83 protein-coding genes and 1 pseudogene are annotated in these 85,967 nt (G+C 65.0%); 49 read left to right on the plus strand and 35 right to left on the minus strand.

All coding sequences use genetic code 11. The annotated features are described in order from the left end of the window. Nucleotides 1-225: pseudogene (locus FJ471_RS35050) on the minus strand (hypothetical protein); the annotation flags it as partial. A 300-nt stretch (nucleotides 226-525) separates the two neighbouring features. Here FJ471_RS35050 and FJ471_RS34730 point away from each other — a divergent pair. After that, nucleotides 526-708, plus strand: a complete 183-nt coding sequence (locus FJ471_RS34730) for a hypothetical protein (RefSeq protein ID WP_181179283.1) — start codon at nucleotides 526-528, stop codon at nucleotides 706-708. Nucleotides 709-752: 44 nt separating this feature from the next. Here FJ471_RS34730 and FJ471_RS09385 read toward each other — a convergent pair whose 3' ends face one another. Genes FJ471_RS09385 through FJ471_RS09415 form a run of 7 tightly spaced genes read right to left on the minus strand, consistent with a single transcriptional unit; the run spans nucleotide 753 to nucleotide 7,069 of the window. Continuing rightward, complete coding sequence (locus tag FJ471_RS09385) at nucleotides 753-1,544, minus strand: SIS domain-containing protein (protein WP_140802900.1); 792 nt, start codon at nucleotides 1,542-1,544, stop codon at nucleotides 753-755. Between the two features lie 22 nt (nucleotides 1,545-1,566). Next, on the minus strand, nucleotides 1,567-2,334 hold the full coding sequence (locus FJ471_RS09390) for a GntR family transcriptional regulator (protein ID WP_140802901.1): 768 nt from the start codon (nucleotides 2,332-2,334) through the stop codon (nucleotides 1,567-1,569). Next, nucleotides 2,331-3,203, minus strand: a complete 873-nt coding sequence (locus FJ471_RS09395; protein WP_140802902.1) for an ROK family protein — start codon at nucleotides 3,201-3,203, stop codon at nucleotides 2,331-2,333. The genes FJ471_RS09390 and FJ471_RS09395 overlap by 4 nt, the downstream gene beginning before the upstream one ends. Continuing rightward, nucleotides 3,200-3,940 carry a PIG-L family deacetylase gene (locus FJ471_RS09400; RefSeq protein WP_140802903.1) on the minus strand — a complete coding sequence of 247 codons (741 nt, stop codon included), beginning with the start codon at nucleotides 3,938-3,940 and terminating at the stop codon, nucleotides 3,200-3,202. The genes FJ471_RS09395 and FJ471_RS09400 overlap by 4 nt, the downstream gene beginning before the upstream one ends. Further along, entirely contained in the window at nucleotides 3,937-4,812 is an 876-nt protein-coding gene (locus tag FJ471_RS09405) for a carbohydrate ABC transporter permease (RefSeq protein WP_140802904.1), read from the minus strand. The genes FJ471_RS09400 and FJ471_RS09405 overlap by 4 nt, the downstream gene beginning before the upstream one ends. Next, the gene (locus FJ471_RS09410) at nucleotides 4,809-5,741 is read right to left on the minus strand and encodes a sugar ABC transporter permease (protein WP_140802905.1); all 933 of its coding nucleotides are present in this window, start codon (nucleotides 5,739-5,741) and stop codon (nucleotides 4,809-4,811) included. The genes FJ471_RS09405 and FJ471_RS09410 overlap by 4 nt, the downstream gene beginning before the upstream one ends. Nucleotides 5,742-5,797: 56 nt before the next feature. Continuing rightward, nucleotides 5,798-7,069, minus strand: coding sequence for an extracellular solute-binding protein (locus FJ471_RS09415; RefSeq protein ID WP_140802906.1), 1,272 nt, complete (start codon nucleotides 7,067-7,069; stop codon nucleotides 5,798-5,800). A 331-nt stretch (nucleotides 7,070-7,400) separates the two neighbouring features. On the opposite strand from FJ471_RS09415, the gene FJ471_RS09420 reads away from it, so the two are divergent. The 3 genes from FJ471_RS09420 to FJ471_RS09430 are packed head-to-tail and all read left to right on the plus strand — an operon-like array spanning nucleotide 7,401 to nucleotide 10,469. Then, nucleotides 7,401-8,693: a sugar ABC transporter substrate-binding protein gene (locus tag FJ471_RS09420; RefSeq protein WP_140802907.1), complete on the plus strand. Its 1,293-nt coding sequence runs from the start codon at nucleotides 7,401-7,403 to the stop codon at nucleotides 8,691-8,693. Nucleotides 8,694-8,721: 28 nt separating this feature from the next. Further along, a complete protein-coding gene (locus tag FJ471_RS09425; RefSeq protein ID WP_140802908.1) occupies nucleotides 8,722-9,612 on the plus strand; it encodes a sugar ABC transporter permease in 891 nt (296 codons plus the stop codon). Continuing rightward, a complete protein-coding gene (locus tag FJ471_RS09430; RefSeq protein ID WP_140802909.1) occupies nucleotides 9,609-10,469 on the plus strand; it encodes a carbohydrate ABC transporter permease in 861 nt (286 codons plus the stop codon). The genes FJ471_RS09425 and FJ471_RS09430 overlap by 4 nt, the downstream gene beginning before the upstream one ends. On the opposite strand, the gene FJ471_RS09435 is transcribed toward FJ471_RS09430, so the two are convergent. Next, a complete protein-coding gene (locus FJ471_RS09435) occupies nucleotides 10,459-11,646 on the minus strand; it encodes a Gfo/Idh/MocA family oxidoreductase (protein WP_140802910.1) in 1,188 nt (395 codons plus the stop codon). The two genes, FJ471_RS09430 and FJ471_RS09435, sit on opposite strands and share 11 nt — an antisense overlap. A gap of 213 nt (nucleotides 11,647-11,859) precedes the next feature. On the opposite strand from FJ471_RS09435, the gene FJ471_RS09440 reads away from it, so the two are divergent. From FJ471_RS09440 to FJ471_RS09475, 8 genes are all read left to right on the plus strand, one after another. After that, on the plus strand, nucleotides 11,860-12,759 hold the full coding sequence (locus tag FJ471_RS09440) for a MurR/RpiR family transcriptional regulator (protein ID WP_140802911.1): 900 nt from the start codon (nucleotides 11,860-11,862) through the stop codon (nucleotides 12,757-12,759). Between the two features lie 71 nt (nucleotides 12,760-12,830). Then, the gene (locus FJ471_RS09445) at nucleotides 12,831-13,613 is read left to right on the plus strand and encodes an SDR family oxidoreductase (RefSeq protein ID WP_140802912.1); all 783 of its coding nucleotides are present in this window, start codon (nucleotides 12,831-12,833) and stop codon (nucleotides 13,611-13,613) included. Further along, the gene (locus tag FJ471_RS09450) at nucleotides 13,610-15,139 is read left to right on the plus strand and encodes a mannitol dehydrogenase family protein (protein ID WP_246684666.1); all 1,530 of its coding nucleotides are present in this window, start codon (nucleotides 13,610-13,612) and stop codon (nucleotides 15,137-15,139) included. Before FJ471_RS09445 ends, FJ471_RS09450 begins: the two co-directional genes overlap by 4 nt. A 19-nt stretch (nucleotides 15,140-15,158) precedes the next feature. Then, nucleotides 15,159-16,070, plus strand: a complete 912-nt coding sequence (locus FJ471_RS09455) for a sugar phosphate isomerase/epimerase (protein WP_140802914.1) — start codon at nucleotides 15,159-15,161, stop codon at nucleotides 16,068-16,070. Nucleotides 16,071-16,158: 88 nt separating this feature from the next. Next, nucleotides 16,159-17,193, plus strand: coding sequence for an ABC transporter substrate-binding protein (locus FJ471_RS09460; protein ID WP_140802915.1), 1,035 nt, complete (start codon nucleotides 16,159-16,161; stop codon nucleotides 17,191-17,193). 219 nt (nucleotides 17,194-17,412) lie between these two features. Next, nucleotides 17,413-18,972, plus strand: coding sequence for a sugar ABC transporter ATP-binding protein (locus tag FJ471_RS09465; protein WP_140802916.1), 1,560 nt, complete (start codon nucleotides 17,413-17,415; stop codon nucleotides 18,970-18,972). Next, nucleotides 18,969-19,955, plus strand: coding sequence for an ABC transporter permease (locus FJ471_RS09470; RefSeq protein ID WP_140802917.1), 987 nt, complete (start codon nucleotides 18,969-18,971; stop codon nucleotides 19,953-19,955). The genes FJ471_RS09465 and FJ471_RS09470 overlap by 4 nt, the downstream gene beginning before the upstream one ends. Beyond that, nucleotides 19,952-20,938, plus strand: a complete 987-nt coding sequence (locus FJ471_RS09475) for an ABC transporter permease (RefSeq protein ID WP_140802918.1) — start codon at nucleotides 19,952-19,954, stop codon at nucleotides 20,936-20,938. Before FJ471_RS09470 ends, FJ471_RS09475 begins: the two co-directional genes overlap by 4 nt. A 14-nt stretch (nucleotides 20,939-20,952) precedes the next feature. On the opposite strand, the gene FJ471_RS09480 is transcribed toward FJ471_RS09475, so the two are convergent. The 7 genes from FJ471_RS09480 to FJ471_RS09505 form a co-directional block, all read right to left on the minus strand. Then, nucleotides 20,953-23,622, minus strand: coding sequence for a nitrate reductase (locus FJ471_RS09480; RefSeq protein ID WP_140802919.1), 2,670 nt, complete (start codon nucleotides 23,620-23,622; stop codon nucleotides 20,953-20,955). A 3-nt stretch (nucleotides 23,623-23,625) separates the two neighbouring features. After that, a complete protein-coding gene (nirD, locus tag FJ471_RS09485) occupies nucleotides 23,626-23,955 on the minus strand; it encodes a nitrite reductase small subunit NirD (RefSeq protein ID WP_140802963.1) in 330 nt (109 codons plus the stop codon). Between the two features lie 5 nt (nucleotides 23,956-23,960). Next, on the minus strand, nucleotides 23,961-26,411 hold the full coding sequence (gene nirB / locus FJ471_RS09490) for a nitrite reductase large subunit NirB (protein WP_140802920.1): 2,451 nt from the start codon (nucleotides 26,409-26,411) through the stop codon (nucleotides 23,961-23,963). A gap of 13 nt (nucleotides 26,412-26,424) precedes the next feature. Next, entirely contained in the window at nucleotides 26,425-27,726 is a 1,302-nt protein-coding gene (locus FJ471_RS09495) for a nitrate/nitrite transporter (protein ID WP_140802921.1), read from the minus strand. A 65-nt stretch (nucleotides 27,727-27,791) separates the two neighbouring features. Next, nucleotides 27,792-27,950, minus strand: coding sequence for a hypothetical protein (locus tag FJ471_RS34735; protein WP_181179285.1), 159 nt, complete (start codon nucleotides 27,948-27,950; stop codon nucleotides 27,792-27,794). A gap of 319 nt (nucleotides 27,951-28,269) precedes the next feature. Continuing rightward, nucleotides 28,270-29,496, minus strand: coding sequence for a CmpA/NrtA family ABC transporter substrate-binding protein (locus FJ471_RS09500; RefSeq protein WP_140802922.1), 1,227 nt, complete (start codon nucleotides 29,494-29,496; stop codon nucleotides 28,270-28,272). Continuing rightward, on the minus strand, nucleotides 29,493-30,095 hold the full coding sequence (locus tag FJ471_RS09505) for an ANTAR domain-containing response regulator (RefSeq protein WP_140651304.1): 603 nt from the start codon (nucleotides 30,093-30,095) through the stop codon (nucleotides 29,493-29,495). Before FJ471_RS09505 ends, FJ471_RS09500 begins: the two co-directional genes overlap by 4 nt. A gap of 133 nt (nucleotides 30,096-30,228) precedes the next feature. Between FJ471_RS09505 and FJ471_RS09510 the strand changes: the two genes are divergently transcribed. Next, entirely contained in the window at nucleotides 30,229-30,951 is a 723-nt protein-coding gene (locus FJ471_RS09510; RefSeq protein ID WP_318014095.1) for a Crp/Fnr family transcriptional regulator, read from the plus strand. Nucleotides 30,952-31,066: 115 nt separating this feature from the next. Here FJ471_RS09510 and FJ471_RS09515 read toward each other — a convergent pair whose 3' ends face one another. Genes FJ471_RS09515 through FJ471_RS09530 form a run of 4 tightly spaced genes read right to left on the minus strand, consistent with a single transcriptional unit; the run spans nucleotide 31,067 to nucleotide 34,425 of the window. Beyond that, nucleotides 31,067-31,510, minus strand: a complete 444-nt coding sequence (locus FJ471_RS09515) for a hemerythrin domain-containing protein (RefSeq protein ID WP_246684667.1) — start codon at nucleotides 31,508-31,510, stop codon at nucleotides 31,067-31,069. Between the two features lie 24 nt (nucleotides 31,511-31,534). Continuing rightward, entirely contained in the window at nucleotides 31,535-31,666 is a 132-nt protein-coding gene (cydX, locus tag FJ471_RS09520; RefSeq protein WP_127864050.1) for a cytochrome bd-I oxidase subunit CydX, read from the minus strand. A 20-nt stretch (nucleotides 31,667-31,686) separates the two neighbouring features. Next, nucleotides 31,687-32,841: a cytochrome d ubiquinol oxidase subunit II gene (gene cydB / locus FJ471_RS09525; protein ID WP_140802923.1), complete on the minus strand. Its 1,155-nt coding sequence runs from the start codon at nucleotides 32,839-32,841 to the stop codon at nucleotides 31,687-31,689. A 12-nt stretch (nucleotides 32,842-32,853) separates the two neighbouring features. Further along, nucleotides 32,854-34,425 (minus strand): cytochrome ubiquinol oxidase subunit I, encoded by a 1,572-nt coding sequence (locus FJ471_RS09530; protein ID WP_140802924.1) that lies wholly within the window; start codon nucleotides 34,423-34,425, stop codon nucleotides 32,854-32,856. Nucleotides 34,426-34,525: 100 nt separating this feature from the next. Between FJ471_RS09530 and FJ471_RS09535 the strand changes: the two genes are divergently transcribed. Then, on the plus strand, nucleotides 34,526-36,142 hold the full coding sequence (locus FJ471_RS09535; protein WP_140802925.1) for an ATP-binding cassette domain-containing protein: 1,617 nt from the start codon (nucleotides 34,526-34,528) through the stop codon (nucleotides 36,140-36,142). Continuing rightward, nucleotides 36,139-37,740: an ATP-binding cassette domain-containing protein gene (locus FJ471_RS09540; protein WP_140802926.1), complete on the plus strand. Its 1,602-nt coding sequence runs from the start codon at nucleotides 36,139-36,141 to the stop codon at nucleotides 37,738-37,740. The genes FJ471_RS09535 and FJ471_RS09540 overlap by 4 nt, the downstream gene beginning before the upstream one ends. A 31-nt stretch (nucleotides 37,741-37,771) precedes the next feature. Here the strand turns inward: FJ471_RS09540 and FJ471_RS09545 are convergent, their stop codons facing one another. From FJ471_RS09545 to FJ471_RS09560, 4 genes are all read right to left on the minus strand, one after another. After that, nucleotides 37,772-39,103 carry an HlyD family type I secretion periplasmic adaptor subunit gene (locus FJ471_RS09545; protein ID WP_140802927.1) on the minus strand — a complete coding sequence of 444 codons (1,332 nt, stop codon included), beginning with the start codon at nucleotides 39,101-39,103 and terminating at the stop codon, nucleotides 37,772-37,774. Then, nucleotides 39,100-40,833, minus strand: coding sequence for a type I secretion system permease/ATPase (locus FJ471_RS09550; protein WP_140802928.1), 1,734 nt, complete (start codon nucleotides 40,831-40,833; stop codon nucleotides 39,100-39,102). The genes FJ471_RS09545 and FJ471_RS09550 overlap by 4 nt, the downstream gene beginning before the upstream one ends. Nucleotides 40,834-40,864: 31 nt before the next feature. Beyond that, nucleotides 40,865-43,150: a VCBS domain-containing protein gene (locus FJ471_RS09555; protein WP_181179287.1), complete on the minus strand. Its 2,286-nt coding sequence runs from the start codon at nucleotides 43,148-43,150 to the stop codon at nucleotides 40,865-40,867. Between the two features lie 552 nt (nucleotides 43,151-43,702). After that, entirely contained in the window at nucleotides 43,703-45,196 is a 1,494-nt protein-coding gene (locus FJ471_RS09560; protein ID WP_140802930.1) for an ATP-binding protein, read from the minus strand. A gap of 216 nt (nucleotides 45,197-45,412) precedes the next feature. Between FJ471_RS09560 and FJ471_RS09565 the strand changes: the two genes are divergently transcribed. Beyond that, complete coding sequence (locus tag FJ471_RS09565; protein WP_140802931.1) at nucleotides 45,413-45,667, plus strand: hypothetical protein; 255 nt, start codon at nucleotides 45,413-45,415, stop codon at nucleotides 45,665-45,667. A 91-nt stretch (nucleotides 45,668-45,758) separates the two neighbouring features. On the opposite strand, the gene FJ471_RS09570 is transcribed toward FJ471_RS09565, so the two are convergent. Next, entirely contained in the window at nucleotides 45,759-46,241 is a 483-nt protein-coding gene (locus tag FJ471_RS09570; protein ID WP_140802932.1) for a hypothetical protein, read from the minus strand. A 189-nt stretch (nucleotides 46,242-46,430) separates the two neighbouring features. On the opposite strand from FJ471_RS09570, the gene FJ471_RS09575 reads away from it, so the two are divergent. Next, nucleotides 46,431-46,796: a RidA family protein gene (locus FJ471_RS09575; protein WP_140802933.1), complete on the plus strand. Its 366-nt coding sequence runs from the start codon at nucleotides 46,431-46,433 to the stop codon at nucleotides 46,794-46,796. A 31-nt stretch (nucleotides 46,797-46,827) separates the two neighbouring features. After that, nucleotides 46,828-48,105, plus strand: a complete 1,278-nt coding sequence (locus tag FJ471_RS09580) for an amidohydrolase/deacetylase family metallohydrolase (protein WP_140802934.1) — start codon at nucleotides 46,828-46,830, stop codon at nucleotides 48,103-48,105. Nucleotides 48,106-48,111: 6 nt separating this feature from the next. Here FJ471_RS09580 and FJ471_RS09585 read toward each other — a convergent pair whose 3' ends face one another. Then, nucleotides 48,112-49,902, minus strand: a complete 1,791-nt coding sequence (locus FJ471_RS09585) for an NAD(P)/FAD-dependent oxidoreductase (protein ID WP_140802935.1) — start codon at nucleotides 49,900-49,902, stop codon at nucleotides 48,112-48,114. A 211-nt stretch (nucleotides 49,903-50,113) separates the two neighbouring features. Then, nucleotides 50,114-51,061, minus strand: a complete 948-nt coding sequence (locus FJ471_RS09590; protein WP_140802936.1) for a MurR/RpiR family transcriptional regulator — start codon at nucleotides 51,059-51,061, stop codon at nucleotides 50,114-50,116. A 275-nt stretch (nucleotides 51,062-51,336) separates the two neighbouring features. Here FJ471_RS09590 and FJ471_RS09595 point away from each other — a divergent pair, with 275 nt between their 5' ends. From FJ471_RS09595 to FJ471_RS09650, 12 genes are all read left to right on the plus strand, one after another. Then, nucleotides 51,337-52,164, plus strand: a complete 828-nt coding sequence (locus tag FJ471_RS09595) for an ABC transporter ATP-binding protein (RefSeq protein ID WP_140802937.1) — start codon at nucleotides 51,337-51,339, stop codon at nucleotides 52,162-52,164. Beyond that, nucleotides 52,161-53,009 carry an ABC transporter permease gene (locus FJ471_RS09600; protein ID WP_140802938.1) on the plus strand — a complete coding sequence of 283 codons (849 nt, stop codon included), beginning with the start codon at nucleotides 52,161-52,163 and terminating at the stop codon, nucleotides 53,007-53,009. The genes FJ471_RS09595 and FJ471_RS09600 overlap by 4 nt, the downstream gene beginning before the upstream one ends. Before the next feature lie 68 nt (nucleotides 53,010-53,077). Further along, nucleotides 53,078-54,250, plus strand: coding sequence for an ABC transporter substrate-binding protein (locus tag FJ471_RS09605; protein ID WP_140802939.1), 1,173 nt, complete (start codon nucleotides 53,078-53,080; stop codon nucleotides 54,248-54,250). Between the two features lie 71 nt (nucleotides 54,251-54,321). Then, the gene (locus FJ471_RS09610; RefSeq protein WP_140802940.1) at nucleotides 54,322-55,413 is read left to right on the plus strand and encodes a Gfo/Idh/MocA family oxidoreductase; all 1,092 of its coding nucleotides are present in this window, start codon (nucleotides 54,322-54,324) and stop codon (nucleotides 55,411-55,413) included. 205 nt (nucleotides 55,414-55,618) lie between these two features. Further along, a complete protein-coding gene (locus tag FJ471_RS09615; protein WP_140802941.1) occupies nucleotides 55,619-57,055 on the plus strand; it encodes an amidase in 1,437 nt (478 codons plus the stop codon). 635 nt (nucleotides 57,056-57,690) lie between these two features. Beyond that, nucleotides 57,691-57,780: a K(+)-transporting ATPase subunit F gene (locus FJ471_RS09620; RefSeq protein WP_036257910.1), complete on the plus strand. Its 90-nt coding sequence runs from the start codon at nucleotides 57,691-57,693 to the stop codon at nucleotides 57,778-57,780. A gap of 20 nt (nucleotides 57,781-57,800) precedes the next feature. Next, complete coding sequence (gene kdpA, locus FJ471_RS09625) at nucleotides 57,801-59,504, plus strand: potassium-transporting ATPase subunit KdpA (RefSeq protein ID WP_140802942.1); 1,704 nt, start codon at nucleotides 57,801-57,803, stop codon at nucleotides 59,502-59,504. Further along, nucleotides 59,488-59,742, plus strand: coding sequence for a hypothetical protein (locus FJ471_RS09630; RefSeq protein ID WP_246684668.1), 255 nt, complete (start codon nucleotides 59,488-59,490; stop codon nucleotides 59,740-59,742). The genes kdpA and FJ471_RS09630 overlap by 17 nt, the downstream gene beginning before the upstream one ends. Next, nucleotides 59,739-61,832: a potassium-transporting ATPase subunit KdpB gene (gene kdpB / locus FJ471_RS09635; protein WP_140802943.1), complete on the plus strand. Its 2,094-nt coding sequence runs from the start codon at nucleotides 59,739-59,741 to the stop codon at nucleotides 61,830-61,832. Before FJ471_RS09630 ends, kdpB begins: the two co-directional genes overlap by 4 nt. Nucleotides 61,833-61,844: 12 nt before the next feature. Then, complete coding sequence (kdpC, locus tag FJ471_RS09640) at nucleotides 61,845-62,408, plus strand: potassium-transporting ATPase subunit KdpC (protein WP_140802944.1); 564 nt, start codon at nucleotides 61,845-61,847, stop codon at nucleotides 62,406-62,408. Nucleotides 62,409-62,463: 55 nt separating this feature from the next. After that, a complete protein-coding gene (locus FJ471_RS09645) occupies nucleotides 62,464-65,187 on the plus strand; it encodes a sensor histidine kinase KdpD (protein WP_140802945.1) in 2,724 nt (907 codons plus the stop codon). Next, on the plus strand, nucleotides 65,184-65,876 hold the full coding sequence (locus FJ471_RS09650; protein ID WP_140802946.1) for a response regulator transcription factor: 693 nt from the start codon (nucleotides 65,184-65,186) through the stop codon (nucleotides 65,874-65,876). Before FJ471_RS09645 ends, FJ471_RS09650 begins: the two co-directional genes overlap by 4 nt. Nucleotides 65,877-66,171: 295 nt before the next feature. On the opposite strand, the gene FJ471_RS09655 is transcribed toward FJ471_RS09650, so the two are convergent. Together FJ471_RS09655 and FJ471_RS09660 are read right to left on the minus strand one after the other, a co-directional pair. Then, complete coding sequence (locus tag FJ471_RS09655; protein ID WP_140802947.1) at nucleotides 66,172-66,771, minus strand: invasion associated locus B family protein; 600 nt, start codon at nucleotides 66,769-66,771, stop codon at nucleotides 66,172-66,174. 32 nt (nucleotides 66,772-66,803) lie between these two features. Further along, complete coding sequence (locus FJ471_RS09660) at nucleotides 66,804-67,604, minus strand: autotransporter outer membrane beta-barrel domain-containing protein (RefSeq protein WP_246684669.1); 801 nt, start codon at nucleotides 67,602-67,604, stop codon at nucleotides 66,804-66,806. Between the two features lie 28 nt (nucleotides 67,605-67,632). On the opposite strand from FJ471_RS09660, the gene FJ471_RS09665 reads away from it, so the two are divergent. Both FJ471_RS09665 and FJ471_RS09670 read left to right on the plus strand, forming a co-directional pair. Continuing rightward, a complete protein-coding gene (locus FJ471_RS09665; RefSeq protein WP_246684670.1) occupies nucleotides 67,633-67,965 on the plus strand; it encodes a hypothetical protein in 333 nt (110 codons plus the stop codon). A 247-nt stretch (nucleotides 67,966-68,212) separates the two neighbouring features. Beyond that, nucleotides 68,213-68,680, plus strand: coding sequence for an NUDIX hydrolase (locus FJ471_RS09670; RefSeq protein ID WP_140802968.1), 468 nt, complete (start codon nucleotides 68,213-68,215; stop codon nucleotides 68,678-68,680). A gap of 82 nt (nucleotides 68,681-68,762) precedes the next feature. Here FJ471_RS09670 and FJ471_RS09675 read toward each other — a convergent pair whose 3' ends face one another. Beyond that, nucleotides 68,763-69,644, minus strand: coding sequence for an NmrA family NAD(P)-binding protein (locus tag FJ471_RS09675; RefSeq protein ID WP_140802948.1), 882 nt, complete (start codon nucleotides 69,642-69,644; stop codon nucleotides 68,763-68,765). An 81-nt stretch (nucleotides 69,645-69,725) separates the two neighbouring features. On the opposite strand from FJ471_RS09675, the gene FJ471_RS09680 reads away from it, so the two are divergent. The 7 genes from FJ471_RS09680 to FJ471_RS09710 all read left to right on the plus strand — a co-directional run bounded on the left by FJ471_RS09680 (nucleotide 69,726) and on the right by FJ471_RS09710 (nucleotide 74,893). Beyond that, nucleotides 69,726-70,049, plus strand: coding sequence for a metalloregulator ArsR/SmtB family transcription factor (locus tag FJ471_RS09680; RefSeq protein ID WP_040990288.1), 324 nt, complete (start codon nucleotides 69,726-69,728; stop codon nucleotides 70,047-70,049). Beyond that, nucleotides 70,046-70,450, plus strand: coding sequence for an SRPBCC domain-containing protein (locus FJ471_RS09685; protein WP_140802949.1), 405 nt, complete (start codon nucleotides 70,046-70,048; stop codon nucleotides 70,448-70,450). Before FJ471_RS09680 ends, FJ471_RS09685 begins: the two co-directional genes overlap by 4 nt. Before the next feature lie 78 nt (nucleotides 70,451-70,528). Continuing rightward, nucleotides 70,529-70,927, plus strand: a complete 399-nt coding sequence (locus FJ471_RS09690) for a VOC family protein (RefSeq protein WP_140802950.1) — start codon at nucleotides 70,529-70,531, stop codon at nucleotides 70,925-70,927. Nucleotides 70,928-70,957: 30 nt separating this feature from the next. Further along, nucleotides 70,958-71,191, plus strand: coding sequence for a hypothetical protein (locus FJ471_RS09695; protein WP_140802951.1), 234 nt, complete (start codon nucleotides 70,958-70,960; stop codon nucleotides 71,189-71,191). Further along, complete coding sequence (locus tag FJ471_RS09700) at nucleotides 71,191-71,640, plus strand: DUF1801 domain-containing protein (protein WP_140802952.1); 450 nt, start codon at nucleotides 71,191-71,193, stop codon at nucleotides 71,638-71,640. Before FJ471_RS09695 ends, FJ471_RS09700 begins: the two co-directional genes overlap by 1 nt. Nucleotides 71,641-71,718: 78 nt before the next feature. Beyond that, the gene (locus FJ471_RS09705; RefSeq protein WP_140802969.1) at nucleotides 71,719-72,117 is read left to right on the plus strand and encodes a DUF1801 domain-containing protein; all 399 of its coding nucleotides are present in this window, start codon (nucleotides 71,719-71,721) and stop codon (nucleotides 72,115-72,117) included. Between the two features lie 298 nt (nucleotides 72,118-72,415). Further along, nucleotides 72,416-74,893 (plus strand): EAL domain-containing protein, encoded by a 2,478-nt coding sequence (locus tag FJ471_RS09710; RefSeq protein ID WP_140802953.1) that lies wholly within the window; start codon nucleotides 72,416-72,418, stop codon nucleotides 74,891-74,893. Here the strand turns inward: FJ471_RS09710 and FJ471_RS09715 are convergent. After that, nucleotides 74,890-75,450, minus strand: coding sequence for a GNAT family N-acetyltransferase (locus tag FJ471_RS09715; RefSeq protein WP_140802954.1), 561 nt, complete (start codon nucleotides 75,448-75,450; stop codon nucleotides 74,890-74,892). The two genes, FJ471_RS09710 and FJ471_RS09715, sit on opposite strands and share 4 nt — an antisense overlap. 287 nt (nucleotides 75,451-75,737) lie before the next feature. Here FJ471_RS09715 and FJ471_RS09720 point away from each other — a divergent pair, with 287 nt between their 5' ends. Then, on the plus strand, nucleotides 75,738-76,193 hold the full coding sequence (locus FJ471_RS09720) for a DUF2214 family protein (RefSeq protein WP_140802955.1): 456 nt from the start codon (nucleotides 75,738-75,740) through the stop codon (nucleotides 76,191-76,193). Here the strand turns inward: FJ471_RS09720 and nth are convergent. Next, on the minus strand, nucleotides 76,190-77,008 hold the full coding sequence (gene nth / locus FJ471_RS09725) for an endonuclease III (RefSeq protein WP_140802956.1): 819 nt from the start codon (nucleotides 77,006-77,008) through the stop codon (nucleotides 76,190-76,192). The two genes, FJ471_RS09720 and nth, sit on opposite strands and share 4 nt — an antisense overlap. Before the next feature lie 23 nt (nucleotides 77,009-77,031). On the opposite strand from nth, the gene FJ471_RS09730 reads away from it, so the two are divergent. Continuing rightward, nucleotides 77,032-77,526, plus strand: a complete 495-nt coding sequence (locus tag FJ471_RS09730) for a DUF2244 domain-containing protein (RefSeq protein WP_140546266.1) — start codon at nucleotides 77,032-77,034, stop codon at nucleotides 77,524-77,526. A gap of 85 nt (nucleotides 77,527-77,611) precedes the next feature. On the opposite strand, the gene FJ471_RS09735 is transcribed toward FJ471_RS09730, so the two are convergent. Further along, on the minus strand, nucleotides 77,612-78,427 hold the full coding sequence (locus FJ471_RS09735; RefSeq protein WP_140802957.1) for a class I SAM-dependent methyltransferase: 816 nt from the start codon (nucleotides 78,425-78,427) through the stop codon (nucleotides 77,612-77,614). Between the two features lie 115 nt (nucleotides 78,428-78,542). Here FJ471_RS09735 and FJ471_RS09740 point away from each other — a divergent pair, with 115 nt between their 5' ends. Continuing rightward, a complete protein-coding gene (locus FJ471_RS09740; RefSeq protein ID WP_181179289.1) occupies nucleotides 78,543-79,445 on the plus strand; it encodes a methylated-DNA--[protein]-cysteine S-methyltransferase in 903 nt (300 codons plus the stop codon). 114 nt (nucleotides 79,446-79,559) lie between these two features. Here the strand turns inward: FJ471_RS09740 and FJ471_RS35255 are convergent, their stop codons facing one another. After that, the gene (locus FJ471_RS35255; protein ID WP_246684671.1) at nucleotides 79,560-79,754 is read right to left on the minus strand and encodes a hypothetical protein; all 195 of its coding nucleotides are present in this window, start codon (nucleotides 79,752-79,754) and stop codon (nucleotides 79,560-79,562) included. Here FJ471_RS35255 and FJ471_RS09745 point away from each other — a divergent pair. The 7 genes from FJ471_RS09745 (at nucleotide 79,738) to FJ471_RS09770 (ending at nucleotide 84,750) form a co-directional block, all read left to right on the plus strand. Further along, entirely contained in the window at nucleotides 79,738-80,067 is a 330-nt protein-coding gene (locus FJ471_RS09745) for a hypothetical protein (protein ID WP_246684672.1), read from the plus strand. The two genes, FJ471_RS35255 and FJ471_RS09745, sit on opposite strands and share 17 nt — an antisense overlap. 23 nt (nucleotides 80,068-80,090) lie before the next feature. Continuing rightward, entirely contained in the window at nucleotides 80,091-80,483 is a 393-nt protein-coding gene (locus FJ471_RS09750; protein WP_140802958.1) for a hypothetical protein, read from the plus strand. A 2-nt stretch (nucleotides 80,484-80,485) separates the two neighbouring features. Continuing rightward, a complete protein-coding gene (locus FJ471_RS35645; protein ID WP_348643326.1) occupies nucleotides 80,486-80,755 on the plus strand; it encodes a hypothetical protein in 270 nt (89 codons plus the stop codon). A 92-nt stretch (nucleotides 80,756-80,847) separates the two neighbouring features. After that, complete coding sequence (locus FJ471_RS34740; RefSeq protein WP_348643327.1) at nucleotides 80,848-81,480, plus strand: hypothetical protein; 633 nt, start codon at nucleotides 80,848-80,850, stop codon at nucleotides 81,478-81,480. Nucleotides 81,481-81,668: 188 nt separating this feature from the next. Further along, complete coding sequence (locus tag FJ471_RS09760; RefSeq protein WP_140802959.1) at nucleotides 81,669-82,574, plus strand: ribokinase; 906 nt, start codon at nucleotides 81,669-81,671, stop codon at nucleotides 82,572-82,574. 5 nt (nucleotides 82,575-82,579) lie between these two features. Then, the gene (locus FJ471_RS09765) at nucleotides 82,580-84,031 is read left to right on the plus strand and encodes an amidase (protein WP_140802960.1); all 1,452 of its coding nucleotides are present in this window, start codon (nucleotides 82,580-82,582) and stop codon (nucleotides 84,029-84,031) included. Between the two features lie 104 nt (nucleotides 84,032-84,135). After that, a complete protein-coding gene (locus FJ471_RS09770; protein ID WP_140802961.1) occupies nucleotides 84,136-84,750 on the plus strand; it encodes a LysE family translocator in 615 nt (204 codons plus the stop codon). Nucleotides 84,751-84,913: 163 nt separating this feature from the next. Here the strand turns inward: FJ471_RS09770 and FJ471_RS09775 are convergent, their stop codons facing one another. Further along, nucleotides 84,914-85,855: a nucleoside hydrolase gene (locus FJ471_RS09775; RefSeq protein WP_140802962.1), complete on the minus strand. Its 942-nt coding sequence runs from the start codon at nucleotides 85,853-85,855 to the stop codon at nucleotides 84,914-84,916. Between the last annotated feature and the right edge of the window lie 112 nt (nucleotides 85,856-85,967).

Here is an 85,967-nt window from a genome sequence, read left to right on the forward strand (position 1 = left end):
CGAGTTCGGCAGGCAGCACGCGCATGAAATTGGCGAAGATGAAGACGGCGAACGGGATGCGGATCGCCGAATAGACGCCGCCAGCGCCGTGAGGCGGCGGCCCGGGCTTTCCTCCAGAAGTTGCGCCCAGCGTTCGAGGCGCTGGCCGCGATTGGCGATGAGAGCCGGTGCTTCCGCATGAACGTCGGCAACGGCGTTGATTTGGTCAAGGGTTTGGTGTTTCACGGCCGTCTCCTGTGTCGGCAGATGGCCCCCATCCATTACGGGAATTAAGGCGGCCACCGACGCCGGCAAGAGCCGAAACAGGTGCGCGGAATGATTTGATCGTTACGTGTCGCCATCGCGCGGCCCGCCCGATCAGGTTGGAACCATCCGCGCGCGCGACCGTTCTGCCAGCTTGCGCCGCTAATCGCTCCCGGCGAAGCGCCCGAATGCGCGATCACCTCCATCATGTCAGGTCGGGCCGGACATCTCGCTTGTTGGGTCGAGCAGGCCTTGCCAAGGCATCGAGCAGAAGGAAACCCGATGGCCATTCTCCCCAGCCCGGATCCGGTTCCCACGCCGGTGCCGACCCCGCCGCCCATCCCGGAACCGAAGCCGGTGCGCGAGCCGGATCCGGATCGGCTGCCCGACGAGGCGCCGATCCCCAATCCCGACGAGAATGACGCGCCGCCCAGGCATTCGGCCGTCATAGGGCGCCGGCTTTGACCTGGCTCCCGGGAGGCGCCGGACGCGCCTCCCGGCCAATCCCATCACTCGCCGCGCATCGTCGCCTGGAAGGTCGGCAGGTGCTTTTTCTGCGCCTCGATCATGCGTTCGCGGTAGACGCCGTAGATGACGTCGGTATCGTGCAGCGTAACGCCCGCGATGGTCGGCGAGGCGAAGACCGGCAGCTCGATGCCGCGCTTCGACAGTTGCTCGGCCGTGCGCGCAAGCAGCTCATGCGCCATGATCATCGCCAGCACCGTCGAGGAACCCGCCACCGGCCGGCTCCAGCCTTCGATCGGCACCACCGCGTCCTCGATCGGCGAGCAGGTGTCGATGACGAGGTCGGCTGCGTCCGCCAGCCGCTTGCCGGAGGAATGCGTGGCCGGCTTGTCGAGATTGTTCTTGCTGGTCACCGCGACGACGAAGATGCCGCGCTTCTTGGCGTAGAGGGCAGTGTCGATGCCCGACGAATTGCGGCCGCTATGGCCGAAGATGATGATGGAATCGCCCTTGTTCAGCGGCTGGTGGTCGAGGAACTTCTCGGCGTATTTCTCGGTTCGCTCCAGCCACAAAAGCTCGCGCACGCCGCCGGCGCCGAGCACGTTGTGCCACATCACCCTCGGGTCCGTCAGGGGGTTGAAGCCGACGAAGCTGCCATAGCGCGGGAACATCTCCTGCGCCGGCAGCACCGAATGGCCGGAGCCGTAGAGATGCACCAGCCCGCCATTCTCGAGCGTGTCGGCAAAGCGGCTCGCCGCCTGGCCGAAGGCTTCGGCATTCGCCTTTGAAGCCTGTTCGAGAAGAGCGGTGAGGCGTGGGATATAGAGATCGGACACTTTGGTACTCCTGTTGATCGTGTCAGCTTCTGGTGTTTGGGAGGCGGCCGGCGCGCAGCGTCGAGCGGATCTCGTAGCGGTCGCCGCGCATGACGGAGACGGTGAATTCGAACGGGCCGCGCTCGTCGATGGTGATGCGCTCGACCACGAAGGCGGGACTGCCTGCGGGCAGGTCGAGCAACTCGGCGTCCGCCGCGCCGACGGCGCCGACACGGTAATTCTCGCGCGCCTCGACCGGCACGATGCCGTACTGGCGCTCCAGCGCCTCATAGAGCGAGCCCTTGAGCAGACCGGCATCGAGAAAGCCCGGCACACGCGCCGCTGCCAGTTGCGCCGTCTGGATGCCGATCGGCTCGTTGTTGCCGAGCCGCAGCCGCCGGATGCGCACGACGGGATCCCCCTCCTCGATCTCCAGCGCGCCGGCCGCAGCCGCGCTCGCCGTGGTCAGGCTGCAGTCGAGCAGGCGCGAGCCGGCGACCACGCCGATATTGCCCATCTCCTGGGTGAAGGAAGTGAGCTCGCGTGTGCCGGCGACCAGGGTGGTGGAGCGCACGAAAGTGCCTCGGCCATGCTCGCGCCGGAGCAGCCCGCTTTCCTCCAGGTTGCGCAGCGCGTGGCGCAGCGTGATGCGGCTGACGCCGAACAGCGCGCAGAGCCGGTCCTCGGCCGGTATCTGGTCTCCTGTCGCCCATTCGCCGCTCTTGACGATGGCGCGGATCGCCTCCTCGACCTGATACCAGAGCGGCTGGGGCCGCCTGCGGTCCGGCTGCTGAAAGCTCGCTTCGCTCATCGGATCTGCCTCCACCCACTGCCCGCCTGCCCGGCAAGTGCGGCGCCGATCAGCCCGGCGCGGGAGCCGAATTTTCCAGGCTTGAGTTCGATGCCGCGCAGATGCGGCGGCAATTGACGCCGCAGTGCCGCAAGCAGCGGCGGCGCGATCACGTCCAGCGCATCGGCGAGGCCACCCGAGACCAGGATGACGCCCGGATCGAGCAGCCCGACGGCGCCGGCAAGCGCGGTGCCGAGCTGACGCGCCGGCACCTCGAGCGAGGTCTGCGCTGCAAGGTCGCCTGCCTTGGCGGCTTCGATCAGCTGTCGGCTGTCGGCCAGTCCAATCTGTGCGGCAAGGGCGTCCAGCGCACGACCGGAGGCGACACGTTCCAGCCAGCCGCTGCGATCCTCGCCGTGGTCCTTGATGTCGGCGCTGGCCCAGCCGAAGGAGCAGGCGCCGCCATGCGCGCCGGCGACGATGCGGCCATTGGCCAGAACCGCCGAGCCGATGCCGGTGCCGATCGCAAGCAGGATCGCGTCGGAGACGCCCTTGGCCGCGCCTTGCGCTGCTTCCGCCAGCAGCGCGATCTGCGCGTCATTGCCGACCGCCACGCGAAGGTTGGGAAACAGCGCCGCCATGTCGACGCCGTCGAGCCAGGGCAGGTTCGGAATCCAACGGCAGACCGACCCTTGGACCAGGCCCGGCACGGCAAGCCCGAGCGCCTCGGCTTCGCCCCCGGTCGCAAGCGCGCGGACGCGCGCCACGAACGCATCGAGGTTCTGCGGCGCCGGCTCGCGGACTTGCGGTGTAAGCGCGCCGACATCGCCGGTATGGGCGGCGGCGCGCAGATTGGTGCCGCCGAGATCGATGGCGAGGACCCGCGTCATGTCTCGCGACTCCGATCGGCGGGCGGCGCGAACAGGCCGCTGCCGGCATTCCAGGAATGCGAGGCCGCCGCGAAAGCCTGCGCATGGCGTGTGCCGCGCAGGCAGCCGCGCAGCCGGTAGAGCGCGCTGTAATAGTCGACATAGGGAAAGCTGCTTAAGCCCCGCGCCAGCTCATATTCCATCACCGCCTCGTGCCAGGCGTCGAAGCCGGCGCTGACATCGACGAGGTGCTCGGGCCGGAAACCCTCGTCGTCCTCCCAGTTCTCGCCGAACAGCAAAAGCTGCGGCGTGTGCGCCGGATGGGCGCGCTTCAGCGTCGGCAGCGCGGCAAAGACGATGCCGTTCTGGGTAAGATGCGCCGCAGCGCGATGGTCCTTGTGCCAGCTGCCGTGCCAGTGCGTGATGACGACCTCCGGTCGCACCTCGCGGATGACGTCGCAGACCTGGAGCGCAGTCGCGTTGTCGTTGGGCAGGAAGGCGTCGCGCAGCTTCATGTTGCGCATGGCGACGCCGAGCCGCGCGGCGGCCTTCGCCGCCTCGTCCTCCTTCTGCGCCGAATAGTGCTCCGGGATCAGGCAGGGATGACCCTGCTCGCCCATCGACAGATGCAGGAAGGAGACCCGGGCGCCGCCCTTGGCGGCCGCCGCCGCCAACGGTCCCGCGATGACCTCGGCGTCGAAGGCATGCGCCCCGACGACCAGGATCGAACGCGCGGCATAGACCTTGTCCTCGATCATTTCATGCCTCCCCCAGCGCCGACGCCCTCGCGAATCTGGCGCGCCAGCAAACAATACATGATCAGGATCGGCGCCATGGAGATCGCCAGCGAGGCGAACACCAGGCCCCAATCGGTGCGGAACTGCCCGACGAACACGCTGATCGCCAGCGGCACTGTCTTGTAGCGGTCGTCGAAGATGAAGATCAGCGGGAAGAAGAAATCGTTCCACACCGCGATCGCCGTGAAGATGGCGACGATCGACACCGCCGGCTTCACCATCGGCAACACGATCTGGAACAGGATGCGGGCCTCGCCGGCCCCGTCCATGCGCGCCGCCTCGTCGAGTTCGGCAGGCAGCACGCGCATGAAATTGGCGAAGATGAAGACGGCGAACGGGATGCGGATCGCCGAATAGACGAGGATCAGCCCGGTGAGCGAATCGAGCAAGCCGAGAGTGCGCATCAGCGTGAACAGCTCGACCGAGGCCAGCCGGATCGGCAGCATGATGCCGGACAGGAAGAGGCCGAGCATGATGCCGTTCCAGCCGAGCTTGTAGCGGCTGAGCGGATAGGCTGCCATCGCCGATACGACGATGGTGAGGACCACCGCGCCGCCGGTGACGACCAGGCTGTTGATGAAATTGTGGCCGAGATCGGCGCGCGTCCAGGCGCGGACGAAATTGTCGAGCGCCCAGCTCTGCGGCAGGCCGAGCCGGTTGTCGTAGATTTCCGCCGTCGTCTTGAAGCACGAGACGACGAGGATGTAGAGCGGCAACAGCACCGCCGCCGTCCAGATCAAAAGGATGATCCAGCCCGGCAGCCGCGCCAGTTTTTGCGGGATGGCCAATTCCTGCTGAAAGGCCAATCTTCGCTGAAGGGACCGGGCGCTCATAGCTCGACCGTCCGCTTGTCGAAGAAGCGCAGCATCAACAGCGTGCCGATGCTGAGGATCAGGAACAGCATCGTCCCGAGCGCCAGCGCCAGCCCGATATCGGTGATGCCGACCGCGCCTTCCGCGCCGAAGGCCAGCCGGTAGAAATAGGTGACAAGAGTATCGGTCGAATAGCTCGGATTGCCCTGCACGCCCTGCATCACATAGACGATGTCGAACTGGTTGAAGGTGTTGATGAAGGAGAGCGTCGTCAGCGTCCCGAGCGCCGGCATCAAAAGTGGCAGCGCTATCGCATAGAGCATGCGCGCGTTGCCGGCGCCGTCGAGCTTCGCCGCCTCGAACACCTGCGGCGAAATCTGACGGAGGCCCGCCGTATAGATCAGCACCGGCAGGCCCATCCAGTTCCAGGCGTCGACGGCGATCAGCATGCCGAGCGCGGTGTGGCTGTTGCCGAGCACGGTCAGCCTGCCCTGATGCAGGCCCAGACCATTGAGCGCCCATTCGATGATGCCAGCCGGCGCCAAGAGCAGGCGCCACAGCGCGCCGACGATGACGGGGCTGAGCACCGCAGGGAAGAAGAACACCGACTGGAAGAGGGCAGCGCCCCTGCCGCGCAGGAAAAGCAGCCAGGCGAACAGGAGGCCGAGCCCGTTCTGCAGCACCATGATGCCGAAGAACCACGCGATGTTGTGCCAGAGCGCCCCGTAGAGCCGCGCGCCGCTCGGAAACGCGAACAGCCGCGTGAAGTTCGCCAGCCCCGCGAACTCCTGCATGCGCAGCCCCTTCCAGGTGAAGAAGCTGCCCCACAGCGACATGAGCAGCGGATAAAGCACGAACAGCCCGTAGACGGCCAAGGCCGGCAGGATGAACAGCACCGCCATGCGCTGCTGCGTGCGCTGGAGGCTGGTCGTGCGGCGAGGCTTGATCATGCGCTGCGTTCTATCGAGGAAAAAGCGCCGGCCGCGTCTCGGCCGACGCCGCTCCTTCACTGCTTCGGCTTGAACCAGGTGGCGACGGCCGCCTGCATGTCGGCCGCCAGCTTCTCCGGCGCGACATTGCCTTCGACCATGTCGATGATCCCGGACTGCAGCACCGACGACGCCGTCGGCGTTTGCCAGCGGAAGCCGACCAGCGTCAGGTAGGGCGTTGAGTTCTTCGCCATCTCCATCATCTTGGAAAGCACCGGGTCCTTCACGGTGACGTCGGTGCGGGCGGGCGGCCAGCCGAGCTCGTCGGCGAAGGCCTGTGCGAATTCGGCCGAGGCCATGTAGTTCAGCACCTTGGTCGCCGCTTCCTTGTTCTGGCTTTCGGAGACCAGACCATAGGAGCCATCCGAGAAGGCCGAGGTGTAGAGCTTGGTCGAGGCATCGTCGGCCGGGAACGGGAAGATCGAGAATTTCAGCTTCGGGTTCTGCGACTTGAAGCTGCCGTTCTCGAACGACCCGCCGAAGAACATCGCCGCCTTGCCGCCGATGAACTGCTGCGTCGCGGTCGTGTAGTCGATGCCGGCAAAACCGTCGGAATAATAGGGCTTCAGCTCGGCGAAGCGCTTCAGCGCCGCGACATAGCGGGGATCCTCGAAGGTCGCTTTCCCACTCATCATCTCGTCATAGAAACCCGGGCCGTAAAGCGTCGGCCCGATGACGCCGACGCCGATCTCCAGCTCCCAGGCCGAGCCGTTGGCGCCGCCATTGGCGATCGGCGTGATGCCCGCCGCCTTGAGCTTCTCGCAGGCGGCGACGAAGTCCCTGTAGGTCTTGGGGACCTCGATACCTTGCGCGGCGAAAATGTCTTCATTGTAGAACACGCCCATCATCGGCACCGAATAGGGCACGCCGTAGATCTTGCCGTCGGCACGGCCGCGCGCGCCGCCAAGCGCGGCATCCGGCATGTTCTTCAGTTCCGCCACGCTGTCGTCGAGCGCGTCGAGATAGCCGCCTTCGATGAAGGGCTGCAATTCGCCATAGGCCTTGAGCTGCGCGATATCGGGCCCGCGACCGCCGCGCAGCGCCGTGCTCAGGCGGTTCTGGTAATCGGCGTCGGGCGTGAACTGGATGTCGACCTTGATATCGGGGTTCTTCTTCTCGAAGGCCTCGAAGATGCGGTGCATCGCTGCCTCGTCCTCGGTGCGCCAGCTCCACAGCGTCACCGTCGAATCGGCGCGGGCCGGCAGCGTCGTAAAGATGGCCGCGCTGGCGGCGGCAAGGCCGCCGATCAGGCCGAGCACGGCGCGCCGGTATATGGAAAGCATGCTCATTACCAGTTCTCCCATTGTTTCGGTTTTGAGGTCCGCGCGGCAAGCGGCAGAAGGCACTCGTCGCAACTCGTCTGCTTTTCCACAAAGTCATTATAACGACATGATGCCATTCGCAAGAGCGATCAGGGCGTTTGCGGCCGCTGGCCGATCGAGATGTGCGAAGGGAGTATCGATATATCTATCTGATTAATATATGTAATTAAGATAAGCCGACATTACCCGGATTTTTGATCCACAAATCTGATCCAAACCTTCGCATGCAAGGGGCTTGCGCCCTTGCTCAAACTTGTCATAACGTCATTTGCTCTCACGGCTTATGTGGAGGATGCCGATGTCGCTTGCCTGGATTTCGAAGCTGACTCTCGCCGCGGGGCTCGTTGCGCTGCCCGCGACCGGCTGGGCGCAATCGGTCAACATCTCCTATCTCACCCACTGGTCGCCGGAGACGGTGGCGCTGCTCGAAGCAGCGGCCAAGGATTTTTCCAAGCAGAATCCCGATGTCGCCGTCACCGTGCGCGCGGTTCCGTTCGGCGATCTCTTGACCACGCTGCGCTCGCAGGGCGGCTCCTCCGACGGCCCGACCATCGGCGGCATCTACGATCTGTGGCTGCCGGAACTGGCGAGGGACAAGCTCGTCGCCCCTGCCCCCGACGCTGTTGCCGGCGAGGTGAAGAGTGCCTGGCCCGCCGGCGTCGTCAGCGCCGCCTCGGTCGGCGGCACGCTCTACGGCATCCCGAACGAGATCGACGTCTATGCGCTGAACTACAACAAGGAATTGTTCAAGGAAGCAGGCATCGGCGCGCCTCCGAAAACATGGGCCGAATTCAAGGATGCCGCCGCGAAGCTGACCGACAAGGACAAGGGCCAGCAGGGCTTCGGTATGATCAATTCATGGGCGGCGGGGGTGGTCCATCCTTTCGCCTCGCTGCTCGTCTCCAATAGTGGCAACCTGGTCAAGGACGGCAAGCCGGTGCTGGACAGTTCCCAGGCCGGCGAGACCTTCGCGCTCTATGAAGACTTGATAAAGTCCGGCGCGAGCAATCCGGCGATGGCGACGGCCGACGCCAACACAACGGGTCCGTTCCTCGACAATTTCGTCTCCGGCAAGACCGGCATGATCATCATGGCCAACTGGTGGGAAAGCGCGCTCAAGGCCGGCATGGGCGACAAGTTCGCAAATATCGCCACGGCGCCGATCCCGGTCGGCCCGAGCGGCGACAAGCCGCATTCGATCTCCTATTCCTGGATGACCGTCGTCAACGCCAAGGCTGGCGAGGCCGAGCAGAAGGCGGCCTGGGAGTTCCTCGCCTGGCTGAACAGCCCGAAGTCGGGCAAGAACGGCGCCTCGGCTATGTCGGATATCCTGATGTCGATGGGCATCCTGCCGTCACGCAACTCCGACATCGAGGCACACAAGGACAAGCTCGGCTCCGAGTTCCTCTCCGGCTATGTCTCGGTGCTTGCCGATGCGCGCCCCTTCCCGGTCGTGCTCGGCGGCCAGGAGTTCTCGGAATCCCTGCAGCAGACGCTCGAGGCGTTGCAGTATGGCCAGGTCTCGGCCAAGGATGCGCAGGCGAACGCGCAGGCCGACGCCACGTCGATCCTGGAGCGCGCCGCCAAGTAAGTTCGGGTCGCTGACCGGAAGCAGGTGAATGGCCAAAGCTTTTCGTGCCTCGGCGGGCATCATGCTTGCGCCCGCCGTGACATTGATCGGCGTGTTCGTGCTGCTGCCGATGCTGCTTACCGTCTGGCTGTCCTTCCAGGACTGGTCGACGCAGACGCCCTTTTCCGAGGCGAGCTTCGTCGGCCTCGGTAATTTCCGCGAGATCTTCGGTCCCACCTCGGTCGGCCGCGATTTCAAGACCGCCCTGCTCAACACCACGATCTACACCGCGCTGTCCGTGGCCCTCATCCTGCCGCTGTCGGTCGTCTTCGGCCTGCTGGTCCATCAGCGCGAGGTCGCCGGCGGCACGGCGCTGCGCACGGTGCTGTTTTCCACCTACATGGTGCCGATGATCGCGGTGGCGCTGGTGTGGTCGAAGCTCTATTCGCCGAGCGAGGGCCCGTTCAACCAGTTGCTCGGCCTGGTCGGCATCGGTCCGCAGCCCTGGCTCTCCTCGCCGCGTTCGGCCTTGATCTCGATCGTGCTTCTCAATGTCTGGCAGCAGGTCGGCTATTTCACCGTGCTCGCCATCGCCGGGCTGACGCAGATCCCGGGCAGCCTCTATGAGGCAGCGACGCTGGATGGCGCCAATGGCCGCGAGCAGTTCCGCTTCATCACTCTGCCTTTGCTTCGCCGCACGCTTCTCTTCAGCGCCGTCATCGCCATCATCAACGCGGTGCAGGTGTTCGAGCCGGTGGCGCTGATCACGCAGGGCGGACCGGTCGGCTCGACCAATGTGCTCACCTACCATATCCGCCGCGTCGGCATCGAACGCGCGCAGGGCGGGCTGCGCTCGGCCATGGCGGTGATGCTGATGGTCTCGCTGATCGTCTGTGTTTCGGCGTTGTTTGCCTTCGTCAACCGCAAGGACAGCGAATGAGCGCGGCAACCCGATCGCTCGCCCGCAAGCGCCCTTCCGGCCGCAAGGCGCTGCTTGCGACCGCAATGCTTCTGGTCGCCGTCGCCTCCGCCTTCCCGCTGGCCTGGATGATGCTGTCCAGCCTGAAGACACCGGCCGAGACCATGCAGGTGCCGCCGGTCTGGATCCCGCATACGCCAACTCTGGAGGCCTATGGGAAGGTCGCCGGCGTTATCAATCTTGGACGCTCGATGTGGAATTCCTTGGTCATCGCCTCGGTGACCACGGCGGGCATCCTGGTCACCAGCATGATGGCCGGCTACGCCTTCGCCAAATATTCCTTCCCTGGCCGCTCGCTGCTGTTCTCGCTGCTGATCGCCACCATGTTCCTGCCGCCGATCGTGACGCTGATCCCGCTCTACCGCATGGTCGGCTCGATCGGGCTGAACGCCAGTCTCGCCGGCATCATCGTGCCCAACCTCGCCAACGCCTTCGGCATCTTCCTGATGCGCCAGTTCATCGCCGGCGTGCCGGACGAGCTGATCGACGCCGCGCGCATGGACGGCGCCTCCGAACTGCTCATCCTCTACAAGATCGTGGCGCCGAGCGTCGCGCCCGCGATCGCGGCCCTGGCGCTGTTCGCCTTCGTCTATCATTGGAACAGCTATCTGTGGCCGCTCACCGTGCTGCAGGGCAATGCCGACGCCTACCCGATCGTCATCAGCCTCAGCCGGCTGCTCAGCTACAATCGCGGCGCGGTCAACACCAGCCTTGTGATGGCCGGCGCGACGCTCGCCGTGCTGCCGCCGCTGGTTCTGTTCGTCTTCCTGCAGCGCTTCTTCGTCGATTCGATCGTCGGCTCGGCGATCAAGGGTTGAACCGCGCCGGCGTCCACGCCCCTCCAGCCGCGTTCGACTCCACCGCCGCGGCGACAAACTTCACGCCGCGCGCGCCGTCGACCACGTCGGGCACCTGCGCCACGCGCGCCGGATCGACCGCACCGCCCGAACGATGCGCGCGAATGATGTCGGCGGCGTCACGGTAGAAATTGGCGAAAGCCTCGATATAGCCTTCCGGATGCGCCGCCGGCATGCGCGAGACGCGCCGCGCTTCCGCCGTCGAGCCATGGCCGCCGCGCACCAGCGTGCGCGTTTCCTCGCCATAGGGCGAGAAGCGCGTCTCCTCCGGCCGCGACCCAGACCATTCGAGCCCGGCTTTCTCCCCATAGATGCGCACCGACAGATCGTTGTAGTGGCCGGGTGAGGTCTGGCTGGCGAGGATCGTGCCGCGCGCCCCGCCTGCCCAGCGCAAGAGCACATGGGCGTTGTCGTCGAGCCGCCGCCCCGGTACGGCCGTGAAGAGGTCGGCGGAAACCGCCTCGGCCTCGAAACCGGAAATGAAGCTTGCGAGGTTGAAGGCATGGACGCCGATGTCGGCGAGCACCGCCGACTGGCCCGCGCGCGCCGGATCGGTACGCCATTCCGCCTGCTTCTGGCCCTCGGCGTCGATCGGCTTGGTCAGCCAGTCCTGGATATAGGCGCCGTGCACCGATACGATGCGGCCGAGCTCGCCCGCCGCCACCATTTCGCGCGCCTGACGCACCATGGCGTAGCCGGTGTTGTTGAGCGTGACGACGAAGCGGCGCTGTTTCGCTTTCGTGAGCGCCACCAGCGCTTGCGCCTCATCGAGCGTCGTCGACAGCGGCTTGTCGCAGATCACGTCGATGCCGGCTTCGAGGAAGGCGGTGGCGACCGGCGCATGCAGATGGTTGGGCGTGACGATGACCACCGCCTCAATGCCGTCCGGCTTTGCCGCTTCGGCCTTCGCCATGGCGCGGTAGTCGGCATAGCTGCGCTCCGGCGCGATGCCGATTTCCGCGGCGGAGGCCGCGGCGTTCTCCGGATCCGAGGACAAAGCACCCGCCACCAGCGCGATCTGGTCGTCGAGCCGCATGGCCAGCCGATGCACGGCGCCGATGAAGGCATTGCGGCCGCCTCCGACCATGCCGACCCGCAGGCGTTGACGTGATGTACCATCAGCGGTTGCATAGACCATGATTGCGATTATTCTCCCTAAGGTTCGCTATAGCGGTCGACGCGGATGTTTGCCGTAACCGTCGTCGTTGTTTTCGAATGATATTTCTATTTTTTGTTTTGTAAAACGATTGTGCCGCGTTAGCTTTTACCCAGGCTCAGGTGATGGGCCGCATCCGGAGGGCAGGTATCGGATGACGCATCCGATGTTTGGGGTCACAATGAGGCATATCCTATGAGCGGCCGCGGCAAGGCGGCCGACGAGCCGTCCACACACAGCCTGGAGACGGCGGCGAGAAAGCGGAGCCGATCACTGGCAGCACTTGGCTACACCAAGCCGCAAACCTACGAAGAGCTGCGGGCGGTGCTTTCGTCAGGCACCGTGCATTTCCCGAAACGGCTTCGCCAGGTCGCGATCTTTCTCTGGCAGCATCCGAGCGAAGTGGCGCTGGGTACGATCGCGCAGGTGGCGGACCAGGCCGGCGTGCAGCCTTCGACCCTGGTGCGCTTCGCGCAGATCTTCGGCTATTCCGGCTTCTCCGATTTCCAGGTCCTGTTCAAGGACCGCATGAAAGGCTCCTGGCCGGACCCGCAGGGCAGCCAGGAAAAGGCAGCGGAGCCGAATGCGAACCTGCATTTTCTCAACGGCATGGTCGGTGCCTGCCAAGCCTCACTTGGCCGCATCGGCACCGGTTTCGACATCGACAGTTTCGAAACGATGATCGATCATCTGGCGGCGGCCGAGCTGATCTATGTGATCGGCAGCAAGCGCGCCTTCCCCGTCACCACCTATCTGTCGCTGACGCTCTCCCAGCAGGGCGTGCGCAACGTGCTGGTCGACAATGTCGGCTCGACCGCGCTCGACCAGGTCGGCTGCATCACGCCGCGCGACGCGGTGCTGGCCGTCTCCTTCAGCCCCTATAATTCGATCACGCCCGACCTCGTCGCCGTCGCGCATGAGCGCAAGGCGCGCATCGTCGCCATCACCGACAGCACCTTTTCGCCGCTGGTGAAGCTCTCCGACACCTGGCTCGAAGTGGTCGAGCAGGATTTCGCCGGCTTCCGCTCGCTCGCGGCCTCGCTGGCGGTAGGCATGGCTTTGGTCCACGGCGTGGTCGAGCGGCGGACAAACTGACCGACATGGTTGACTAAAGAGAACCGTCATTCCATATTCAGAAAAATAGAAACTTTGTTCCGGGAGGAGGAATGGAGGTTCGTCTCGACGGCAAGGTGGTGCTGGTCACCGGCGCGACGCAAGGCATCGGCCGGGCGATCGCCGAGATCGCCGCGCGCTCCGGTGCCGCCGGCCTGCTGATCACTGGCCGTGACCGGAAACGCGGCGACGCTGCCGCGGCAGACCTCTCCGCCATGGGCACCGCGGCGGCCTTCGCGTCCGCCAACCTCGGCGATCCCGAAGCCCCGGCGCAACTGGCGCAGGCCTGCATCGAACGCTTCGGCCGCATCGATGGCCTGGTCAACGCCGCCGGCCTGACCGACCGCGCTTCCTTCATCAATGCCAGCCTCGACGATTGGGCATCGCTGTTTGCCGTCAATGCCCGCGCGCCCTTCTTCCTGATGCAGGCCGCGATCGCCGACATGAAGAAGCGCGGACAAGGCGGCGCCATCGTCAACATCCTGTCGATCAACGCGCATTGCGGATCGCCGGAGCTTGCCGTCTATTCCGCCACCAAGGGCGCGCTGGCAACGCTGACCAAGAACGCCGCCAATGCCCACCGCTTCGACCGCATCCGCGTCAACGGCATCAATGTCGGCTGGACCGACACGCCGGCGGAGCGCGTCATGCAGGCTGAGACGCTGGGCCAGGGTCCGGGCTGGCTTGACGCGGCCAATGCGACGCAGCCCTTCGGCCGGCTGTTCTCCGTGACCGACATCGCCAGCCTGGCCGTCTTCCTGCTTTCCGATGCGGCCGGCCCGATGACCGGCACGCTGGTCGACCAGGAGCAATGGGTGATCGGGGCCAACCGGTGAGTGCGCCCGAAAACCTCGGCCCTGCCCTGCTCGGCCGCTTGCCGTCGGACGTCCGCAAGCCGGCTTACGATCGCGCCGAGCTCAAGCCGGGTATCGCCCATATCGGCGTCGGCGCTTTCCATCGTTGCCATCAGGCCGAATACACCGACGACCTCCTTGCACAGGATTTCGACCGCTGGGGATTGGTCGGCATCAACATAAGGCCGCCTCTGCTTGCCGAGACGCTCGGCAAACAGGACGGACTGTACACGCGCCTCATCCGCCAGAACGACGAGGTCGAAGCGCGCATCGTCGGCAGCATCGTGCGCGTCGTCGACAGCCAGGACAATGCGGCGCCGGCACTCGAGGTGCTCGCCTCGCCCGACATCGAGATGGTCACCATGACGGTGACAGAGAAAGGCTATTGCCACATCCCGTCGAGCGGCGCGCTCGACCTCGACCACCCCGACATCGCGCATGATCTCGCCAATCCCGAGACGCCGCGCAGCGTGCCAGGCATCCTGGCAAGGGCGCTGGAATTGCGCATGGCCACGCATCGCCGGCCGGTGACGCTGCTGTCCTGCGACAACATTCCGGCCAACGGCACCATCCTCGGCAACGTCGTGCGCACCTTCGCCGAGCAGCGCGGCGGCAAGCTGGCGGACTGGATCGAAGCCAATGTCGCCTTCCCCTCTGCCATGGTCGACCGCATCGCGCCGGCGACGACCGAGGCCGATATCGACACCATCGAGCAGCGCTTCGGCTACCACGACGCCGCCGTGGTGGTGGGCGAACGCTTCCGCCAATGGGTGATCGAGAACCGCTTCGCCGGCCGCGTGCCGCGTTGGGACCGGGTCGGCGCGACCTTCGTCGACGACGTCACCTCGTTCGAGCATCTCAAGATGCGGGTGCTGAACGGCGCCCAGACGACGCTCAGCTATCTCGGCGTTCTGGGCGGCTTCGAGCATACGTTCGAAGCCATCGCCGATCCGCTTCTTGCAACCTTCGTCCGCCGCATGCTGGCGGAGGAAACGCTGCCCACGCTGATGCCCGTGCCCGGCATCCAGCCGGCGGCTTATGTCGAGCAGAGCCTGTCGCGCCTCACCAACACGGCGATCCGCCACCGCAACCACCAGATCGCCACTGACGGCTCGCAGAAGATCGTGCAGCGCCTGCTGAACCCGATCCGCGACCGCCTGGCAAAGGGCGACAGCATTGCGCTCCTCTCGGTGCCTGTCGCCGGCTGGATGGCCTATCTGATCAGGGCTTCCGCGCGCTTCGGTCGCGCCTGGCAGGTATCCGACCCCTTTGCCGGGAAAATCGCGGCGATCGCCGACCGCATCGGTTCGGACAGCGGTGCGCTTGTCGATTCGATCCTCGCCATCGACGCTATCTTCGACCCGTCCCTGGCCGCCAACGCGATATTCCGGGCCCACGTCGTCGCCGGGCTCGACGGCCTGCTCTCGAACGATCCAATGGGCTTTGTCGGACAAGTCTGCATTGGGCCAACCGATGCGCGGTTGAAGCAGCCGGCGCGATCTGCATAGTTAGGAACTGGGAGGCAACATGAAGCTTGGACTGCTGACAGCACCATTTCCGGATACGCCGCTCGGCGAGGTCGCCGACTGGGCACGCTCGGTCGGCTTCGAGGCGCTGGAAATCGCCTGCTGGCCGAAAGCATCCGGCGGTGCCCGCCGCTATGCCGGCACCAGCCATATCGACGTCGACGTCTCGGCCGCGCACGCCAAGGACATCGCCGCAGAGCTTGCCGGCAAGGGCCTCACCATCTCGGGCCTCGGCTTCTACCCCAATCCGCTCCATCCCGACCGGGCGCATCGCGAGGCGGTGATCGATCATCTGAAGAAGGTGATCGTGCTGGCGAGCCGCATGGGGGTCTCGCTCGTCAACACCTTCTGCGGCGGCGACGCCTCGAAGACTGTCGACGCCAACTGGGAAGACGCGCAGAAGGTCTGGCCGGCGATCATTGCCCATGCCCGCGAGCATGGCGTGAAGCTCGCCTTCGAGAACTGCCCGATGATCTTCAGCTATGACGAATGGCCGGGCGGGCACAACATCGCCTACTCGCCCTATATCTGGCGCCGCATCCTGGAAGCCTGGGGCGGCGACGTCGGCATGAATTTCGATCCCTCGCATCTCGTCTGGCAGATGATCGACAAGGAGCGTTTCATCCGCGAGTTCGGCAAGAGCATGCTGCATGTGCATGCCAAGGACCTGATGATTGATCATGATGGTTTGTACGAGCGCGGAATCCTTTCGGCCGGCATAGGTTGGCAGGTGCCGCGCATGCCGGGGCTTGGGGACATCGACTGGAGCAGGATTTTTTCGGGCCTCTACCGGGCCGGCTATGACGGGCCGGTCATCATCGAGCATGAGGACCGGCGCTTCGAGGGGACGGATGAGAAGGTGAAGCGCGGCTTCCTGCTTGCGCGCGACGTCCTGCGTCCTTTCATCAAATGACGAGAGCTTGGCGCCGATCGCATCGGCGCCCTGGAACTGAACTAAAAAACGAACTGAACTGAAAAGATCAATGTGGAGGAGTACTGAAATGAAAAGACATCTGACCGCGGCCACGCTACTTGCCGGCGCCGCCTTGCTTGCCTCGGTGGGCGTCTCGGCCGCCGCCGGCAAGTACACGATCGGCATTTCCAACACCGTGCAGGGCAATGGCTGGCGCGAGGAAATGATCTGCGCGATGAAGGCGCAGGCGCTCGCTTCCGGCGAAGTGGCGAAGCTCAACATCGCCCACCGCAACACCGACGCCGCCGGCCAGCTCGAGGACATCCGCAACCTGATCAGCGCCAAGGTCGACGCCATCGTCGTCAACCCGGCCGATCCGGCCGGCATCAAGGCCGGGCTCGAGGAAGCCACCAAGGCAGGCATCGTCGTCGTCGCCGTCGACCAGGCGGTGACCGAGCCGTCCGCCTACATCATCTCCAACAACCAGGAACAGTACGCCTATCTCGGCGCCAAGTGGCTGTTCCAGCAGATGGGCGGCAAGGGCGAGGTGTTCTATATGCGCGGCGCCGCCGGTGCTTCGGCCGATAGCGATCGCGACAAAGGCTTCAAGAAGGCGCTGGCCGAGTTCCCCGGCGTGAAGGTCGCGCAGGAAGTCTTCACCGGCTGGCAGCAGGATCAGGCCAAGCAGCAGATCCTGTCCTTCCTCGCCACCGGCACCCCGATCAACGGCATCTGGACCTCGGGCATCGACAACGTCATCGTCGACGCGCTGGTCGAGCAGCAGGCGCCGATGGTGCCGGTTGTTGGCGCCGACAATGCCGGCTTCGTCGGCCAGTTGAGCTCGGTCAAGGGCCTGGTGGGCGCAGCCGTCACCAATCCCGGCTCGATCGGCGGCGCCGGCGTGACGCTGGCGCTGCAGATCCTCGACGGCAAGAAACCGGCGCAGCAGACCGTGCTGGTCAATCCCGAGCTCTGGGAGAACGCCACCGACGCAGGCAAGGCCAAGCTGAAGAGCGTCGTCGACCCGTCGCTCAGCCCCGAATGGCCGGTCTCGATCTCGATCCCGGACTGGACGACCTACACCAAGGACCAGATCATCGCCTGCAAGGGCCCGGGCGAATAAGCGCCTGGACATGCCTCTGCCTTCTCCCCTTGTGGGAGAAGGTGGATCGGCGCATAGCGCCGAGACGGATGAGGGGTGTTCCAGCGGAGTGAGACGCTGGCGTTCCCTGGAACACCCCTCATCCGTCGCCTTCGGCGACACCTTCTCCCACAAGGGGAGAAGGTGGAGCTCGCCTGCTTCAGCCGCCTGCACTAGTTTCTGGAACGAGAACCACACGATTTGACAACAGACCCGTCGCCGCAAAGCCCTCTCCTCGACGCCATCGGCGTGGCGAAGAATTACGGCGCGGTTGCCGCGCTGCGCAACGCCTCGCTGTCCGTGCTGCCGGGCGAGGTGCACGCGCTGATGGGCGCCAACGGCGCCGGCAAGTCGACCCTGGTGAAGATCCTGACCGGCGCGATCAAGGCGGACGCCGGGCGCATCCTGATCCACGGCCAGCAGCTCGATGTCCGCTCGCCCGCCGCCGCCCGCCGCGCCGGCCTGGTGCCGGTCTACCAGGAACCGGCGCTGATCCCCGACCTCGACGTGCTCTCCAATCTCAGGCTCACCGGCACGCCGGTCGAGCCTTTCCGCGCCTGGGTGCGCGAGCTCGGCATTCCCGATCTCGACATCCGCGAGACCGCCCGCCATATCCCCTTGGCCATCCTGCGCGTGCTCGATCTGGCGCGCGCTTTGGCGGTCGAGCCCGACGTGCTTCTGCTCGACGAGATGACCGCGGCATTGCCGGCGAACCTCGCCGAGAAAGTGCTGGAAGTCGTGCGCCGCCAGGGTGACGCCGGCCGCTCCGTCATCTTCATCTCGCACCGTTTCGTCGAGATCTCGGCGCTCTGCGACCGCGCCACCGTGCTGCGCGACGGCTCCACGGTCGGCGTCGTCGACATCGAGCCGGGCATCGAGGAAAGAATAGTCGAGATGATGCTCGGCACCCGTATCGAGAAGACCCGCGTCACCGCGCGCGCGGCAAATGATGTGGCGGTCGCCGGCGGAGGCCGGCCCCGACTGTCGGTGCGCAACCTGCAGCTTGGCACCAAGCTCAACGACGTCTCCTTCGATCTCGCCAATGGCGAGGTCGCCGGCGTCTTTGCGCTCGAGGGTCAAGGCCAGGACGAGCTCTTCGCAGCACTTGCCGGCTCGATCCGCCCGACCGGCGGCACCATCGACGTCGACGGCGCGCCGGCAAAATTCTCGCATCCGAGCGACGCCATCCAGGCCGGCATCGCCTATGTGCCGGGCGACCGCGCCGAGGCTTTGGCCATGCAGCGCTCGGTGCGCGAGAACATCGCGCTGCCCTTCAGCGCCGCGTTGCGCAAATGGGGGCCGATCCGCATGCGCCGCGAGCAGGTGGTGGTTTCCAGCGCCATCGCCAGGCTGCAGATCGACACCCGCGCCCAGGGCGAGGTGCAGCGCCTCTCCGGTGGCAACCAGCAGAAGGTGACCATCGCCCGCTGGATCGCGGCCAACGCCCGCACCATCCTTTGCTTCGATCCGACGCGCGGCATCGATGTCGGCACCAAGCAGGAAATCTACAAGCTGCTGCGCGAGCTGGCCGGCCAGGGCAAGTCGGTGCTGTTCTACACATCCGAGATGGAAGAGGTGCAGCGTGTCTGCGACCGCGTCATCGTCATCTTCGGCGGCCGCGTCGTCGACACCTTCCCGGTCGAAGAGGCCGACGAAGCGGCATTGATGCGCGCCGCCTACGGCCTGCCGCGCGGCGCCAAGGCGGATGTCGGCATCCTTGCCGAGGTCAAACCCGGTTCCAGCGCAGAGGCCGCGCCATGAGCCGCTTCTTGCGCAACCAGGGCTGGGTCGCGGGTCTCTTCGCCCTGCTGATCTTCCTCTTCGTCGTCACCAAGCTGATCCAGCCGGCCTATGGCAGCGGCGACTTCGGCTCGCTCGCGCGGGCGGTGCTGCCCTACGCTTTCGCCGTCGCCGCCCAGACCGTCGTCGTCATCGCCGGCGGCATCGACCTTTCGGTCGCCGCCATGATGGCGCTGACCAGCGTGACCGCGGCCTCGATGATGAACGGCGCCAGCGAGGAATATGCGCTGTTCGTCGTGCCCTTCGTGCTCGCCATGGGGTTCGTGCTCGGCGCCCTGAACGGCGTCCTCATCGTCGTCACCCGTGTGCCGGACATCGTCGTCACGCTTGCGACGCTGTTCGTGCTGCAGGGCGCGGCACTGCTCGTGCTTGGCGCGCCCGGCGGCGCAGCCGCCGAATGGCTGAAAGCAAGCGTCATCGGCACCATGCCGCTCCCCGGCCTGCCGGATTGGGCCGACGCCTGGGTGCCGAAGGCGCTGGTGTTGCTCGTCGTTTGCCTCTGCATCATCTGGATTCCGCTCAGGCGCTCACGCCTCGGCCTTTCCATCTATGCCATCGGCAGCAATGAGCTCGCCGCCTTCCGCAGCGGCGTGCCGGTGGCGCGCACCAGGATCATCGCCTATGCGCTGTCCGGCCTGTTCGCCGCGATGGGCGGGCTGTCGCTGACCATCAGCACCGGCATCGGCGCGCCGATCCCCGGGCCTTATCTGCTCGCCAGCGTCGCGGCGGTGGTGCTGGGCGGCGTCGCGCTCGGCGGCGGCAAGGGCGGCCTGCTCGGGCCGATCATCGCCGTCTTCGTGCTGCGGCTGGTGCGCACCGACCTGACGCTTCTGGCCATCGATCCGAACGTCACCGCGATCATCGAAGGCTTGATCATGGTCGCGGTGGTGATGTTCGGCGCCTTCATCACCATGCGCAGCCGCCCGGCGGGAGCAACGTCATGACCGACATCGCGACCATGCCGCAGCCCGTCTCGTTCGGCCGCCGCATCAAGCGCTTCATGGCGGACCGGCCGCTCATCCCGTTGATCATCCTGCTGATCATTCTTGTGGTGATCCTGCAGATCCTGCGCCCCGGCATCGTCAACGAGCGCTGGCTCGCCAACACGGCGAAATTCGCCATTCCGCTGGCGATCCTCGCCGGCTGCCAGACCATGACCATGCTGACCGGCGGCATCGACCTTTCCGTCGGCACCGTGGCGACGATGAGCGCCTTCATCATGGCGACGCAGATCGTCAACCAGGATCCGGCGGTGGCTTTCCTGCTGGCCATGCTGCCCGCCGTGCTGATCGGCCTCGTCAACGGCATCGGCGTCGGCGTGTTCCGGGTGCATCCGCTGATCATGACACTCGGCACCAGCCTGATCGGCACCGGCTTCCTGCAGGTCTATCAGCGCACCGTGATCGCGTCCGGCGCGAAAATCCCGGATTTCCTCAACTGGCTGGGTACCGGCGTCACCTATGGCTTTCCTAACGCGCTTCTCCTGTTCGTGCCGGTGGCGGTGCTCATCGTCTTCATGCTGAACCGCACCGGCTTCGGCCGCCTGCTCTATGCCGTCGGCGACAATGAACGCGCGGCGCGGCTGTCAGGCGTCCGCTACTGGCAGGTGATCGTTGCGCTGTACGTGCTCTCCAGCCTGCTCGCCGGCATCACCGGCCTGCTCTATATCGGCCTGATCAAGGCGCCTTCGCTGTCGCTCGCCGAACCGCTGGTGCTGCCTTCGGTGGCCGCCGCCGTCATTGGCGGCACGTCGATCTTCGGCGGTCGCGGCGGCTACACGGGCACCATCATCGGCGCGCTGATTCTGACCGTGCTGACGACGCTGCTCACCATCCTGCAGATGCCCGAAGGCGGCCGCCGCATCCTGTTCGGCTTCATCGTGCTGTTCGTGACGGCGGCCTATCTGCGGATCGTCGAGGACCGGTAGAGCCTGAGCACCGCTCACTCCGCCGCCTGCACCTGGCGAGCATCGATGATCGCCCTGATCTCCGAGCGGCATGAGCCGCAATTGGTGCCTGCGCGCAGCGTCGAGCCGATCGCTTCCAGGCTGTCGCATCCGGCGGCGACCGCCGAAGCGAGCTGGTTGGCGCCGACATGGAAGCATGCGCACACGACCCGTCCGATGGCCGGCATGGGCACCGGCGAGCGTCCCGACAAAAGCGCATGGCGATCGGTCGCCGACAGCCGCTGGCGCGTGGCGAGCAGCGACACCAGCCATTCCCGCGCCGGCAGTTGATCCGGAGCAGCGACCAGCAGGGCCTCGGCCATGGCGCCGGCATCGTCAATGGCCGCCGCGCGATAGGCGAGCCCGCGCCGGTCGGTGTATTCGAGGAGTTGATCCCGCCGCTGGACGCCGAGCAGCTTGCGCGCCAGGAGAATGCCCTGGTCCGGCGGTTCGGTTCCTGTCAGTTCGTAGACCCAGCCGCCCTCGACCGCACACCGGCTCCAGTGGACGAAACCCGTCGGCCTGAGATCGCGGCGCGTGATGAGCACGCCGGCCCAGCCGGTCTCTTCCTGCACGATCCTCGCCGGAACATGCTTGAGCTCTGGCTGGCCGGAATGCGGGTCGGTGACCGGCGACGACAGCAGGCCGGCGGAGGCCTTGGCCGCGAACTGCCCGCTCCAATGCATGGGCATGAAGGCCTGGCCGCGCCGCTGTGCCTCCGTCACGCGCACCCGTGCCCGGACGAAGCCGAAGCGCGTCGAAAGATGGGCGAGATCACCATCCTTGAGATTGTGCGCGGCTGCATCGACCGGATGGAGATCGACCGCCGGTTCCGGCGCGTTCGCCATCAAACGCGGCACGTTGCCGGTGCGCGTCATGGTGTGCCACTGGTCGCGCAGCCGGCCCGTATTCAGGGCCAGCGGATAGTCGGCATCGACGGTGAAGGCCGTCGCCTCCTGCCGCACCGGCACGAAACGCGCGCGGCCGTCCGACGTCGGGAAACGGTCATCGCCGAACAATCTTGTGAGCTGCTCGTGCCGATCGAGCGCGGGCCAGTGGCGCGGCGCCAGGGTGGCGTATTCCGCATCGCCGAGGTCCGCCAGGCCGCCAAGGTCGAACAGGCGCTCGCCATTGTTCTCGAAGGCGGAGAGTGCGGCATGCTCGCGGAAAATCTCGGCCGGCGTCTGGTAGACGAAGGCGTTGCCGAAACCCATGCGCACGGCGACGTCGCGGATGATGCGCCAATCGGCTCTCGCTTCGCCCGGCGATGGCAGGAACGGTCGCTGGCGCGAGAGGCGCCGCTCCGAATTGGTGACCGTGCCGTCCTTCTCGCCCCAGGCGGCGGCCGGCAGCAGCACGTCGGCATAGCGCGTGGTGTCGGTGCGAGTGACATCCGAGACGACGACGAAATCGCATTTCGACAACGCGGCGCGCACGCGCGAAGCATCCGGCATCGAGACGGCTGGATTGGTGCCCATCACCCACAGCGCCTTGATGCGGCCGTCGGCGACCGCCTGGAACATGTCCACGGCCTTCAGGCCGCCGCGCCGCGCGATGTCGGGCGCATTCCAGAAGCGGGAGACGCGGTCGATGTTGGCCTCATCCGCGAAGTCCATGTGGGCGGCCAGCTGGTTGGCGAGACCGCCCACCTCGCGCCCGCCCATGGCGTTCGGCTGCCCGGTGACCGAGAACGGCCCCATGCCGGGCTTGCCGATGCGGCCGGTGACGAGATGGCAGTTGATGATGGCGTTGACCTTGTCGGTGCCATGCGCCGACTGGTTGACGCCCTGGCTGTAGACGGTGACGGTCCCCTCGGTCTCGGCAAAGAGATCGTAGAAGGCCTTCACATCGGCGGCCACCAATCCGCAGCCTTTCGCGACGCGCGCGACCGACGGCGCATCGGCGCTGGCCAACGCGGCTGCGGCGTCGAAGCCCGAGGTACTTCCGCGAATGAAATCAGCATCGACCTTTCCGACCTGCACCAGATGCGCGAGCAGCCCGTTGAACAACAGCACATCCGTGCCCGGATCGAGCGCCAGATGCAGGTCGCATTCGTCGGCCGTGGCGGTGCGGCGCGGATCGATGACGACGATTTTCGTCCCACGCTCCCTGCGCGCCGCAAGCATGCGCTGGTAGAGCACGGGATGGCACCATGCGGTGTTGGAGCCGGTGAGAACGATGAGATCGGCGTGCTCGAAATCCTCGTAGACGCCGGGAACGATGTCCTCGCCGAAGGCGCGGCGATGGCCGGCGACGGACGAGGCCATGCAGAGCCGCGAATTGGTGTCGATGTTGGCCGAGCCGAAAAAACCCTTCATCAGCTTGTTGGCGACGTAATAGTCTTCGGTGAGCAATTGACCGGAGACGTAGAAGGCAACCGAGTCCGGCCCATGCTCGGCAATCGTCCGCGAGAATTTCTCAGCGACGAGATCGAGCGCGTCGTCCCAGCTCGCCGGCTTGCCGAGAATTTCCGGCCGCAACAAACGGCCTTCGAGGCCGAGCGTTTCGTCAAGCGCGGCACCCTTCGAGCACAGCCGCCCGAAATTGGCCGGATGATCGGTGTCACCGCGGACGGTTGTCGTGCCGTCCGCGGCGACCTCGGCCAGCACGCCGCAGCCCACCCCGCAATAGGGGCAGGTGGTCCTCACCTCGCGTGCTTCCTCCATGCCTCAGGCCGCTTTCGAGGCCAGCGCCTCGAGCGCGATGAAGAGCCGTTCGCCCTCGACCTTGACGGGAAGCGTCCTCACCGAGCCTTCGTCCGCGCCGAGCGCCTTGCCCGTCTCCAGCGAGATCACCCAATTGTGCAGCGGACAGGTCACCGCAGCGCCATGGACGATGCCCTGGCTGAGCGGTCCGCCTTTGTGCGGGCAGTGGTCATCGATGGCAAAGACCTGGTCGTCGGCGGTGCGGAAGACAGCGATCTTGCCTTGCGGGGTGGCCACGCAACGCGCGCCGCGGGGTGGGATGTCGGCGATGGAGCCGATGGCGATCCAGTTCATGTTGGTCATTCCGCCGCCTCCGCGAACCCGACCGACGCCATCGGCCGGAACTCGTGCTTGTCCTTGCCGGAGACACGCTCGGACCACGGATCGACCTGCGCGAATTTCTGGCTGACGACGAAGCGCTCGAAATAGGCCTTGCGCTTCTCGGCATCGTCGAGGATCTGCTTCTTGATCTCGACGGTGCCGATGCGCTTGGCCCATTTGTAGATGCGCTCCAGATAGCGGGCCTGCTCGCGGTACATCTGGACGAGCGCCACGATCACCTCCAGCGCCTCGTCCTCGGTCCTGACCAGGCCCAGCACCTCGGTGCCCTTGATGTCGAGGCCTGCAGCACCCGCGAAGTGGATCTCGTAGCCAGAGTCGACGCAGACCACGCCGACATCCTTGCAGGTCGCCTCCGCGCAGTTTCGCGGACATCCCGACACCGCCATCTTCACCTTGGCCGGCGTCCAGGAGCCCCACATGAATCTCTCGATGCGGATGCCGAGCCCGGTCGAATCCTGCGTGCCGAAACGGCACCAGTCGGTGCCGACGCAGGTCTTCACCGTGCGCAGGCCCTTGGCATAGGCATGGCCGGAGACGAAGCCGGCCTTGCCGAGATCGGCCCATACCGCCGGGAGGTCTTCCTTGCGGATGCCAAGCATGTCGATGCGCTGGCCGCCGGTGACCTTGACCATCGGGATCTCGAACTTGTCGACCACGTCGGCGATGGCGCGCAGTTCGCCGGCGCTGGTCACGCCGCCCCACATGCGCGGCACCACCGAATAGGTGCCGTCCTTCTGGATGTTGGCGTGCACGCGCTCGTTGATGAAGCGCGACTGGTAGTTGTCGGCATATTGGTCCGGCCAGTCGCAGACCAGGTAGTAGTTGAGCGCCGGCCGGCACTTGGCGCAGCCGCAGGAGGTCTTCCATTCGAGCTCCTGCATGACGGCGGGTATGGTCTTCAAGCCCTTCGCCTTGATCAGGCGCCGCACGTCGTCATGGCCGAGGCTCGTGCAGCCGCACATCGGCTGCACCGCCGCCGGATTGTAGGCTTCGCCCAGCGTGAGCTTCAGCAGTTGCTCGACGAGGCCAGTGCACGAGCCGCACGAGGCCGACGCCTTGGTGTGGGCGCGCACGTCGTCGAGGCCTGTCAGGCCCTTGGTTGTGATCGCGCCGGTGATCTTGCCCTTGCAGACGCCGTTGCAGCCGCAGATTTCCGCATCATCCGCCAGTGCCGCAACGGCCGCCAAAGGGTCCGAGGAAACGCCTCCCTGGAACGCCTGGCCGAAGATCAGCGTGTCGCGCATCTCCGAAATGTCGGTCGCCTTCTTCTTGAGGTCATTGAACCAGGCGCCGTCGCCTGTCTCGCCGAACAGCACCGTGCCGATGATGCGGTTGTCCTGCAGCACGACGCGCTTGTAGATGCCGGCCGATGCGTCGCGCAGGATGATCTCTTCGCGATCCTCGCCGTCGGCGAAATCGCCCAGCGAATAGAGGTCGATGCCGGTGACCTTGAGCTTGGTCGGCGTGTCGGAATGGACGAAGCGCCTGTCCTCGCCATCCGCCAGCCCGGCCGCCGTCACCCGCGCCATCTCGTAGAGCGGCGCGACCAGCCCATAGACATGGCCGCCGACCTCGGCGCACTCGCCGAGCGCCATGATCGCTGGATCGGAGGTCCGCATACGATCGTCGACGACGATGCCGCGGTTGACCTCCAGCCCGGCCTCCTTGGCCAGGCCGATGCTGGGACGTATGCCGACCGCCATCACCACCAGCGTCGCCGGGATGATCGTGCCGTCCATCAGCTCGACGCCCTCGACCTTGCCGTTGCCGACAATGGCCTTGGTGTTGGCCTTGGTCATCACCTTGATGCCCCTCGCCTCGACGGCCTTCTGCAGCAGGTAACCGGCGGCCGGGTCGAGCTGGCGCTCCATCAGCGTCGGCATGACGTGCAGCACGGTGACGTCCATGCCGCGCTCCTTCAGCCCCGCAGCGGCTTCGAGCCCAAGCAGGCCGCCGCCGATGACGACCGCCTTGGCGCGCGACTGCGCCGCAAGCAGCATGGCGTTGACGTCATCGAGATCGCGATAGCTGAGCACGCCGGGCAATTCCTTGCCGGGCACCGGGATGATGAAGGGCACCGAGCCGGTGGCGACGACCAGCCTGTCGTAGCTTTCGGTGATGCCATGGTCCGAGGTGACGGTCTTCGCCTCACGGTCGATGGCGACGATCCGGTGGCCCTTGTAGAGGGTGATGCCGTGCTTGATGTACCAGCCGTCGCCATGGATGACGATTTCCTCGAACGCCTTCTCGCCCGACAACACTGGCGACAGCATGATGCGGTCGTAGTTCACGCGCGGCTCGGCGTTGAAGATGGTGACGGCATAGCGGTCTGGCGCTGCCTCCAGCAGGTGCTCGAGCATCCTGCCTGGCGCCATGCCGTTGCCGATGATGACGAGTTTTTCGCTCATGTCGGTCTCCGATCTATTCGGCGGCATAGGAGAGGGACGCGGCCTTGACCTCGGCCGCGCGCTCCATCCGGCGGATGGTGAGATGCATCCAGACCAGGCAGGAGACGACGGTAGCAAACAGCAGCATGAAGCAGCTCGACCAGACGCCGGTCAGGTCGTTCAGCGCGCCGAAGGCGATCGGCAGGATGAAGCCGCCAAGGCCCCCGATCATGCCGACGACGCCGCCGACCGCGCCCACGCTCTGCGGATAATAGGCCGGGATGTGCTTGTAGACCGCGGCCTTGCCCAGGCTCATGAAGAAGCCGAGCACAGAGGCGACGGCGATGAAGGCGAGCGGGCCGATCTCGAAGTGGAAAGGGATCGGCCCGCTGATGCCGCGCACGACATAGTCTGCCGAGGGGAGAGACAGAACGAGGGTCGCGACGGCACAAACGCTGAAGGTCCAGTAGAGCACGGTGCGGGCGCCGACGCGGTCGGAAAGCACGCCGCCATAGGCGCGAAAGATGCTGGCGGGGATGGAATAGGCGGCGCCGATCATGCCGGCGGTGGCGATGCCGAAGCCGTAGACGCCGATCAGGTAGCGCGGCAGCCAGAGCGACAGCGCCACGAACGCGCCGAAGGAGAAGAAATAGTAGAAGGCGAAGCGCCAGACCTGCAGGTTCTTCAGCGGCACGAATTCCTGCCAGAAGCTCCTCGCGGGCGTCGCCTTGCCGGCGCGTCGCTCGCGGATGACAGGATCGTCGCCGGTGCTGAGCCAGAAGACGATGGCCATGACGACCAGCGCCACCGCCCAGATCAGCGCGACAGACTGCCAACCCCAAGACAAGAGCACGAATGGCGCCAGGAACTTGGTGACTGCCGCGCCGACATTGCCGACGCCGAAGATGCCGAGCGCCGTGCCCTGCTTTCCAGCCGGGAAGAAGCGCGAGACATAGGCGACGCCGACAGCGAAGGAGCCGCCGGCGAGCCCGACGCCGAGTGCTGCGACCAGCATCTGCCCATAGGTGTGCGCGAAGGCGAGCAGGAAGGTCGCGACCGCCGCAGCGAGCATGGTCATGGTGTAGACCAGGCGGCCGCCATAGCGGTCGGTCCAGACGCCGAGCACCATGCGCACGAGCGAACCCGTCAGGATCGGCGTGCCGACCAACAGGCCGAACTCGGTCTCGTTGAGCCCAAGCTCCTGCTTGATGCGCACGCCGATGATGGAAAAGATCGTCCAAACCGCGAAGCAGACGGTGAAGGCGATGGTGGACATGACGAGCGCCTGCCGGGGAGCACTGTCCTGGTTGGGCGCGGCTGGGAGGTTTGTGGTCATGGTCGGCTCCAGTTTGCGGCGTAGGGAGACACCGCGTGGGATGTTGATCAGAGGCGCGGCATCGGTCAGCGCGAGGGGGTTTGCGCGGTCACTTGCGGACCCTTGCCTTCGGCTTCGTGGCTGGCGGGAAACAAAAGCAGCGCTGCGACGAACAGCACCACCGTCAGGATGCTGCTCGCCAGGACATCGCGGCGGGTGAAATCCTTGAGCGAGGGTTTCGTCATCGTCGTCTCCGGTCCAAAACGGAAAAAGCTGCCGTCCAGGCCTCGCGCGCCCGTACATCCGGGATCGCGTGGTGACCTGAGCGGCAGCTTTGCCTGTGGCGCCCGCCATTGGACGCCTGTTCTATTGCCCGCGAGGGGCTCGATTATTTCAAAGCACGAAGCGTGCCAGTTTTGCGAGAAAGAAGAATTTCAATTAAAATCAATGTGATAGCGGAATCGACCTGCGATCGAGCCAAGCAGCGGCGCGGTCAAACATTGATCAACAGCACGGACATGGCGCATAAATTTTGTGCAACGCACAAGAATGCTGCGTAAATGATCAGGCGTGCTCTTGGCCGGCAATATAGGCGTCGATCCGGTCGGGATCGAAGATCTGGCCGTCGAAAAACCCGTCCGGGCCAAGCATGAGACTCGCCCCCGCGGAACCGACCGGCGTCGCGACCTTCAGCGCCCCTTCGACCTTGGCATTGGCGCCGGGCAGCGCCACGCCGAGCGGCTTCAGCGCCGAGCGGTAGAGGTCAGGCCGGTAGCAGTCGCGAGCGATGGCGAGGTTTTGCGGCGTGTGCGGCAGCTGCCCCCAGCGCACCATCTGCGTGTAGAACCACAGCGCGTGGCTCTTCCAGGGAAAATTCGCCGCCTTGTCGAAGGGCAGGAAGAAATCCTCGACGCGCCTTTCCGCGCCGCCGCCAAGTTGAAGCTGTCCGGTCAGGATCGGCGTCTGGATCGCCTCCGGCTGACCGAGAAAAGCTGGTCTTGCCATCAGCGCGGCCAGCTCGCCGCGGTTTGCCGGATCCTGGCACCAGCGGGCGGAATGATGCAGCGCCCTCAACAGCGCCGCCAGCGCATCCGGGTTCTCCTCGGCCCACGCCTTGCGCACGCCGATCACCTTTTCCGGGCTGTTGCGCCACAGCAGCGCCTTGACGGTGACGATGCAGCCGGTGCCGGCCGCGACGGCGGCGCTGTTCCAGGGCTCGCCGACGCAATAGCCGTCGATGCGTCCGGCAGCCAATGCATCGGCCATGAAGGGCGGCGGCACGATGACGATCTCGATGTCGCGGTCGGGATCGACGCCGCAGGCGGCGAGCCAGTAGCGCAGTTCGTAATTGTGCCCGGAATGCGGATGGACGACCGCGAAACGCAAAGGCTCGCGGCCGACCGCCGCCCGCTCGCGGATCAGCGCGCCGAGCGCGGCCCCGGCGCGCGCCGGATCGAGGTCGGGCGCAGCACCATGCGCCGCCATGCCGTCCCAGATGGCGTTGGAGACGGTGATGCAATTGCCGCCGAGCCCAAGCGAGAACGGCACGATGGTTTCTGAGGCAAGCGGCGTCAGCCCGAGGCTGCAGGCAAGCGGCATCGGCCCCAGCATATGCGCGACGTCGAAATGGCCGATCGCGATACGGTCGCGAATGTTGGCCCAGGACGTCTCGCGCTGCAGCTTGAGCTCGATGCCTTCGCGGGCGGCAAAGCCCATTTCGCCGGCCGCGACCAGCACGGCGCTGTCGAAGAGCGGCATGAAGCCGGCGGTGATTTCGTGCGCCATGCTCATTCGCCCTCCAGCGGTCCCAGCAATCCCGCCGCCGTCACCAGGCTCTGGGCGATATCGGCGATCTTGCGGTTCTGGTTCATGGCGGTCTTGCGCAAAAGCGCGTAGGCCGCCTCCTCGCTCAAGCCGCGCGACTTCATCAATATGCCCTTGGCCCGGTCGATGACCTTGCGGTTCTCGAGCTCGCTGCGCGCTTCCTCCAACTCGCGCGCCATACGCGAGAAGGCATTGAAGCGGCTGATCGCCATGTCGAGGATCGGCTTGATGCGTTCCTTCTTCAGCCCGTCGACCACATAGGCGGACACGCCGGCATCGACAGCAGCCTCGATCGAGGCCTGGTCGGAGCGATCGACGAACATCGCGATCGGCCGCTTCACCGCGCGCGACAGCTGGAACATGTTCTCCAGCATGTCGCGGTTGGGGTTCTCGAGGTCGATGACGATGACATCCGGCTCGATCTCGGCGATGCGCCGGGCAATGCCGGCCACGTCATGGATCACCGTGACATGGCGATGGCCGGCGTCCCGCAATCCAGCCTCGATGATCGAGGCGCGGATGCGATTCTCGTCGATAACAAGGATGGTCAACGAACCGGCGGACATGCGCCTATTGTGCAGGCGGACCGGATTTGTGCAATGCGGCAATCGACGGGATGGATTTCCAGCCGAACTGCGACGCTATCGCGCCCAACCCTGCGTTGCCGTTACGGGCCGGGGACATTATAGGTATTCCATCGTGCGCGAGGATATTCACACGGCCGGCGTCCCTGTGCTCTGCGCTTCATGCGAGGCGCGGCATCGCGGCATATGCGGCGCGCTCAACGCCGAGCAGCTCCTGGTGCTTGCGAAATCGACGAAGCGGCACAAGGCCGAGGCCGGCAAGGAACTGGCGGGCGACTCCACGAGCGTCGAGCGCTTCTCGAACGTGCTTTCGGGTGTGGTGAAGCTGACCAAGACGCTCTCCGACGGCCGCCAGCAGATCGTCGGACTGCAATTTGCGCCCGATTTCCTTGGCAGGCCCTTCCAGAGCGAAAGCACGCTCACCGCCGAGGCCGCGACCAATGTCGAATTGTGCTCGTTCCCGCGCCAGGCGTTGGAGCGCATGATGAAGGAGCAGCCGAACCTCGAGCATCGCCTGCTCGAACAGAAGCTGCGCGAGCTCGACCAGGCGCGCGACTGGATGGTGGCGCTCGGCCGCAAGACGGCGGCCGAGAAGATCGCGAGCTTCCTTCTGATGATCGCCCGCAACATCGATCCCGCGGCCGGACCCGAGCGGCGCGCCGCCGCTTTCGACCTACCGCTGTCGCGCGCCGAAATCGCCGATTTCCTGGGTCTCACCGTGGAGACGGTGAGCCGCCAAATCACTCGGCTGCGCGGCGAGAACGTCATCCGCGTCGAGAACAACCGCCACGTCATCGTCGACGACATCGGGCGCCTGGCCGCGCGAGCCGGGGACTGATCCCCGGCATCCCCCAGGCAGGTTCCGCAAAAGTGTCCCGCGGTTTTGCGAAGAGAACCTGCGAAAAACAACAGTCCCTAAGCAGGCATTCGTGGGCTTGCCCGCGAATTTCCGCTTAGGGATGGTCGACGACCTCGGGCAGCACATGGTCGCGCTCGAAGGCGATATGGCGACGCATCGATTCGAAAAAAGCGCGCAGCATGTAGCCGAACGCCTCCGGATTTTCGATCGGCCGCCCATGGCCATAGGCCAACAGCGCCTCGCTGAGATCGGCCGCCGCGCTTTGATCTTCCAAATGCTCGAGCTTCAGCCGCGCGACGGTATCTTCCTCGCCGCTTCGCCGCGCAAAAACGGGGAAGACGACCTCTTCCTCGAAGCGGTGGCATTCACGCAATAGCGGCAAGAGATCGGCCGCCACGGCGAGACACTGGAGCCGGTCGACGCGCGACGGCAGATCGTCGGCGATGCCTTCCAGCATGTGGCAGAGCGCGAGCTTCTGCACATGCGCCCGCCGCATGTCGGCCGGGCTGTGCAGCGGCTCCGGCATTACGCCCGTCATGACGCTCCTCCCTCGCTCCCGGTTTCAAGGAGTGGGCAAGGAGACGGTGTCCTCGACGGGTTCTTCGCGGACGGTGCGCAGCTCGTACCAGAGCGCGTTGAGGATGCCGACGGAGGCGGCAAGTCCGAGGCCGAGTATCCAGGAAAAATACCACATGGTCAGAAACTCCGGTTGGATCAGTAGGCGGAAGAGCCCGCCTTCTCGATGCTCTTCTCGCCGACCTTGCCCCACAGCACGCTGTAGACCCAGGCGGTGTAGGCAAGGATCAGCGGCAGGAAGATCGCGGTGGCGATCAGCATGTTGCGCAGCGTGGCGCGGCTCGACGAGGCGTCGAAGACCGCAAGCGAGTGGCTGGGGTTGCTGCTCGACGGCAAAAGGATCGGGAACATTGCTAACCCCACCGTGGCGATGATCATCGCCACGCCGAGCTTCGAAGCAATGAAGGTCCATCCTTCGAACCGGGCGTGGAAGCCTGCGGCGGCAAGCAAAGGTGCGGCGATGCCGAGCCCGGGCACGATCCAGAGCAGCGGATGAGCATGGAAGTTCGCCAGCCAGGCGCCGCCATCCGCCACGACGGTCTTGATCAGCGGATTGGACGGGCCGTCCCAGACGATCGGCGACGTCACGCGGTAGCCGCCCAGCAGGCCGAGCCAGACCAGCACGCCGCCGCCGGCAAAGAGCACCGCCGTGACGATCGCCGAGCGCGTTCCGACGGCGCGGGCGCGGTCGGCGACGCTGCCTTCGGCCTTGAACGTCAGCCAGGCTGCGCCATGCGTCACCAGCATGGCGAGCGAGACCAGGCCGCAATAAAGCGCCAGCGGATTGAGCAGCCCGAAAAGGCTGCCCTCATAGATCGGCCGCAGGTCCGGCGTGAAGTGGAACGGAACACCCTGCAGCGTGTTGCCGACGGCGACACCGAAGATCAGCGCCGGCACCGCGCCGCCGACGAATAGCCCCCAGTCCCAACGGGTGCGCCAGGCCGGATCCGGCCGCTTCGAGCGGTACTTGAAGGCCACCGGACGCATGATCATCGCCAACAGCACCAGGAACATGGCGAGGTAGAAGCCGGAGAAGCTCACTGCATAGAGCGCCGGCCATGCGGCGAAGATGGCGCCGCCGCCAAGGATGAACCACACCTGGTTGCCCTCCCAGACCGGGCCGATTGTGTTGATCGCGACACGCCGCTCGGCGTCCGTCTTGGCGACGAAGGGCAGCAGCGCGCCGACGCCCATGTCGAACCCGTCCGTCGCGGCGAAGCCGATCAAAAGCACGCCGAGCAATATCCACCAGATCACGCGCAGCGTTTCATAGTCGAAGAGAAATTCGATCATCGTCGTGATCCTTCATTCTGCCGGTTGCATTGCGGGGTCGGCGCTCGGACGCAGGTCGTCGATGACCTTCGCGATCTCGGGTCCCTTGCGGATGGCGGCCAGCATCAGCCTGACCTCGATGACGGCGAGCACGCCGTAGACGAGCGTGAAGCCGGCGATGGTGAGCACAAGGTCGCTCACGCCGAGCTCCGAGGTGGCGAGGAAGGTCGGCAGCACGCCGTCGATGATCCACGGCTGGCGGCCGAACTCGGCCACGAACCAGCCGACCTCGATGGCGATCCAGGGCAGCGGCATGGCGATGAGCGCGGCGCGGAACAGCCAGCGCGGCGCTTCCGTCTCCCGCGTCGTATGCCACAGCGACACCGTAAACAGCGCCAGCAGCGCGAAGCCGCAGGCCACCATCAAACGGAAGCCGAAAAAGAGCAGCGGCACGTAAGGCACCGTCGACCAGGCGGCGTCCTTGATCTGCTGTTCGCTTGCCTGCCGCGGGTCGGGCAGGTAGCGCTTGAGCAGCAGCGCGTAGCCGAGATCCTTGGAGCTGGCATCGAAGGCGGCGCGAGCGGCGCTGTCGTTGCGGTCCGCCTTGATCTTCTCCAGCGCGTCATAGGCCACGATACCGTTGCGGATGCGGACTTCCGCGTGGGCGACGAGCTCGTCGATGCCGGCGATCTGCCTGTCGAACGAGCGCGTGCCGATAATGCCCATCACCCATGGAATGTGGATGGCGAAATGCGTTTGGCGATCGCTCTGGCTCGGAATGCCGAACGCCGTGAACGATGCCGGCGCGGGCTCTGTCTCCCACATGGCCTCGATGGCCGCGAGCTTCATTTTCTGGTTGTCGGTGAGCGCATAGCCGCTCTCGTCGCCGAGCACGATCACCGACAGCGCCGATGCCACGCCGAAGGCCGACGCGATCACGAAGGAGCGCTTGGCGAGCTGGACGTGGCGCCCCCTCAAGAGATACCAGGCCGAGACGCCGAGCACGAAGGTGGCGGCGCAGACATAGCCGGCGGAGACGGTGTGGACGAACTTCGCCTGCGCCACCGGATTGAAGATCACGGCCACGAAATCCGTGACTTCCATGCGCATCGTGTCCGGATTGAAGGCCGAGCCGACCGGGTTCTGCATCCAGCCATTGGCGATCAGGATCCACAGCGCCGAGAAGTTGGTGCCGAGCGCCATCAGCCAGGTCACGATCATATGCGCGCGCGGCGAAAGCCGGTCCCAGCCGAAGAAGAAAAGCCCGACGAAAGTGGCCTCGAGGAAGAAGGCCATCAGCCCCTCGATGGCCAGAGGCGCCCCGAACACATCGCCGACATAGTGCGAGTAATAGGCCCAGTTCATGCCGAACTGGAATTCCATGGTGATGCCGGTGGCGACGCCGAGCGCGAAGTTGATGCCGAACAGCACGCCCCAGAACTTCGTCATGTCGCGCCAGATGGTGCGGCGAGTCATCACATAGACGGTCTCCATCATGGCGATCAGGATGGAGAGGCCGAGCGTCAAAGGCACAAACAGGAAATGGTAGAGGGCCGTCAGCGCGAATTGCAGCCGCGACAGGTCGACGAGAAGAAAGTCGGACATGAGAGCATCCTTTCTGGATACCGCCTCATAGCGCGCCACGAATGCCGGCGACTTGATCTGGATCAATTCCTTTCCTCTCCGCGTGTGCGAAAACCGGGCCATGCAAACGCCGGCCGTTCCCGCACCAGCCTCTGATCCCTCAGTCCCCTCGCCCGGCGCTTTCCAGGCGCTCGCCACCGCAAGGCAGCTTGCAAAACGCGGTTTGCGCCAGTTGCTTGCCGCGCAAGTCGCCCGCACCGCGCTGCGGCTTGGCTTCGCCGCCACGGCGGCGATGGCGGTGGGGCGGCTCGTCATGGGGGAGCCCGTCGCCGCCTGGGTCGTCCCGGTCGCGATGGTTTTTCTCCTGGCTGCCTGCCTCGCCGGGCTTGCCGCCGACAGGGCGCAAGCCTCCGCGGAAACCGCCGTGTCGATCGGCCTGCGCGAGCTGGCGGGCAAGCGGCTGGACGAGATGCCGGCACGTCAATTACAGGCGCTTTCGGTCGGCGGCGTCATCATGTCGATGCAGCGTCACCCGGAAGCGGTCGCCGGCCTCGCCGTCGGCCATCGCGCGGCAAGCGCCATGATGGCGGCCGGGCCGCTGCTCGCCGCGGCAGCCCTTTTCCTCGTCTCCTGGCAGGCAGCGCTGCTGGTCATCTGCCTGACGCCGGTGATGATCCTGTTCTTCGCACTGATAGGCGATGCCATCCGCCGACGCGCCGATGCGCAGGAACGCGCCTTCGGCCGGCTGGCCGGCCAGTTCGCCGACCGCCTCCGCACCTTGCCCACGATCCTCGCCAACCATGCCATGACCGGCGAAGAGGCAAAACTGGCCCAGCGCCTCGAAGCCTATGCCGGCAACACGATGGGCGTGCTGCGCATCGCCTTCGCCAATGCCGCCATCATCGATTTCTTCGCCTCGCTCTCGATCGCGATCCTCGCCGTCTTTCTCGGCCTCGGCCACCTGAAGCTCGCGATGATTCCCGGTTTCTCCAATCTCGAGCTCTGGCAGAGCCTGTTCATCCTGATGATCGCGCCGGAATATTTTGCGCCTTTCCGGCGCTTCTCCGAGCAGTACCACGCCAAGGCGGAGGGGCTGGCGGCGGCCGACGCGCTGGACGGGCTGCTCGATGTCAGTCCGGTTGCGGCCAAAGCCCTGCCGGTGCTCGACCGGCTGTCCCTGGCGCTGCCGGCGCGCGGCCTCGTCGCCGTGGTCGGTCCCAGTGGGTCAGGGAAATCGACCCTGCTGCGTCGTCTCGCCGGCCTCGAACCGGGCGGCAAGCCGACGCCGGGAGCCCACCCGTTGGCCGCCAAGGAAATCGCCTGGGTCTCGACGGACGCATACGTGCCGGAAGGAACGCTGGCCGAGGCGGTTTCGTGGAACGCCGGCGCGGTGGACCGAAACCGGCTGGAAGACGCCGCTGGCGCGATCGGGCTGCTTGACGACGCGCTGCTGCCGGGCGGCCTCGATGCCAAGCTGGACAAGGGCGGCGCCAACCTTTCGGGCGGCCAGCGGCTGCGCATCGCGGTCGCCCGGGCGCAACTCTCCGTTCGGACCGTGCTGGCCGACGAGCCGACCGCGAAGCTCGACCGCGAGACGGCCGAAGCCGTGCGGCGCATGCTGCTGGAGATGTCGCGGAAGCGGCTGGTCGTCGTGGCGACGCATGACCGGGACCTCGCCGCCGCCGCGGATATCGTTCTGGATCTCACCCGCAACGATACCGTCGAGGTGGCGGCATGAGCGCTGCATATCAATCGTCGAGCCGTAAGTCGTGGCGGCTGGCGACGGGCTTCGCCTTCGCTGCCCTGGCCTGCGCCATATTGCTGGGCGGGGTTTCCGCCTGGCTGCTCGGATCGGTGGCGATCGCGGGCCTTTCAGCGGCCGCCTTCACCTTCAACTTCCACATCCCGGCCGCTTTGATCAGGATGTTCGCGGTCGGCCGCACCGCCGCGCGCTATGGCGAGCGGTTGACCGGGCATAAGGCGGCGCTCACCGATCAGGTGGCGCGGCGCGTCGAGCTCTTCGCCGCCATGGCGGCGGCGCCGGCCGTGCGCCGGGCCGGATGGCAGCTCGGCGACGATGCCCGCCTCGCCGACTATCTCGACGACGTCGAGGACCTCGACTACGCCAGGCTGCGCGCCGGCCTGCCAGCGCTGACGCTCGGCTGCGGCCTCGCGGCCCTGATCGCGGGCTCGGCGGTGCTGGCGCCTTTATCCCTTTTGCCGATCACCCTCTTTCTGCTTGCCATCCTGTTCGCGGGGAACCGGGTGGCCAAGGCTGGCGCCATGGCATGGGGTGAGACCAGGTCGCTGCGTCGCGGGGGCGCAGTGAGGCTTGGCGCGGCCATGGCGTCAGTCATCCCCTTGAAGGCGGAAGCCGCCTGGAGCCGCGAAGGCACTGAGGCCCTTACCGCGCTCTCCCGCGCCGACGGCGCGCTGCTTGCGCTTCGCCGGCTGCAGGCCATGCTGGACATGATCGGCGCGGCCTTCGGTCCGGTTGCCGGCATCAGCGTGATGGCGGCCGCCTGGCATGCCGGCAGGCAAGGCGCGGACCTTCTTGCGCCTATGCTGCTCGCCTTCTCCTGGCTGGCGCTGGGCGAAGCCATGAATGGCGCGTCGCGCATGCTGGTTGCCGTGCTTCGCCGCAACGCGGCGCGCAACGAGATCGAGCAATGGACGCAGACAGCGGCAGCGGCCGGCAGACGCGATTCGGCTACCGCCGAGGCTCCGCCGCGCCTGCTGCGCCACGGCGCGCTGCAGCGTCGCGCGCCTGACGGCCGCGCCATCGGAATGCCCATCTCCCTGCTTCTCGCACCGGGCCAGCCGACGCTGCTCGTCGGGGCGAGCGGCTCGGGCAAGACCAGCCTGCTCAAGCAGATCGCAGGCTGGATCGGCGACGATGCCTTTGCCGCCGGCGACTGCATCCTGTCGGCGAGCGAGCGTCGGTCGCAAGCGGCGCTCGTCCTGCACGACGCGGTCGTCCTCGAGGACACCGTCCGCGCCAATCTCTTCGCCGGCGATGTCCCGGACGCGGCACTCTGGCGGGCGGTGGAAGCAGTCGAAATGGACGGCCGTATCCACGAGGCCGGCGGGCTGGACGCCTGGATCAAGCAGGACCGGTTCTCGCTCGGCGAGGTGCAGCGCATCAATCTCGCCCGCGCCTGGCTGTCGACCAAGCCCCTGATGCTGCTCGACGAGCCGACCGAGCACCTCGACGATACACAGGGAGCGCGCATTCTCGAGCGGCTACTCGCCCGCTTCAGCGATCGCATTGTCGTCGTCTCCACCCATCGCGCACCGCCGCTCCGCGATGTTAGCGTGATCGCATTGCGGCCGTGAATGCCATGCCAACCGAAGGCTGGCGGCCTTTTCACTCCTCCTTGAAGGCGTGGGCGAAACTGTCTGCGACAGGCTGAAAGAGATATTCGAGCAAGGTTCGCTTGCCGGTGACAACGGAGACGTCCACCGGCATTCCCGGATATAGCTTCACTTGCGGGAGCTTCTTGAGTTCATCCGCGCCCACCTCGACCGTCCCCCTGAAAAACGTCACGCCGCTGCGCTCGTCGATCTCGGCGTCGGCCGAAATCCGCGTAAGGGCGCCCTTCACCGTGGGCGTGGTCCTCTGCTTGTAGGCGACAAGCCGCACCGTCGCCGGCAGACCGGGGCGAACGACATCGATATCCAGCGGCTGAATCTTGACGTCCAGCACCATCTTGTCCTGGTCGGGAACCAGATCGAGAATAATTCCGCCGGGGGGTACAACGCCGCCCGGCGTGAAATACCGAAGGTTCATTACTGCCCCATCTTCCGGCGCGACGACATCCTGGCGCGCTGCACGCGCGTCGGTCTTTTGAAGTGCCTTTTCGAGCTCAGAGCGTTTGGTCTGAACGTCACGAAGGTCCTCGGCGGCCTTCTTGACATAGGAGAGCCGGCCATTATCGATCTGCGCATCCGCCTCGGCGATCTGCTGCCGCAGGCTCTCTATATTCCCACGGTTCGAATCGGCCTCACCCTTTGCGGCGATGATCTGCCGTTCGAGCTGGAGCACGCGGGACTTCACCCCATAGCCTTTCTTGAGAAGTGTGCGGGCGTCCGCCAGCTCTTCCCGCAGAGACGGCAACTGGATCTCGTAGGCCGCAACTCTCGCAGCGAGCGCAGACATCTGGGCATGGTATTGGGCGATCCGCTGCTGCCAGACCTCGACCTCCGACGCCTGAACCTTGGCCTGGTCCTGGAAGATGCGCTCCTGCCCGGCCATGGCCTCGGCGACGGTCGGTTCGCTTCGCCGGGCCGACAGGTCCGCCGAAAAAGGAATTGTCTTCAGGCCGTCGCGCTGCGCGATCAGGCGGGCTTCGCCGGCGAGCGCGGAATCGAGTTCGCCACGCACGGCATCGCGATCGGATTCCGCGTCAAGCCCGTCGAGGCGGACCAGTATCTGGCCCTGCTTGACCAGGTCTCCCTCCCGGACCAGGATTTCCCGGATGATGCCGCCTTCCAGGTGCTGTATGGTCTTGCGATTGCTGTCGACCTTTACCACCCCGGGCGCGACCGCCGCGCTCGTCAGCGGGGCGGTGGCTGCCCAGAGGCCGAAGCCGCCGAACAGCAGGCCGATGACGGTCAGGCCGCCGAAGACATGGGCGCTTACCGCCGGCCAAGCGGGCGGTGGCGGCGGCATTTTCACCGAAAGGGCGGCTTCCGTCACGACCCGGTCCTTTCGGAGCTCACGACCCGGACCTGCGGCGGGGCGTGCTGCTGCTCGGGGCGGCGCAGTTGCGCAAGCACGGCGTCGCGCGGGCCGAACATCTGCGACTGGCCTTCGTTGAGCACCAGGACGCAATCGACGTTCACCATCAGCGGTGGGCGGTGGGCGACGATCACCACCGTCGAGCCGGCCTCCTTCATTGCGGCAATCCCCTGGTTCAGCGCTTCCTCTCCGACTGCATCGAGATTCGAGTTCGGCTCGTCCAGCACGACCAGCGCCGGACGGCGATAGAGCGCCCTGGCAAGGCCGATGCGCTGGCGTTGCCCGCCGGAAAGCACCGACCCCTGTTCGCCGATCTCGGTATCGTAGCCGTTCGGGAGCCTGAGGATCATCTCGTGCACGCCGGCCATCCGCGCGGCGGCCACGATCTCGGCCGGATCGCCTTGCTCCATACGGGCAATGTTCTCGCGGACGGTGCCGGGAAAGAGTTCGACGTCCTGGGGGAGATAGCCCACATATGAGCCGAAATCGGCGCGGTTCCAGGAAAACACATCGACACCGTCGAGCCGCACCCGCCCTTGCTGTGGCGAAAGCATGCCGACGATCAGGCGGGCAAGCGTCGACTTGCCAGCAGCCGACGGCCCGATCACCGCAAGCACCTGGCCTGGCGGCACGACGAAGGAGAGGTTCCTCAGCACGGGCTCCTTGCCGCCGGCCGGCGTATAGACGAGGGCGTCGACCGAGAGGCGTCCTTGGGGCCGCGGCAATTCCATCCCTGGCGGACGCAGCGACGGAGCCTCGAACAGCCGGTCCAGCCGACGCCAGGCCTCGCGAGCGGCGGCCGTCTGCTTCCAGGTTGCGATAGCCTGCTCGACTGGGGCGAGCGCACGCGACATGATGATCGAGGCCGCGATCATGGCGCCGGGCGAGACTTCGTGGCGCAGCGACAGCCAGGCGCCGAGCCCCAGCACCGCGACTTGCAGGAACATCCGGAACGGCTTGGTGAATGCATTGATCAGGCCGGCCCAGTCGCTGGCGGTCGTCTGCAGCGCGAGCACGGACGCATTGGCCGCATCCCAACGCCGGGCGAGCACGCCGCCCATGCCCATCCCGTCAATGACCTCGGCATTGCGGAAACCGGCATCCGCCGCCTGGTAGGCGCGCGCGGAAGCGGCGTTGGCCTGTTTGAGCGTGTTGGCCGTCAGCGCGTTGTTGGCGAGGGCGAAGCCGAACAGGATGATCGCGCCGCCCAGCGCCAGAAGTCCAAGCAGGGGATGCAACAGGAAGATGAAGCCGAGATAGAGCGGCATCCACGGCGCGTCGAACAGCGCCATGATGCCGCCGCCGCCAAGATAGCCGCGCAGCGTGGCGAGGTCTCGCAGCGCCTCGGTGCGGTAGGAGGAGGCGCGCAACGCGTTCTCAAGCCCGCGGCCCAGCACCTGCGGCGACAGCACGCGGTCGATCCAGGCGCCGAGCTGCACAAGCAGCCGCGAGCGGAAGAATTCGAGCGCACCCATCGCAGCGAGCGCCATTGTCGTGATCAGCGTCAGATAGACGAGCGTCTCCACGCTGCGTCCCGTCAGCACACGATCATAGACCTGCAACATGTAGATCGAGGTCGAGAGCACGAGCAGGTTGATGACGAAGCTGAACCCCGCCACCGCGGCGAAACCGCCGCGGCAGCGAGACAGGGCAAGCTTGAGGGGAGAGAGGCCCTGCATCACGATCATCTACCGCTTCATCGTCTTCCTGTGGGCCCCATCAGGCATGCAGATTGAAATCTGCGCTGCTCAGATTGTTCACCCCCAGCAGGTGGATTTCGATGACGTCCGTACCGCTTGTAATCGTCTCAGCTGACGTACCGGCATTTGCGTAGACAACGGTGTTCGTTCCATCCGTCGTCCAACCGACGCTGTGCGCGGCAAGCGTTGTCGAAGCACCTAAGTTGGTCGGAGTGCCAGTCAGATTGAGTGCGTTCAGGAAGTCGAGCTTGTCCGCCCCGTGGACGAAGTCCTGGATCGTATCGAAGGCGGCATGGGTGGAGTCGGCAACCGCCGTGTAGACGAAATGGTCGGCACCGTCGCCGCCGACCAACCAATCAGCGTTCGCCTTTCCAATAATCGTGTCGTTGCCCGCACCACCGAAGATGTAGTCGACGGCAGAGGTTCCGGTGACGCTGTCCGTGCCTGCTCGACCGTCAGCGATAGTCGGATCGGTACTTACCAGTGTGATCGTGTTGTCGACGTTGCCCCCATTGGCGTTGCCGATCCAAACGGTGAACGACTGTGGAGCCGATGAAGCCGAATGACTGTCAGTGGCGGTGACAGTAAGAGTGCCTGTTGCCGAGCTTCCTAGTCCGACGCTGGCGGTTAGCTCTCCGTTTGCTGCAACCGCGACTGTCCCGGACCCACTCCAGGTAGCTGCAAAGGAGACACTATCGCCTGCATCGGGATCCACGGACAAGAAGTGGCCCAGATCGACAGGATTCACGTCGGCGATCGGAGCCGAGCTCGGAACGAAGACCGGGGCGCTCGGCGCATGGTTGGTCACGGGCTCGTCGGCACCGTTCACCGTGATATCGATCACGTGGTCCGTGCCATCGGCCGACGCCACATGGATCTGGTCGTGCGGATGGTCCGCCGAAGTCAGAGCCTGGACATTGGCCGCGGCATTGTTGAGCGTGTAGACCCAGTTTCCACCGGCATCGATTGTCAATGAACCGTAGGTGCCGGCAATTGGATTGCTGCCATTGTGCACCTGGAACGAGCTCTGGCCCGCGTCGGGGTCGTTGACGGTCAGAGCGCCGTTTACGGTCAGCGCGGCATCCTCGGTCACGGAACCGCTGCTGCCGCCGCTGATCACAGGCGCGTCGTTGGCGCCGTCGATGTGGATGGTGACGGTGCGGGTGTCGGTGCTGCCCTGGCCGTCATCCACCTTCACCGTGTAGGTCTCGGTCAGGTGATCGCCGGCGCCGAGCGACTGCGCCGCCGCGTTGTCGAGCGTGTAGGTCCACTTGCCGGTCTGGTCGACCGCGATCGAGCCGTAGGCGCTGCTGTTGGCGCCATCGATGCTCCAGGTGTGGCTGTCGCTGAGGTCGACGTCGCTGAAGCCGAGCTGACCCGAGGCGGTCTGCGTGCCGTCTTCCTTGACCGTGCCGCTGTCCGTCGCCCCGGTGATCGTCACCGCGTCGTTGGCGCCGTCGATCGTAATCGTCACGTTATGCGTGGTCGTGCCGCCGTGGCCGTCGTCCGCCTTGACGGCGTAGGTCAAAGTGAGATGCTCACCCGCCGCGAGATAGTCGAAAGCTTGCGGCGTGGAATTGAACGACCAGTTGATCGCGCCAGAGGTGTGGCTGTTGTCGATGATGGGATTGCCGCCCAGCGACAGCATGTTCACGACGTCGGCAGCGTGAAGGGAGCCGGTAGCCCCGCCCAGGGTCACTCCCGTCACCGAGGCTTTGACCGTATCATGAATGTCGACATCGCTGACAGTCAACGTGCCGTTTGTCGACAAAGGGGAGTTTGTTTCGTTAAGCGTGGCGGCATCGTGATCGCCGGCGGCGACGGTGATCACCGGGGCATCGTTGGTGCCGGTGATCACAACCGAGAGCGTGCCGACGCTGAGCGTGCCGTTCGACATCTTGATCGTGTATTGGATCGTGTCCGTGAACTGCTCGCCGGCGCCGAGCGCGTTGATCTGCGCGCTTAGAGCGGTCGCGTCATAGTGAATCTTGTTGTCGGTGCCGATCCAGAATTTCGCCCCGCTCGTGCTGCTGGTTTCGACGATGTTCGCACCGTCCTGTATCAGCAGATCCTTGTTATAGTCAGCGAACGCCTTGTTGGTGACGACGATCCCAGCCCCTCCGTCGTCGTTCTTGAGGCCGTCATCCACCGAATAGATCGTCGTCTTGGTCCCGCCACCGCTTGCCGCAAGGACGTCGAACGTGAACTGAAGGCTGCCATCTTCCGTGCCGGATTGCGTCAGATCGGCTGCTGCCCCCGAATTCGAAAACGTGACGGTCGAACCTGAAACTGTCGTAGTCGCCATTGCCAATTTCCCCCTGTGATCCCTTCGCGAACAATGGACTTGTTCGCCCCAACGGTTACCGCTGATCCTGGCGCGCGCACTTCGCCGTCGCCGCGAGCGCATGCTCCTGCCTGCGGCGGTTGGTCAGGACCAAGCCATTCTGATTGACCGAGAAGACTTCTCTCGTTGAGAGACAAAGACCCACCCCGAGCGCTTGCGCGCTCGCTCCCCAACACTCACTCCTAGCTGGCGTGCCCCTCATGTCGCCGCTATTGCGGGACCAAGCCTGTCTATAGGCAGTTATATTAGCTTTTTATGATTTGGAAACCATAACCGCTTATATACCGGTGGGTAATGTTAACGATTTGTTAGATATTTAACGAATCGGGGATCGGCCGCTTAATGGCGTAAAACTGACGTCGCGCCGCGGCTTGGCCGTTGGCTTTGTCATACCCGGATACATATTATCGCGTGGTCCGACAGTTAATTAGAAGAATCTAATAAACCTGTCACCTGCCGATTGATGGCGCAAATCCGCCAAAGCTTCGCGCGATGTGTCCCGATGCGCGTCCGTCAGCCCGCCAGGCTGTCCTGCTCCGCGGCATTGGGATCACCCGGCGCCGTCGCCCAGGCGAGCTCGACCAGCGTCACGGTGCGCCGTCCGGTGCCGTCGACCTGGCAGACAATGAGCCCCTGCTCCTCGATATAGTCGAGCAGTCGCCGTGCACGACGCAGCGAATGCGAGCCGTAGGCGCGCGCGATCGCGGCGTCGCTCGGGCATGGCCAGCCCTCCTTGGCGGCGCGGGCGATCATCATGAACACGCCCTGCATGTCCTCGGGCAGCAGCGAGGCGCGCACGGAAACGTCCCGCCACGCATCGTCCTCGGCCATGTCGGAGCCGACGCCGGCGCGGGCCCGCGTCAGCATGCGGCGGAATTCCGCGAGGTCGGGCACGACCGAAGCCAGGCCCTCGATGCGGCAGCGGACCACGAACTCCTGGTAGAGCACGCCGATGACGCGGAAGCCCGCATCCGGCTCGGCCAGGATGGCGCGCAGGATGCGGTCCATCCGCTCGCGCCGCTCGGCGAGGTCCTCGGCGCTCGGCTGCGGCTCCGCCGGCTCGGGACGAATGTCCAGCGGCGCGGCCTTGGCCGCCATCAGCTGATCGAGCAAATCCGGCGAAGGCCGGCGTTGCTGCCTGACCGTCTCCGGCGGTGGCGCGGCCAGAATGATCGAGCGCGCATCCTCGAGCGCGGCTTCTGGCAGCGGCATCAGCCGCGGCGTGCCGTTGCGCGGGCTGGTTTCGGTCTGGCCGATGCGCAGGCTGAGCGGACGGCGCGACAAGGCAGGCCCAAGCGCCATGAAATGCCCGCGCTCCAGGTCGCGGAACGCTTCGGCCTGCCGCCGCTCCATGCCGAGCAGGTCGGCCGCGCGCGCCATGTCGATATCGAGGAAGGTGCGGCCCATCAGGAAGTTGGAGGCTTCCGCCGCGACGTTCTTGGCAAGCTTCGCCAGCCGCTGCGTGGCGATGATGCCGGCAAGCCCGCGCTTGCGGCCGCGGCACATCAGATTGGTCATGGCGCCCAGCGAGAGCTTGCGTGCCTCGTCCGAAACCTCGCCGGCGGCGGCGGGCGCGAAAAGCTGCGCTTCGTCGACCACCACCAGCATCGGATACCAGTGGTCGCGCGCGACCTCGAACAGCCCGCCGAGGAATGCCGCGGCGCGCCGCATCTGGTTCTCGGCATCGAGCCCTTCGAGATTGAGCACCGTCGAGACACGATGGATGCGCGCCCGCTCGCCGGCCGCCTGTAGGCCGCGCTCGGTATGCTCCTCCGCATCGATCACCAGATGGCCATAGTGTTCACCCAGCGACACAAAGTCGCCTTCGGGGTCGATGATGGTCTGCTGCACCCATGGCGCGCTCTGTTCGAGCAGCCGACGCAGCAGGTGCGACTTGCCGGAACCCGAATTGCCCTGCACCAGCAGGCGGGTGGCCAGCAGTTCCTCAAGGTCGAGGGCCGCCGGCGCGCCCGCCGTGGTCTGCCCCATCTCGATTGCAACGGTCATGTCTCGACTCGGATCGTCTCCCTGCGCGGGATCGGGTTATCAATCCGAGCGCGAGGCGTCGAGCACACCACGACCATTTACCGGGTGTTCCACAGCTACTCGCCCTTTGGCGGCAGGCTGTCGGCAATGACTCTGGTCGGACCACCATTTCGCTGGCGCCGGTCGGCCATTGGCGTATCATCGCTGCGGGACAGGGTTCATGGCAGGAGGAGGCCGATGGACGTCGCTGCCGAAGTGCCCGTCGCCGCGTTGACGGTGCAAGATCTTGTTGCGTCTGCCCTTTCGAAATTTCGCGCCGGCGACACCGTCTCGACGCGCGCGATGCTCAACGCCATCCGCCGCTCCGATCCAGCCTGCGACGACAGCGACGATCATCTCGTCGAGCTGATCGTCATGGCGGCAATTGGTAAGACCATGGGTGTTGTCTTCGACCACCGCTCGCCAGACGAGCGGCTGCCGCTTCTCGCGTAGTGCGGACCGCTACCAGCTTTCTCAGCAAGGCGTGTCGAGATTCAGGTCAGGCCGAGTTTGCAGGCCGGCCTCACCTGGATATCGGCATGCCTTAGCCCAGCGGATGCGGCATATAACCGACGAAACCCGCGATCTTCCAGCGGCCGCCGACCTTGCGGCAGAAATAGAGCGTCTGCCATTTGAGCCGGTCGACGCCGCCGTCGGCCTTGGCGACGGAGCCGTCGAACTTCTTGTGCAGCACCGCGCGGTCGCCATCGACATCGATGTCGCGCATGTTGGTGACGCGGAACAGCGCCTCGCGCAGCGGCTCGGCGAATTTCGTCGCCGCGGTTTCCTTGGCCTGGCGCAGCCATTCGTCGCGATAGACCTCCAGCCTCGGGAACTGCAGCCGCCAGGTATCGGCGTTGGCGAGGAAATGCGCATGCATGCCGAAGAAGCTGTCGGCGACGAAATCGTCCTCGACCATCGACCAGTCCTGTCCGAGGAAGGCATCGATGTCGCGCCGCACCAGCATTTCCCACAGCGCGTGGCGGTCGGCATCGCCTTCCGGGAACGGGTTCTTGTCGAAGGTCATGCTGTATCTCCCCTTCCTATATCCGCGCGGCCGGACGCAGCACCGAGCGCAAGATGCTCAGGCTCCTGTAATAAAGCAACATGGATTTCGAAAAAATGTTGCTTTCCGACATTGGCTCTATGAGGATCATGGCGACAAGCGTAGACGGCTATGTGACCGGTTCCCATCCGTCGACAAAAGGAGGCTCACTTGCCCAAGCAGTGCTTTGGAAAATCCCACGTTCCGCTTTCGCCCGCCGTGCGCGCCGGCGATTTCGTCTATGTCTCCGGCCAGGTGCCGGTGGGCGGCGACGGGCTCGTGGTGAAGGGCGGCATCGCCGAGCAGACCGAGCAGGTGCTGCAGAACGTCAAGGCGGCGCTGGCGCTCGCCGGCTGCACCATGGACGATGTGGTGAAGACCACTGTCTGGCTGGAGGATGCGCGCGATTTCGGCACCTTCAACACGGTCTACGCAAAGCATTTCTCCAAAGACCCGCCGGCGCGCACCACGGTCGAGTCGCGCCTGATGATCGACATCAAGATCGAGGTCGAGGCGGTTGCCTACCGACCGCTCTGATCGCGGACACGAAGCAACAGGGAGGGCACCGATGCAGTTCGATCTCCTGATCAAGGGCGGGCGCGTCATCGATCCCGCATCGGGCCTGGACGCGCAGCGCGACGTCGCCATTGCCGATGGCAGCATTGCCGCGATCGACGCCGCCATCGATGCCGAGGCGGCGCGTGAAGTGGTCGATGCCAGGGACTGCATCGTCACGCCCGGCCTCGTCGACCTGCACAGCCATGTCTATTGGGGCGGCACCTCGCTCGGCGTCGACGCCGACCGGCTCGCCGCCAAGAGCGGCACCACCACCTTCATCGACGCCGGCAGCGCCGGCGCCGGCAATTTCCTCGGCTTTCGCCGCCATGTCATCGAGCGCTCGAAAGTCCGCATCCTGGCTTACGTCAACATCTCCTTCGCCGGCATATTCGGCTTCGCCAAGACCGTGTCGGTCGGCGAATGCAGCGATCTCAGGCTTTGCGAGCCGCGTGAAACGGTTGCCGCGGTGCGCGAGCACGCCGATGTCGTCGTCGGCGTAAAAGTCCGCTCCGGCAAGCATGCCGGCGGCACCAGCGGCATCGCCCCGGTCGACCTCGCGCTCGAAGCCGCGGACAAGGTCGGCCTGCCGCTGATGGCGCATATCGACGAGCCGCCGCCGGGCCGCTCGGAAGTGCTGCCCAGGCTGCGGCGCGGCGATATCCTCACTCACTGCTTCCGCCCGTTCCCCAACGCGCCGGTCTTCGCTTCGGGCGCGGTGCGGCCGGACATGCGGCTGGCGCGCGAGCGCGGCGTCATCTTCGACATCGGCCACGGCATGGGCTCGTTCGACTTCGAGGTGGCGAAGGCGATGCTCGCCGAGGGTCTCGCGCCCGACGTGATCTCGAGCGATGTGCACCTTTACTGCGTCGACGGCCCGGCCTTCGACATCCTGGTCTGCATGTCCAAGCTCATGGCACTTGGCATGCCGCTGGTCGAGGTGCTGCGCGCGGCGACAGCAAATCCCGCGCAGGCGATTGCCAGGCCCGAGCTCGGTGCGCTGAAGGTCGGCGGCATCGGCGACGTCGCGGTGCTGAAGTCCCAGCCCGGCCGCTTCACCTTCGTCGATGCAGTCGGGGCGTCACTAATCGCGGATCAGCGCTTGGTTTCAAACGGCATTGTCATCGCCGGCAAATGGTGGCCGAACGAAGTGCCCGACCACAATGAGACCGAGCGTTTCGAGACGCATGCGCATCATACGCATGTGGATGTGGCGGCGAGGCATTTTGGCCCTTCATCTTCGTCATTCTGGGGCGGAGCGACGCGAAGCGGAGCGCAGACCGTAGAATGACGAACGTTAGGTTCGCGAATTGCTCGGCTCGCCATAAACCGCCGTCGCAATCCCTTCCATCCGCGCCTTGAGCTGCAGCGCCACATATTTCGAATAGAAGCGCGACAGCGCCAGATTGCCGCCGTGGAACCAAAGCGCTTCCTGCCCCGTCGGCTTCCACATGTTGCGCAACTCGCCCTGCCACGGCCCCGGATCGCCCTTGACGCCGGAGCCCAGACCCCAGCACGGGCCGACCTTGTCGGCGACCTCGCGCGAAACGATCGCGGCAACCGTTTCGTTCATCGACTGGTAGCCGGTGCAGCAGACGATCGCGTCGACGGTGAGCTCGCTGCCGTCCTCGAACAGGATGCCGTTCGGCGTCAGCGTCTTGATGCCGACGCCGCTCTTCACCTTGATCTCACCGTTCAGGATCAGCTCGCAGGCGCCGACATCGATGTAGTAGCCGGAGCCTGTCCGGTAGGCCTTCATCAACAGCCCGGTCTCGTCCTCGCCGAAGTCGATGGCGAAGCCGCTGTCGCTGAGACGCCGGTAGAAATCCGCGTCGCGCGCCCTGATCACGTCGTAAAGCGCGCGCTGGCCCTTCGGCACCAAGGCGAAAGGCGTCGAGGCGACGATCATGTCGGCCTTGTCGGTTGTGATGCCGCGCGCCAGTGCCTTTTCCGAGAAAATCTCGAAGCCGACATCCATCAGCGTGTCGGACTTCACCACGGTCGTGGGCGAGCGCTGCACCATGGTGACCTTGGCGCCCGCTTCCCACAGATCGACGCTGACATCGTGGCCTGAGCTTGCAGCACCGATCACCGCGACGCGCTTGCCGCTGAATTTCTCGCCGGTGGCATACTGGCTGGAATGCAGGAGCTCGCCCTTGAAGCTGTCCGCGCCCGGTAGCTCGATCTGCCGCGGCGGACCGTATGCGCCGGTGGCGAAGACGATGTGCTTCGGCTTCAGCGTGACGCGCTGGCCGACGCGGTCGACCACCACGGTCCAGGCCTTTTCGGCCTCGTCATAGGCGGCGCTGATGCATTTGGTGGCGACCCAATAGTTCAGCTCCATGACGCGGGTATACATTTCCAGCCAGTCGCCCATCTTGTCCTTGGGCGTGAAGACCGGCCAGTTTTCCGGGAATGGAACATAGGGCAGATGGTCGTACCAGACCGGGTCGTGCAGAACGAGCGAACGATAGCGGTTGCGCCAGGAATCGCCGGCGCGCGCATTCTTCTCGATGACCAGCGTGGGGACGCCGAGCTGCCGCAGCCGTGCGCCCAGCATGATGCCGCCCTGCCCGCCGCCGATCACCAGGCAATAGGGTTGCTCATGCACGCCGAGATCGCGTGCCTCGCGCGCTCGTGCTTCCGCCCAGGTCTCGCGCTTGGGGTCAGCCTTGTGGCGGATGCCGAGTGGCCGCGCCGGGCCTTTCCGCTCCTCGAAACCCTTGAGCTCGCTCATCGCCGTGAACAGCGTGCGGCAACGACCGTCCTTGAGCCGCAGGATGCCCTCGCCCCGCGCCACCGTCGTCTCGAATGTGAACCAGGTCTCGACGGTACCGTCGTCCACGCTTGGCTCTCCGGACAGGTGCCAGTGCGACGGCTGCGCCTGGTTGAGCGTGGCCTGCAGCATCTCACGGATCGCACCCTGCCCCTCCATGGTCTTGATGTTCCATGTGAAGGTCAAAAGATCGCGCCAGTAGCAATCCTGCGCGAAGAGGTTCGTCGCCGCCTCGATATCGCCGGCCTCCAGCGCCCGGCCGAATGAGCCGAGCCAGGTAGCCGCCTGTTGCGATGGTGCGATGTCGAGCATTTTTGTCCTTCCCTTCAAATATCGATTGGCATCGCCAAGCTCCATCTGGCGATGTCAAGAAAGTGCGCCTTGAGGCGGTCGAGATTCAGGTCAGGCCGAGTCGAAAATGGTGGGTTCCGAGAACCGGAGCGGAGCGTACTTTTCGTACGTGAGCACCGGAAGCGCAGGAAACCGCCATTTGCAGGCCGGCCTCACCTGAATATCGGCTGCCTCAATCCCCCAGCGGCTCCATCTCCTTGCCTGTCCGATGGATCTGGGCGTTGTATTTGATGCGGCGCACCGTCTCGCGCGCCGGGCCGTCGATCTTGTACGCGGTCGCGACCGCCAGCAGATCGATGGCCGCCAGGAAGGCGTAGCGCGACGCGGTCGGCTTCAGCGTGTCGGGATATTCCGGGACCGCCATCGTCAGCCGCACGTTGCAGACGCGCGTCAGCTCGGTGTCGGGCGCGGTCACGCAGATCGCGTTGGCGCGGTAATGCTTGGCGAGTTCCACCGCTTCGATCACCTCGCGCGTGCGGCCGGTGGCCGAGATCGCGATCACCAGATCGCCCGGCTTCAGCGTCGATGCCGTCATGCGCATCAGATACGGATCGCATTGCGCGCTGATCGTGATGCCATAGCGGAACAGGCGGTATTGCGTTTCCTGCGCCAGCGCCGACGAGCTGCCGCCGAGGCCGAACACCGTCACCTGCCGCGCCTTGGCGATCAGTTCCGCGGCCTTCTGCAGCTGTCCCGGATCGATTTGCCGCTCCGCCTCCTGCAGCGCGCGCCGCGCCTCGCCGAACACGGCGTTCCAGAACGGCATGCCGCTGTCGTTGTTCGCTGGCTGCGGCTTGGTGGCGAGATAGAGCGCGCCGACGACAAGGCTCTGCGCCAGCTTCAGCTTGAAATCGCGCACGCCCTCGCAGCCGATGGCGCGGCAGAAGCGGGTGACCGTCGGCTCGCTGACCCCCGCGCGCTGGGCAAGCGCGGCGTTGGAAGCGTCGACCGCATATTTGACGTCGTCGAGCACGACATCGGCGACGCGGCGCTCGGCCGGCCGCAACTCCGCATAGCTGTCCTTCACCTGCGAGATGATATCGGGGATGCGCCTGACATGGTCGTGCCGGTCGTCGTCCTCGTCCGCCGTTCGCAACGCCTGGCTGTCAGCTTCGGTCATTGGCCAGTCCTCCCCAGCCCGCTTCGGGACCTATCATCTTCGCGATTATCCGCCCGCTGGCCATAGGCAATCAACCGAGGTGAGTATGTAGGAAAGTAACAAACCTCGCAAGGGATCATAAAATTAATGAAAATCAGGTGCTTAGACAAAAGCTGATTGAACCTGATTGCTTCCGCTATCTGCCGCCGCTTGACAGTAAAGTAGGATAGTTACAGACTGATTTCGCGGACAGATGTGGCCTTCGGCAACGCATCGCGCAGTCTCCGAGGGGGAGCATGAGTACGGCAAGCGCAAGAACGCCGAAGCTCGGCGTGCAGGCAGCGACGAAGGTCTATCAAACGGCCTCCGGGGACCTTCTGGCGCTCGATCGCTGCAGCCTGGATGTGCAGCCTAACGAGATCGTCTCGATCGTCGGCCCTTCCGGCTGCGGCAAGACCACGCTGTTGTGGTCGATGTCGGGCCTGCATCGGCTGACCGGCGGCGCGATCCTGCTCGACGGCAAGGAGATCACCGGACCGCGCCCGGAGATCGGCATTGTCTTCCAGGAAGCGAACCTTCTGCCCTGGCGCAACCTCGACGCCAACATCAACTTCCCCTTCGAGATCAAGGGCGAGAAACCCGATCGCGCCTGGATCGCGCACCTGTTGAACCGCGTCGGGCTCGATGGTTTCGGCGGCAAGTTCCCGCGCGAGCTTTCCGGCGGCATGCAGCAGCGCGCCGCGATCGTGCGCGCGCTGGCGCTGAAGCCTTCGGTGCTTTTGATGGACGAGCCCTTCGGCGCGCTCGACAGCTTCACCCGCGAGGAGATGAACCGCCTCGTCGAGGAGATCTGGCTCGACACCAAGACCACCATCGTCTTCATCACCCACAGCATCGAGGAAGCGATCTTCCTCTCCGACCGCGTGGTGGTGCTGACGACGCGGCCCGGTCGCGTCGCCAAGGTCTACGAGGTGCCGTTTCCGCGGCCGCGTTCGCTGGAAATCATGGCGACGAAAGAAGTCTTCGACCTCACCAACAAGATCAAGATGGACATTGTCGGCGAGCGCGTCCGGCCGATCGCGCCGGAGCGGCGGTCGGCTGAAATCGTGAGGATCAGGCCGTGAGCGGGGGCGACGCCATTCCGGAATTCTCGAAAGCCAAATCGGCAGATGGCCAGGACGTCAGTCTGACCAATCTTTCGGCCTTCGCCAGCGGCCCCGGCATCAAATCCGGCGCCGAAGTGGCGGCGATCCTCGCCGTCGCGGTGGTGATCATCGGCGGCATCGAGCTGGCGCTGCGCATCTTCCACGTGCCGCAATACATCATGCCGCCGCCGAGCTCGATCGCTTACGCTTTGTTCGACGAGTTCCCGCTGATCGCGCCGCATCTCGGCTACACGCTGGTCGAGCTTGTCTCGGGCTTCGCCATTGGCGCCGTCGTCGGCTTGGTGATGGCGGCCGTGATCACGCAGTTTCCCTTCGCCGAGAAGATCGTCGCGCCCTACATCCTGATCCTCGTCACCACGCCGATGCTGGCGCTGGTGCCGCTGCTCATCCTGCGCTTCGGCTTCGGCTATGCGCCGCGCATCATCGCCGTGGCTCTGGCTGCCGGCCCGATGGTGATGATCAACGCCGCAACGGGCTTCCGCCGCGTCGACAGCGCCAAGATCGCTTTGGCCCGCTCCTATGGCGCCAGCACCTTGCAGATCTTCTGGAAGATCCGCGCGCCGATGGCGCTGCCGATGATCCTGGTCGGGCTGATGATCGGCGCGATCTTCGGCCTGCTCACCGCCGTCGGCGCCGAGATGGTCGGCGGCGGCTTCGGCCTCGGCAACCGGCTCACCTCCTATTCGTCGATGATCCAGATGCCGCAATTCTTCGCGGTGGTGCTGATCCTGTCGACGCTCGGCATCCTGATCTACGTGCTGTTCTTCCTGATCGGCAAGAAATGGGCGAGCTGGGAGACCTGACCGACGTGCAAAATCACGCCCGGGAGGCGGGCGAAGGCAAGGCAAGCAATCAACAAAAGGGGAATGCCATGACCAACGAAAATCCGATCCATTCCAGCGCCCCGGCCGGCATCAGCCGCCGTTATTTCCTGCAGGTGACGGCGGCCGGCGTCGTCACCGCCACCGCGCTCGGCGCATCCGGCCTGAAGGCGAGGGCGGCGGCGTACGAGAAGTTCACCTGGATCTCGCCGCGCGGCACGCTGGAAGTGCTGGACGATTATCCCTACTGGTCGGCGAAGAAGGCAGGCTATTTCGGCGACCTCAACACCGACATGCAGCCAGGCCCCTCGGATGGCACCGCGACGGTGAAGTTCGTCGATGTCGGCCAGGCCGACATGGGCTTCCCCTCGCCCGGCGTCTTCTCCTTCGCCATCCAGAACGGCATGAAGCTGAAGTCCGTCTTCCACATGGGCGCGCGCGACACGTTCAGCATCGCCTTCCGCAAGGGCGAGGGATCGAACGACCTTAAGAAGCTTGAGGGCAAGACCGTCCTGCTCGGCTCCGCCGCCTGGCAGGCGATCGTCGATCCGCTGCTCGCCGCGCAGGGCGTCGACATCAAGAAGGTGAAATATGTCGAGGCCGGCTGGCCGACCTGGGGCACCGCGCTTGCCGGCGGCCAGGGCGATGCGGCGCTCTCCTGGGAAGGGCTGCGCGCCGAATGGATCGCCAAGGGCCTCGACTTCGAATATTGGCTGGGCGTGCAGAATTCCAAGCTGCCGGCCAACACCTTCGTCGTGCGCGCCGCCGACCTCGAGGACGCCGACAAGAAGGCCTTCCTGGAGAAATACCTGCGCGGCTGGGCGATGGGCCTCGAATTCGGCTACCAGAACCCGCGCGCCGCGGTCGAAGCCGTGTTCGAGCAGTTCCCCACCTTGGCCAAGAATCTCGGCCCCGAGCTCGGCACGACCTCGATCCTGCAGCAGATCAACGTCTTCCGCGGCGACATGGACAAGCGCGGCGGCTGGGGCTCGCACGACATGGCGAGTTGGCAGGGCTTCTTCGACGAGATCCTCAAGATCGGCCAGATCACCGCGCCGGTGAAGGCGGAAGACGTCTGCACCAACGACCTGATCCCGGCCGCCAACGACTTCGACAAGGCCAAGGTCAAGGCTGACGCCGACGGCGTGAAGCTGTCGGAAGGCTTTGCCACGCTCGACGTCGACAAGATCAAGGCGCACCTGTTCGACTCCGCCGTCAAATAGGGCGAACCGATCCCCAACGGGCGGCGCATCGCGCCGCCCGAATTATCGTTCAAAGCATTGAGGAGGCTGAGATGGCCGGCAAAGTAAGAATCCTGGTGGTTGGTCTGGGCAATATGGGCGCCTCGCATGCCAGCGCCTATCACCGCTCCGAAGGCTTCGAGATCGTCGGCATCATGAGCCGCACCATCAAGAGCAACAAGAAGATCCCGAAGGAACTCGCCGGCTACCCGCTCTACGAGGATTTCGACCTGGCGCTGAAGGAGACGAAGCCGGACGCGGTCTCGATCAACAGCTGGCCGAACACGCATGCCGAATACGCGCTGAAGGCGATCGCCGCCAATTGCCACGTGTTCATGGAAAAGCCCCTGGCCACCAACATCGCGGATGCCGAGAAGGTGGTGGCCGCCGCGCGGGCGAAGAACCGCAAGCTGGTGCTCGGCTACATCCTGCGCGTCCATCCGTCCTGGATCAAATTCATCGAGGTCGGCAAGACGCTCGGCAAGCCGCTGGTGATGCGCCTCAACCTCAACCAGCAGAGCAGCGGCACCGCCTGGCACTGGCACAAGAACCTGATCGACTCGCTGATCCCGATCGTCGACTGCGGCGTGCACTATGTCGACGTCATGTGCCAGCTGACCGGCGCTAAGCCGGTGCGCGTGCACGGCATCGGCGCAAAACTCTGGGCCGAGGCCGATAAGCAGAATTACGGCCATTTGCACGTCACCTTCGATGACGGCTCGGTCGGCTGGTACGAGGCGGGCTGGGGCCCGATGATGAGCGAGACCGCCTATTTCGTGAAGGACGTGGTCGGCCCGAAGGGCGCCGTCTCGATCGTCGCCGGCCAGTCGGGAAGCAGCGCCAAGGACGCCGAGGAGGTTTCCGATTCCGCCGACATCGACCGCCACACCAAGACCGACGCGCTGAAGATCCATTATGCGCAGGTCGATGGCGACAAGAATTTTTCCAAGCCCGACGAGATCGTCAGCATGGAGGATGAGCCTGGACATCAGGAGCTTTGCGATCGCGAGCAGGCCTTCTTCCTGCGTGCCATCCGCGAGGACCTCGATTTGAGCGAGCAGATGGATGCCGCGGTCAACAGCCTGCGCATCGTGCTGGCGGCCGAGCAGAGCATCGCGGAGAAGCGGACCGTCGAGCTGGCCTGAGGTTACTCGGTCAACGGTAGCGCCAGCCCCTCATCCGGCCGCTTCGCGGCCACCTTCTCCCCGGTGGGGAGAAGAGGGAAGCGCCGGCGCTGAAAGTCTCCTCTCCCCAGCGGGGAGAGGTCAGCCGAGCGAAGCGGAGGCTGGGTGAGGGTGAGTGCGCCAAGCCACCCTTAGCCTTCGGCAAGCACCTAACGGGAGGAAACACATGGCCGCGATCTCGAAAAGCTTGCTCGAAACCTACACCCAGTCCGACGCGCTGGCGCTCGCCGGGCTGGTGAAGCGCGGCGAGGTTTCACCTGCTGAGCTGGTCGAAGCGGCGATCACCACGATCGAGCGCCTCAACCCACGGCTCAACGCGGTCATCCATCGCCTCTACGACATGGCGCGCGCCCAAGCGCCGACGGTGGATAAAACCGCGCCCTTTGCCGGCGTGCCCTATCTGCTCAAGGAGCTCGCCTCCTCCTGGACCGGCGCGCCCCTTACCAATTCCTGCTTCTACATGAAGGACTTCGTCGCCGATTCCGACAGCGAGGTCGTGCGCCGCATCAAGGCCGCCGGCTTTGTGCTGGTCGGCAAATCCAACGCGCCCGAGAACGGCTGGTCTATCACCACGGAACCGAAACTCTACGGCGCGACGAAGAACCCGTGGAAGGACGGCATCACGCCCGGCGGCTCGAGCGGCGGCGCCGCGGCTGCGATCGCCTCGGGCATGGTGCCGATCGCCGAAGCCAGCGACGGCGCCGGCTCGATCCGCGTGCCGGCTTCCTGCTGCGGCATTGTTGGCCTCAAGCCCTCGCGCGGCCGGGTCAGCCTCGCGCCCTACGGCGACTATTGGTACGGCGGCGCCTATTTCCTCTGCTGCTCGCGCACGGTGCGCGATACTGCCGCCTATCTCGATGCGGTGGCCGGTGCCATGCCCGGCGACGCCTACACGCCGCCGGTGCCGGAGGGCAGCTGGCTCGGCCTCTCCGCTCGGCCGCCGAAGAAACTGCGCATCGGCTTCACCGTCACGCCGCCCAACGGCGCTGCCATCGACCCCGAAGTCAAGGCGACCGTGCTCTCCACGGTCGCCGCGCTCGAACGCCTCGGCCACGCCATCGAGGAGCACGACATGCCGCTCGATGCCGATGCCGTATGGAAGACCTACACCGACATGACCTGCGTGCAGACGGCCGCGACCTTCGGTTTCCTCGAAACGCTTGTCGGGCGCCCCGTCACGCCGAACGATGTCGAACCGTTGACCTGGGCGATCATCCAGCGCGGCCGCGCGACCAGCGGCATCAAGCATATTTCCGATGTCGAGCAACTGAGGTTGATCGGCCGCGACATCGTTGGCGATCTCAACCCCTATGACATCTTCATCACCCCGACGCTGACGCAGTTGCCGCGCCCGCTCGGCTACTACGACATGTCGGAAACCGATCTCGACCGCTACAACGCCAAATGGGGCGACGCGGTCTTCAACTTCCCCTTCAACATCTCCGGCCTGCCGGCGATCTCGCTGCCGCTCGGGCAGTCGGCCGGCGGCGTGCCGATCGGCGTGCAGCTCGTTGGCCGCTACGGCGATGAGGCGACGGTGCTGGCGCTGTCAACGCTGCTGGAGCAGGAAATGCCTTGGAAGGATCGGCGGCCGGTGCTGTAGGCGATCACCTTGTCGGGCAAGGGCTATCAACGTCCGTTGGGGTAGTCATCGCAAACGCTGGTGATGAGCTGAAGGCTCATGAACCTCGTCATTCCAGGGCGGAGCAAGGAGCGTAGCGACGCGCGCAGACCCGAGGATCCATGCCGTGACTTGGAAGCGCCGCGGCGGTCCAGAATTCTGCACCGTTGCACACGTCGGTCCAGGCAACGGCATGGATTCCAGGGTCTGCGCGCGTCGCTACGCTCCTTGCTCCGCCCGTGGATGACGACGCGATAGGTGTCTCGGCCAGTCGCCAAGGTATGGAATCTGACAACGCACACTAACCAATCGGACCTTCGGACGGACCACCCAAACCCCTATAAAATTCCTATATCTTTCCCATCCGCCCCGTCTCGAACCTTTATGGCGATCGGGTCCATATTCCTCTTCGAAAAAACGCTTCGATCGCCGTCGCCGCCAAGGTGACGTGCGTCAGCGTGCAGTTTTGAGCTCGCCACTGCGAGCCGCAAACACAAAGTGGAAACAAGGAACACCTGCAATGGACCTCATAGTTCTCGGGATCGGGATTTTGTTCTTCGCCCTGTCATTAGCCTACGTCAAAGCCTGCGACAGAATCTGAGCAGAAGGGCCGGATTATGCTTTTCGACTACATCCTCGGCGGCGCGGTGACCTTGTTCCTGCTTGCCTACCTCACCTACGCGCTCATCCGCCCAGAGCGCTTCTGACCGGCACGCGGAGACCCATCATGACCATAAATGGCTGGATACAGATCCTCGTCTTTTGCGGGATCCTGCTTTTGCTCGTGAAGCCGCTCGGCGGCTATATTTTCCGCATCTTCAGCGGCGACCGTACCTTGCTGTCGCCGGTGCTCGTCCCCATCGAGCGCGGGCTCTATCGTCTCGCCGGAACGAGCGAGAAGGAGGAGCAGCACTGGGCCGTCTACGCGACCGGCATGCTGCTCTTCAATCTCGCCGGCTTCCTCGTCCTTTATGCGCTGCAGCGGCTGCAGGGTGCCCTGCCCTACAACCCTGCCGGCATGGCCGCGGTCGAGCCCGGCCTCGCCTTCAACACGGCCGTCAGCTTCGTCACCAACACCAACTGGCAGAACTACGGCGGCGAAAGCACGATGTCCTATCTCGTGCAGATGGCCGGCCTCACCGTCCAGAACTTCGTTTCGGCCGCCACCGGCATTGCCATCGCCATTGCGCTCATCCGCGGCTTCGCCCGCGCGTCCGGCAAGTCGATCGGCAATTTCTGGGTCGATCTGACCCGCTGCATGCTCTACGTGCTCCTGCCGATTTGCGTCGTGCTGACGCTTGCCTATGTCTGGCTGGGCATCCCGCAGACGCTCGGTCCGTATGTCGACGCCACCACGCTGGAAGGCGCCAAGCAGACCATCGCGCTCGGGCCGGTTGCCTCGCAAATCGCCATCAAGATGCTCGGCACCAATGGCGGCGGCTTCTTCAACGCCAACGCCGCGCATCCTTTCGAGAACCCGGACGCGATCTCCAACCTGATCCAGATGCTGTCGATCTTCGCGATCGGCGCCGCTCTCACCAACGTCTTCGGTCGCATGGTCGGCAACCAGCGCCAGGGCTGGGCGATCCTTGCCTCGATGGGTGTGCTGTTCCTCGTTGGCGTCGCCGTCTGCTACTGGGCGGAAGCCGCCGGCAACCCGCTGGTCCATGCGCTTGGCATCGACGGCGGCAACATGGAAGGCAAGGAGACGCGCTTCGGCATCGCCGCGTCGGCGCTTTTCGCGGTCATCACCACGGCTGCCTCCTGCGGCGCCGTCAACGCCATGCATGACAGCTTCACCGCACTCGGCGGCATGATCCCGCTCATCAACATGCAGCTCGGCGAAGTCATCGTCGGCGGCGTCGGCGCCGGCTTCTACGGCATCCTGATGTTCGTCGTCGTCGCTGTGTTCGTCGCCGGCCTGATGGTTGGCCGCACGCCGGAATATCTCGGCAAGAAGATCGAGGCCAAGGAGGTCAAGATGGCGATGCTTGCCATCCTGTGCCTGCCGCTGGCGATGCTGATCTTCACGGCCATCGCCGTTGTCCTGCCGAGCGCCGTGGCCTCGATGGCCAATGGCGGCCCGCACGGCTTCACCGAGGTGCTCTATGCCTATACCTCGGCGGCCGCGAACAACGGCTCGGCCTTCGGCGGCCTCTCCGGCAACACGCCCTGGTACAACATTACGCTGGGCCTCGGCATGCTGATGGGCCGTTTCCTGGTCATCATCCCGGCTTTGGCCATCGCCGGCTCGCTGGCCGCCAAGAAGACGGTGCCCGCCTCCGCCGGCACCTTCCCGACCGACGGCACGCTGTTCGTAGGCCTCCTGGTCGGCGTCATCATCATCGTCGGCGGCCTCACCTTCTTCCCGTCGCTCGCCGTCGGTCCGATCGTCGAGCATTTGGCGATGATCCATGGACAGACCTTCTGAGATGACCATGCCCCGCTTCAACGACATACGCCGGAACGACCGTCACCAGACCGGTGACGGGGCGCCCGACAACGGAAGGGACGAGAAGCCTCGTCCTTTCCCGACGCTTTCAACCTTCCTCGGCATGGCCGCCGTGCTGTTCGTGCTGTGGCTGCTGGCCACCGGCCTTCCGCACTTGTTCCCGAAGACCGAACAGCCGGCGCCGTCCAACATCACCGACACTGGAGTCTCGAAATGAGCCAGTCCAAATCCGCGAGCATTCTGGATGCCCGCATCCTCATACCCGCCATTGCTGGCGCCTTCCGCAAGCTTGATCCGCGCACGCTGGTCAAGAATCCGGTGATGTTCGTCGTCGCGGTCGTCTCGCTGCTCACCACCGTGCTTTTCATCCGCGACCTCATCACCGGTGGCGGCGATCTCGGTTTCACGCTGCAGATCATCATCTGGCTGTGGTTCACCGTTTTGTTCGCCAATTTCGCCGAGGCGGTGGCCGAGGGCCGCGGCAAGGCGCAGGCCGATTCGCTGCGCAAGGCGCGCACCGAGACCCAGGCCAAGCTGCTCACCAACGGCGATCGCTCCAAGTTCAAGCTGGTGCCGGGCACCAGCCTGAAGGTCGGCGACATCGTGCTGGTCGAGGCCGGCGACATCATCCCCTCCGACGGCGAGGTGATCGAAGGCGTGGCCTCGGTCAACGAAGCGGCGATCACCGGCGAATCCGCGCCGGTCATCCGCGAATCCGGCGGCGACCGCTCCGCCGTCACCGGCGGCACCCAGGTCCTGTCCGATTGGATCCGCGTGCGCATCTCCGCCGCCTCCGGCCACACCTTCCTCGACCGCATGATCTCGCTGGTCGAGGGCGCGGAGCGCCAGAAGACGCCGAACGAGATCGCGCTCAACATCCTCTTGGTCGGCATGACGCTGATCTTCGTGCTGGCGACCGCGACCATCCCGAGCTTCGCTTCCTATTCGGGCGGCTATATCTCGGTGACGATCCTCGTTGCCCTGTTCGTGACGCTGATCCCGACCACGATCGGCGCGCTGCTGTCGGCCATCGGCATCGCCGGCATGGACCGCCTGGTGCGCTTCAACGTGCTTGCCATGTCCGGCCGCGCCGTCGAAGCCGCCGGCGATGTCGACACGCTGCTGCTCGATAAGACCGGCACCATCACGCTCGGCAACCGCCAGGCGACCGAGTTCCGACCGGTCAAGGGCGTCACCGAGCAGGACCTGGCCGATGCTGCCCAGCTTGCATCGCTGGCCGACGAGACGCCGGAAGGCCGCTCGATCGTCGTGCTGGCCAAGGAGAAATACGCCATCCGCGCCCGCGACATGGCAACCTTGCATGCCACCTTCGTGCCCTTCACCGCGCAGACCCGCATGAGCGGCGTCGACATCGACGGCTCGTCGGTGCGCAAGGGCGCGGTCGATGCGGTGCTCAATCACGTGAACCAGGCGACCGTCGCCGCCCACGGCGCGCGTCCGACGACCGAAACCATCCGCGACCTGCAGGCCATCGCCGACGAGATCGCCAACGCCGGCGGCACGCCGCTGGCGGTCGAGCGCGACGGGCGCCTGATCGGCGTCGTCCACCTCAAGGACATCGTCAAGGGCGGTATCCGCGAGCGTTTCGCCGAGCTGCGCAAGATGGGCATCCGCACGGTGATGATCACCGGCGACAACCCGCTGACGGCCGCCGCCATCGCTGCCGAAGCCGGCGTCGACGACTTCCTCGCCCAGGCGACTCCCGAGAACAAGCTGTCGCTGATCCGCGAGGAGCAGGCCAAGGGCAAGCTGGTCGCCATGTGCGGCGACGGCACCAACGACGCGCCGGCGCTCGCCCAGGCCGATGTCGGCGTCGCCATGAACACCGGCACGGTCGCCGCGCGCGAAGCCGGCAACATGGTCGACCTCGACAGCGACCCGACTAAGCTGATCGAGATCGTCGAGATCGGCAAGGCGCTCCTGATGACGCGCGGCTCGCTGACGACCTTCTCGATCGCCAACGACGTGGCCAAGTACTTCGCCATCATCCCGGCGATGTTCGCGGTCTTCTACGTCGCGCCCGGGCAGAAAACCGGACCGCTGCAGGCGCTCAACATCATGCATCTGGCGACGCCGCAGAGCGCCATCCTGTCGGCCATCATCTTCAACGCGCTGATCATCATCGCGCTGATCCCGTTGTCGCTGAAAGGCGTGAAGTATCGTGCCATCGGCGCCGGTTCGCTGCTCACCCGCAACCTGCTGGTCTACGGCCTCGGCGGCATCGTCGTGCCGTTCGTCGGCATCAAGGCGATCGACCTGATCGTCACGGCCCTCGGCCTCGCATAAGGATTTATCCCGATGTTCAAGCAACTCAGACCCGCTTTTGTCATGATCGTCTTCTTCACGGCGCTGGCCGGCCTCGTCTATCCGATCGGCATGACCGGCATCGCCCAGGCACTGTTTCCCAACCAGGCCAATGGCAGCCTGATCGTCAAGGACGGCAAGGTGATCGGTTCCAGCCTGATCGGCCAGGCCTTCGCCAATGACCGCTATTTCCACGGCCGGCCGTCGGCAGCCGGCAATGGCTACGACGCCAGTTCCTCCGGCGGTGCCAATCTCGGCCCGACCAATCCGAAGCTCATCGACCGCGTCAAGGGCGACGCCGAGAAGCTGAAGGCCGAAAACCCGAACGCGCCGGTGCCGATGAACCTCGTCACCACCTCCGGCAGCGGCCTCGATCCCGACATCAGCCCCGACGCCGCCTATTTCCAGGTGGCGCGCGTCGCCAAGGCCCGCGGCGTGGACGAGGCCAAGGTCAAGACGCTCGTCGACAGCCATGTCGAGGATCGCGAGCTTGGCGTCCTCGGCGAACCTGTGGTCAACGTTCTGGCGCTGAACCTTGCGCTGGACGAGCTGAAATAATCCGCTTCGCGCCGGGGATCGACACGATCCCCGGCGCAATTCATGATTGGACCTGATGCCGGACGACAGGACCGACCCCGCGAACCGCCCCTCTCCCGACGCGCTGCTGGAGCATGCCGAGCGCGAGGGCCGCGGCCGGCTGCGCATATTTCTTGGCGCCGCGCCCGGCGTCGGCAAGACCTACGAGATGCTGATGGCGGGCCGTGCCCGCCGCGCCGACGGCATCGATGTGGTGATCGGCATCGTCGAGACGCACGGCCGCAAGGAGACCCAGGCCCTGGTCGACGGCTATGAGCTGATCCCGCGCCGCCTGGTCGACTATCGCGGCCAGACTCTCGAAGAGATGGACATCGACGCCATCCTCAAGCGGCGCCCCGCCCTCGTCCTGGTCGACGAGCTCGCCCACACCAACGCGCCCGGCAGCCGGCATCCCAAACGCTATCTCGACGTGCAGGAGATCCTGGCGCAAGGCATCGACGTCTACACCACGCTCAACATCCAGCATGTCGAAAGCCTGAACGACGTCGTCGCCCAGATCACCCGCGTCAGGGTGCGCGAGACGGTTCCCGATTCCATCATCGACGAGGCCGACGACATCGAGGTCATCGACCTCACCCCCAACGACCTGATCAAACGCTTGCAGGACGGCAAGGTCTATTTCCCCAACACCGCGCAGCGCGCCATCGAGAACTATTTTTCGCCGGGCAATCTGACGGCGCTGCGCGAGCTGGCGCTGCGCCGCACCGCGCAGCGCGTCGACGAGCAGCTGCTCAACCACATGCAGTCGCACGCCATTCCCGGGCCGTGGGCGGCGGGCGAGCGGGTTCTCGTCTGCGTCGACTCGCAACCTGGCGGAGCGGCCCGCATCCGCTATGCGCGCCGGCTGGCCGACCGGTTGCGCGCGCGCTGGACGGCGCTGCATGTCGACACGCCGCGCCTCGCCGGCCTGTCCGAGGAGGATAAGGACCGCCTGGCCAGGAACCTGCGTCTCGCCGAGCAGCTCGGCGCCGAGATCGCCACCATTCCCGGCCAGAATGTCGCCCAGGACATCGTGCGCCACGCGACGGCGAACAACTTCACCCATATCGTCATCGGCAGGCCGACCCGTTCGCGCTGGCGCGAGCTGATCGAGGGCTCGCTCACCTATGATCTGATCCGCAACGCGGGCGACATCAGCGTCCATGTCATTTCGGGCGCCGAGCGCGATGGCGACGCGCCGTCGGCGCGGGTGAAAGCCGCGCCCGAGCAGAAGCCTTTCCAGATCTGGCCCTATCTGTTCTCGACGGCCTATGTCGCCGGCGCGCTGGCCGTCAGCTCGATCCTCGACCAGTTCCTCGACGTGCGCAATCTCGCCAGCGTCCTGCTTCTGGCGGTGCTGACCGCGGCCGTGACGTTCGGGCTCTGGCCGGCGCTCTATGCCTGTTTCCTGAGCGCGCTTGCCTTCAACTTCTTCTTCCTCGAGCCGCGCTACACGCTGACGATCAGGGATCCGGAAAGCATCGTGGCCTTCACCGTCTTCCTCGTCGTCGCCGTGATCGCCAGCAATCTGACGGCGCGCGTGCAGCGCCAAGCGGTCGCCGCCCGCTCGCGGGCGCGCGCCACCGAGGACATCTATTCCTTCTCCAAGAAGCTCGCCGGCGCCGGCACGCTCGACGACGTGCTATGGGCTACCGCCTTCCAGATCGCTTCGATGCTGAAAGTCCGCGTCGTGCTGCTTTTGCCGGAAAACGGCACCATCACCGTCAAGGCCGGCTATCCGCCGGACGACACCCTGGCCGAGGCCGATATCGCGGCCGCGCGCTGGGCCTGGGAGCATAACCGCGCCGCCGGGCGCGGCGCCGACACCTTGCCCGGCGCGAAACGTCTCTACCTCCCCTTGCGGACGGGGCGGACCGCGATCGGCGTGGTCGGCCTCGACAACGATAAGCAGGGTCCGCTGCTGACGCCCGAGCAGCAGCGTCTGCTAGACGCTTTGGCCGACCAGGCTGCGGTCGCCATAGAACGCGTCCAGCTCGTCGCCGATGTCGACCGCGCCAGGCTCGCCGCCGAAGCCGACCGGCTGCGCTCGGCGCTGCTCACCTCCATCTCGCATGACCTCAAGACGCCGCTTGCCGCGATCATGGGCGCGGCCGGCACGCTGAAGGAATTCGCGCCCGCGCTGCCGGAGAAGGATCGCGCCGAGCTCCTGTCGACAGTTGTGAGCGAGTCCGAGCGGCTGAACCGCTTCATCGCCAACCTGCTCGACATGACCAGGATCGAGTCGGGCGCGATGGAGCCGAATTACGCGCTGCATTTTGTCGGCGACGTCGTCGGCTCGGCGCTGAACCGGGCGCAGAAGATCACCGCCGAGCACAAGATAGAGACCGACATTCCGGCCGACCTGCCGATGCTGCGGCTCGACCCTGTTTTGTTCGAGCAGGCGCTGTTCAACCTCCTCGACAACGCCGCCAAATACGCCTCGCCCGGCTCGGCCATCCGGCTGCAGGCCTGGGTCGACAACGGCGCCGTCATCCTGCAGGCGATGGATGAGGGACCGGGCATCCCGCCCGACGACCTGGAGCGGATATTCGACACCTTCTACCGCGTGCGCAAGCGCGACCAGGTGCGCGCCGGCACCGGTCTCGGCCTGTCGATCAGCCGCGGCTTCATCGAGGCGATGGGCGGCACGATCGCGGCGGCCAACCGCACCGACCGTCCGGGCGCGATCTTCACCATCCGCATGCCGGTGCCGGCCGACTTGCCGGCGCTCGGCGCACCCCTTACGGACGACGCGGCATGACAAACCAGACCGTCTCCATCCTGGTCGTCGACGACGAGCCGCCGATCCGCAAATTGCTGCGCGTCGGCCTCGGCAGCCAGGGCTACGCGGTCTCCGAGGCGCCGAACGCCAAGGCGGCGCTCGAACTCATGCAGACCGAGCGGCCAGATCTCATCCTGCTCGATCTCGGCCTGCCCGGCATCACCGGCCTCGAGCTGCTCGGCAAATGGCGCGGCGACGGCCTCGACATTCCCGTCGTCATCCTGTCCAGCCGCACCGACGAGGCCGGCATCGTTTCGGCACTCGAGCTCGGCGCCGACGACTACGTGACCAAGCCCTTCGGCATGAACGAGCTGGTCGCGCGCATCCGCGTGGCGCTGCGCCACAAATTCCAGCAGCAGGGGGAGAAGCCGGTATTCCATACCGGCGACCTCTCCGTCGACCTGGTGAAGCGCATCGTCAAGGTCGAGGGCAAGGAAGTGAAACTGTCGCCCAAGGAATACGACATCCTGCGCATGCTGGTGCAGTATGCCGGCAAGGTGCTGACGCATCAGTTCCTGATGAAGCAGATCTGGAACGACTCGACGGACGTCCAGTATCTGAGAGTCTACGTGCGCCAGCTGCGGCAGAAGATCGAAAAGACGCCGGACCAGCCGCGCTACATCATCACCGAGACGGGAGTGGGGTACCGTTTGCGCGAGGTTGAGTAGCTGACGCAAACCGCTGTGGTTGGCCGAAGCATCTCAAGGTCGTCATCCCCGGGCGAAGCAGGAGCGAAGCTCCGTCGCGGAGACCCTGGGATCCATTCCGTGACTTTTGCCGTGGAGTGCAGCGGAGCAGAATTCTGCACCGTCGCGGCGCATCGAGGTCACGGAATGGATCCTCGGGTCTGCGCCGCGTCGCTTCGCTCCTTGCTTCGCCCGTGGATGACGAAGCGTTCAGCGTTTCGGCAAATCGGCAGGGGTAGAGCCGCCAAGAGACATCAGCCGGCTGGTCTCCAGCGAACTAATCCGCCGACAAATCCGCCGTCCGCGCCAGCGCGCTTCCAAAACCGTTGAGCGAGATGGTGAAGGAGATCGGCTGCGTCGTGTCCGCCGCGATGGCGTTGATCTTCAACGTGGTGCCGTTCTGCAGGAGCGGCGTGGTGTCGGCATCGAATGTCACCGGCACAAGGCAACCGACCGCCTGGCAGGTGTTGAATTGCAGCGTGCCGTCCAGCTTCTTGTCGTCGATCTCGAGCGAAATGCCGTTGGCCAAGGCAAGCCCGAAGGGCAGCGCCAGCGTGCCGGCGGCATCCTGGCCGGTCTTGGTCGTCAATTCGATCGCCAGCAGCCGCTGGCCGCTCTGCTTGTTGAACTGCTGATGCGACAGGCTGCAGACCTTGTTGGTGCCGGTGACCTGGCAGTTAACCGTCCAGTCGCCATGCGTTTCCGACAGCGCCGAGGCGCCGCCCGGCAGTTGCGGCTTGGCCGCCGCGTCGGCTGGCTGAGCGGCCGCGGGCGCCACCTTATCGCCCTTGTTCTGCGCGGCAAGCCCCGCCGCCGGCACACCGGCAATGCAGGCAGCTGCCAGCATCGCCGCGAGATACGCGTACTTCGTCTTCATGACATCCCTTCTTGGCCGCCGCCCCGCGTCAGCTAGAAGCTGACTTTCAGAGACGCGCTGACCGCGTTCTGCTTGACCGTTTCCCCGAAGGCGCCGTTGTACCTGACCGCCAACCCGACGCCGTTGACGCCATTGAGCTCCAGCCCGGCGCCGACCCGATAGAGCGGCGAATCGATAGCTTCCGTCAAGTGCAATGCCGGGTTGCCGGGCAGATTCTCGGCGGCGGCAAAACGCCCCTCGATCTCCCACTGCTTGGTGGAGAACTCGACGCCGGCCTTTCCGTAGATGCGGAAGCTGGCGATATCGCTGACCGGGATGTCGGCCCCGACTTCCAGCGCCGGTGTCACGGCATAGAACATGTTGTCGCTGCCGTCGAAGCTGAAGGCGGCGACCGAGCCCTCCTCCTTGCCGGAGACGTCGAGCCAGCGCGCGTCGAACTGGATTGTCGGCTGCAGGTAGAAAGCGCCCATCTGACGCGTCATGCCGACCCGCGCCGAACCGCTGAACTGGGAGCTATCCTGCTTGTAGGTGACGCTGTTGCCGATGCCGTCGAGCAGTTCCTCGGGCAAATAGACACCGTCCAGCGTCTCGCCGGGAATGAAGCCGACCTGATCGATATGGGTGTCGCGCTCGCCCCTGAAGGAGCCGGTGCCGCCGCCGACCGCGACGTCGACGAAGTAGTTGTTGTTCTCGTACTTCGCCAGAGCATAGGCTTGCCAGGATTCGCCTTTTGTGTCCGACAGCTCGTCGCCGTTGAAGCCGATCTTGGAATCGTACTCGGTGCGGCCGATTGTGGCGCCCAGCGACCAATTGTGCCCGACCTCGGCGGTCACCCATGGCGTTATGGGCCGCACGCACTATATGAAAAGCATGGTTTTTCGTATGGGAGCCGCGTGGATGCTTCGTCACACTCTGGCTGTTCTGGCAGGCGCCGTGCTGGGGGCCGCGGTTTCTCCGATTGCGCCGTCTTATGCGCAGATCGTCATCCCGACGAATCGCAACGCATTGGTGCAGCAGAACGAGCTGCAGCAGTTGCAGAACCGGTTGCAGCGGCAGCAATACCAGCAGCAGCAGCAAATCTATCGCGAGCTCGATCGCCCGACCGTGCCCAGGGGTCAGCCCGACGTGCCGGTATATGACAAGACATGTCGGATGGAAGCGGTCGGCAACACGATTTCCAGGGTTTGCCGCTGACATTTTGTTTTTTTCAGTTTATTAGCCGACTTACTTGCTGGCAAAATGCCTGATTGCAAGGGTGGGGATTTTAGAGCAATTCCAGGAAAAGTGTGACACGGTTTTCCGTCAGGAATTGCGTCAAGACAGAAAGATAGAGCGGTTCGCCGTTTCCACGAAACGGTGAGACGCTCTAGGGTTTGCAGGGGGACAGGTTTTTGCCGCGCTAAGTGCGTGTGGCAGGATGCTGCTCTCACCGGAATTTGGGATGGCAACAACCAAAAAGAAAGCAGTTCGCAGAGCCAGGAAAGGCCAACGGATCCGCCAAGTAGCGGCCATTCCGTATCGGTTGCGAGAAGACGGCAGCCCCGAAGTGTTGCTGGTTACCTCACGCACCACGCGGCGCTTTATCGTGCCCAAAGGTTGGCCGATGAAGGGCAAGTCCGGCCGCAAGGCGGCAACGATCGAAGCCCAGGAGGAAGCCGGCGTTCTCGGCAAGGCGCTGAAGCAGCCTGCCGGCACCTATTCCTATTGGAAACGCATGACCAACGGCTTCATTCGCGTCGACGTTGCGGTCTACCTGCTCCAGGTCACCGAGGAGCTTGCCGACTGGCAGGAAGCTGCGAACCGGCAGCGCGCATGGCTGCCGGCGGCCGACGCCGCCCTGCTCATCGACGAGCCGGAGCTCTCGACGCTGCTGAGGGATTTGACCGTTCCGGCAGCCGACCCGGCTTAGAGAAATCCAGGAGAACTGCGTAGCGCGCGCCACCCTTCGGCGAGAAGGCATCCATGCTGGACCATGCGAGTGTCGGCGCAAGCTAGAGCTTGGCAATGCCGCCCCGCGAATTCGCCGGGATTGTTCGCAGCAGGAAACCCCGGAAACTTTCCGGTTTTCGGCGGGTAACTGCCGCAAAGTCGGCTGTCGTAAAGTTGTAGCAGCCCTCGCCGATAGAGACGCACAGGCTTGCAAAGGCATGGGGCCAAGGCTCTTCGATCTGGGTGGACGCAGCGGCCAGATATTCCTCGATGGAACACGGGCGGTAGCGCAGCGGCTTGCCGCTCGCCTCGCTGTAGATGCTGCAGACATCATCGAAATCGAGCAGGCGATCGCCGGTGAAGATGTGCGTTTCTGCAAATCCGCCGGGTCGGGCGGCGACTGTCGCCACGGCGGCCGCGAATTCGTTGCGCGAGATCGGCGCAAATTTACCATGGCTGGCGGGAAGCGCGAGCTCCCCCGAAGCAGCGCAAGGCAAAAGCCAGCTATCAAGAATGAACTCTGAGTAAAGGCCGCATGCCAAAACGGTCGAGGGCACGCCGCAATGCGCCAGCTGGCGCTCCGTGTCGCGGTAGACAGACGAGAAATAGAACGGCGACAGTTCGCCCGTGTCGAGGATACTCGTGAAGACGATATGCCCGACCGCAACGGCGGCCGCTGCCTCGATGACATTGGCGTGGTGCCGCCTCACGGCATTTGCCGCGCCGTCGCTCGAAATCAGGACCAGAACATCGACACCCTCGAACGCCGTTCGAAGAGCGCGGATGTCTTCATAATCGGCGACGCGAAGCGGCATCGAAGCTGGCAATCGGCGGCGCGCGGTACTGGCGTCTCGGACCATCGCGACCACGTTCCGACCGCGCTTGGCCAATGTGCGGGCAACTTCGCTGCCAACATGGCCTGTCGCTCCCGTGACAAGGATCATCGCCGCCCCCAGCTTTGCGCTTGACTCACATATATCCCGGCGGTTATACGAAAATCAATAGCCAACGGGTTATCGATTAAAATGACGACCGCGCACGATATGCTGTTCAGGACGCTTGCCGATCCGACGCGACGCGCCATCTTCGAACGTCTCTGCCGCCAGGGCGAGCAGACGGTCGGAGCCCTGACCGCGCAGGCCGGCGTGTCGCAGCCGGCGGTGTCGAAGCATCTGGGCGTGCTCAAGGAGGCAGGACTGGTGCGCGACCGCCATGAAGGGCGCCAGACCCATTACAGCGCCCAGCTCAAGGCGCTGGCGCCATTGATGGACTGGACGCGCGACATGGCGGGGTTTTGGGAAAGCCGGTTCGACGACCTGGAAGACCTGCTCAAAAGGATGGATCAATGAACGAAGCAGCAACGCGCTCCGTCATCGTCGAGCGCGAGATCCCTTTTCCGCCTGAAAAGATCTGGCGCGCGCTCACCCAACCGCATCTCATCGAGGAGTGGCTGATGAAGAACAACTTCAAGCCGGTCATGGACCACCGCTTCAATCTGAACGCGGAATGGGGAGGCGTCGACTGCCAGGTGCGGGCGGTCGAGCCCAACCGGACCCTGTCCTACAGCTGGGACACCAAGGATCTCGAGAGCGTCGTCACCTGGACGCTCACCCCGACAGGCACAGGCACGCATCTGCGCATGGAGCAGGTCGGCTTCCGCACCGACCAGAAGCCGTATTACCGCGGCGCCACGGTGGGCTGGAAGCGCAACATCGCCGCCCTGGAGGAACTGCTTTCGCGGATCGATTGAGTCCGCCGAAGCGTCAGAAGACAGACACAGGTCCTGGCGGGGCGGCAAACCGCAGGCGTAAGCAATGGAGACACGAAAATGAAGATCAAGCTGACCAGCATCTATGTAGACGACCAGGAAAAGGCCCTCGGCTTCTACACGGACGTTCTGGGCTTCACCAAGAAGGCCGACTTCACCAACGGGCCGTTTCGCTGGCTGACCGTCACCTCGCCCGACGATCCGGACGGCACCGAGCTGCAGCTGGCGCTCAACGACAATCCGGCGGCAAAGACCTATCAGCAGGCCGTCTTCAAGCAGGGCCAGCCGGCGCTGATGCTTTTCACCGACGACATCAAGAGCGACCATGAGCGCATCAAGGCCAATGGCGGCACCTTCGCCATGGCGCCGACCGCGGTGACCGGCGCGACCATCGCGCAGCTCAACGACACCTGCGGCAACCTCATCCAGCTTTCGCAGCTGGCGCGCTGGCAAGGCTGACGTTTTAATCGTTCGACAGAGGAGGTAGCATTGGACTGGAGCAAGTGGATCAGGCAGCTTCACCGCTGGCTGTCGATTATTTTTACTATGACCGTCATCGCCAATTTCGCCGCGATGGCCATGGGCCCGCCGCCCGCCTGGATCGTCTATTCGCCGTTGATCCCGCTTTTCCTGCTGCTGTTCAGCGGACTCTATATGTTCGTGCTGCCCTATGTCGCCAAATCACGTGGTGAGCCGGCGCGCGAGCGCATCGGATCAGCCTGATGGCGAAAGCGAAATCGCCGAAAACTGCCGCCGGATCCGCGGACAAGAAGCCGGTCCTGCTTTCGGGCGGCAACCCGCAGATCGCCAAGGGCTATGGCGACGCGCCCGTGCAGGCCTATATCGCGGCGATGCCGGGCTGGAAGAGCGAGGTCGGGCGCCGGCTCGACCAGCTCATCGTTGAGGCCGTCCCCGATGCGCGGAAAGCCGTCAAATGGAACTCTCCATTCTATGGCATGGAGGGCGACGGCTGGTTTCTTGGCATCCATTGCTTCGCCAAATACATCAAGGTGGCATTCTTCCGCGGCCTGTCGCTGAAGCCCGTGCCGCCCGTCGAATCCAAGAGCAAGGACACGCGCTATTTCCACATCCATGAGGACGGCCGGCTCGACGAGGAGCAATTCGTTTCCTGGGTGAAGCAGGCGAGCCAGCTGCCTGGCGAACGGATGTAAGCGCACGAAAGATCAAGCGCCGTCTCCCTGAAAGGGCCATGGTGGCGATCACTATCCAGCATCGAGGGAGAAATGGACATGCAACAAGGCGGCGCGCAGGACGGCAAGTCTCCGTCAGAGCTGATCGACGGACGGATCAAGGAGCTCGGCGACTGGCGCGGCGAGACGCTTGCCCAGCTCCGCGCCTTGATCAGGCAAGCCGCGCCCGAAGCGGTCGAGACATGGAAATGGCGCGGCGTCCCGGTCTGGGAGGACGCCGGCATGATCTGCACCGGCGAGACCTACAAGGCCGTCGTCAAGCTGACCTTCGCCAGGGGCGCGGCACTGCCCGATCCCGAGAAGCTCTTCAACTCCAGCCTCGAAGGCAACACCAGGCGCGCCATCGATTTCAAGCAAGGCGACAAGATCGACGCCGATGCCTTGAAGGCGCTCGTCCGCGAGGCCGTGGCCCTCAACAGATCCAAGGTCAAACGCTGAGAGACGGCTGGGGCGCTATCAGGTTGATGTTGCCGGCTTTTTCATCCGCGCCTCGGCAACGCGGGTCGATAACTATGCGCCAAATATCGGCATCACGCAGCGTAAGCGTCCTTCTGTTGCTGAGCAATAACTCATGAAACAAATACTGGACAAATTTATCGGCTGTTAAGCCAGACCCGTTATCTGGATTGATGTCGCCAGTAACTGGGCGACATGCGGGGAAGAACATCGTCTCAACCGACGGATGAGCCAGTCGGACAGACACCGAGGGAGCCAGCACAAGCTCCATGGGAATGGGATGAAGCTCTCATCGACCGACGCCGCCCCGCGTCTTATCGGACTGGTCTGGCCTTTCGTCGCGGTCGTCCTGATCCAGGCACTGGTTGCGACGCTCAGCCTCCACACGCTGTCTGCCGTCCGCGCCTATGTCGGCGGCGAAAGCCAATGGTCGAAGGGGCAGAAGCACGCCATCTATTTCCTCAGCCTATATGCCGACACCGGCCAGGAAGAGTATTTCAAGGAATATCGCCAGGCCATCGCCGTGCCGCTCGCCGATCGCGCCGCGCGGCTGGCGCTCGAGCAGGCCGAGCCCGACACGAATACGGCCCGGCTTGGCTTTCTTGGCGGCAACAACCATCCCGACGATGTCGACGGCCTGATCTGGCTGTTCCGGAATTTCCGCGGCGTGAGCTATTTCGATACCGCGATCCGCCACTGGACGGCTGCCGACGAGATGATCCTCGCCATCGAAGGACTTGGCGACGACATGCATCGACGGCTCGAGAACGGGCCGGCGTCGGCGGCCGAGACCGGTCTCTGGAAGGCGCAAATCCACCAGCTTGACCGCCGGATCGGGCCTCTGTCCAGGGCATTCTCCGATAGCCTCGGCGAGGGATCGCGCTTCATCAAGATGGCGCTGACGGCGGCCAATCTCGCGACCGCCGCCCTGCTTATCCTCCTCGCGGTCTGGCGCACGCGCAAGCTGATGAAGCAGCGCCAGGCATTCCAGAACGCCCTCAACGCCGAGCGCGAGCGTGCCCAGATCACGCTGGCTTCGATCGGCCAGGCCGTCATCAGCACCGATGCCGAGGGACGGCTGGACTATATGAATGCCGGAGCCGAAAGGCTGCTTGCCTGTTCGCTGGCCGCCGCCAAGGGCAGGCCGGTCGCTTCGTTGTTCCGGCTCGTCGACAAGGACAGCGGCGTCGAGGAGACCGATCTGGTTCCGCGCCTGCTGGCGGGCGAGCCGCGCCGCTCCAATGTGCGCCCGCAGCTTCTGGAGCGTTCCGACGGTTCCGTCGTGCCGGTGGCGCTGAACGGCGCGCCGCTGATCGTTTCCGGCACGATCCTCGGCTGCGTCCTGGCCCTGCACGACATGACGCGCGAGCAGGACTATATCGAGCGCCTGTCATGGCAGGCATCACACGATGCGCTGACCGGTCTCGTCAACCGCCGCGACTTCGAGAACCGGCTGGCTGGCGCCATCTCCGAAGCGCTGGAGAGGCCGCGCCGGCACGCGCTGATGTATCTCGATCTCGACCAGTTCAAGCTGGTCAACGATACGTGCGGGCACGCCGCCGGCGACCACCTGCTGCGCCAGATCTCGGTGCTGCTCGCCAACGAGCTGCCGCCCGGCGACATCCTGGCCAGACTGGGCGGCGACGAGTTCGGCGTGCTGCTCTTCGATTGCGATATCGACTGTGCCGCCGCCACGGCCGAGCGGTTGCGCGCCACGGTCCAGGATCTGCATTTCTCCTGGGAAGGGCGTCCCTTCAACATCAGCGTCAGCATCGGCATGGTCGAAGTCGCCAATGCCGGCATGACGCTGGAGGAGGTGCTGCGCGCCGCCGACGTCGCCTGCTACATGGCCAAGGAAAAGGGCCGCAACCGCGTCCAGCTCCACAGCGACGGCGACTCAGCACTTCGCGAGCGCTTCGGCGAGATGGCCTGGGTGCAGCGCCTGCATGCGGCGCTCGATGAGAACCGCTTCAGGCTGCATGCGCAGGAGATCGCGCCGCTGCGCGACGATATTGCCGAGCCCGGCGCGCATATCGAAATCCTGCTCAGGCTGACCGACGAGGACGGCAGCTTCGTCACCCCGCAGAGCTTCATCCCGGCGGCGGAGCGCTACGGATTGATGCCGGCGATCGACCGCTGGGTGGTGCGCAACACCTTCGCCACATTGGCGGCGAGACGCATCGATCCGCGCGCGACGCCGATATCCACCTGCGCGATCAATCTCTCGGGCGCCACGTTCGGCGACGAGACGTTTCTCGGCTTCATGCGCGAGCAGTTCGCCGCGCACGCCATTGCGCCCGAAACCATCTGCCTGGAGATCACCGAGACCAGCGCCATCGCCAATCTGACCGAGGCCATGCGTTTCATCGCCGACCTGCGCGGGCTGGGCTGCCGCTTCGCGCTCGACGATTTCGGCTCCGGCATGTCGTCCTTCGCCTATCTGAAGCATTTGCCCGTCGATTACCTCAAGATCGACGGCGGCTTCGTCAAGGACATGCTCGACGACCGCATCGACCGCGCGATGGTCGAGATGATCCATCATATCGGCAAGGTGACGGGAAAGCGCACCATCGCCGAATTCGTCGAAAGCGACGGCATCGTCGAAGCCTTGAAGGCGATCGGCGTCGATTATGCGCAGGGCTATGTGATAGCCAGACCCCAACCATTCGACGCGACGACGGTTCTCGGCAATCGGCCGGGTGCGAAGGAGGACGTTTGGGAAGGCGTGGCGCAGGCCTCGCGCCGCAAGGCCGGTTAAGCGCTTCCCTTCCCGGATCCGGCCTGCCGTTCCAACAGGATCGTCGGCTTATCGTGGTAGACGGTGCGCAAAATCTCGCGATAACCGTTCTTCTCGGCCACTCTCTGCGAAGCGCCGTTTTCCGGATCGATGATGCAGACGGTTCTCGCCTGTCCGAACGCCTCGTCGCTCCAGGCGACGATCCGCCCGACGACTTCGCTCGCAAGCCCCTGGCCATGCGCCTCCGACGCCAAGGCCCAACCGGCCTCCGGCACGCCCTCGATCGAAGGTTCGATTTCGCGCTTCAGGTCGTGGAACCCGGCTTCGCCGATGAAGCGTCTCGTCTTCTTGTCCTCGATCGCCCAGAAGCCGTAGCCGATCAGCGACCACAGGCCGGCATGGCGCAGGAAGCGCATCCAGCTTTCCTCCCGCGTGCGCGGCTTGCCGCCGATGAAACGGGTGACGGCAGGCTCCGCCCACATGGCGGCATAGGTCTCGAAATCGTCCAGCCTGTGCGGCCGCAGAACGGTGCGCGCCGTCTCGAGGATCGGCACGCCGGCTTCCGTCTTGATGCTCATGGCATTTCCCCTCCATTGAGGTGACAGCGCTTAGAGCAATTCCAGGAAAAGTGTGAGCGGTTTTCCGTCCGGAATTGCGTCAAAACAAAGAGATAGAGCGGTTCGCCGTTTCCGTGAAACGGTGAAACGCTCTAGCAAACCAGCGCGCTCGATCAAGGGCCAGGACAATGCGGTGGCTCTTCCAGCCATAACGGCCATGGCACGGCTGCATCGCTATGGGCTTTTCGCCTGGCGATGCTAGTTTGCGCGAAGCCGACCCGGAAACGCAATTCGACCGGAGAAGAATCATGGACACCACCGACCTTCTGCTGGCCATCATCCATCACCTGCTGGTATTCTCGCTGGCCGGCATCATCGGTGCCGAATTCGTGCTGGTGCGCGGCGATCTGGGCGCGGCGACGCTGAAGCGCCTTGCCGGCATCGACCGCCACTACGGCGTCATCGCCGCGCTGATCGTCATCGTCGGCGTCTGCCGGGTGTTCTTCGGTCTGAAAGGCTGGGAATTCTACGTCTACAATTGGGTGTTCTGGGCAAAGATGGCGGCCTTCGCCATCGTCGGCCTGCTGTCGATCGTGCCCACCATGCGCTTTCTCTCCTGGAACAGGCAGGCGGGCGGCGACCCGTCTTTCGCGGTGTCGGCGGCTGAATTGGCTGCGGTGAAGAACTACGTCCGCGCCGAGGGCTTTGTCTTCCTGCTGATCCCCGTCTTCGCCGCGGCCATGGCGCGCGGCTACGGTTATTAGAACAGAAAAAACTCCTCGGCCGGAAACCTCTCGTCCAGCGGCGCGATCGGCACCAGCGGCGCCGGTATGTCGGTGGTCTTTTCCTTCGACTTGCAGATGTCGGCGATGACGCAGGCCGGGCAGTCGGGCTTGCGCGCCTTGCAGACGTAGCGGCCATGCAGGATCAGCCAGTGATGCGCATGGCGCATGAATTCGGCCGGGATGACCTTGAGCAGCCCTTGTTCGACCTGTTCGGGCGTCTTGCCCGGCGCCAGCCCGATCCGGTTGCCGATGCGGAAGATATGGGTGTCGACCGCCATCGTATGCTGGCCGAAGGCGACGTTGAGCACGACATTGGCGGTCTTGCGCCCGACCCCCGGCAGCTTCACCAGCTCGTCGCGATCCTGCGGCACCTGGCCCGCATAGTCGTCGATCAACGCCTTCGACAGCGCGATCACGTTCTTGGCCTTGTTGCGCCACAGACCGATGGTGCGGATATGATCGCCGACCTTGGCCTCGCCCAATGCCAGCATCTTTTGTGGCGTGTCGGCCGCCGCGAACAGCGCCTTGGTCGCCTTGTTGACGCCGGCATCGGTCGCCTGGGCAGACAGCACCACCGCGACCAGCAGGGTGAAGGCGTTGACATAGTCGAGCTCGCCTTTCGGCTCCGGCCGCTGCACGCAAAAGCGTCGGAAGATCTCATGCACCTCGGCCGAGGTGTAGAGCGAGCGCGAGGCAGCTTTTCGCGGCCGTCGACCAGGCGTCCGGCCGCCGCCCGCGACGGCGGATTGAGACTTTTTGACAGCTACGGATTTTTTCGACTTGGGAAGCGCCATATCCCTTCCTATAATATCCCCTCATGAGCGACACAAACGCCTCGTTCCAGGCCGACGAGCCATTTTTCCAGGCCTTGCTGACGCCGCACCGCTCGCTCGGCCGCACCGGCTTCCTGATCCTGATGGGAGCGCTTCTGTTCGGCTGGGCGGTGACGGGCGCCTTCTTCCTGGCGCATGGCGCCTGGCCGGTGTTCGGCTTCTTCGGCCTCGACGTGATCGCCGTCTACATTGCTTTCCGCGCCAATTACCGCGCCGCCCGCGCCCGCGAGGAAATCTCGGTGTCGCGCACCAGCCTCGACATCCGCAAGACGGCGCCGTCCGGCCGCTCGGAAAACCATCGCTTCAACCCGTTCTGGACGCGGTTTTCGATCGCCCGCCACAGTGAGATCGGCATCACCAAAATGGCGGTGGAAGCCCAGGGCAAGAGCGTGGCGATCGGCGGCTTCCTCAATCCCGACGACCGCGAAAGCTTCGCCACCGCCTTTTCGCGCGCGCTGGCGACCGCCAAGACGCGCTGAGCATGATCCCGAACCGAAGGTCCGCGTCAGCGAAAAGTGGACACCGGTTTTCGGACAAGATCATGCTCACGGCAAAATAGCCGCATCAGAACCGATACCGCAGCAGCCTGCCGACCTTGCGCATGGCAGGGATAAGCTTCCACAGGCCAATGAACAAGCGCGCGGACCAGCCAAGGCGCGCCCCTTGCTGCGGCTTGTAGGACGGGATCTCGCCGATGAAGCGAAGTTTGGGCACCGCTCGCTCCAATTCGCGCGGATCCTCGATGGCCCAATGGACCTCGGCGCCCGTCGCCTTGATGGCCGGATTGAGGCGCATCAGCTTCAGGCCGAAACGGCTGTAGGCATCGAACATCAGCTCGCCCCCGGCAAGATGCGAGACAAGCCGCGCAAGCAGCAGCGGTCCCTCGTCGGCGGCGAGATACGGCGTCAGCCCCTCGGCCACCACGATCGCAGGGCGATTGCGGGGCACCTCGGCCAGCCAATCCGGTTCGGTGACCGACGAAGCGACCAGATGGTAACGCTCCCTTGACGGATAGAGCCTGTGCCTGAGCTCGATGACATCAGGATAATCGACATCGAACCAGTCGACGCCTGGCAGCGGGTCGACGCGGAATATCCGCGTGTCCAGCCCGCATCCCAGATGCAGCACGATCGCGTCCGGATATCTTGCAAGGAAATCCGCGACGCAGACGTCCAGCGTCTTCGCCCTGATTGCGAACCCCAGCCCGAGATTGCCGTCGACCTTGAGCCTTGCGAAATCATAGTCGATCTTGCGCACCGCCTCGTCGGCGAAGCGATCCTGCAGCAGCGAATTGGGCAACCGGCTCTCCAGCGCCTTGCCGTAGAGCGTCATCAGCAAGGTTTCCCTTGCCCCGGTCAGATCAACCTTTTCGCCGGCCATCATTGTCCTCTTCGGCCCGAAGCTGACTCTATCTGGGTGTGGATGGCGGGAAGGCAAGTTTCGGGTGGTGGCAAAGCTCTGGAAGACCGATATTCGCGGTCAAGGAGATATTGCCATGAACGCCCAGATGATCATGAATACCCGCATGAAACCGACCGCGATCCTCCAGAACGACATCACGCCGGAAGGCAGCGACTATGACGTCGTGCGCCGCGCCATCGAGAAGATCAGCCTCGACTATCGCGACCAGCCCTCGCTCGAGGTCCTGGCCGAGGAGGTCGGCGAGACGCCGACCGGCCTGCAGAAACTTTTCACCCGCTGGGCCGGCCTGTCGCCCAAGGCCTTCCTGCAGGCGGTGACGCTCGACCATGCGCGCAGGCTGCTCGATTCCGGCATGCCGCTCTTGGAGACCTCGTTCGAGCTCGGCATGTCCGGTCCCGGCCGGCTGCACGACCTCTTCGTCACCCATGAAGCGATGTCGCCCGGCGACTACAAGACCCGGGGCGCGGGTCTCACCATCCGCTACGGCTATCACATCTCGCCTTTCGGCATTGCGCTCATCATGGTCACCGACCGGGGTCTCGCGGGCCTCGCCTTCTGTGACGCCGGCGGCGAGCGGGCTGCCTTAGCCGACATGTCCGGCCGCTGGCCGAACGCCACTTACGTCGAGGACATGTCGGCGACCCAGTCTTACGCCGCGCGGGTCTTCGACCCGACGCAATGGCGCGCCGACCAGCCGCTGCGCGTGGTGATGATCGGCACCGATTTCCAGCTTCGCGTCTGGGAAGCCTTGCTGCGCATCCCGATGGGCAGGGCCTGCACCTATTCCTCGATCGCGGCAAGCATCGGCCATCCCAGCGCCAGCCGGGCCGTGGGCGCGGCGGTGGGCGCCAACCCGATGTCCTTCGTGGTGCCCTGCCATCGTGCTCTCGGCAAGTCCGGTGCGCTCACCGGCTACCACTGGGGTCTGACGCGCAAACGCGCCATCCTCGGCTGGGAAGCGGGGCAAGCGTCGTGAAACATCGATTTTTTGGCATCTCATTGCGGAAAACCGTGTATTGAAATATAAATCGGTACAGTTCAAATAAACATATTGTCTTGCCCACGAAATGCAACCGGCGACAACCTCAGGTTATCGCCGGTTTTCTTTGAAGTTGCTTTCCGTCGTTATTTCACTTAACGCTAAATTAACCACGATAAAGCTGGCCGCCTGCGCCGGCCAGACAGCATCGGCGGCCCCCACCGGAAATGTGCTGTTCAACGGTACGATCACCGCGACCTGCACGGTCACGATCAACTCTAACGGCACGATGACCGTCAGCAGCAACCTTCAGTCGCTGAGCTCGCACAATGCCGGCGGCTCGGCCGGCAGCGCCCAGGTCGATACCACGGGCGGGGTATCGCTCAGCGTCGACCCGGTGACCACGACGTCCGTGCCGGCCTCGGACACGACGGCGACGACATGGACTCCGACCTTCGCCACTTCCGGCGCCCAGACGGTCGCGGAAACCGGCACTGCGACCGCGCTGACGGTGCCGGGCACATCGACGGTCGCGATCAATCTTGCCGGCACCACGAGCGGCATAAACCGCTTCTCCGCCGGCAACTACCAGGCAACGGTGACGCTGCGCTGCGAATAGCCTTCTCGCGAAAGGAGCGGTCCGTGAGAACGATTGCAATTCTGGCGGCGGGCCTGACCGCCGTGCTGTCTCCCATCGCCGCGACCAGCCAGTCGATGACGCCGATGCGGGGCGAGATGCGATCCTTCACGGATGCCTTCGCCGTTCGTGTGTCCCCGGGCAACCCGTACAACCAGCGCATACGTGTCGAGGTTCATGTCTATGACCAGGATTTCCAGCCGGTCGACGCCCGGATCACGCCAAGCGCCTTTCTTCTGGCCGGCCAGGCATCGCGTCCGGTCCTGGTGGTCGTCCCGTTCGACGGCGCAAACGAGCGTAAAGTGCGTATCTGTACCGAGAGTATCCCCTTTCCAAGCGAACAGACCCAGATAAGGGCACAGATATGCGGAAAGTTCTTCGGGCATCGCAGGTTCTGACCTTGTCCCTGCTGCCCGTCCTGGCTGTCGTAAGCCAGGGGCTTGCCGAGGATATCCTGAACCTGAACCTGAACCTGAACCAGAACCAGACCGGTTTCAGCCTGCCCGGCGTCAGCCTGCCCCAGGGCCAGGATGAGGTTCATGCCAGCGACGCACGACCTGCCGCTCGGCCGTTTCCGGCAGCGGCGCCTATCTCGACCTTGGTGTCATCCGCGGCAACAACTCGAGCAGCCAGGCCAACAGCGACATCGCCACATACGGCCGCGTCGTGATCCAGATTGGGCGGACGCCGAAACGCGTCGATTGCAGCCGCCTCTACGAGCTGGAGGTCGAGCGCCTGCAGCTGGAATTGAAGCTCCTCAAAATGGGCCTCGGCACCGATGGCCAGACGACGGGGAGCACGACGAACATCCCTGCCACGGGAGTCACTGCTTCCGCAGCGGCTCCCGCAGCTCGCTCGGTGCCGTCGGCGGGATGGGCCAATGAAGGCTGGAGCATCGGAGGCACGACCGGCAGTGAAAGAAAAAGAAGCGGAAATAGTCGAGCGCCGTTGGCGATAGCAGCGCTTGCCTGCCTCTGCCTCCCGGCACAGGCGGCGATCATCGGCACCTGCACGGTCATCATCGGTGCCTCGGGGACGATGAAATTGAACCCCTCCATCAACATCTTCGGCTCCAAGCAGGCCGACGGGTCGAGCGCCGGCGCCACCATCACCGCGAACTCGACGCTGTGTTCGATCCTAAACCTGCTGGACTGCTACACCGTCTCCGCGCCGGCGCCGGTCGCCTTCACGTCCGCGCCGAGCGGCGGCGACACCAATGTCACCTTCGCCTCCGTCTTCCGCCTCGATGGCTCGGGGCTGGATGTTTCCGGTAGCTCGCCGCAAAAGCTGAACAACGGCACCCACACCATGCAGGTCGATCTGACCGCCACGAAGTCTCCAGGCATCTTCCCGGCCGGCAATTACCAGGCCCAGGTCACCGTCCGTTGCGAATGATGCTGTGGGCCAGACGGCGCGGACAGCGACATGATCTGGCAACCGGCGGGCTTTGCGGCTAGCTTCGCGCCCAGCCCGCAATTACAGGATAAAGCGCTTCGCGTATTTCGCTGGAATTGCGCAAAAGCAGATCTTGGAGCAGGTTCGCCTTTCAGCGCAGGCTGACCGCTTCAGCGGGAGGCAGTTTTTTGATTATCGTTGTCGGCTCGATCAACCTCGACCTCATCGCCAATGTCGACCGCTTGCCGGAACCCGGCGAGACGGTGCGCGGCTCCGGCTTCGCCACCGCGCCCGGCGGCAAGGGCGCCAACCAGGCACTGGCCGCGACGCGCGCCGGCGCGCCGGTGCGCATGGTGGGTGCCGTCGGCAAGGATAGTTTTGCCGCCGAAGCGCTCGCCCTTCTCAAAGCCGGCAATGTCGATCTCTCCGGTGTCGGTCAGAGCTTTGCCTCCACCGGCACGGCCTTGATCCTGGTCGGCGCTGATGGAGAAAACGTCATCGCCGTCGTGCCGGGCGCCAATGATTCGGTGGTGCCGGGCGATGTCGCCAAGGCCTTCCTCAAAAAGGGCGATGTGGTGCTCTTGCAGCATGAGATCCCGCTGCAGACCGTCGAGGCGACGCTCGACGCGGCGCGCGCGGCGGGCGCCGTCAGCGTGCTCAACACCGCCCCCTTCCGTACCGAGGCCGCCGGCTTCGTCGGCAAGGCCGACTATGCCGTCGCCAACGAAACCGAGTTCGATCTCTATGGCGAGGCGGTGGCGCTTTCGGGGCGCGACCGCCCTGCTCGCATGCGCGACTACGCCCAAAAGACAGGCCGCGCCATCGTCGTCACGCTGGGTGGCGACGGCGTGCTTGCCGCCACGCCGGACGATTTCCTCACCGTTCCCGCGCTGAAGATCACGCCGGTCGACACGGTCGGCGCCGGCGACACCTTCTGCGGCTATTTCGGCGCCGGCCTGTCGTCCGGCCTGTCGCTTCGCGATGCGCTCACCCGCGCCGCCGCGGCCGGGTCGCTTGCCTGCCTGAAGCCCGGCGCGCAGCCGGCCATTCCGGTGGCAAAGGATGTCGACGCAGCCCTGGCGGCGGCACGGTAGCGGCCATGCGCCCCGTCACCAAACATGCCGTGCCGCAGGCCGGCGACATCTGCCGCCTCTCCGCCGTCGAGCTCGCCGACAGGATCAGACGTCGACAGCTGTCGGTGCATGAAGTCGTCAGCGCTTTCCTCGACCGCATCGAAGCGGTGAACCCGCTGGTCAATGCCATCGTTTCGCTGCGCGAGCGCGCCGATATCCTGGCCGAGGCCGAGAGCGCCGATGCGCATCTGGCGCAAGGCGGCGAGGCCGGATCGCTGTTCGGGCTGCCGATCGCCATCAAGGACCTTGCCCTGACCAAGGGGCTCAGAACCACCTTCGGCTCACCGATCTTCGCCGATTTCATTCCCGACGAGGACGAATTCTTCGTCGAACGCATCCGCAGGGCCGGCGCCATCATCATCGGCAAGACCAATGTCCCGGAATTCGGCCTGGGCTCCAACACCTACAATCCGGTCTTCGGGCCGACGCTCAACGCCTTCGATCCGGCGCTGACCGCCGGCGGCTCGAGCGGCGGCGCGGCCGTGGCGCTGGCGCTCGACATGGTGCCGGTCGCCGACGGCAGCGACTTCGGCGGCTCGCTGCGCAATCCGGCCGCCTATAACAACGTCTTCGGCTTCCGTCCCTCGCAGGGCCTTGTGCCTGCCGGCCCGGCTTTCGAGGTCTTCCATTCCCAGATGGGCGTCGAGGGACCGATGGGCCGCAATGTGCGCGATGTCGCGCTGCTGCTCGACGAACAGGCCGGCTATCACCCGCGCGCGCCGCTGTCGCATGCCAGCGAGGGGTCGTTCCTCGACGGCTTGGGGACGAAAGCGTCCGGCGGCCGCATCGCCTGGCTGGGCGATCTCGGCGGCCACCTGCCGACGGAACCGGGCGTGCTCGACCTTTGCGAGGGCGCCCTCGCCCGCTTCGCGGACGCCTCGTTCCACAGCGAGAAGCTGGCGCCGGATGTCGATTTCGAGGCGCTGTGGCAGGCTTTCGTCACCTTGCGCCAGGCGAGCAGCGGCTGCGGGTTGAAGGCGCATTACGACGATCCGGCAAAACGCAAGCTTCTGAAACCCGAGGCGATCTGGGAAGTGGAGCAGGCGATGCGCCTGACCGCGCCGCAGATCCATGCCGCCAGCGTCCGGCGCACCTCGTGGCACCGAACGCTGCTTTCGTTGTTCGAGCGCTTCGACCTCATCGCCCTGCCCACCGCCCAGGTCTTTCCCTTCGACGCGACCACCCACTGGCCGCGCGAGGTCGCGGGGCGGACCATGGACAGTTATCACCGCTGGATGCAGGTCTCCGCCTTTGCCACGCTCGGCGGCTGCCCGGCACTCAACGTGCCGGCCGGCTTCGACGACAAGGGCCGGCCCATGGGCATGCAGCTGATCGGCCGCCCGCGCGGCGATCTCGCCGTTCTCAAAGCCGGCGCCGCCTATGAGGCGACGCTGCCATGGCCGGCCGGCGCATGCTGAGCAGCTTCTGAACCGGGCGAGCGGCACCGCTTGCGCCGGGGGCGAAGCCGTGCATTGATCCGGCAGCCATCGCCGCATCACCTCTGTCCGTCCGAGGAAAGACCATGTCGCTGGAACTTTACGCAACCTATGTCGTCGCCTGCATCGTCATCATCCTGGTGCCTGGTCCGACGGTGACGCTGATCATCGCCAACAGCATCCGCCACGGCTCGCGCGCCGGCCTGGCCAACGTCGCCGGCACCCAGGCCGGGCTCGCCATCATGATCGCCATCGTCGGCATCGGCCTCAACACGCTGATCGCCGGCATGGGCCACTGGTTCGAATGGGTGCGGCTGCTCGGCGCCGCCTACCTGATCTGGATGGGCGTGCAGATGTTCCGCGCGAAAGGCGCGCTGAACCCCGACGGGTCGGCGAAGAAGCCGCGCGGCGGCTTCTTCCTGCAGGGTTTCCTGGTGGCGATCAGCAATCCGAAGACGCTGGTTTTCTTCGGCGCCTTCTTCCCGCAGTTCATCGCGCCGCAGGGCAATTACACGCTGCAGATCGTCGTCATGGGACTGACCGCGATGATCTTCGCCGCCATGTCGGACTCGACCTACGCCCTCGCCGCCGGCCGCGCCGGCCGGCTGCTGTCGGCCAGCCGCGTCAGGCTGATGTCGCGCATCAGCGGCACTTTCCTGGTCGGCGGCGGGTTGTGGCTGGCGTTCTCCAAGGCGAAGTGAGTGCCTCTCCTTCTCCCCTTGTCGGAGAAGGTGGCCGAGCGAAGCTCGGTCGGATGAGGGGTGTTGGACGGAGTGAGGCGTTGAGTTTCTTCCAACACCCCTCATCCGTCTCGGCGCTGCGCGCCGATCCACCTTCCCCCACAAGGGGAAGGAAGAAGCGGCCCTATAGCCGCCCCAACCGCTCCACCAGCAGCGCGAAGAAGCCGTCATGGTCGATGTCGCGCATCACCGTGGCGTTCTTTTTCCGCTTGGTGACGCCCCACCAGTCGATCACCGTCATGCCCATGGTCAGCTCCGATGCCGTCTCGACGCTGACATTGCAGTGGCGCCCCTTGAACAGCTCCGGCTTGATGAGATAGGCGATCACGCACGGATCGTGCAGCGGCCCGCCGTCGGTGCCGTATTTCTCCTCGTCGTAGCGCTCGAAGAATTCCAGCATCTCGGCGGTAGCGGTGCCGACCTTGGTGCCGAGCTGACGGAAAGCCTGGGTGCGCTTGGACGTGGTCAATGCCTTGTGGGTGACGTCGAGCGGCATCATCACGATCGGAATGCCCGATTTGAACACCAGATCGGCGGCCTGCGGGTCGACATAGATGTTGAATTCGGCGGCCGGCGTGACGTTGCCGCCCTCGAAGAAGCCGCCGCCCATCAAGACGATTTCCTTGATGCGCGGCGCGATCCTGGGCTCGCGGATCAGCGCCAGCGCGATGTTGGTGAGCGGTCCGAGCGGGCAGAGCGTGATCGTGCCGCTTTCCTCGCGCATCAGCGTCTCGACGATGAAATCGACGGCGTATTGTTCCTGCAACGGCATGGTCGGCTCAGGCAGTTGCGGCCCGTTCAGGCCGGTCTTGCCATGCACTTCCTCGGCGGTGACGAGCTCGCGCGCCAGCGGGCGGATGGCGCCGGCATAGACCTTGACTTCCGGCCTGCCGGCCAGCTCGCAGATCTTGCGGGCATTGTTCTGGGTCAGCTTCAGCGGCACGTTGCCTGCAACCGCGGTGATGCCGACGATCTCCAGCTCGGAACTGCCGAGCGCCAGCAATATGGCGACGGCGTCGTCCTGGCCGGGATCGGTGTCGATGATGATCTTTCTGGACTTGGGCATTTCAATTCCTTTGGGGAGTCTTTTTGGGCGGGATTTAGAGCATGATCCCGAACCGAAGGACCGCGTCAGCGAAAAGTGGGAACCGGTTTTCGGACAAGATCATGCTCCAACG

Source organism: Mesorhizobium sp. B2-7-1 (genome assembly GCF_006440735.1).
GTDB lineage: Bacteria > Pseudomonadota > Alphaproteobacteria > Rhizobiales > Rhizobiaceae > Mesorhizobium.

Coding starts and splice junctions, on each gene's coding strand:
- FJ471_RS09550 (WP_140802928.1), bottom strand. CDS start 40,833: ATGATCGTGATGCAGGGCCTCTCTCCCCTCAAGCTTGCCCTGTCTCGC.
- FJ471_RS09740 (WP_181179289.1), top strand. CDS start 78,543: ATGAACGCCCAGATGATCATGAATACCCGCATGAAACCGACCGCGATC.
- FJ471_RS09500 (WP_140802922.1), bottom strand. CDS start 29,496: ATGAGCATGGCGCACGAAATCACCGCCGGCTTCATGCCGCTCTTCGAC.
- FJ471_RS09410 (WP_140802905.1), bottom strand. CDS start 5,741: ATGATCAAGCCTCGCCGCACGACCAGCCTCCAGCGCACGCAGCAGCGC.
- FJ471_RS09460 (WP_140802915.1), top strand. CDS start 16,159: ATGAAAAGACATCTGACCGCGGCCACGCTACTTGCCGGCGCCGCCTTG.
- FJ471_RS09455 (WP_140802914.1), top strand. CDS start 15,159: ATGAAGCTTGGACTGCTGACAGCACCATTTCCGGATACGCCGCTCGGC.
- FJ471_RS09445 (WP_140802912.1), top strand. CDS start 12,831: ATGGAGGTTCGTCTCGACGGCAAGGTGGTGCTGGTCACCGGCGCGACG.
- FJ471_RS09570 (WP_140802932.1), bottom strand. CDS start 46,241: ATGACCTTCGACAAGAACCCGTTCCCGGAAGGCGATGCCGACCGCCAC.
- FJ471_RS09670 (WP_140802968.1), top strand. CDS start 68,213: ATGGCAACAACCAAAAAGAAAGCAGTTCGCAGAGCCAGGAAAGGCCAA.
- FJ471_RS09665 (WP_246684670.1), top strand. CDS start 67,633: ATGAAAAGCATGGTTTTTCGTATGGGAGCCGCGTGGATGCTTCGTCAC.
- cydB (WP_140802923.1), bottom strand. CDS start 32,841: ATGATCGAATTTCTCTTCGACTATGAAACGCTGCGCGTGATCTGGTGG.
- FJ471_RS09615 (WP_140802941.1), top strand. CDS start 55,619: ATGGCCGCGATCTCGAAAAGCTTGCTCGAAACCTACACCCAGTCCGAC.
- FJ471_RS09675 (WP_140802948.1), bottom strand. CDS start 69,644: ATGATCCTTGTCACGGGAGCGACAGGCCATGTTGGCAGCGAAGTTGCC.
- FJ471_RS09425 (WP_140802908.1), top strand. CDS start 8,722: ATGGCCAAAGCTTTTCGTGCCTCGGCGGGCATCATGCTTGCGCCCGCC.
- FJ471_RS09560 (WP_140802930.1), bottom strand. CDS start 45,196: ATGACCGTTGCAATCGAGATGGGGCAGACCACGGCGGGCGCGCCGGCG.
- FJ471_RS09710 (WP_140802953.1), top strand. CDS start 72,416: ATGAAGCTCTCATCGACCGACGCCGCCCCGCGTCTTATCGGACTGGTC.
- FJ471_RS09745 (WP_246684672.1), top strand. CDS start 79,738: ATGACCGTCAGCAGCAACCTTCAGTCGCTGAGCTCGCACAATGCCGGC.
- FJ471_RS09480 (WP_140802919.1), bottom strand. CDS start 23,622: ATGGAGGAAGCACGCGAGGTGAGGACCACCTGCCCCTATTGCGGGGTG.
- FJ471_RS09765 (WP_140802960.1), top strand. CDS start 82,580: ATGCGCCCCGTCACCAAACATGCCGTGCCGCAGGCCGGCGACATCTGC.
- kdpA (WP_140802942.1), top strand. CDS start 57,801: ATGACCATAAATGGCTGGATACAGATCCTCGTCTTTTGCGGGATCCTG.
- FJ471_RS09690 (WP_140802950.1), top strand. CDS start 70,529: ATGAAGATCAAGCTGACCAGCATCTATGTAGACGACCAGGAAAAGGCC.
- FJ471_RS09515 (WP_246684667.1), bottom strand. CDS start 31,510: ATGACGGGCGTAATGCCGGAGCCGCTGCACAGCCCGGCCGACATGCGG.
- FJ471_RS09715 (WP_140802954.1), bottom strand. CDS start 75,450: ATGAGCATCAAGACGGAAGCCGGCGTGCCGATCCTCGAGACGGCGCGC.
- FJ471_RS09595 (WP_140802937.1), top strand. CDS start 51,337: ATGAGTACGGCAAGCGCAAGAACGCCGAAGCTCGGCGTGCAGGCAGCG.
- FJ471_RS09430 (WP_140802909.1), top strand. CDS start 9,609: ATGAGCGCGGCAACCCGATCGCTCGCCCGCAAGCGCCCTTCCGGCCGC.
- kdpC (WP_140802944.1), top strand. CDS start 61,845: ATGTTCAAGCAACTCAGACCCGCTTTTGTCATGATCGTCTTCTTCACG.
- nth (WP_140802956.1), bottom strand. CDS start 77,008: ATGGCGCTTCCCAAGTCGAAAAAATCCGTAGCTGTCAAAAAGTCTCAA.
- FJ471_RS09470 (WP_140802917.1), top strand. CDS start 18,969: ATGAGCCGCTTCTTGCGCAACCAGGGCTGGGTCGCGGGTCTCTTCGCC.
- FJ471_RS09730 (WP_140546266.1), top strand. CDS start 77,032: ATGAGCGACACAAACGCCTCGTTCCAGGCCGACGAGCCATTTTTCCAG.
- FJ471_RS09655 (WP_140802947.1), bottom strand. CDS start 66,771: ATGAAGACGAAGTACGCGTATCTCGCGGCGATGCTGGCAGCTGCCTGC.
- FJ471_RS09540 (WP_140802926.1), top strand. CDS start 36,139: ATGAGCGCTGCATATCAATCGTCGAGCCGTAAGTCGTGGCGGCTGGCG.
- FJ471_RS09680 (WP_040990288.1), top strand. CDS start 69,726: ATGACGACCGCGCACGATATGCTGTTCAGGACGCTTGCCGATCCGACG.
- FJ471_RS09705 (WP_140802969.1), top strand. CDS start 71,719: ATGCAACAAGGCGGCGCGCAGGACGGCAAGTCTCCGTCAGAGCTGATC.
- FJ471_RS09495 (WP_140802921.1), bottom strand. CDS start 27,726: ATGACCACAAACCTCCCAGCCGCGCCCAACCAGGACAGTGCTCCCCGG.
- cydX (WP_127864050.1), bottom strand. CDS start 31,666: ATGTGGTATTTTTCCTGGATACTCGGCCTCGGACTTGCCGCCTCCGTC.
- FJ471_RS09415 (WP_140802906.1), bottom strand. CDS start 7,069: ATGAGCATGCTTTCCATATACCGGCGCGCCGTGCTCGGCCTGATCGGC.
- FJ471_RS09535 (WP_140802925.1), top strand. CDS start 34,526: ATGCAAACGCCGGCCGTTCCCGCACCAGCCTCTGATCCCTCAGTCCCC.
- FJ471_RS09770 (WP_140802961.1), top strand. CDS start 84,136: ATGTCGCTGGAACTTTACGCAACCTATGTCGTCGCCTGCATCGTCATC.
- FJ471_RS09775 (WP_140802962.1), bottom strand. CDS start 85,855: ATGCCCAAGTCCAGAAAGATCATCATCGACACCGATCCCGGCCAGGAC.
- FJ471_RS09585 (WP_140802935.1), bottom strand. CDS start 49,902: ATGCTCGACATCGCACCATCGCAACAGGCGGCTACCTGGCTCGGCTCA.
- FJ471_RS09400 (WP_140802903.1), bottom strand. CDS start 3,940: ATGATCGAGGACAAGGTCTATGCCGCGCGTTCGATCCTGGTCGTCGGG.
- FJ471_RS09565 (WP_140802931.1), top strand. CDS start 45,413: ATGGACGTCGCTGCCGAAGTGCCCGTCGCCGCGTTGACGGTGCAAGAT.
- FJ471_RS09390 (WP_140802901.1), bottom strand. CDS start 2,334: ATGAGCGAAGCGAGCTTTCAGCAGCCGGACCGCAGGCGGCCCCAGCCG.
- FJ471_RS09700 (WP_140802952.1), top strand. CDS start 71,191: ATGGCGAAAGCGAAATCGCCGAAAACTGCCGCCGGATCCGCGGACAAG.
- nirB (WP_140802920.1), bottom strand. CDS start 26,411: ATGAGCGAAAAACTCGTCATCATCGGCAACGGCATGGCGCCAGGCAGG.
- FJ471_RS09605 (WP_140802939.1), top strand. CDS start 53,078: ATGACCAACGAAAATCCGATCCATTCCAGCGCCCCGGCCGGCATCAGC.
- FJ471_RS09685 (WP_140802949.1), top strand. CDS start 70,046: ATGAACGAAGCAGCAACGCGCTCCGTCATCGTCGAGCGCGAGATCCCT.
- FJ471_RS34740 (WP_348643327.1), top strand. CDS start 80,848: ATGGGCCTCGGCACCGATGGCCAGACGACGGGGAGCACGACGAACATC.
- FJ471_RS09395 (WP_140802902.1), bottom strand. CDS start 3,203: ATGACGCGGGTCCTCGCCATCGATCTCGGCGGCACCAATCTGCGCGCC.
- FJ471_RS09580 (WP_140802934.1), top strand. CDS start 46,828: ATGCAGTTCGATCTCCTGATCAAGGGCGGGCGCGTCATCGATCCCGCA.
- FJ471_RS09720 (WP_140802955.1), top strand. CDS start 75,738: ATGGACACCACCGACCTTCTGCTGGCCATCATCCATCACCTGCTGGTA.
- FJ471_RS09590 (WP_140802936.1), bottom strand. CDS start 51,061: ATGACCGAAGCTGACAGCCAGGCGTTGCGAACGGCGGACGAGGACGAC.
- FJ471_RS34730 (WP_181179283.1), top strand. CDS start 526: ATGGCCATTCTCCCCAGCCCGGATCCGGTTCCCACGCCGGTGCCGACC.
- FJ471_RS09620 (WP_036257910.1), top strand. CDS start 57,691: ATGCTTTTCGACTACATCCTCGGCGGCGCGGTGACCTTGTTCCTGCTT.
- FJ471_RS09435 (WP_140802910.1), bottom strand. CDS start 11,646: ATGGTCTATGCAACCGCTGATGGTACATCACGTCAACGCCTGCGGGTC.
- FJ471_RS09735 (WP_140802957.1), bottom strand. CDS start 78,427: ATGGCCGGCGAAAAGGTTGATCTGACCGGGGCAAGGGAAACCTTGCTG.
- FJ471_RS09420 (WP_140802907.1), top strand. CDS start 7,401: ATGTCGCTTGCCTGGATTTCGAAGCTGACTCTCGCCGCGGGGCTCGTT.
- kdpB (WP_140802943.1), top strand. CDS start 59,739: ATGAGCCAGTCCAAATCCGCGAGCATTCTGGATGCCCGCATCCTCATA.
- FJ471_RS09645 (WP_140802945.1), top strand. CDS start 62,464: ATGCCGGACGACAGGACCGACCCCGCGAACCGCCCCTCTCCCGACGCG.
- FJ471_RS09440 (WP_140802911.1), top strand. CDS start 11,860: ATGAGCGGCCGCGGCAAGGCGGCCGACGAGCCGTCCACACACAGCCTG.
- FJ471_RS09630 (WP_246684668.1), top strand. CDS start 59,488: ATGGACAGACCTTCTGAGATGACCATGCCCCGCTTCAACGACATACGC.
- FJ471_RS09555 (WP_181179287.1), bottom strand. CDS start 43,150: ATGGCGACTACGACAGTTTCAGGTTCGACCGTCACGTTTTCGAATTCG.
- FJ471_RS09505 (WP_140651304.1), bottom strand. CDS start 30,095: ATGTCCGCCGGTTCGTTGACCATCCTTGTTATCGACGAGAATCGCATC.
- FJ471_RS34735 (WP_181179285.1), bottom strand. CDS start 27,950: ATGACGAAACCCTCGCTCAAGGATTTCACCCGCCGCGATGTCCTGGCG.
- FJ471_RS09530 (WP_140802924.1), bottom strand. CDS start 34,425: ATGTCCGACTTTCTTCTCGTCGACCTGTCGCGGCTGCAATTCGCGCTG.
- FJ471_RS09405 (WP_140802904.1), bottom strand. CDS start 4,812: ATGAGCGCCCGGTCCCTTCAGCGAAGATTGGCCTTTCAGCAGGAATTG.
- FJ471_RS09610 (WP_140802940.1), top strand. CDS start 54,322: ATGGCCGGCAAAGTAAGAATCCTGGTGGTTGGTCTGGGCAATATGGGC.
- FJ471_RS09650 (WP_140802946.1), top strand. CDS start 65,184: ATGACAAACCAGACCGTCTCCATCCTGGTCGTCGACGACGAGCCGCCG.
- FJ471_RS09475 (WP_140802918.1), top strand. CDS start 19,952: ATGACCGACATCGCGACCATGCCGCAGCCCGTCTCGTTCGGCCGCCGC.
- nirD (WP_140802963.1), bottom strand. CDS start 23,955: ATGAACTGGATCGCCATCGGCTCCATCGCCGACATCCCACCCCGCGGC.